At 65.4% G+C, this 115,343-nt stretch carries 98 protein-coding genes, 1 tRNA gene and 1 pseudogene (1 of these 100 cut by a window edge); 34 read left to right on the forward strand and 66 right to left on the reverse strand.

Annotation, left to right across the window (positions count from 1 at the left end; all coding sequences use genetic code 11):
• Window positions 1-158: pseudogene (locus A7V84_RS21735) on the reverse strand (amidase); the annotation flags it as partial.
• 11 nt (window positions 159-169) lie between these two features.
• Window positions 170-1,144, reverse strand: a complete 975-nt coding sequence (locus tag A7V84_RS19660) for a Bug family tripartite tricarboxylate transporter substrate binding protein (RefSeq protein WP_025517416.1) — start codon at window positions 1,142-1,144, stop codon at window positions 170-172.
• 149 nt (window positions 1,145-1,293) lie between these two features.
• Between A7V84_RS19660 and A7V84_RS19665 the strand changes: the two genes are divergently transcribed.
• Window positions 1,294-2,232 carry a LysR family transcriptional regulator gene (locus A7V84_RS19665; RefSeq protein WP_025517418.1) on the forward strand — a complete coding sequence of 313 codons (939 nt, stop codon included), beginning with the start codon at window positions 1,294-1,296 and terminating at the stop codon, window positions 2,230-2,232.
• A 27-nt stretch (window positions 2,233-2,259) separates the two neighbouring features.
• Here A7V84_RS19665 and A7V84_RS19670 read toward each other — a convergent pair whose 3' ends face one another.
• The 7 genes from A7V84_RS19670 to A7V84_RS19700 all read right to left on the reverse strand — a co-directional run bounded on the left by A7V84_RS19670 (window position 2,260) and on the right by A7V84_RS19700 (window position 14,343).
• Window positions 2,260-2,976 carry an SDR family NAD(P)-dependent oxidoreductase gene (locus tag A7V84_RS19670; protein WP_025517420.1) on the reverse strand — a complete coding sequence of 239 codons (717 nt, stop codon included), beginning with the start codon at window positions 2,974-2,976 and terminating at the stop codon, window positions 2,260-2,262.
• A gap of 82 nt (window positions 2,977-3,058) precedes the next feature.
• Window positions 3,059-4,270, reverse strand: coding sequence for an FkbM family methyltransferase (locus A7V84_RS19675; protein WP_025517422.1), 1,212 nt, complete (start codon window positions 4,268-4,270; stop codon window positions 3,059-3,061).
• A gap of 708 nt (window positions 4,271-4,978) precedes the next feature.
• The gene (gene purL / locus A7V84_RS19680) at window positions 4,979-9,028 is read right to left on the reverse strand and encodes a phosphoribosylformylglycinamidine synthase (RefSeq protein WP_063492100.1); all 4,050 of its coding nucleotides are present in this window, start codon (window positions 9,026-9,028) and stop codon (window positions 4,979-4,981) included.
• 359 nt (window positions 9,029-9,387) lie between these two features.
• Window positions 9,388-9,948 (reverse strand): transcription elongation factor GreB, encoded by a 561-nt coding sequence (greB, locus tag A7V84_RS19685; RefSeq protein WP_025517424.1) that lies wholly within the window; start codon window positions 9,946-9,948, stop codon window positions 9,388-9,390.
• 41 nt (window positions 9,949-9,989) lie between these two features.
• A complete protein-coding gene (locus A7V84_RS19690) occupies window positions 9,990-10,829 on the reverse strand; it encodes a 3',5'-nucleoside bisphosphate phosphatase (RefSeq protein ID WP_081695123.1) in 840 nt (279 codons plus the stop codon).
• 32 nt (window positions 10,830-10,861) lie between these two features.
• Complete coding sequence (locus A7V84_RS19695) at window positions 10,862-11,785, reverse strand: alpha/beta fold hydrolase (protein ID WP_025517427.1); 924 nt, start codon at window positions 11,783-11,785, stop codon at window positions 10,862-10,864.
• Window positions 11,786-11,823: 38 nt separating this feature from the next.
• The gene (locus A7V84_RS19700) at window positions 11,824-14,343 is read right to left on the reverse strand and encodes a DNA internalization-related competence protein ComEC/Rec2 (protein ID WP_231940010.1); all 2,520 of its coding nucleotides are present in this window, start codon (window positions 14,341-14,343) and stop codon (window positions 11,824-11,826) included.
• 372 nt (window positions 14,344-14,715) lie between these two features.
• Here A7V84_RS19700 and A7V84_RS19705 point away from each other — a divergent pair, with 372 nt between their 5' ends.
• Window positions 14,716-20,016 carry an Ig-like domain-containing protein gene (locus tag A7V84_RS19705; protein ID WP_063492099.1) on the forward strand — a complete coding sequence of 1,767 codons (5,301 nt, stop codon included), beginning with the start codon at window positions 14,716-14,718 and terminating at the stop codon, window positions 20,014-20,016.
• 93 nt (window positions 20,017-20,109) lie between these two features.
• Here the strand turns inward: A7V84_RS19705 and A7V84_RS19710 are convergent, their stop codons facing one another.
• From A7V84_RS19710 to A7V84_RS19740, 7 genes are all read right to left on the reverse strand, one after another.
• Window positions 20,110-21,009: a prephenate dehydratase gene (locus A7V84_RS19710; RefSeq protein ID WP_412778673.1), complete on the reverse strand. Its 900-nt coding sequence runs from the start codon at window positions 21,007-21,009 to the stop codon at window positions 20,110-20,112.
• Between the two features lie 63 nt (window positions 21,010-21,072).
• Window positions 21,073-21,738: a DUF3313 domain-containing protein gene (locus tag A7V84_RS19715; RefSeq protein WP_025517432.1), complete on the reverse strand. Its 666-nt coding sequence runs from the start codon at window positions 21,736-21,738 to the stop codon at window positions 21,073-21,075.
• A 175-nt stretch (window positions 21,739-21,913) separates the two neighbouring features.
• Window positions 21,914-22,489, reverse strand: coding sequence for a restriction endonuclease (locus tag A7V84_RS19720; protein WP_025517434.1), 576 nt, complete (start codon window positions 22,487-22,489; stop codon window positions 21,914-21,916).
• Window positions 22,490-22,506: 17 nt separating this feature from the next.
• Complete coding sequence (locus A7V84_RS19725; protein ID WP_025517435.1) at window positions 22,507-22,752, reverse strand: RNA-binding S4 domain-containing protein; 246 nt, start codon at window positions 22,750-22,752, stop codon at window positions 22,507-22,509.
• A gap of 197 nt (window positions 22,753-22,949) precedes the next feature.
• Complete coding sequence (locus A7V84_RS19730; RefSeq protein WP_033534000.1) at window positions 22,950-23,762, reverse strand: TatD family hydrolase; 813 nt, start codon at window positions 23,760-23,762, stop codon at window positions 22,950-22,952.
• Between the two features lie 20 nt (window positions 23,763-23,782).
• The gene (gene lolD, locus A7V84_RS19735) at window positions 23,783-24,508 is read right to left on the reverse strand and encodes a lipoprotein-releasing ABC transporter ATP-binding protein LolD (protein WP_025517440.1); all 726 of its coding nucleotides are present in this window, start codon (window positions 24,506-24,508) and stop codon (window positions 23,783-23,785) included.
• Entirely contained in the window at window positions 24,501-25,733 is a 1,233-nt protein-coding gene (locus tag A7V84_RS19740; protein WP_231886845.1) for a lipoprotein-releasing ABC transporter permease subunit, read from the reverse strand. The genes lolD and A7V84_RS19740 overlap by 8 nt, the downstream gene beginning before the upstream one ends.
• Before the next feature lie 148 nt (window positions 25,734-25,881).
• On the opposite strand from A7V84_RS19740, the gene A7V84_RS19745 reads away from it, so the two are divergent.
• The 6 genes from A7V84_RS19745 (at window position 25,882) to A7V84_RS19775 (ending at window position 32,340) form a co-directional block, all read left to right on the forward strand.
• A complete protein-coding gene (locus A7V84_RS19745; RefSeq protein WP_025517442.1) occupies window positions 25,882-26,817 on the forward strand; it encodes a hypothetical protein in 936 nt (311 codons plus the stop codon).
• A complete protein-coding gene (recJ, locus tag A7V84_RS19750) occupies window positions 26,799-28,505 on the forward strand; it encodes a single-stranded-DNA-specific exonuclease RecJ (RefSeq protein WP_025517443.1) in 1,707 nt (568 codons plus the stop codon). Before A7V84_RS19745 ends, recJ begins: the two co-directional genes overlap by 19 nt.
• A gap of 94 nt (window positions 28,506-28,599) precedes the next feature.
• Window positions 28,600-29,704, forward strand: a protein-coding gene (gene prfB, locus A7V84_RS19760) for a peptide chain release factor 2 (protein WP_101604774.1) whose coding sequence is annotated in 2 segments (ribosomal slippage) — window positions 28,600-28,680 and window positions 28,682-29,704 — 1,104 coding nt in all. Because the reading frame shifts where the segments join, the coding sequence is not laid out codon by codon here.
• 59 nt (window positions 29,705-29,763) lie between these two features.
• Window positions 29,764-30,513: an SDR family oxidoreductase gene (locus A7V84_RS19765; RefSeq protein ID WP_063492098.1), complete on the forward strand. Its 750-nt coding sequence runs from the start codon at window positions 29,764-29,766 to the stop codon at window positions 30,511-30,513.
• Window positions 30,514-30,519: 6 nt separating this feature from the next.
• Complete coding sequence (lysS, locus tag A7V84_RS19770; protein ID WP_025517450.1) at window positions 30,520-32,034, forward strand: lysine--tRNA ligase; 1,515 nt, start codon at window positions 30,520-30,522, stop codon at window positions 32,032-32,034.
• An 18-nt stretch (window positions 32,035-32,052) separates the two neighbouring features.
• Window positions 32,053-32,340 (forward strand): hypothetical protein, encoded by a 288-nt coding sequence (locus A7V84_RS19775; RefSeq protein WP_063492097.1) that lies wholly within the window; start codon window positions 32,053-32,055, stop codon window positions 32,338-32,340.
• Window positions 32,341-32,362: 22 nt separating this feature from the next.
• On the opposite strand, the gene A7V84_RS19780 is transcribed toward A7V84_RS19775, so the two are convergent.
• Window positions 32,363-33,256, reverse strand: a complete 894-nt coding sequence (locus A7V84_RS19780) for a methylglyoxal synthase (RefSeq protein WP_033533994.1) — start codon at window positions 33,254-33,256, stop codon at window positions 32,363-32,365.
• A 178-nt stretch (window positions 33,257-33,434) separates the two neighbouring features.
• On the opposite strand from A7V84_RS19780, the gene A7V84_RS19785 reads away from it, so the two are divergent.
• The 3 genes from A7V84_RS19785 to A7V84_RS19795 all read left to right on the forward strand — a co-directional run bounded on the left by A7V84_RS19785 (window position 33,435) and on the right by A7V84_RS19795 (window position 37,456).
• Window positions 33,435-33,944: a sigma-70 family RNA polymerase sigma factor gene (locus A7V84_RS19785; RefSeq protein WP_033533993.1), complete on the forward strand. Its 510-nt coding sequence runs from the start codon at window positions 33,435-33,437 to the stop codon at window positions 33,942-33,944.
• A complete protein-coding gene (locus A7V84_RS19790) occupies window positions 33,941-34,912 on the forward strand; it encodes a FecR domain-containing protein (protein ID WP_063492096.1) in 972 nt (323 codons plus the stop codon). The genes A7V84_RS19785 and A7V84_RS19790 overlap by 4 nt, the downstream gene beginning before the upstream one ends.
• Before the next feature lie 99 nt (window positions 34,913-35,011).
• Window positions 35,012-37,456, forward strand: coding sequence for a TonB-dependent siderophore receptor (locus tag A7V84_RS19795; RefSeq protein WP_063492095.1), 2,445 nt, complete (start codon window positions 35,012-35,014; stop codon window positions 37,454-37,456).
• A gap of 83 nt (window positions 37,457-37,539) precedes the next feature.
• Here the strand turns inward: A7V84_RS19795 and iscX are convergent, their stop codons facing one another.
• From iscX to uvrB, 10 genes are all read right to left on the reverse strand, one after another.
• Complete coding sequence (gene iscX, locus A7V84_RS19800; protein WP_025517457.1) at window positions 37,540-37,734, reverse strand: Fe-S cluster assembly protein IscX; 195 nt, start codon at window positions 37,732-37,734, stop codon at window positions 37,540-37,542.
• 1 nt (window position 37,735) lies between these two features.
• Entirely contained in the window at window positions 37,736-38,077 is a 342-nt protein-coding gene (gene fdx, locus A7V84_RS19805) for an ISC system 2Fe-2S type ferredoxin (protein ID WP_025517460.1), read from the reverse strand.
• Between the two features lie 9 nt (window positions 38,078-38,086).
• On the reverse strand, window positions 38,087-39,949 hold the full coding sequence (hscA, locus tag A7V84_RS19810) for a Fe-S protein assembly chaperone HscA (protein ID WP_025517462.1): 1,863 nt from the start codon (window positions 39,947-39,949) through the stop codon (window positions 38,087-38,089).
• Between the two features lie 43 nt (window positions 39,950-39,992).
• Entirely contained in the window at window positions 39,993-40,499 is a 507-nt protein-coding gene (hscB, locus tag A7V84_RS19815) for a Fe-S protein assembly co-chaperone HscB (protein WP_025517463.1), read from the reverse strand.
• A 3-nt stretch (window positions 40,500-40,502) separates the two neighbouring features.
• Window positions 40,503-40,826, reverse strand: coding sequence for an iron-sulfur cluster assembly protein IscA (gene iscA / locus A7V84_RS19820; protein WP_025517464.1), 324 nt, complete (start codon window positions 40,824-40,826; stop codon window positions 40,503-40,505).
• Between the two features lies 1 nt (window position 40,827).
• Window positions 40,828-41,232: a Fe-S cluster assembly scaffold IscU gene (gene iscU, locus A7V84_RS19825; protein ID WP_025517466.1), complete on the reverse strand. Its 405-nt coding sequence runs from the start codon at window positions 41,230-41,232 to the stop codon at window positions 40,828-40,830.
• A 35-nt stretch (window positions 41,233-41,267) separates the two neighbouring features.
• Window positions 41,268-42,479, reverse strand: a complete 1,212-nt coding sequence (locus A7V84_RS19830) for an IscS subfamily cysteine desulfurase (protein ID WP_025517468.1) — start codon at window positions 42,477-42,479, stop codon at window positions 41,268-41,270.
• Between the two features lie 21 nt (window positions 42,480-42,500).
• Window positions 42,501-43,043 carry a Fe-S cluster assembly transcriptional regulator IscR gene (gene iscR, locus A7V84_RS19835; RefSeq protein ID WP_025517470.1) on the reverse strand — a complete coding sequence of 181 codons (543 nt, stop codon included), beginning with the start codon at window positions 43,041-43,043 and terminating at the stop codon, window positions 42,501-42,503.
• A gap of 199 nt (window positions 43,044-43,242) precedes the next feature.
• Window positions 43,243-43,734, reverse strand: a complete 492-nt coding sequence (locus tag A7V84_RS19840; protein WP_025517472.1) for a low molecular weight protein-tyrosine-phosphatase — start codon at window positions 43,732-43,734, stop codon at window positions 43,243-43,245.
• A gap of 239 nt (window positions 43,735-43,973) precedes the next feature.
• A complete protein-coding gene (uvrB, locus tag A7V84_RS19845) occupies window positions 43,974-46,004 on the reverse strand; it encodes an excinuclease ABC subunit UvrB (protein ID WP_063492094.1) in 2,031 nt (676 codons plus the stop codon).
• Window positions 46,005-46,080: 76 nt separating this feature from the next.
• Here uvrB and A7V84_RS19850 point away from each other — a divergent pair, with 76 nt between their 5' ends.
• Together A7V84_RS19850 and lexA are read left to right on the forward strand one after the other, a co-directional pair.
• On the forward strand, window positions 46,081-47,283 hold the full coding sequence (locus A7V84_RS19850; RefSeq protein ID WP_025517476.1) for an amino acid aminotransferase: 1,203 nt from the start codon (window positions 46,081-46,083) through the stop codon (window positions 47,281-47,283).
• A 197-nt stretch (window positions 47,284-47,480) separates the two neighbouring features.
• Window positions 47,481-48,128 carry a transcriptional repressor LexA gene (lexA, locus tag A7V84_RS19855; protein ID WP_025517478.1) on the forward strand — a complete coding sequence of 216 codons (648 nt, stop codon included), beginning with the start codon at window positions 47,481-47,483 and terminating at the stop codon, window positions 48,126-48,128.
• Window positions 48,129-48,149: 21 nt separating this feature from the next.
• Here lexA and lhpI (A7V84_RS19860) read toward each other — a convergent pair whose 3' ends face one another.
• From lhpI (A7V84_RS19860) to A7V84_RS19870, 3 genes are read right to left on the reverse strand one after another with little or no spacing between them, the layout of a single operon-like run.
• Window positions 48,150-49,082 carry a bifunctional Delta(1)-pyrroline-2-carboxylate/Delta(1)-piperideine-2-carboxylate reductase gene (lhpI, locus tag A7V84_RS19860; RefSeq protein WP_063492599.1) on the reverse strand — a complete coding sequence of 311 codons (933 nt, stop codon included), beginning with the start codon at window positions 49,080-49,082 and terminating at the stop codon, window positions 48,150-48,152.
• A gap of 41 nt (window positions 49,083-49,123) precedes the next feature.
• Window positions 49,124-52,567 (reverse strand): molybdopterin-dependent oxidoreductase, encoded by a 3,444-nt coding sequence (locus A7V84_RS19865; RefSeq protein ID WP_063492093.1) that lies wholly within the window; start codon window positions 52,565-52,567, stop codon window positions 49,124-49,126.
• Between the two features lie 19 nt (window positions 52,568-52,586).
• A complete protein-coding gene (locus A7V84_RS19870) occupies window positions 52,587-54,065 on the reverse strand; it encodes a short-chain fatty acid transporter (protein WP_051348314.1) in 1,479 nt (492 codons plus the stop codon).
• A 130-nt stretch (window positions 54,066-54,195) separates the two neighbouring features.
• On the opposite strand from A7V84_RS19870, the gene A7V84_RS19875 reads away from it, so the two are divergent.
• Complete coding sequence (locus tag A7V84_RS19875; RefSeq protein WP_025517484.1) at window positions 54,196-55,131, forward strand: LysR family transcriptional regulator; 936 nt, start codon at window positions 54,196-54,198, stop codon at window positions 55,129-55,131.
• Window positions 55,132-55,215: 84 nt separating this feature from the next.
• Here the strand turns inward: A7V84_RS19875 and lon are convergent, their stop codons facing one another.
• The 4 genes from lon to tig form a co-directional block, all read right to left on the reverse strand.
• Window positions 55,216-57,636 (reverse strand): endopeptidase La, encoded by a 2,421-nt coding sequence (gene lon / locus A7V84_RS19880; RefSeq protein WP_025517485.1) that lies wholly within the window; start codon window positions 57,634-57,636, stop codon window positions 55,216-55,218.
• A gap of 251 nt (window positions 57,637-57,887) precedes the next feature.
• A complete protein-coding gene (gene clpX, locus A7V84_RS19885) occupies window positions 57,888-59,186 on the reverse strand; it encodes an ATP-dependent Clp protease ATP-binding subunit ClpX (protein WP_025517487.1) in 1,299 nt (432 codons plus the stop codon).
• A 105-nt stretch (window positions 59,187-59,291) separates the two neighbouring features.
• A complete protein-coding gene (gene clpP / locus A7V84_RS19890) occupies window positions 59,292-59,945 on the reverse strand; it encodes an ATP-dependent Clp endopeptidase proteolytic subunit ClpP (protein WP_025517488.1) in 654 nt (217 codons plus the stop codon).
• A gap of 2 nt (window positions 59,946-59,947) precedes the next feature.
• Window positions 59,948-61,258, reverse strand: a complete 1,311-nt coding sequence (tig, locus tag A7V84_RS19895; protein ID WP_025517491.1) for a trigger factor — start codon at window positions 61,256-61,258, stop codon at window positions 59,948-59,950.
• Between the two features lie 221 nt (window positions 61,259-61,479).
• Here tig and A7V84_RS19900 point away from each other — a divergent pair, with 221 nt between their 5' ends.
• Window positions 61,480-62,127, forward strand: a complete 648-nt coding sequence (locus tag A7V84_RS19900; RefSeq protein ID WP_082833000.1) for a TIGR00645 family protein — start codon at window positions 61,480-61,482, stop codon at window positions 62,125-62,127.
• Here the strand turns inward: A7V84_RS19900 and A7V84_RS19905 are convergent.
• From A7V84_RS19905 to A7V84_RS19935, 7 genes are all read right to left on the reverse strand, one after another.
• Window positions 62,111-62,317: a cold-shock protein gene (locus A7V84_RS19905; protein ID WP_025517494.1), complete on the reverse strand. Its 207-nt coding sequence runs from the start codon at window positions 62,315-62,317 to the stop codon at window positions 62,111-62,113. The genes A7V84_RS19900 and A7V84_RS19905 overlap by 17 nt on opposite strands.
• 236 nt (window positions 62,318-62,553) lie before the next feature.
• Window positions 62,554-63,105 (reverse strand): DUF924 family protein, encoded by a 552-nt coding sequence (locus tag A7V84_RS19910; RefSeq protein WP_025517496.1) that lies wholly within the window; start codon window positions 63,103-63,105, stop codon window positions 62,554-62,556.
• Between the two features lie 73 nt (window positions 63,106-63,178).
• Entirely contained in the window at window positions 63,179-63,382 is a 204-nt protein-coding gene (locus A7V84_RS19915) for a cold-shock protein (RefSeq protein ID WP_012417169.1), read from the reverse strand.
• 317 nt (window positions 63,383-63,699) lie between these two features.
• Window positions 63,700-64,020, reverse strand: a complete 321-nt coding sequence (locus tag A7V84_RS19920; protein WP_025517497.1) for a hypothetical protein — start codon at window positions 64,018-64,020, stop codon at window positions 63,700-63,702.
• Window positions 64,021-64,651: 631 nt separating this feature from the next.
• The gene (locus A7V84_RS19925) at window positions 64,652-64,888 is read right to left on the reverse strand and encodes a putative hemolysin (RefSeq protein ID WP_063492091.1); all 237 of its coding nucleotides are present in this window, start codon (window positions 64,886-64,888) and stop codon (window positions 64,652-64,654) included.
• A gap of 524 nt (window positions 64,889-65,412) precedes the next feature.
• Entirely contained in the window at window positions 65,413-65,622 is a 210-nt protein-coding gene (locus tag A7V84_RS19930) for a cold-shock protein (protein WP_025517498.1), read from the reverse strand.
• A gap of 359 nt (window positions 65,623-65,981) precedes the next feature.
• Window positions 65,982-66,068: transfer RNA gene (locus tag A7V84_RS19935), tRNA-Leu, on the reverse strand.
• 44 nt (window positions 66,069-66,112) lie between these two features.
• On the opposite strand from A7V84_RS19935, the gene dapC reads away from it, so the two are divergent.
• The 9 genes from dapC (at window position 66,113) to A7V84_RS19980 (ending at window position 77,458) form a co-directional block, all read left to right on the forward strand.
• On the forward strand, window positions 66,113-67,303 hold the full coding sequence (gene dapC / locus A7V84_RS19940) for a succinyldiaminopimelate transaminase (RefSeq protein WP_063492090.1): 1,191 nt from the start codon (window positions 66,113-66,115) through the stop codon (window positions 67,301-67,303).
• Window positions 67,304-67,333: 30 nt separating this feature from the next.
• Window positions 67,334-68,155 (forward strand): 2,3,4,5-tetrahydropyridine-2,6-dicarboxylate N-succinyltransferase, encoded by an 822-nt coding sequence (gene dapD / locus A7V84_RS19945; protein ID WP_033533987.1) that lies wholly within the window; start codon window positions 67,334-67,336, stop codon window positions 68,153-68,155.
• Window positions 68,155-69,288, forward strand: a complete 1,134-nt coding sequence (gene dapE / locus A7V84_RS19950) for a succinyl-diaminopimelate desuccinylase (protein ID WP_033533986.1) — start codon at window positions 68,155-68,157, stop codon at window positions 69,286-69,288. The genes dapD and dapE overlap by 1 nt, the downstream gene beginning before the upstream one ends.
• A 6-nt stretch (window positions 69,289-69,294) precedes the next feature.
• Complete coding sequence (prmB, locus tag A7V84_RS19955) at window positions 69,295-70,188, forward strand: 50S ribosomal protein L3 N(5)-glutamine methyltransferase (RefSeq protein WP_063492089.1); 894 nt, start codon at window positions 69,295-69,297, stop codon at window positions 70,186-70,188.
• On the forward strand, window positions 70,185-72,113 hold the full coding sequence (locus A7V84_RS19960) for an ABC-F family ATP-binding cassette domain-containing protein (protein ID WP_115638893.1): 1,929 nt from the start codon (window positions 70,185-70,187) through the stop codon (window positions 72,111-72,113). Before prmB ends, A7V84_RS19960 begins: the two co-directional genes overlap by 4 nt.
• A gap of 121 nt (window positions 72,114-72,234) precedes the next feature.
• The gene (locus A7V84_RS19965; RefSeq protein WP_063492087.1) at window positions 72,235-72,723 is read left to right on the forward strand and encodes an RNA polymerase sigma factor; all 489 of its coding nucleotides are present in this window, start codon (window positions 72,235-72,237) and stop codon (window positions 72,721-72,723) included.
• A complete protein-coding gene (locus tag A7V84_RS19970) occupies window positions 72,720-73,619 on the forward strand; it encodes a FecR family protein (RefSeq protein WP_025517601.1) in 900 nt (299 codons plus the stop codon). The genes A7V84_RS19965 and A7V84_RS19970 overlap by 4 nt, the downstream gene beginning before the upstream one ends.
• Window positions 73,620-73,739: 120 nt before the next feature.
• Entirely contained in the window at window positions 73,740-76,325 is a 2,586-nt protein-coding gene (locus tag A7V84_RS19975) for a TonB-dependent receptor (protein WP_063492086.1), read from the forward strand.
• Entirely contained in the window at window positions 76,322-77,458 is a 1,137-nt protein-coding gene (locus A7V84_RS19980; protein ID WP_115638894.1) for a cytochrome-c peroxidase, read from the forward strand. Before A7V84_RS19975 ends, A7V84_RS19980 begins: the two co-directional genes overlap by 4 nt.
• A gap of 15 nt (window positions 77,459-77,473) precedes the next feature.
• On the opposite strand, the gene A7V84_RS19985 is transcribed toward A7V84_RS19980, so the two are convergent.
• The 9 genes from A7V84_RS19985 to A7V84_RS20025 all read right to left on the reverse strand — a co-directional run bounded on the left by A7V84_RS19985 (window position 77,474) and on the right by A7V84_RS20025 (window position 89,944).
• A complete protein-coding gene (locus A7V84_RS19985) occupies window positions 77,474-78,304 on the reverse strand; it encodes a DMT family transporter (RefSeq protein WP_063940031.1) in 831 nt (276 codons plus the stop codon).
• A 73-nt stretch (window positions 78,305-78,377) separates the two neighbouring features.
• Window positions 78,378-79,445: an ABC transporter ATP-binding protein gene (locus tag A7V84_RS19990; protein WP_063492084.1), complete on the reverse strand. Its 1,068-nt coding sequence runs from the start codon at window positions 79,443-79,445 to the stop codon at window positions 78,378-78,380.
• The gene (locus A7V84_RS19995; RefSeq protein ID WP_025517610.1) at window positions 79,442-80,419 is read right to left on the reverse strand and encodes an ABC transporter ATP-binding protein; all 978 of its coding nucleotides are present in this window, start codon (window positions 80,417-80,419) and stop codon (window positions 79,442-79,444) included. The genes A7V84_RS19990 and A7V84_RS19995 overlap by 4 nt, the downstream gene beginning before the upstream one ends.
• Before the next feature lie 9 nt (window positions 80,420-80,428).
• A complete protein-coding gene (locus A7V84_RS20000) occupies window positions 80,429-81,874 on the reverse strand; it encodes an amidohydrolase family protein (RefSeq protein ID WP_025517612.1) in 1,446 nt (481 codons plus the stop codon).
• Window positions 81,875-81,891: 17 nt separating this feature from the next.
• The gene (locus A7V84_RS20005; RefSeq protein WP_025517614.1) at window positions 81,892-83,484 is read right to left on the reverse strand and encodes an ABC transporter substrate-binding protein; all 1,593 of its coding nucleotides are present in this window, start codon (window positions 83,482-83,484) and stop codon (window positions 81,892-81,894) included.
• A 50-nt stretch (window positions 83,485-83,534) separates the two neighbouring features.
• Window positions 83,535-84,473: an ABC transporter permease gene (locus A7V84_RS20010; protein ID WP_025517615.1), complete on the reverse strand. Its 939-nt coding sequence runs from the start codon at window positions 84,471-84,473 to the stop codon at window positions 83,535-83,537.
• A gap of 10 nt (window positions 84,474-84,483) precedes the next feature.
• Entirely contained in the window at window positions 84,484-85,422 is a 939-nt protein-coding gene (locus A7V84_RS20015; RefSeq protein ID WP_025517617.1) for an ABC transporter permease, read from the reverse strand.
• A gap of 180 nt (window positions 85,423-85,602) precedes the next feature.
• On the reverse strand, window positions 85,603-86,205 hold the full coding sequence (locus tag A7V84_RS20020; RefSeq protein WP_025517619.1) for a cupin domain-containing protein: 603 nt from the start codon (window positions 86,203-86,205) through the stop codon (window positions 85,603-85,605).
• A 253-nt stretch (window positions 86,206-86,458) separates the two neighbouring features.
• On the reverse strand, window positions 86,459-89,944 hold the full coding sequence (locus A7V84_RS20025) for an indolepyruvate ferredoxin oxidoreductase family protein (RefSeq protein ID WP_033533981.1): 3,486 nt from the start codon (window positions 89,942-89,944) through the stop codon (window positions 86,459-86,461).
• A 110-nt stretch (window positions 89,945-90,054) separates the two neighbouring features.
• On the opposite strand from A7V84_RS20025, the gene A7V84_RS20030 reads away from it, so the two are divergent.
• Window positions 90,055-90,966: a LysR substrate-binding domain-containing protein gene (locus A7V84_RS20030; protein WP_063492083.1), complete on the forward strand. Its 912-nt coding sequence runs from the start codon at window positions 90,055-90,057 to the stop codon at window positions 90,964-90,966.
• Window positions 90,967-90,987: 21 nt separating this feature from the next.
• Here the strand turns inward: A7V84_RS20030 and A7V84_RS20035 are convergent, their stop codons facing one another.
• The gene (locus tag A7V84_RS20035) at window positions 90,988-93,288 is read right to left on the reverse strand and encodes a UvrD-helicase domain-containing protein (RefSeq protein ID WP_025517623.1); all 2,301 of its coding nucleotides are present in this window, start codon (window positions 93,286-93,288) and stop codon (window positions 90,988-90,990) included.
• Window positions 93,285-94,490, reverse strand: coding sequence for a DesA family fatty acid desaturase (locus A7V84_RS20040; RefSeq protein ID WP_025517624.1), 1,206 nt, complete (start codon window positions 94,488-94,490; stop codon window positions 93,285-93,287). Before A7V84_RS20040 ends, A7V84_RS20035 begins: the two co-directional genes overlap by 4 nt.
• A 376-nt stretch (window positions 94,491-94,866) precedes the next feature.
• Between A7V84_RS20040 and A7V84_RS20045 the strand changes: the two genes are divergently transcribed.
• Window positions 94,867-95,160, forward strand: a complete 294-nt coding sequence (locus tag A7V84_RS20045; RefSeq protein ID WP_127070804.1) for a hypothetical protein — start codon at window positions 94,867-94,869, stop codon at window positions 95,158-95,160.
• Window position 95,161: 1 nt separating this feature from the next.
• Here A7V84_RS20045 and A7V84_RS20050 read toward each other — a convergent pair whose 3' ends face one another.
• Both A7V84_RS20050 and purN read right to left on the reverse strand, forming a co-directional pair.
• On the reverse strand, window positions 95,162-96,514 hold the full coding sequence (locus A7V84_RS20050; RefSeq protein ID WP_025517627.1) for an RsmB/NOP family class I SAM-dependent RNA methyltransferase: 1,353 nt from the start codon (window positions 96,512-96,514) through the stop codon (window positions 95,162-95,164).
• Between the two features lie 160 nt (window positions 96,515-96,674).
• Window positions 96,675-97,277, reverse strand: a complete 603-nt coding sequence (gene purN, locus A7V84_RS20055; RefSeq protein ID WP_025517629.1) for a phosphoribosylglycinamide formyltransferase — start codon at window positions 97,275-97,277, stop codon at window positions 96,675-96,677.
• A 111-nt stretch (window positions 97,278-97,388) separates the two neighbouring features.
• On the opposite strand from purN, the gene A7V84_RS20060 reads away from it, so the two are divergent.
• The 4 genes from A7V84_RS20060 (at window position 97,389) to coaBC (ending at window position 102,968) form a co-directional block, all read left to right on the forward strand.
• Complete coding sequence (locus A7V84_RS20060) at window positions 97,389-98,354, forward strand: bifunctional riboflavin kinase/FAD synthetase (RefSeq protein WP_025517631.1); 966 nt, start codon at window positions 97,389-97,391, stop codon at window positions 98,352-98,354.
• A complete protein-coding gene (gene ileS / locus A7V84_RS20065; protein ID WP_063492082.1) occupies window positions 98,344-101,205 on the forward strand; it encodes an isoleucine--tRNA ligase in 2,862 nt (953 codons plus the stop codon). Before A7V84_RS20060 ends, ileS begins: the two co-directional genes overlap by 11 nt.
• Before the next feature lie 2 nt (window positions 101,206-101,207).
• Window positions 101,208-101,711: a signal peptidase II gene (lspA, locus tag A7V84_RS20070; RefSeq protein WP_025517635.1), complete on the forward strand. Its 504-nt coding sequence runs from the start codon at window positions 101,208-101,210 to the stop codon at window positions 101,709-101,711.
• A gap of 63 nt (window positions 101,712-101,774) precedes the next feature.
• The gene (gene coaBC / locus A7V84_RS20075) at window positions 101,775-102,968 is read left to right on the forward strand and encodes a bifunctional phosphopantothenoylcysteine decarboxylase/phosphopantothenate--cysteine ligase CoaBC (RefSeq protein WP_033533978.1); all 1,194 of its coding nucleotides are present in this window, start codon (window positions 101,775-101,777) and stop codon (window positions 102,966-102,968) included.
• Window positions 102,969-102,993: 25 nt separating this feature from the next.
• On the opposite strand, the gene A7V84_RS20080 is transcribed toward coaBC, so the two are convergent.
• Complete coding sequence (locus A7V84_RS20080; protein WP_063492597.1) at window positions 102,994-103,950, reverse strand: nucleoside recognition domain-containing protein; 957 nt, start codon at window positions 103,948-103,950, stop codon at window positions 102,994-102,996.
• 143 nt (window positions 103,951-104,093) lie between these two features.
• Between A7V84_RS20080 and A7V84_RS20085 the strand changes: the two genes are divergently transcribed.
• Genes A7V84_RS20085 through dut form a run of 3 tightly spaced genes read left to right on the forward strand, consistent with a single transcriptional unit; the run spans window position 104,094 to window position 105,732 of the window.
• Complete coding sequence (locus A7V84_RS20085; protein ID WP_025517638.1) at window positions 104,094-104,741, forward strand: DedA family protein; 648 nt, start codon at window positions 104,094-104,096, stop codon at window positions 104,739-104,741.
• Window positions 104,742-104,751: 10 nt separating this feature from the next.
• Window positions 104,752-105,231: a hypothetical protein gene (locus A7V84_RS20090; RefSeq protein ID WP_025517640.1), complete on the forward strand. Its 480-nt coding sequence runs from the start codon at window positions 104,752-104,754 to the stop codon at window positions 105,229-105,231.
• A 39-nt stretch (window positions 105,232-105,270) separates the two neighbouring features.
• Entirely contained in the window at window positions 105,271-105,732 is a 462-nt protein-coding gene (gene dut / locus A7V84_RS20095) for a dUTP diphosphatase (protein WP_025517642.1), read from the forward strand.
• 27 nt (window positions 105,733-105,759) lie between these two features.
• Here the strand turns inward: dut and ehuA are convergent, their stop codons facing one another.
• The 6 genes from ehuA to lhpI (A7V84_RS20125) all read right to left on the reverse strand — a co-directional run bounded on the left by ehuA (window position 105,760) and on the right by lhpI (A7V84_RS20125) (window position 111,093).
• On the reverse strand, window positions 105,760-106,530 hold the full coding sequence (ehuA, locus tag A7V84_RS20100) for an ectoine/hydroxyectoine ABC transporter ATP-binding protein EhuA (RefSeq protein WP_025517644.1): 771 nt from the start codon (window positions 106,528-106,530) through the stop codon (window positions 105,760-105,762).
• Window positions 106,527-107,201, reverse strand: coding sequence for an ectoine/hydroxyectoine ABC transporter permease subunit EhuD (ehuD, locus tag A7V84_RS20105; protein WP_033533977.1), 675 nt, complete (start codon window positions 107,199-107,201; stop codon window positions 106,527-106,529). Before ehuD ends, ehuA begins: the two co-directional genes overlap by 4 nt.
• On the reverse strand, window positions 107,198-107,839 hold the full coding sequence (gene ehuC, locus A7V84_RS20110; RefSeq protein ID WP_025517647.1) for an ectoine/hydroxyectoine ABC transporter permease subunit EhuC: 642 nt from the start codon (window positions 107,837-107,839) through the stop codon (window positions 107,198-107,200). The genes ehuD and ehuC overlap by 4 nt, the downstream gene beginning before the upstream one ends.
• A gap of 5 nt (window positions 107,840-107,844) precedes the next feature.
• Complete coding sequence (ehuB, locus tag A7V84_RS20115) at window positions 107,845-108,726, reverse strand: ectoine/hydroxyectoine ABC transporter substrate-binding protein EhuB (protein WP_033533976.1); 882 nt, start codon at window positions 108,724-108,726, stop codon at window positions 107,845-107,847.
• A gap of 162 nt (window positions 108,727-108,888) precedes the next feature.
• Window positions 108,889-110,052: an ABC transporter substrate-binding protein gene (locus A7V84_RS20120; RefSeq protein WP_025517650.1), complete on the reverse strand. Its 1,164-nt coding sequence runs from the start codon at window positions 110,050-110,052 to the stop codon at window positions 108,889-108,891.
• Between the two features lie 93 nt (window positions 110,053-110,145).
• Window positions 110,146-111,093 carry a bifunctional Delta(1)-pyrroline-2-carboxylate/Delta(1)-piperideine-2-carboxylate reductase gene (lhpI, locus tag A7V84_RS20125; RefSeq protein ID WP_063492081.1) on the reverse strand — a complete coding sequence of 316 codons (948 nt, stop codon included), beginning with the start codon at window positions 111,091-111,093 and terminating at the stop codon, window positions 110,146-110,148.
• Window positions 111,094-111,216: 123 nt separating this feature from the next.
• On the opposite strand from lhpI (A7V84_RS20125), the gene A7V84_RS20130 reads away from it, so the two are divergent.
• On the forward strand, window positions 111,217-111,642 hold the full coding sequence (locus tag A7V84_RS20130; RefSeq protein ID WP_025517654.1) for an OsmC family protein: 426 nt from the start codon (window positions 111,217-111,219) through the stop codon (window positions 111,640-111,642).
• Window positions 111,643-111,663: 21 nt separating this feature from the next.
• On the opposite strand, the gene ptsP is transcribed toward A7V84_RS20130, so the two are convergent.
• From ptsP to infC, 5 genes are all read right to left on the reverse strand, one after another.
• On the reverse strand, window positions 111,664-113,358 hold the full coding sequence (gene ptsP, locus A7V84_RS20135) for a phosphoenolpyruvate--protein phosphotransferase (protein ID WP_025517655.1): 1,695 nt from the start codon (window positions 113,356-113,358) through the stop codon (window positions 111,664-111,666).
• Between the two features lie 109 nt (window positions 113,359-113,467).
• Window positions 113,468-113,737 (reverse strand): HPr family phosphocarrier protein, encoded by a 270-nt coding sequence (locus A7V84_RS20140; protein WP_025517656.1) that lies wholly within the window; start codon window positions 113,735-113,737, stop codon window positions 113,468-113,470.
• A 64-nt stretch (window positions 113,738-113,801) separates the two neighbouring features.
• Window positions 113,802-114,200: a PTS sugar transporter subunit IIA gene (locus A7V84_RS20145; RefSeq protein WP_025517657.1), complete on the reverse strand. Its 399-nt coding sequence runs from the start codon at window positions 114,198-114,200 to the stop codon at window positions 113,802-113,804.
• A gap of 10 nt (window positions 114,201-114,210) precedes the next feature.
• Complete coding sequence (gshB, locus tag A7V84_RS20150) at window positions 114,211-115,167, reverse strand: glutathione synthase (protein WP_025517659.1); 957 nt, start codon at window positions 115,165-115,167, stop codon at window positions 114,211-114,213.
• Between the two features lie 146 nt (window positions 115,168-115,313).
• On the reverse strand, window positions 115,314-115,343 hold the final stretch of the coding sequence (gene infC / locus A7V84_RS20155) for a translation initiation factor IF-3 (RefSeq protein WP_081695127.1). It continues 513 nt past the right edge of the window; only the last 30 of its 543 coding nucleotides appear in the window; the start codon falls outside the window, past its right edge — the gene reads right to left on this strand; its stop codon occupies window positions 115,314-115,316.

The raw sequence follows: 115,343 nt of genomic DNA on the forward strand, positions 1-115,343 counted from the left end.
TCGAAAGCCGTGGCGGTGACGGCATTGATATAAGGGTTGACCGCCTCGATGCGGGCAATGCAGGCCTCCAGCAACTCGACCGGCGACAGCTGGCGCGCTCCGATCATGCGGCGCAGGCGCACCGCGCTCAAGGACACCAGGGAATCATCCAGAACCATAACGGCTTTCCTCAATCCACTTTGATATTGGCGCGCTGGGCCAGTTCTCGCATGAGCGGCAGCTCCCGCGCGATGAGGGCCTCGCCCTCGGCGCTGCTGGAGAACACCGCCTCGAAACCGCTGTTCTCCAGGCTCTGGCGAACGTCGGGGGACTCGACCGTGGCGCGCAAAGCGCCTTCCAGCTTCTGTTTGACCTCCGGCGGCAGGCCGCGCGGGGCGGCGATCATCAGCCAGGTGTCCATGTTTACTGCCGGGTAGCCCTGCTCGGCGAAGGTTGGCACGTCGGGCAGGAAGGCCGAGCGGGCCGGCGCCGAGACAGCGATCACGCGCAGTTTGCCCTGCTTGCTGTGCGGCACAGCCGCTGCCACGGTATCGACGGAGAACGGAATCTGCCCGCCGATCAGGTCGGTCATCGCGGGCGCGCTGCCCTTGTAGGGAACGTGGGTCATCTGTATCCCGGCATCGGCCAGGAAACCCGCGGCCACGAAATGGGCGGTGGTGCCGGTGCCAAAGCTGCCATAGGCGGGAACGTCCTGTCCGCGCGCCTTCACGTAGGCCACCAGTTCCCCGATGTTGTGCACGGGAATCCGGGCGTTGACCAGGAGGGCCAGGCCGGTGCGGCCGATGATGCCGAGCGGCTCGAAGCTTTGCACCGGATCGTAGGGCAGCGTGCTCTGGATCGCCGGGTTGACGGTAAAGGTGGTGCCCGAGCTCGCAAACAGGGTGTAACCGTCCGCCGCGGCCTTGGCCACATAACCCGCGCCGATGGCGGTTCCCGCGCCCGCGCGATTCTCGACCACGACAGTCTGGCCCAGCTCCTGCCCGAGCTTCTGGGCCACTACGCGGCCGATCACATCGGTTGCGCCGCCAGGCGAGAACGGGATGACCAGGGTAATGGGCCGGGTCGGGTAATCCTTCTGGGCCGCCGTGGCGGCAGTGCCCAGGCAAGCCAGGGCAACTCCAACGGAAAGCAAGGCAGTCTTCATGGACGAACTCGATACGCTAGGTGAAGGGGGATGCGCCTGTACCGGCGCCTGGGCAATCGCGACATGCTAGGCGCGGGCTTAACGTTGCAGCAATATGACTTGCTAGAATCGTGCATTGCGCAAAACGCAAACCTAGGAAGTCAAGACGGATGGATACCCGGGTACTGCAGGAAATGGCGGTGCGCTACTTCCTGGAAGTGGCGCGCTGCGGCTCGGTCAGCCTGGCAGCCGAGCGGCTGGATGTGGCGCCTTCTGCGGTCAGCCGGCAGATCGCCCGGCTGGAACGCGAGCTGGGCACCCTGCTGTTCGAGCGGCGGGCCCGGGGGATGGCGCTCAATGCCGCCGGCGAATTGCTGGCCACCTACGCCAAGCGGGCCCAGCAGGATGTAGAACGGGTCGCCAGCGAGATGATGAGCCTGCGCGGCCTGCGTGAGGGCCTGCTGCGCATCGTCTGCACCGAGGGCTTTCTGCACGATCTGGTGCCGGTGGCGGTGGCGCGGTTTCGCCGCGCGCATCCCGGCGTGCGTTTCTCGGTGGAGGTCTGTTCACAGCGTGAGGTGCCGCTGCGGGTGATCGATGGCACGGCCGATATCGGAATCACGCTCAGCCTGACCTCGCACCGGGAAGTCCGGGTCGAGTGGCGCACGCCGGCGCCCGTGCGGGCGGTAATGGCACGCGATCATCCCTTGGCGCAGCGCGCGTCGGTATCGCTGGCCGAACTGACGCCCTATCCCCTGGCGCTTCCCGGCCCCGACTCGACCTTGCGCCAGCTGATCGACATCAGCAGCAGCCGCCAGCAGCTGCAGCTGTCGCCGGTGTTCTGCGGCGACAGTGTCGATGCCCTGGTGGCGTTTGCCGCGGCAGGCGGCGGCATCACCTTTTGCGGGGAACTGGCGGCCCGCAATCGTCTGCGCTGGGGCGAGGTGGTCGCCTTACCCTTGCGCGACCGCGAAATGAACGAACGGCACTTCGAAGTACAGACACTTGCCGGACGCAGCTTGCCGCAGGCCGCCTGTGCCTTCGTGGCCAGCCTGCGCGACTCTCTGGAAAGCGCCTCCAACGGCGAGGACATTGCTGCGCCGGCCTGACCCGGGCCTTGAGCCTGCCGGGCAGTTTCAGAACTGCGTATCGGCGATCGCCGGCATGACCAACTCCCGGACGAAGGACGCGCCCGACAGGCGAATCAGGGTATCGACCACGGCCACCACGTCATGCACCGGCACCAGCCCGCCTTCGCCGCGGGCGGCGGCCTGTTCGCGCGGCACTGCCAGCCCGTCGTCGGTATTCAGATACCCCAGCTGCAGCACGCTGACCGCCAGGCCCGCCTCTCGATAGCCCTCGCGCAACGCCTCGGCCATGCCGTTAAGGGCAAATTTGCTGGCGCCAAAGGCAACCTCGGGGCGGCCCGCCCCGCGCAGGCCCGAGGTCGAGCCGGTCAATACCAGTTGCGGCCGCTTGGCGCGCAGCACCCGCGGCAAAAGGCGTTTGAGCAGCAGCAACGCGGCGCTGATGTTGACGTCCACCAGACCGGTCAATGCGGCATCCGGCTCGGCCAGAAAATCATAGGCGCGGCTGAAGGCATGGGTTTCCCAGATGCCCAGGTTGTAGATCAGCGTATCGATGACCGCTGGCGCCGCCTGGGCGATGGCGTCGGCCGCCGTGACCGGCTGGGACAGATCGGCAGGGATCCAGTGCTGGGCCACGCCGTCCGGCATGGCCAGGGCGACAGGCGGGCGACGCGCCACCCCCGTCAGGGTATCGCCCGGGCGGCCCAAGCCTTCGAAGAGGGCACGGCCCAAACCTTTGCTGGCCCCGATGATCATGATGTGCATGGTGTTTCCTTGGACAGCGCCGGTGGAACACGGCGCCGGTGGTACGAAACCGCCACGATAGCGCGCTCAGGCCGCCCTCCCCTCAGAAACCCGGCTCCTCGTGGGCGTACAGCACCAGGTCGTACAAGGAGGGATGATGGGCGCGCACGGACAGCCGCCGTCGTCCCAGACCATGCAGAAAATCGACCATCTCCAGCAGATCGTCGGGATAGTGATAGGCCGCAATGCTCAGGCGGCATTGCGGACGCGCCAGATGCCCGCGTGCGCCGCGCATCAGCGCCATCTCGCCACCCTCGATGTCCGCCTTGATGAAAGTGGCCTCACGGGAGATCAGGCTATCCAGCGTAACGCGCGGCAGCGTGTCGATACTATCGGCATGCGCCTCGCGCCAGGCCGCATCATGCGAAGCCCCGACAAAATGCGAGCCCTCCGGATTGCCCGGCAAGGTATGGAACAGCACCTCCCCGCCTGCCTGGTCGGAGACGACCACCTGCTGGGCCCGCACAGGCAGCATCCAGCGCAGGCCTTGCAGGGCCCCGAATTCCTGCCGGTTGGGCTCCAGCGCCCACAATTGCGAGCCATCCAAATCATCGAGCAGGCCGGCCATGCGCAGCACGTGCTCGCCCTGGCTGGCTCCGACATCGACATAGACCTCGCGGGCGCGGGGGACGAAGGAGTCTTGCGGCGAGGCCCCGTTGAAATACTGGAACTCCACCGGCGTCATGGTGCGCAACATGGGCCCGCGATCCAGCGCCAGAAAGGCATGCATGCGCGCGAACAGGGTACGGGCCGAACGCGCATCCATCGAAGCGGCCAACGCTTCGTAGCGCCCGGCATTTTCCAGGTAGTGGCGGCGCTCCTGCGACAAGGGCACGTAGATGTAAGCGATATCCCGCGCAGTGGCAGAAACGAGGAAATCGAAGACGCCGTCCTGTACGCCACGCCACAGGCTCCATTCGGTGATCGTACCGCTGAAATCCAGCAGGCCCACACGCGCCTTGCTGCGCCTGAGCCGGACGAACTCGTTGAACGTGATCGCGGCCTCGCGGTGGGGCATGACAGGTTTCATGGCCGACACCAGCCCGGGAGGATCGCCAATCACGCAATACCCCCGGAAACGAGGGTCGGTTAGGTAGGTGCGCTGGGCGAAGAACTCGTGCAGGTGCAGCGTCCAGGCGCTGCCCGCCCTGGGCCACAGGACATAGAGGTCGTCCAGTTCGTTGAAGCGGGCCAGGCGCTCATCGCCCGTTTGTTTGAGTTGCTGCCAGTCTGGTGCAAGAGGATGCGAGGTCAAGGTGTGATCCTTTTTTCAGAGTGGGTAAATTCTAAAAAGGCATTCCGACGCCACTGCCAGGAACTCTCCTTTGCATGTGAACGACATTTCCCTGACGTGCTTCTGCTTGCCAAGGCCGATCGCGCCTAAAAGAACAACCTCGTCAAAGGTGGCGTCCAGCGTGTTGCTAAACGCCTGGCACTACGGCCTGAGGCTTATTCTTTGAGCGTTTGCGCAGGCGATGGCGTGCGCCCTGAGATCGGCGCTGTTTCGTTGGACCCAGCCTCAGACACCGCCATCAGGCGGCTTGCGGGCGTGTAGCAGCCTCTTGCCTTGCGCACCATGAGCGGCGTATCCCGGGGATGTTGTTATCGCTCAATGTGATCAGGCTATCGAGGCCGGGCAAGCGAAACACACCGAACGCCTGAACAGGCGTAAAAACTCCCCCGCGCGCCGGCGCCCACACCTGGCGCTCGGTATGACGACCCCGGCCCAGGCATTTGCTTTAGCCACTTAACTTGAGCAGGCTCTGCTGGATCACTACACTGACCGCTTCGTGTTAGGCCTGCGGGCTTGCTACTTCCGGCTCAGGAGGCCCTGAAGCCCAGCCTTGTCCAGCATCGATTCGTACGAACCACGGGAAGCAGGTCAATCCTGAAATAAAAACTCCACCTTCGACGAAGGTGGAGTCAGGGTGTGGCGCCGCCGGGCACGTGGCCCGGCCACGGCTTACTTCAGCCAGGCGCGCGCATTGCGGAACATGCGCATCCATGGGGTGAAGGCGCCGCCGCTATCCTGCTCGCCCCAGCTTTGCGGCGCCCAGGACATCATGACGTTGCGCGTCACGCGTTCCGGGTGCGGCATCATCACGGTGAAGCGACCATCGGCCGTGGTCACCGCGGTCAGGCCCTGCGGGCTGCCGTTGGGGTTGAAGGGGTAGGCTTCGGTCACGTTGCCATGGTTGTCGATGAAACGCGCGGCGGCCAGCACGCGGGCGGCATCGCCCTGCTGCGAGAAGTCGGCAAAGCCTTCACCGTGCGCCACAGCCACCGGAACGCGGGCGCCTTCCATACCGGCAAAGAAGATCGAGGGCGAGGCCTGCACCTCGACCAGCGACAGGCGGGCCTCGTACTTCTCGGACTGGTTACGCGTAAAGCGCGGCCAGAACTCGGCACCCGGGATCATGGGCGCCAGCGCGGCCATCATCTGGCAGCCGTTGCAGACACCCAGCGCAAAGGTATCCGGGCGGCTGAAGTAGGCCGCGAACTGATCGGCCAGCTTGCTGTTGAAGCGGATGCTGCGCGCCCAACCTTCGCCCGCGCCCAGCACGTCGCCGTAGCTGAAGCCGCCCACCGCCACCAGGCCCTGCATGCCGGCCAGATCACTGCGGCCGGCCAGCAGGTCGGTCATGTGCACATCCACCGCTTCGAAACCGGCCGTATCGAAGGCCCAGGCCATTTCGACCTGGCTGTTGCAGCCCTGCTCGCGCAGGATCGCCACGCGCGGGCGCTTGCCGGTGGCGATGAAGGGCGCCGCCACGTCTTCCTGGGGGTCGAACGCCACGCGCGGCGACAGGCCAGGATCGGTAGTGTCGTTCCAGACATCCAGCTCGGCCTGGGCGCAGGCCGGGTTGTCGCGACGGGCCATGATGCGGTAGCTGACGTCGCTCCAGGCGCGGCCGAGGTCGGCGCGCGGCTGCCCCCAGATCTTGCGGCCATCGCGGTAGAACTCGATCTCGTCGGCGCCATTGAGCCCGCCGATCACATGCGAGTGGGCCGACAGGCCGGCACCACGCAGCACCTGCATGACGGCATCGCGCTGGGCTGCGGGCACCTGGATGACCGCGCCAGCCTCTTCCGAGAAAAGGGCCTTCAGGGTCAGTTCGTCACGCTGCACGGCGACCTGTTCGGGACGGATCTTGTAATCGCCCCAATCGGCCGACTGCGGATCGAAGGTCAGCATGTCGACGTTGATCGACACGCCGGTGCGGCCGGCGAAGGCCATTTCGGCCACCGTGGCGAACAGGCCGCCATCGGAGCGATCGTGATAGGCCAGGATGACGCCGGCTTCGGCCAGCGTGCGGATGGTCACGAAGAAGGTGCGCAGGTCCTGGGCCTGGTCGATGTCAGGTACGGTTTCGCCCACCTGGTTGTAGACCTGGGTCAGGATGGAGCCGCCCATGCGATGGCGGCCACGGCCCAGGTCGATCAGGATCAGAACGGTGTCACCGGCATCGGTACGCAGTTGCGGCGTCAGGCTCTGGCGCACGTCGGCCACCGGCGCAAAAGCGGTCACGATGAGCGAAACCGGCGCGATCACCTGGCGCGACTCGCCGTCTTCTTCCCAGGTGGTTTTCATGGACAAGGAGTCCTTGCCGACCGGAATCGACAGGCCCACGGCCTGGCAAAGCTCGCTCACGGCCGAGACCGTATCGTAAAGGGCGGCATCCTGGCCCGGGGTGCCGCAAGCGGCCATCCAGTTGGCCGACAACTTGATGTCTTCCAGGCTGGCCACGTCAGCCGAGACCAGGTTGGTCAGGGCTTCGGCAATCGCCATGCGGCCCGAAGCCGGCGCATCCAGCATGGCCAGCGGCGTACGCTCGCCCATGGCCATCGCCTCGCCCCGGAAGCCTTCGTAGTCAGCCAGCGTGACGGCGGCATCGGCCACCGGGATCTGCCAGGGGCCGACCATCTGGTCGCGGCTGGACAGCCCGCCCACGGTGCGGTCGCCAATGGTGATGAGAAAGTTCTTGCTGGCCACAGTCGGATGGCGCATCACGCGGTAGGCGGCCTCGGTCAGGTCGATGCCAGCCAGATCCAGCGGCTCGGACACGCCCGGCAGGCGCTGCACATCGCGCGTCATGCGCGGCGGCTTGCCCAGGATGACGTCGATGGGCACATCCACCGGACGCACTTCGTTCTCGCCTTGCGGGCGCACGGTATCCAGCCCGGGCAGTCCTTCGCCATCGACCACGCGCAGCTGACGCTCTTCGGTGGCCACGCCGACCACCGCGAACGGGCAGCGCTCGCGCTGGGCGATGGCCTCGAAGCGCGGCAGGTCCTGGGGCAGAATGGCCAGGACATAGCGTTCCTGGGACTCGTTGCTCCAGATTTCAGCCGGCGACAGGCCCGATTCTTCGAGCGGTACGCGCTTCAGGTCGAAGATGGCACCGCGGCCCGCATCATTGACCAATTCGGGGAAGGCATTGGACAGGCCGCCTGCGCCGACGTCATGGATGGCCAGAATGGGGTTGGCGTCGCCCTGCTGCCAGCAGCGGTCGATGACTTCCTGGACCCGGCGCTCAAGTTCGGGGTTGCCGCGCTGCACCGAGTCGAAGTCCAGTTCGGCGGAGTTGCTGCCCACGCTCATGCTGGAGGCAGCGCCTCCACCCATGCCGATGCGAAAACCCGGCCCGCCCAACTGCACCAGCAGCGCGCCCGGGGGCAGCGGATCCTTGTGCGTCTGGCCGCCGTCGATGCTGCCCAGGCCGCCGGCGATCATGATGGGCTTGTGATAGCCCCAGCGGGTGCCGCCCGCCGTCTGCTCGAAGCTGCGGAAATAGCCCAGCAGGTTGGGACGGCCGAACTCATTGTTGAACGCCGCGCCGCCGATGGGGCCATCGATCATGATGGACAGGGGCGAGGCGATGCGATCGGGCAGGCCATGATGGTCGGCTTCCCAGGGCTGCAGGGCGTCGTCGAAACGCAGATGCGACACGGTAAAGCCGGTCAGACCGGCCTTGGGCTTGGAGCCGCGCCCGGTTGCGCCTTCGTCGCGGATCTCGCCGCCGGCGCCGGTGGCCGCGCCCGGGAAGGGGGCAATGGCGGTCGGGTGGTTGTGCGTCTCGACCTTCATGAGGGTGTGGACGACGGCGTCGCGGCGGGCGTAGGCCGCCGTCTGGGCGCCAGCCCCGCCCTGGCCGGGCACGCCGGCCTGAAAGCGCTGCGCCGGGCCGCCTTCCATGATGGCCGCGTTATCGGAATAGGCCACCACCGTGCCCTTGGGCTGCGCCTTGTGGGTGGCGCGGATCATACCGAACAGCGTGTTCGGCTGCGTCTGGCCGTCGATCACCCAGTCGGCGTTGAAGATCTTGTGGCGGCAGTGTTCGCTGTTGGCCTGGGCGAACATCATCAGTTCGACGTCGGTGGGGTCGCGCCCCAGATCGCCAAACGATTGCGTCAGGTAGTCGATTTCGTCTTCGGAGAGGGCCAGGCCAAGGCTGACGTTGGCCTCTTCGAGGGCTGCGCGGCCCTGTGCCTTGACGGCCACGGTGCGCATGGGCTTGCCGCTGAGCGGCGTGAACAGCGCCTGGCCATCGAAATCGCCTTGCACCACGGTTTCGGTCATGCGATCGTGCAGGCAATCGGCCGCGCGCGCCAGCATGTCACCGTCGAGCGTCTTGCTGCCCAACAGGCCGCGCTCGGGCGTGATCACGTAGCGCACGCCGCGCTCGATGCGGCGCACACCGCTCAGACCGCAGTTGCGGGCAATGTCGGTGGCCTTGCTGGCCCAGGGCGAAATCGTGCCCAGGCGCGGAATCACCAGCAACTCCAGGCTCTTGGACGACGGCGTGGCCGTCACCGGCGTGCCGTAATCCAGCAATTGGACGAGCTGGGACTGCTCGCTGGCCGACAGGGCTTGGTCGGTTTGCACAAAATGCTCATAGCGAGCAGAGACGTCCGCCACAGGCAGACCAGCCTTTTTCAGCTGCGCGAGCAGACGCTCACGACGGAATTCGGACAGGACGGAGGAACCGGGCAGATGCTGGACAAGGGACACGATGCGGCGCCGTAGGGTAAAAGAGAAAGCCAAAGGGAAGTCGTGATTTTACCCGCTTGTGAGACCCAGGCCTCGCCAGGGGCCAAAGCCCCTGCGCCAGCCCAGGAAAACCCTCTCTCGATTTCTCGCGCCACCTGGCCCTACACTGTGCCCGACGGTGCCGGAAAATCACTTCCGGGCACAGGGCTCAGCACCGCTGCACCCGCAGGAAAACCGCAGCAGCCCAAGGGGAATGGTGGCTTCAAGCCACCAGCGCAAGGCAGGGGCGTCAATAATCCCTCCGACGCCAACGGGCGCTGGTCAGTGACCAGCGCCCGTTATTTATTCTGCCGCCATCACCGCGAGCCACGTACCGCCGGTCAATCCTGGGGGTCGGGATAGCGCACTTCCAGGATATCCAGCTCCTGGATGCCACCCGGCGTGCGCAGAATCACCGTGTCGCCTTCACGGGCCTTGATCAACGCCCGCGCCACCGGCGAAATCCAGCTGATGCGTCCGGCCAGCGGTTCGGCTTCGTCGACCCCGACGATGGTGACCGTGGTTTCCTCGCCGTGCTGATCGGCATAAACCACGGTCGCCCCGAAGAAAACCTGGTCACGATTGGGTTGCTGCGAGGCATCCACCACTTCGGCGATATCCAGCCGCTTGGTCAGAAAACGCATGCGCCGGTCGATCTCGCGCAGACGCTTCTTGCCGTAGAGATAATCCCCGTTCTCCGACCGGTCGCCATTGGAGGCCGCCCAGGAAACCACCTGGACCACGGCCGGACGCTCGACGTTCATCAGTTCGGCCAACTCGTCGCGCAGCCTCGCGTAGCCCTCGCGGGTCATGTAGTTGCGCATGCCGGCCGGCAGGACCAGCGCCTCGGGCAGGTCCTCGTCGTCGTCGCGATCGGTTTCTTTGACAAAAGCCTTGTTCATGGCTCTCCCTCCAGGGAAACAAAGGGGGCTGGCGCAGGCGCCTACAGCCAGTCGTGCCAGACCGGCTTGAGATCGGCCGGCAGTGGCGGCAAGCGCCCCAGGTCGGCCTTGCTCTCGCCCACGCCGTGGAAATCCGAGCCGCGCGAGGCCAGAAAGCCATAGTGGCGCGCCACGTCGGCATAGCGCATGGCTTCCTGGGGGGTATGGCTGCCGGTCATCACCTCGATGCCTTCGCCGCCCAGCTGAATGAACTCATCGAACAGGGCCGCAAACTGCAACGGCGTGTACTTGTAGCGCCCGGGATGGGCAATCACGGCGCGCCCGCCCGCCCCCAGGATCCAGCCCACGGCTTCGCCCAGCGTGGCCCACTGCATCGGTACATGGCCGGGACAATCGTCACCCAGATACTTGTTGAAGACGGTCTGGACATCCGGGCAGAAGCCCGCTTCGACCAGATAGCGGGCAAAGTGGGTGCGGCTGATCAGCTCAGGGTTGCCGGCAAACGGCAGGGCCCCTTCGTAGGCGCCGGGAAAACCCAGCGCGGCCAGGCGCTCGCCGATCTCGCGCGCGCGCCCTGCCCGCCCGGCGCGTGTCTTGCGCAGGCCCTCCACCAGGACCGGATTGCGCTCATCGAAGTTCAAGCCAACGATGTGCACCGTATGGCCAGCCCAGGTCACCGAGATTTCGGCCCCGGTCAGGTAGCGCATGCCCAATTCGGCGGCCATCGCACGCGCCTGGTCCACCCCCCCCACTTCATCGTGGTCGGTCAGGGCCCAGACATCGACGCCGTTGGCGTGCGCGCGCCGGGCCACGTCGGCCGGCGCCAGCATGCCGTCGGATACCGACGAATGGCAATGCAGGTCTATGTTCAGAGCAGTCATGGCATTTATTGTAGTAGCGCGAGGCTGGCCCGCTACGCCTGCAGGAATCGGGCCACCGGATCGATCTGTTCGGCCGACATCAGGGTCGGCGCATGGCCCACACCGGGAAAGCTCACCGTCTCGGTACGCGGGTGGCAGCGCCGCATGGCCTCGACCGTCTCCGCGCTCAGCAGGTCCGATTCGGCGCCGCGCAGTACCAGCACCGGGCAATTCAGGCCGGTGTAGGCGGCCCACAGCAATTGCTCGCCGGCCTCGAAGGCCTCCGGGCTGGCCTGTGCCGCCAGCGCCAGCGCGATTTTCAGGTCATAGCGCCTGACCCAGTGGCCACCTAGCTGCATGTAGCCATGTTCGGTCAGCTCGCGCCATTGCGCCTCGGTGTGCGGCCCGAAGGTAGCGCAGGTTTCCTTGGTAGCCTCGACCGCCTGCTCGAAGGTATCGAAGACTTGCGGCACGCCCACCCGCTCGCTGATGCGCGCCAGCGCGGCGCGCCCCAGGGTGGGGCCGACATCATTGAGCACCAGATGCTCGAAATGCAGTTCCTGGGCGGGCGGCAGGCCGGCATGGGTCTGCAGTGCGTGGGCCTGGCGCGCCATGGCCAGGGTGCCGGCCAGCGCCAGCCCGATCAGCCCGCCCATGGATGTGCCGACCCAGGACAGCGTGCCCGGGCGCAGGCGGGCCAGCAGCGTCACCATGTCGGAGGCGTATTGGGCAATGGTGTAGTGCATCGGGTTGAGCAGCCAATCCGACTGCCCGCGCCCCACCACGTCGGGGCAGACCACCCGATAGCGCGACGCCAGCCGCCGTGCCAGATGATCGAAATCGCGCCCGTTGCGGGTCAGGCCATGCACGCAGACCACCACTCGGGGATTGTCGGGGTCTCCCCACTCCCAATACGCCATGCGATGAAACCCCGCGGGGCTGACGCAAGTAACGGAATCCAGACGCGGCTCGGCCATACACTTCTCCGGAAAGCCGCCGGGGGGCGGCCGATGCCTCATCTTACCCCTGCCGCCCCGTCAGGCCGAACATGCCAGTAGCGCCGCGCCCGGCTACGCCATCCGTCGACCTGCAGCACCCGCCCACCCTGCACCACCACGGCGCCATCGCGCCCGCTGCGCCAGACTTCGGCGCCGGCCCGCTGCCAGCGCCGCACGGTCTGGGGAGCGGGATGCCCGAAGCGGCTCCAGCGCCCGGCCTGCACCAGCACGTGACGGGCCTGCGACGCGGCCACCAGTGCCGCCCCCGAGGAGCCACGCGCCCCATGGTGCGGCGCCAGCACCACATCGACAGCAGGCAAGCGGTCTGCCCACAACGCTTCCTGCGCCACGGCCACGTCGCCCGGCAGCAAGGCCCGACGCCAGCGCCCTTCGATCAGCAGCACGCAACTCTGCGCGTTGCCCGCCGTGCGCGGCAAGCTTGCTGTCATGCCGGCCGGTGGATGCAGAAACCGGAACCTCACACCGTCCATTTCCCAGCCTTGGCCATCCTCGCAAGACTGCTGGCGTGGCGCGGCCAAGGCTGTGGCATCCTCGCGCAGACGTGCCTCGCGCGCCAGCCAGGTGCGCAGGTCAAACGGTGCCCAGGCCTGCCCGACCGGCACGGCCGCCAGCACGCTGGCCAGCCCGCCGGCGTGGTCCAGGTCGCTGTGCGACACCACCAGATGATCGAGATGAGCAATGCCGCGCGCGCGCAGAAACGGCACCACGATGCGCTCGCCCTCATCCCCCGCGCGGTAGTGACGCGGGCCCGTGTCATACAGCAGCACATGGCGGGCAGTCTCGATCACGACCGCGCCGCCCTGCCCCACGTCCAGCGCCGTCAGCCGCCAACCGCCCGGCTCCGGTCGCTCCTCGCGCCAGGTCAGCAACGGCAGCAGACACATCAGACCCACCCAGCGTGCCGGCCAGCCCTGTCCCTGCCACCACCACGCCATGCCCAGCAGCGCCACGGCCAACACCCAGACCGGCGCCCCCGCCACCGGCAGGCTGGCCCAGGGATGGGCAGCCAACGGCGCCAGCACCGCCATCAAGGCGGCAAACAAGGCTTGCGCCGCGCCTCCCAGCCAGGCCGCCACCGGGCCGGGCAACCAGGCCAACGCGCCCGCCGCCAGCGCCAGCGGCGTCACCAACAGGCTGATCCACGGGATGGCCAGCGCATTGGCCAGCGGCGACAGCAAGGACACCGCGCCCACCCACCAGGCCAGCAGGGGCAGCAAGCCGATCGTCACCGCCGCCTGCGTCCGGGCGAAGTCCGCCAGTAGGCTGCGCAAACGCGGCCACCCCCGCTGCGCGCGCGGCGCGAGCACCACCCGCATCAGGATGGCTACGGCACCGAACGACAACCAGAAACCGGGCGCCAGCACCGCCCAGGGGTCCAAGGCCAGCACCGCCGCCGCCGCGGCCAGCAGGACCAGTGGAGCGCCGGGCGACAGCCCCAGCTGGCTGGCCGCCGCCACGACCGCCAGCATGAAAAACGTGCGCCGCGTCGGCACGCTCCAGCCGGCCAGCAGGCAATAGGCCAGCGCCGTCAACATGGCCGTCAGCCCCGCCAGCCGCTGGGCTGGGCAGCGCTCGGCCAGATACCGCCCGCGCCAGCGCAGATGCGGCCACAGCAGGCGGACCAAGCCGGCCGCCAGCCCCGACAGCATCGTCACGTGCAACCCGCTGATGGACACCAGGTGCGTGATCCCGCTGCGATTAAACACCCTCCAATCCTCCGGGCGCACCGCCTGCTGGTCCCCCATCACCAGGGCCAGCAGCACCCCGGTGTAGCGCTGCTCGCCAACCGCCTTGCGCAGGCGCTCGCGCACGGCATGGCGCGCCCGATCGACCCAATGACCGCTGGCTGGCGAGAGCCGGCGCGGCGTGCCGCGCACCGTGGCCGTCGCCCCCACGCCCGCGGCAAACCAGCGCGCCTCGCGATCCGGCCCCTGCGGGTTGAAGTTACCGTAGGGCTGGCGCAGCACCATCACCATGCGCCACTGCTCTCCGGGGATCAGTTCCGGCACGCCGCGCGCGTCCCCCGGCAAGGCGCGCCAGGTCACCGCCAGCCTTGCCGGCACGCCGGCAGGGCGCGGCGCGTTCACCTGCGCCAGGAATTGCCGCGCCGACGCATCGCCCTGCACCAGACTGGCAATCGTCAGCGGCAAGGCGAATATCTGGTCATCGGCCGCATCGGCCAGCCGCTCGCCCAAACGCAGCTGCCCCCACCCTGCCGCCCACACTGCCCCCAGCCATAACGCCAGGGCCACCCGCCACCAGGCGCGCACCTGCGCGCCCCGCCAGGCCGCCCATCGCCGGCTTGCTGCCCAGCCGGCCAGCAAACCCAGCGCCCAGCCTCCGCAGATCGCCCACAAAGGCCGCAGGTCCGGCCACCCCTGACACTGAGCCACCCCCACGCAAAACGCCAACAATGGCGCCGCTGCCCCCCAACGCTTCATGCCCTTCACCCGACGCATCACGCACAGCCCGACAGCGTCCATGGCGCGCCCGGGCAACAGCGCAAGAGTGAACACAGGCATCCCTGAGGAGTGCACGCAGCCGGCCCGAAGCAGATCGGCCATCGACGCAGAGCGCAACGCCCGCAGGACAGACCGCCCCAGAATGGCGCGGTTTTTCGTCCACGAGCCCTATCTCCACACGAACAAAGAGATTTCCTGCGTATTTATCAGCATCCATTGATTTTCGACGCCCCATGCAATCGATAAGGTTCGCGTCGTGACATAAAGCCTCGTGCATTGACCGGCGCCGCAATGCGGTTTCTTGCGCCCGAGCATTCCAGGCATTTCCCTCCCCCTTTCGACAGACAGGCCGTTTCCCAGCGGTCAGGGCGAAGCTTTGCCCGCTGATGTTCAGCGCCCGGCACCGAACATCATCCAAGGAACAAGATGAACAAAAAACTCTACCGTGTGGTTTGGTCTATAGCGCGACGCGCCTGGGTGGTGGCCGATGAGCGGGCGCGAAACAGCAGGTCGACACGTGCTTCGCGCCGCCGGGGTTCGCGCGGCCGCGATGTCGTGGCGATCGCGGTCGGTGGCAGTCTGGTAACGCAGGCCCTGTTGCCGTTGTCGGCCCTGGCTCAGGAAGCGCCCACCGTGCCTGTGGCCGCGCAACAAGGCCGGGACTCCGGTTGGTCGAGAAGGCTCGCCGGCCAGGTCGAATCCCTGGCCCGGGCGCAGGCCGAGGGACGGCGGGATGGACAGTTGAATGCCGACTATCTCAAGCGCGAAGCCCAGGCCCAGGTCAACGCCTCCTTGCAGCGCGGCGTGCAGGCGGTGAAGGACTCCGGCCTGCCGTTTCTGCGTAACCTGCAAGGGGGGCTCAGCCATGACTTTCATACCGGGCGCAGCGCCCTGCAACTGGACACCATCGATGAGGTGTATCGGGCCGGTCCGAACACGGGCCTGTTGCAACTGGGCGCGCACAACCAGAACGACAGGCCTACCGCCAATGCGGGCCTGGTGTACCGGCGCGACGTGAACGAAGCCCTCATGCTCGGCGCCAATGCCTTTCTGGACTATGAGTTCGGCAAGCAGCATCTGCGCGGCTCCGTGGGCATCGAGGCAATCGCACCGGAATTCACCCTGTACGGCAACGTCTATGTGCCGATGTCCCAGTGGAGAGGCGCCAAGCGCGATGGACGCCGCCAGGAGCGACCCGCATCGGGCATGGACATCGGTGGCAGATATCAACCTTCCGTCGCGCCGGGCCTGAGCCTGAAGGCGGCCTACTTCCGCTGGAACGGCGCCAACATCGATTACTTCGACACAGGCCGCGTTCAGGACCGCGCCTCCGGCTTCAAGTATGGCCTCGAGTATCGCCCCGTACCACTGGTCAGCCTGGGGCTGGAGCAGATCAAGGTGGTGGGCGGGGAGCGTCAGACCCGCGTGCAACTCGGTCTGTTCATCCACTTTTCCGAACCCTTGTCGAAACAGTTGCGCCGGGGCGCTTCGGGCGCGCCGGCATTCTCGCTGGACAACCCTCGCCATGCGCTGGTCGAACGCGAAAACCGCATCGTGCTCAATACGCGGCACAAAGAGATCACCCTGCCCCTGAGCCTATCGCTGGTGAGCACCCACCCGGTCGACGGTCGTGTGACCGTCACAGGGCTGACCCAGCCGCGAGCGACCGTCAGCTTGCGCATGCCCGACGGCTCGTCCGGGTCCGTCACGGCCGATGTCGCCGGCCGCTTCAGCTATACATCGCAACACGACCAGCCCAGTGGCGCAGTGGTATTGGGCGCCGCCAATACACGGGGCGACCGCAGCCGCGAACTGACATACCCCTATGTCGACGAAGTGACCCTCGGGGATCTCCGTGTGGTCGTGATGACCAAGGCGGTCAACCCTGTCGATCACTCTGTGATCCTGGACGGCAATACCGAACCCATGATGGAGGTGCGCGTGGTCTTCCCCGGAGGGGAAGCCATGTCGGTGCGCGCCGATGACAAAGGCAACTTCCGGGTCGGCTCGCGCAAGCGCGTGTCGGAAGGGAGAATCATGGTGCAGGCCATTGATCCGGAAACCCACAAGGAGGCGCGCACCGTCGTCGAACACGTGCCGCCCGCCATCGTGGCACCAACCATTGACGAGGTGACCACGGACGCCGGGACCGGACGCGTCACGGTGACCGGGCTGGCCGAACCGGGCAGCGAAGTGGAGCTGCGTTTCACCGACCACAGCCGCGTCAGGGTCCCGGTCGGAGACGATGGCCATTACCGCGTCACATCGGCCGGGGATATCCCCTCGGGCGAGCTGCAGGCCGTGCGGGTTCCCAAAGCGGATGAAGGCGAAGTTGCCTCGCGCCACCTGTACAAGGACAACCATGACAAGACGCCGCCCGGCACGCCCGTCATCGCCACGCTGAGCACGAACCCGGACGATGGCCGGCTGACGGTGGCCGGCAGCGCCGAGCCCGGCGCCGAGGTCACGGTTACCTTCCCGGACGGCACGACCAAAACCGTCCGTGCGGATGCGGACGGCACCTACACGGCGACCTCGGATGGCGACGTACCGTCAGGCACGATCATGGTCAATGCCACCGACGCCAGCGGCAATACCAGTGGCAAGGCGAGCCGTGAGTATGCCGATGACGTAGACAGAACGCCGCCTGCCGTGACGATCTCAGGTACGGCTACGCATGCCGATACCGGGCGCGTCACGGTGACAGGGATGGCCGAACCCGACGCCAAGGTGCTGGTTCGCTTTCCGGACGGCACCGAAAAAATGGGCCGGGCCGAGGCCGACGGCAGCTATACAGTGACCTCCGACCACGACATCCCCTCGGGCATGATTGCGGCGCAGGCCCAGGACACGGCGGGCAACAAAAGCCCCCAAGCCTTCCGGCGCTATACAGACGAGGCGGACAAGAGCGCGCCTGAGCCCCCCACGATCACGACCCTGACGGCCAGCGAGGACGACGGCCGACTGACGGTGACCGGCACCGCCGAGGCGGGGGCCGACGTCACGGTTACCTTCCCGAACGACACGACCACAACGGTACGCGCCGACGGCGATGGCCGTTACGTCGCGACCTCGGCGCGGGATGTGCCTTCGGGCATGGTCCGGGCATCGGCCACGGATGCGGCGGGCAACACCAGCGACGAGGTGACCCGCCAGTACACCGACACCGTGGACAGGACGCCACCGGCGATCACGATCACCGGGACAACCGCGGACGCGGCCACCGGCCGCGTGACCGTGTCCGGCACAACCGAGGCCGACGCCGACGTGACAATCACCTTCCCGGATGGCACGCGCAAGACCGCCAAGGCGGATGGCGAGGGCAGATTCACGTTGACCTCCGATGGCAGTATGCCCAGCGGCGATATCAAGGCCAAATCACGCGACAAGGCCGGCAATGAAAGTCCGCCCATCACGCAAGCCTACATCGACACGACAGCGCCTGCGGTCAGCATCATCGCGGCGACGACCGACCCGGCAACCGGAAAGGTGACGGTGACAGGCGCCAGTGAGGCCGGCGCGCGCATCGCCCTGCGGTTCCCGGACGGCCAGACCATCACCGTGACGGCTGATGCCGGCGGCAACTACAGCGCAGCCTCGCCGCGGGACGTAACCGCGTCGGGAAATATCACCGCCATCGCCACCGATGCCAGCGGCAATCACAGTCCGCAGGCAAATAAGGCCTACACCGACGACGTGGACAAAACCGCGCCAGAAGGCGTGGTCATCACATCCGCGCGGGCCGACGCCAGTGGACGGGTCACGGTGACAGGCACGGCCGAGCCGCACAGCACGGTCACGATCGCGTGGCCGGGTGGCGAAACGAAGACAACGATGGCGGGCACGGATGGCAGCTATACGGCCTCATCGGCGCGTCCGGTGCCATCGGGCGACATCACCGCCACGGCGACTGACAAGTCAGGCAACACCGGCCCGGCCGCCACGCACGCCTACACCGACGAGACGGCGCCGCCTGCGCCGACATTCACCACCGTCGACACCGATGACACGACGGGCGTGGTAACTGTCACAGGCAAGGCCGAGCCGGGCAGCACGGTCACGGTGACGTTGCCGGGCGGGGCAAGCAAAACCGTCCCGGCCGATGCCACTTCCGGCGTCTTTACCGCCACCTCGGATGGCGATGTGCCAGCGGGCATTTTCAGGGCCAGCGCGCGGGATGCGGCGGGCAACGTCAGCCCCGAGGCGAGGCGCGACTATGCCGACACGGTCGACAAGACACCGCCGGCAGCCCCCCTCATCACGACGCTGACGCCGGATACCACTCATGGGCGTCTGACGGTGACAGGGACAGCCGAACCCGGCAGCACCGTCACGGTCACTTTCCCGGACGGCACAGAAAAGACGGTGACGGCAACGGAAGGCGGCGCCTACACCGCCACATCCGAGAACGATGTGTCCTCGGGGGCCATCAAGGCATCCGCCACCGATGCACAGGGCAACAAAAGCCCTGAGACAACGCGCGACTACATCGATGCGGTGGACAAGGTCGCACCGGTCGTGACCATCACAGAGCTTGCCACAGCAGCCGAGACAGGCCGGGTGACGGTCACCGGACACACCGAGCCCGAGGCCGCCGTGCGCGTCACCTTCCCGGATGGAAGCCACAAAAACACGACCGCTGGACGCGATGGCAGCTATAGCGCCACTTCCGACGCCGATATCGCGTCGGGCGGAATCCGCGCACAAGCCACGGATGCCGCAGGCAATGCAAGTGCTGAGGTGACCCGACGCTATGACGATAGCGTCGACAAAACGGCACCCGATGCGCCCGTCATCACAGGCGTTGCGACAGACAGCTCCTCGGGACGCGTGACGGTGACGGGCACGGCCGAGCCAGGCGCCGAGGTAACCCTCACCTTCCCCGATGGCAGCACCAAAACCGGCACGGCAGACGCCACAAACGGTGCGTTCACGGCAACCTCGGATGGCGATGTGCCGACCGGCGAAATCAAGGCCCGGGCGACCGACGCCGCGCGCAACGAGAGTCCGCAAGCCAGCCGGCACTATGAAGACGAAGTGGTCGACTTGCGCCCACCCGCTGCGCCGACGATCTCGTCCATGACGACCGACGCCCGAAACGGGCATGTCACGGTGCAAGGAACCGCTGATCCGGGGGTCGAAGTGAAGGTGACATTCCCCGGGGACACGGAGGTGCGCGTAACGGCCGATAGCAGCGGCAACTACCGCGCCAGTTCGGGCAAGGACATCGCGGGTGGGCAGGTCAAGGCTGTCGCCCTGCGCGGCACCCTGTCCAGTGACGAGGTGACCGGCACATACACGGACACCTGGTTGCCACCGCTTCCCAAAGGGGCGTTTACCAGCGTGCTCGAGACCGACCGCTGGTACTTGATGTATTTGACCAAACAGGCTGGCGCGGGGTTCACCGCCCAGGTAGGGTCGGTCAACCTGGCTTATGCCTCTAACCCCGAGTCGGTCAGCGTCAGTGTCGAACCGCGCAATGCCAGCGATACGGCGGCAGTCACCGTTGCGGATTTCCTGAGGCCACTGGTCACGAAGAAAATCCTGTATGACCGTCGCACTGGCGAGAACGCCTTGTTCATCGGGTTCCAGGATCGAGGCGGCTGGGAGACCAAGCCGTACAGGGCAATTCCTGCCGGCATCTATGAAGACCGCATACTGGTCAAGATCACAACCCCGACCGGCACGGCCAGCGTACTGTTGGGCTTTAGTATCACTGACGGCTAGACGCCTGCCCCGTCCTTGCGCCTGATGTGCGCCCTGCCGCTACGCGCCGGCGCCGGCGCCGGGCAGTCGTGGCAGACAACCCGGCTCCGTGGCCTAGCGACGGGGATACGAGCCCAGCACGCGGAAATCCGGGCTGGCCTGCAGCACCGATGCCAGCGGCTCCTGCTTCGCATGCCCGGCGACTTCGATCAGGTAGCGGTGGGTGTCGAGGGTTTTCTTGCTGGGGCGCTCGTAGATGGTCAGCACGGGCACCCCGCCGTTCAGCAACGCGCGCAGCACACCGCTGAAGCGATCGTCGGAGGTCTCCACCAGCAGCGACGTTTTATCGTTGCCGCTGGGCGCCCGCAGTTTGCGACCCAGCACCCACCATCGGGTGACATTGTGGGGGCCCTCTTCGATGCCGTCGATCAACGGCACCAAGGAGTACACCGAAGCGCCGACCTTGGGGCCGAATGATGCCTTGTCATGCCCGTCGCTTTCGGCCACGGCCTTGGCCGCCGCGCCTGCGCTGGCCGCCTCGCGGCGCTTGACGGCGGGCATCTGTTTGTCGATCCAGGGCTGGACCTCCTCGAAGGCCACCGGGTGCGCCAGCACCTCCTTGATATCAGCCAGCTTGGTGCCGGGCCTGGCCAAGAGGCTGTAGCCCAGCCTCTTGGGATACTCGGCCACCACCAGCGTGTTGGGCATATCCAGCACCGCGTCCAGATACGGCGTCACGCCGACCACCGAGGTCGTCACGGGCACGCAGGCCTGCTCGATCTCGCCGCTTTGGTAACGCGCAAACAACTCGTCGCGCGACAAGGGCACGAGGTTATCCGGCCCGAACAGATCCAGACAGGCCTGGTGCGTCCATGAGCCTGCCGGGCCCAGATAGGCGATCTGGCCGGCCGCCGCCGACGCGATGGGCAAGGCGTACATCGAGAGGCCGGCCATGGCCGACAGCAAGGTCCTTTTCATTTTTCCCCCGAGCGGCGCGATCTCCCGTCGCGGGATGCGCGGGCATGACAAGGCGCCGGCGTTTGTTTGCCGGCATCGTACCAAAGCGGGGGATCGGCCTCAGCCCTGGCGGGGAAAGCCCGCGATGTCCGCGACGATATCGTCAACCGCCGACTGGATCTCCTCGAGCGTGATGGGTTTGCTGTCGTTGCTGACACTTTTGCCGAAACCCTTGCGCACGGCTTCGATGACCACCTCGCCGGTGTCCTGATCACGCACGCGCACCTCCATCAGCAACACCGAATGCTGGCTGCGATACCCGGAAGCCGCCATGGAGCCCGCAATCACCGCCCCGATAGGCAGAAACTCGTAGAAAGCCATGCCCTCGTTCTCCGCCGACACGGCGGTGATGGCAATCTCGGCATTGAGCAGCCCCTGGCCAAACGGGCGCTCGACCAAGGGCAGGCGCTGGCCGATGGCGGCCCGGATGCGCTCGTCGGCATAAGCCTTGATCCGGTCCAGCGACTGGGCCGACAGACGTGGCGTCGGTTTCGGCTCGGGGTGATACACCACCGGGGCCAGGAAAATGCCCCGGTAGTTCGATTCTTTGTATGTGGGATCGATCCAGCGCAGCACTTCATGACCGCTGGCTGTCCGAGTGTGTTCCAGACGCCCGTAAGCGTTCAGGAAACCCGAATACTGATCAGAAGAAGCCACCTTGGAAGCACAGCCGGCCAACAGGGCTGCCGTCGTCAGCACGGCCGCAGCCAGGCTCAGGGATCTCATGGGAAAACATCGCTCCGGAAAAGGGAGATGCCGGCGACACCGGCATCGGACGCCGGAAATAGTACCGCGCTCATCGGCCGGAAATGGCCAAACACGCCGGCCGGCGACAGCAATACAGCATCTCATTTTTGCAACCATCTGCGCCGTCGGTGGCGCATCGGCACCCTGCCAGGGCTCAGATGCGCTGGTGGCGCAGCAGCCGGGCCAGCTCGGGGCCGGCCATCAGCGCGATGCCATGCTCCCGGGCATAGACCCAGGCATTATCGGAGACCTCCCCCAACGCAACGAACACAGCCTCCTGCGCACCGCGTTGCTGGCGGGCAGCCTGCAGTTCGCGCAACGGTTCGATGCCGATGCGGGCCGCCTTCCAGCGACGCGCGCTCACCACGGCCACCCGACCCTTGCGTTGCAGCGCGAAATCGGCGCCCGGGCCATCCAGCCGTTGCACCTGGCTGCCGTCGCGCGTGAAACCCGCCTCGAATGCCGCGGCCGCCTCTTTCCAGCCCATCCCTGCCAGCGCCTGCGCCACCGCCAGCACCCGCTCTTCCGAAGGCTGGCGCCATTGCCGGACGCCGGCCAGCACCGCAATCACCACGAACGGCACCGCCGCGAACACGCCAACCGCGGCGAAATCCCGTGGCAGGGCCGCCGCGCCGCCCACGCTCAGCAACAAGGCCAGCCCGGCACTCATCCACCACGGCGAACGCATCAGCACGGCAAAGATGGAGTTCTGGGACATCTTGAATTTCATGGCGGCTCGCAGCATGGTCAGGCGTCGTCGGAGGGCGTCTCGGCAGCTCGCACCACGATGCGCTCGCTGCCACAGGTCACGATCTGGCCGGCCCGGATCTTGGCCGTCTTGCGGGTTTCAAGCTCGCCGCCGACACGCACCAGGCCCTGCGCCACCAGCGCCTTGCCAGCCCCGCCGCTATCGCACACCCCCGTCGCCTTGAGCAACTGGTTGATTTCGATAAAGGCACTGCCTTCGGCAAGCGTGAATTCGATCAGCGACATACGTTAAACCAGAGAGAATGGGTTGCGGCCCCCCGCCGCCGGACGCGATTCCGCCCGGCTGCGGCATGATACCCGATGGGCCTGCGAGCCTGGGCCGGGCCGGCAGGCTGGTGTAGATCCCAGCCGCCACGCGTATGAAAAATGGGGCAGGCGGGTTCAGGCCGCGGGTGCCGCAGGCATTTCCTGAATCCGGGTGCTCAGCCGGCCAGCGCCTGCTGCAGGCGCGGCAGAACGCGCAAGGCGGTGGCGGTGGTCTGCCGCGCCACCTCTTGCGGCCCGCAGCCGCGCAGGGTGGCGAGTTCGGCGGCAATGCGCGGCAACTCGCCCGGGCTGTTGCGACGCGGCTCGGTCATCAGCCAGGCCGGCGGAATATCGGGGGCATCGGTTTCCAGCACCAGATGCTCCAGCCCGAAGTCCTGCGCATGAGCGCGGATGCGCAATGCGCGTGCATAGGTCATGGCGCCGCCCATGCCCAGGGCAAAACCACGGTCGACAAAGGCGCGCGCCTGGGGCACGCTGCCGTTGAAGGCATGGGCGATGCCGCCGGCCACGCCCGGCTGGCGGCGCAGGTACTTGAGCAGGATGTCCTGCGAGCGGCGCACATGCAGCAGCACCGGCAGGCCGAACTCGGCGGCCAGCCCCAATTGGGCGGCATAGTACTGCTCCTGGCGCTCGCGCGCCGCGCCGCTGGCGATCGCCTCGACGAAGAAATCCAGGCCGATCTCGCCAATGGCGACAAAGCGCGGGTCGGGCATGGCCGCCTCGATGGCGCGGCGCAGATGGCCCAGATCGCCGGCTTGCGCCTGCTCGACATAAAGCGGATGGATGCCCAGCGCGTAGGCGCCGCCTTCGATGGCATGAGCCAAGGCGCGCACTGCCTCGAAGTTTCCGGCCGCCACCGCAGGAATCACGATGCCGCCCACGCCGCCCGCCCTGGCCGCCGCTGCCACCTCCAGCCGGTCGGCGTCGAACTCCGCGGCATCGAGATGGCAGTGGGTATCGATCAGCATGCCTGGGTGGCGCTGCCGCCCTAGCCGGGCAGCAAGCGGCCGTTATCCATGTGCAGCTGGCGGTCGGCGCGCGAGGCCAGCTCATTGTCATGGGTCACGATGATGAAGGCCGTGCCCGACTCGCGGTTCACCCGCGTCAGCAACTCGAACATGGCCTGCGCCGTATGGCGGTCCAGGTTGCCGGTGGGCTCATCGGCCAGCACGCAGGCCGGACGGGACACCAACGCGCGCGCCAGCGCCACGCGCTGACGCTCGCCGCCCGACAGCTGGCCGGGGAAATGCCCGGCCCTTGCAGCCAGCCCGACCTGCTCCAGCACGATCGCGGCCTGCTCGCGCGCGGCCTCGCGCGCCATGCGGCGCACGATCAGCGGCATCGCCACGTTGTCCAGCGCCGAAAACTCCGGCAACAAGTGATGGAATTGATAGACAAAACCCAGGGCGCGGTTGCGCAGGGCGCTCTTGCGCGACTCGGACAACCCGGCCGACGACGTTCCGTCGACTTCGACGCTGCCGCTGCTGGGCACATCCAGCAGCCCCAGGATATGCAACAGCGTGCTCTTGCCGGACCCGGAGGCGCCGACAATGGCAACCATTTCGCCGCGCGCCACTTCCAGCGACACATCGTCCAGCACCTGGATGCGCGCCGGGCCTTCGTCATAGACCTTGCTCAGGTGCTCGGCGCGCAAGGCGGGCGCGCATGCCGCGACTTCCTGCGGGCCATCGGGCGTTGGGATGAGATCAGTCATGGCGCAACACCTGGGCCGGCTGCAGGCGCGAGGCGCGCCAGCTGGGATAAAGAGTGGCCAGCAACGACAGCACCAGCGAAGTCAGGCCGATGGCGACGATGTCGCCGGCGCGCGGATCGGACGGCAAGGCGCTGATGAAGTAGATCTCGCGCGGCAGGAACTGCACCCCCAGGAGGTTTTCGATGAAGGGCACGATGACATCGACGTTATAGGCGATGAGCATGCCGCCCCCCACGCCCAGGGCAGTGCCGATCACGCCGATCAGGGCGCCCTGCACCAGGAAGATGCGGGCCACTTCGCCCGGCCCCGCTCCCAGGGTGCGCAGGATGGCGATGTCGGATTGCTTGTCCTTGACCGCCATCACCAGCGAAGAAAGCAGGTTGAAGGCGGCCACAGCCACGATCAGCGCCAGGATCAGGAACATCATGCGTTTTTCGGTCTGCACGGCAGCGAACCAGGTGCGGTTGTTGCGCGACCAGTCGCTCGCCATCACGTACGGGGGCAGCGCCTTGTTCAGCTCGGCGGCGACCTCCGGGGCGCGCGTCATGTCGGCCACCCGCAGGCGCGCGCCGGCCGTGCCGCTGTCGCGGAACACCTTGGCGGCGTCCTCGGCATTGACGAACACCATGGACGAGTCATATTCGTAGTGACCCGAGGAGAACGTGCCCGCCACGGTGAACTGCCGCATGCGCGGCGCGAAGCCGGCCGGACTGATGCTGCCCTGGGGCGCCAGCATCAATACGGTGTCGCCAGGCTTCACGTCCATGGCGTTGGCCAGGTCGCTGCCCAACACCACCTTGAAGCTGCCCGGCGTGAGATCGGTCAGTTTTCCGCTGACCATCTGTTTGGGCAGATCGGACACCTGCCCTTCGAGCTCGGGGTCGATCCCGCGCACCTGCACCGCGCGCAGCGACTGCCCGCGCGCCAGCATGCCGCCGGCGGCCACGAAGGGCGCCTCGCCCTTGACCTGCGGATTCTGGGCCGCCGTGGCGGCGAACTGCCGCCACTGCTCCAGCACGCGCTCGGGCACCGCGCCCGGGATGTAGATTTCGATGTGCGGCAGGACCGACAGCATGCGGTCGCGCACTTCTTTCTGGAAGCCGTTCATCACGGAAAGCACCACGATCAGGGCTGCCACGCCCAGCGCGATGCCGGCCATCGAAGAGGCCGCGATGAAGGAGATGAAGCGATCGCGCCGCCCGCGGCGCTGGCCCAGTCGGGCCAGGCCCGCATAGCGGGCGCCGATCCAGAGTTCGTAAGGTATTTTCAGCACCCGCGCATTATGGCACTAACCTTCCCGGCCGTGACAGGCGATCGGCAGGCCAACTGTGACGGTCTGTTTTGACGCTGGCGGGCAGGACTACAATCCGGGCATGCAACTCGTGATCCCGGGCGCTCTGCCCGCTACCGCCGTGGCCGGCGAACTGGCCCGCCACCTCCCTGAACATGCGCCCACGCTCAGCCTATGGCTGGCGCAGGGCCAGACGCGCGTGCAAGGTTTCGATGTCCGCGCCCAGGGCTGCACGGCCTATGAAGGCTGGCAGGTCCGGGCGGCCGGTTTTACACCGACGGCATCCCAGAAGCTGGGCGCGGGCCTGGGCCCGCTGCTGGGCGGCACGCAGGACGAATCTCCGGTCTGGGTGGCGGATCTGGTGCATCTGGCGCTGGGCATGGACAGCGCCAACCTGCTCGACCCCGACCTGCTGCAATTGCAGCCCGACGAAGGCGCCGCGCTGCTGCAAGCCGCTCGCGACCTGCTGGCCGACGGCGGCTTCGAGGCGCACGCGCTCGGCCCCGGACGATGGCGCCTGAGTCTGCCGCCCGGGCTGCAACCCGACGCCGCCAGCCCGGCCGCCGTGATCGGCGAGCGGCTGCAACACTGGTGGACGCTGGACCCGGCCAGCCGGCCCTGGCGCCGCCTGCTCAACGATATCCAGATGGCCTGGTATGCGCACCCGGTCAACGAGGCGCGCAGCGAACGCGGCCTGCCCGCGGTCAACGGCCTGTGGCTCTATGGCGGCGCCCGTCCCTGGGCGCTGCGGGCGCTGCCGCCGGTCCTGGCCCCCGAACTCGACACCCTGGCGCGCGCCGGCGACTGGGCGGCCTGGCTGGCCGCTCTGGCCCGGCTGGATCGCGACCACCTGCGCCCGCTGGCGCGCCCCGACGGCCAGCCCCTGCAGGCCCTGCAGCTGGTGCTGCTGGGCCGCGAGCGCCAGGCCGAGGTCACCCTCAACCCCCGCACCGGCTTGCGCAAATGGCTGCCGGCGCCCAAAACGGATTGGAAACGCTGGTGGTCATCCCCCGTCTGACTGTTCGCCATGCCGATCTCGCGGCCTGCCAAAACCTGCAGGCCGCCGGCATACACCCCCTGCTGTCGCGCCTGTGGGCGGCGCGCGGCGTGGTCGATCCCGCCCAGACCCGTCTGGCCTGGCCGTCCATGCTGCCGCCCGGGCAGCTCACCCATGCCGGCCATGCGGCCGCCGTGCTGGCGGACGCGATCGCCCAGGGCAAGCGCCTGCTCATCGTGGCCGACTACGATTGCGACGGCGCGACTGCCTGCGCAGTCGGCCTGCGCGCGCTGGCCGCCATGGGCGCGCAAGTCGATTTCCTGGTCCCCAACCGATTCGAGACCGGCTACGGCCTGTCTCCGGCGGTGGTCGACCTGGCCCTGCGGCACCGCAACGGCAAACCCGACATCATCATCACCGTGGACAACGGCATCGCCAGCGTGGACGGCGTGGCCGCCGCCAATGCGGCCGGCATCGGTGTGGTCATTACCGACCACCACCTGCCGGGCGACTCGCTGCCCGACGCCCTGGCCATCGTCAACCCGAACCAGCCGGGCTGCGGTTTTCCGTCCAAGAACCTGGCCGGCGTGGGGGTCATCTTCTATCTGATGCTGGCGCTGCGGGCCGAACTGCGCCGCCGCGGCGTGTTTGCCGCCGATGGCGGGCCGCGCCTGGACGCGCTGGCCGACCTGGTCGCCCTGGGTACCGTGGCCGACGTGGTCAAGCTCGATGCCAACAACCGCCTGCTGGTCACGCAAGGCCTGCAGCGCATGCGCGCCGGGCGCATGCAGCCCGGCCTGCGCGCGCTGTTTGCGGTCGCCGGGCGCGAGCCGCGCAGCGCCAATGGTTTTGACCTGGGTTTTGCCCTCGGCCCCCGCATCAACGCCGCCGGCCGCCTGGCAGACATGAGCCTGGGCATCGCCTGCCTGACCACCGATGACGAAGACCAGGCCCTGGCCATGGCGCGCGAACTCGACCAGATCAACCGCGAGCGACGCGGCATCGAGGCCGAAATGCGCGAGCAAGCCATGGCGGCCATGGAAGCGCCCGATGCCGTGGCCGGCGCCACCGTCTGCGTCTTCGATCCCAGCTGGCACCAGGGCGTGGTCGGGCTGGTGGCCTCGCGCCTGAAAGAAAAATTCTGGCGCCCCACCCTGGCTTTCGCGCCGGCCGGCGACGATGAAATACGTGGTTCGGGCCGTTCCATTCCCGATGTGCACCTGCGCGACGTGCTGGACCTGGTTTCCAAGCGCCACCCCGGCCTGATCCGCAAGTTCGGCGGCCACGCCATGGCCGCCGGGCTCACCCTGGGCGTAGATGGTTTCGACGCTTTTGCCCCCGCCTTCGATGCCGCCGTGCGCGAACTGACCGGGCGCGACCGCTTCGAACCCCTGCTGGAAACCGACGGCTCCCTGGAGTCGGGCTATGCCAACGCCGAAGTGGCCGGGCTGCTGCAGCAACAGGTGTGGGGCGCCGGATTCGCCGCCCCGTTGTTCCTCGATGAGTTCACAGTGCGCAACCAGCGCCTGGTCGGGGAAAAACACCTCAAACTGGCGCTGGAGCGCGGCGGCCAACGCTTTGACGCAATCTGGTTCGGCCACGACGAGTCCCTGCCGGAACGGATCCAGGCGGCCTACCGGCTGGAGCAGAATGTCTGGAACGGCATGGTTACCGCCCAGTTGGTCATCGAATACGCCGGTCCGGTTTGAACACCGGGCCCCGGGGAGAGAAAAAGCGACCGACCGACTCCCCGGCAAGCGCGCTAAAATAGTCGGTTTCGCATAAAAGTCACCAGGATCAACCATGGAAGCCGAACGTCAGAACCAGATCGCCGCCCGTCTCGAAGACTACGCGGAGCGCGAACAGGCTCTACGGAGGTATCTTTGACTACGATGCCAAAGCTGAACGCCTGCACGTCGTAAACGCCGAACTCGAAGATCCCGCCGTCTGGAACGACCCCAAGCACGCTCAGGATCTGGGCCGTGAGAAGAAGTCGCTCGAAGATGTCGTCCATACGTTGACCACCCTCGCCCAGAGCCTGGCCGATGCCCAGGAACTGTTCGAGCTGGCCAGCGCCGACGATGACGACGCCACGCTTGAGGCCGTCGAGAGCGACGCCGATGACTTCCAGGAAATCCTGGAGGGCATGGAGTTCCGCCGCATGTTCTCCAATCCGGCCGACCCGCTGAACTGCTTCATCGATATTCAGGCCGGCGCCGGTGGCACCGAAGCCCAGGACTGGGCCTCGATGCTGCTGCGCCAGTACCTCAAGTATGCCGAACGCAAGGGTTTCAAGGCAGAGGTCCTGGAAGAATCCGAAGGCGATATCGCCGGCATCAAATCCGCGACCATCAAGTTCGAGGGCGAGTACGCCTTCGGCTATATGCGTACGGAAACCGGCGTGCATCGCCTGGTGCGCAAAAGCCCCTTCGACTCGTCCGGCGGGCGTCATACGTCCTTTGCCAGCGTCTTCGTCTACCCCGAGGTGGATGAATCGTTCGAAGTCGAGGTCAACCCGGCCGATCTGCGCATCGACACCTACCGTGCCAGCGGCGCGGGCGGTCAGCACATCAACAAAACCGACTCGGCCGTGCGTATCACGCACGAACCCTCCGGCATCGTCGTGCAGTGCCAGAACGACCGTTCGCAGCACCGCAACCGCGCCGAAGCCATGCAGATGCTGAAGTCCAAGCTGTACGAACTGGAAATGCGCAAGCGCATGTCCGAGCAGCAGAAACTGGAAGACGCCAAGACCGACGTGGGCTGGGGCCACCAGATCCGCTCTTATGTGCTCGACCAGAGCCGCATCAAGGATCTGCGCACCAACGTCGAAATCTCCAACACCCAGAAAGTGCTCGACGGCGACCTGGATCCCTTCATCCAGGCCAGCCTCAAGCAGGGCATCTGATCGACCGCGGGGCCCGTGCGCCCCGCGCCGCTTTCATTTTCCTGAGGGACTTTGTCGCCATGACCGATACGTTTGCCATCCTGACCGGCGCTTCACGCGGGCTGGGCGCCGCCCTGGCCCGCGGCCTGCTGCAACCCGGCACCCGCCTGGTGACCCTGGCGCGCCGCAACGATCCGGAGCTGGCTGCCCTGGCACGAGAACGCGGGGCCGCGCTGGCCGAGATCCAGGTCGACCTGTCGGACCCGGCGGCAGCCACCCGCGCCATCCAGGCGCTGGACATCCCGCGCGATGCCGGGCGTTACCTGCTGATCAACAATGCCGGCACGGTGCACCCGGTGGCCAACACCCGCGCGCTGGATGACGCCGCCGCGATCGGCCAGGCCTTCACCCTCAACGTCACGGCCGTGATGCTGCTGACGGCACGCTTTCTGCAGGCCGTCGACGGCCTGCAGGCCGAACGCCGCATCCTCAACATCTCGTCGGGCGCGGGCCGCAATCCCAACGCCGGCTGGGGAGTGTACTGCGCCACCAAGGCGGCGCTGGACATGTACAGCCGCGTCCTGAAAGCCGAACATGCCGACAGCGGCGTGCGCATCGTGTCCCTGGCCCCTGGCATCGTCGACACCGACATGCAGGCCAATATCCGCGCCAGCGATCCCGCTGCCTTTCCCGCCCTGGCCCGGTTCCAGGGGTTCCATTCCACTGGCAAGCTGGCGTCGGCGACGGATGTCGCCGCGCGCATGCTCGCCTACCTGGATCGCGACGACTTCGGCCAGACCGAACTCGACGACATCCGCAATTACCAATGACCCATCATGACTGATCACTCGCCCACCGCCCAGGATGAAAACCGCTTGATCGCCGAGCGGCGCGCCAAGCTGTCCAAACTGCGCGAAGCCGGCGTCGCCTATCCGAACGACTTCGTTCCGGATGCGCAGGCCGCGCAACTGCACGCCAAGTACGACGACCAGGAGCCCCAGGCCCTGGTGGATGCCGCCGTGCATGTCAAAGTGGCTGGGCGGATGATGCTCAAACGCGTCATGGGCAAGGCAAGCTTTGCCACGCTGCAGGACAGCAGCGGCCGCATCCAGCTCTACCTGGAGCGCGGCACCCTCGGCGAAGACGTCTACGCCGCCTTCAAGCAGTGGGATATCGGCGACATCATTGCCATCGAAGGCACGATGTTCAAGACCAACAAGGGTGAGCTCTCGGTGCATGCCACCCAGGCCCGCCTGCTGTCGAAGTCGCTGCGCCCCCTGCCCGACAAATTCCACGGCCTGGCCGACCAGGAACTGCGCTACCGTCAGCGCTACGTCGATCTCATCATGACCGACGCCACGCGCCGCACCTTCGAGGCGCGCAGCAAGGCCATCGGCGGCATCCGCCAGGCGATGCTGTCGGCCGGTTTCGTCGAGGTCGAAACCCCGATGCTGCACCCGATCCCGGGCGGCGCGGCGGCCAAGCCCTTTGTCACCCACCACAATGCGCTGGACATGCAGATGTACATGCGCATCGCCCCCGAGCTCTATCTCAAGCGCCTGATCGTCGGCGGCTTCGAGCGCGTCTTCGAAATCAACCGCAACTTCCGCAACGAAGGGGTGAGCCCGCGCCACAACCCCGAGTTCACCATGATGGAGTTCTACGCGGCCTATGCGGACTACCGCTGGCTGATGGACTACACCGAAACCCTGATCCGCCAGGCCGCCATCGCCGCCACCGGCAGCGCCGTGCTCAGCTATCAGGGCCGCGAGCTCGATCTCTCCCAGCCCTTTGACCGCCTCACGATCTGCGAGGCCATCATCAAGTACGCCCCGCAGTACACCCAGGCGCAACTCGACGATGCCGATTTCGTGCGCGCCGAACTGAAAAAGCTGGGTGCCGACGTCAACGGTCCGGTGCTCTCGCGCGCCGGCCTGGGCGCGTTGCAACTGGCGCTGTTCGAAGAAACCGCCGAATCGCAGCTCTGGAACCCAACCTACATCATCGACTACCCGGTCGAAGTCTCGCCGCTGGCACGCGCCTCGGACAGTCGTGAAGGGATCACCGAGCGCTTCGAGCTGTTCATTACCGGCCGCGAGATCGCCAACGGCTTTTCCGAACTCAACGATCCCGAAGACCAGGCCGAGCGCTTCCGTTCCCAGGTCGAAGCCAAGGATGCCGGCGATGAGGAAGCCATGTACTACGACGCCGACTATATCCGCGCGCTCGAGTACGGCATGCCCCCGACCGGCGGCTGCGGCATCGGCATCGATCGCCTGGTGATGCTCCTGACCGACAGCCCCAGCATCCGCGACGTGATCCTCTTCCCGCACATGCGGCGCGAAGACTGAACGGCCCGCCCCTGAACCATGCTGATCAAGATTCTCTTGCTTGCAGTGCTGGTGTCAGGGGTGCTGTACTGGATCCTGCCGCGTCGTGCCGCCCCCCGTGGGCCGGTACGGCGCGGTTTTTTCGTATGGTGCTGGGCCAGCGGCCTGAATCTGGGAGCCGCGCTGCTCTGCTGGCTGGTCTGGATGCTGCGCGCCACCCTCACCCGGGCTGACGGCAGGCTGGATTTTCTGCTGCCCCTGGCCGGCATCCTGCTGCTGCTGGCTTTCACCTTTGGCCTGCAGGCCTGGCGCAGGCGCCCGCGCTGAAGCACGGCGCGCCCGCAAGCCCTCAAGCCAGCATGGCCTGACGCTTGCACACCGCCTCGGCCCAGCGCTGCGCCACCGAGGGCGACGTCGCACAGGTCGCCGACGCCGTCACCACCCGCACGGCGCGCTCCAGCAGCTGAATGTCAGCCTCGTGCTGACGCGCCACGTGCGGATCCTCGAAAAAAATCACCCGCTGGCATTCGTGCTCCAGCACCAGCTCGGCAATCTGCGCGTCACCGCCCAGCGGCCCGCTCAGGTAAGGCACGACCCAGGGCCGCTCGCGCGGCCACCCGCGCGACCAGGCCAACTCATTGAGTCGCCCGCCAGTGGTGCCGGTCGCCACCCGCCTGGCGTACTGCGACAGTAAATCGAAATAACGGTCGGCAAAGGACACCATCTCTTCTTTCAGCGCATCGTGGGCGATCAAGGCCAGCGTCTGGCCCTCGAAACGGAACATCCTCGACAGCGCCGGGTCGGGCGCAAAGCCGGCCAGCACCCGCTCGACCTCGACCCACTCGATGGCCCCGGCCAGCGTCGAAATGAAAGGCCGTCCATGCGTGATGCACTGACGCTTCAGGGCCAGCGCTTCGGGAAAGATGGACGACGGATCGACCGGGTCGATCAGATAGATGGCGCCATCAAAGGGCGCCTGGCCGTCGCGCCCCTCGGTCACGCGGGCCACCAGTTTCATCAGGCCCCCTTCGCGGCCATAGGGATAGCGGATCAGGCCGTTGTAGCCCTGCAGCATCCCTTCGCGCACGATGGCGTCGTGGGTACGCCCGACAGTGTGCAGCTGCATACCCATCTCGCGGATCGCCGCGCCGCTGGCACGCAGCCAGGTGAACAGGGCCGCATCCGGGGTCTCGTGATGCAGCCGGTTGGCCGCCAGGCCAAAACGCAATCCAGGCATAGTCATAGATCAAAAGAGTTTTCCTGCTAGGCAGGCCAATGATACCCGGCGTGTCTTACCCTGGCATGGCGCGCGAGCATTGCTCAAGCCAGGAATTCAAGTAATAATCATTTCTATTCAATTTCCTGCAGCAAGCCCGGGCATCGCCCATGCCGGACGACAACGCCCCGCTGCCCCTGCCTCCTTGAACGCTTCGGATTACCCTAGCCCACCCGGCCTGGCCACGCTCTATGGCGAACACCACAGTTGGCTGCAAGGCTGGCTGCGGCGCCGCCTGGGCAACGCAGCCGACGCGGCCGATCTGGCCCAGGACGCCTTTGTCCGCCTGTTGCTCAAGCCGCGCCCCTTCGGCAGCCGTCCCCAGGCGCGCACCTACCTGCGTGCCATGGCCGGCGGACTTTGCATCGACCTGTGGCGTCGCAGGCAGATCGAACAGGCCTGGCTGGAGACGCTGGCTGCCCAGCCCCCGGTCCACGCCCCTTCGGCCGAACACCAGAGCATGGTGCTGCAGGCCCTGCACGACATCGACCGCCGGCTGGGCGCGCTACCCGTCAAGGCGGCCCATGCCTTTGTGATGGCGGTGGGCTGCGACATGAGCGACAAAGAGGTCGCCGCCGAGCTGTCTGTTTCCACCCGCATGGTGCGCAAGTACGTCGCCCAGGCCATGCTGCACTGCCTCACTCACCTCGAATGAGCGCCTTGCCCACGCCCGGCGCCGTCGCGCTGCAAGAGGCTGCCTCCTGGTTCGCGCTGCTGCGCTCGGGTCAGGCCACGCCGCAGGATCAGGCAGCCTGGCAAGCCTGGCTGGACGCGGCGCCCGCCCACCGCGGCGCATGGGCCCAGATCGGGCAAGTCACCGGCATGTTCCAACCCCTGCGTGAGGCGGGTGACCCGCGCGCGGCAATCGGCGCCTATCGCCGGGCCACAGCGCACAGCGCGCGCCGACGCATGCTACTGGGTCTGGGTGCGCTCGCCCTCACCGGCCTGGGAGCCGCTGCCTGGCGCCAGCATGGCGCGCCCCATTGGCTGCAGGCCTGGCAGGCCGATTACCGCAGCCCGACCGGCCAGGTGCGCGAGCTGCGTCTGGCCGATGGCAGCCAGGTATGGATGGGCACCGCCAGCGCCCTGGATGTCAGTTTCAACGACGTCCAACGGCGCCTGCGGCTGCTGCAAGGCGAAATCCTGATCGCCACTGCCGGCGACCCTGCCCGCCCCTTTGTGGTCGACACACCGCACGGCCAGATGCAGGCTCTGGGCACGCGTTTTGCCGTCCGTTTGCGGCAGGACGATACCAACCTGGCGGTCTACGAGGGCGCGGTCCTGGCTCGCACGCCAACTGGCGCCAACCGGGAAGTCCCGGCAGGATGGGCAGCGCGTGTCGGTCTGCAAGGCATCGGCCCCCTGGCCCCGCTCGCGCCTCATGACGAACAAACCGTACGCGGCCTGCTCATTGCCCGCGACATGCCGCTGGAATCGCTGATCCGGGAGCTCGGCCGCTACCGTCGGGGAGTGATCCGCGTGGCGCCAGAGGTCGCCCGCCTGCCGGTCTTCGGCAGCTTTGCGCTGACCGACCCGCAAGGCACGCTGGAACGCCTGCAAGCCGTGCTGCCGATCCGGCTGCGACATCGCCTGCCCGGCTGGCTGGACATCGGGCCGCTGTAGATCCGCGACAAACGGTTCCGCTTTTTCGGCTGTCGTTCGATGAAGAGGACAAGAGATCCCATCACGGTCTTTTTCCCTTATCGCAACCAGGAACCCGATATGCCTGTCCCTGCCTTTTCTTCCGGGCCGCGCGCCCTGCCCTCGCTGTGTCTGGCGCTGGGCCTGCTGGCGGCGTCGCTGCCCGTCCAGGCCCGAACGCCGCCCATGAGCGCGGCCGCCCCGCTAAGCTATCGCATTGCGCCCGGCGATCTGCAGGAGGTGTTGGCCGCCTTTGCGGCGCAATCCGGCGTGCTGCTTGCCAGTGCGCCCGGCCTGACTCAAGGCAGACACAGTACAGGCCTGCAAGGCATCTATGCCCCCTCCGAGGCGCTGGCAGCGATTCTGGCCGGCACCGGCCTGCACGCACAGCAGGACGCACCGGGTCAGTATCGCCTGCTTGCTGCCGGGATGCCGTCGCAGGTAGCCATACTGGGCCCGATCGCTGTGGTTGGCCGAGACCCGGCCACGACCGAAGGCAGTGACTCCTATGCCTCCAGTGTGGTCACCGTATCCAAGGGTGAACAATCCTTGCGCGACATTCCCCAGGCCGTCTCCGTGATCACCCGCCAGCGCATGGACGACCAGGGCATCACCGACATCCGCGAGGCGCTCAACAAGGCTCCCGGCGTCTCGATGGTGGCCAATGAACCGGGTGGACACTTCTACTCGCGCGGCTTTTTCATCCAGAGCTACCAGTTCGATGGCGTACCACTGGAGCGTCAGCTATACGCACGCGGATCGGCGTTCAACAGCGACACCGTCATCTATGATCGCGTCGAGATCATGCGTGGCCCGCAGGGTTTGTTCGAAGGCGCAGGCGACCCTTCCGGATCCGTGAACCTGGTGCGCCGGCGCCCGACTCGGGAGTTCCAGGCCATTTTCACCACCAGGGCAGGCTCCTGGGATCATTACGGCGCACAGGCCGATGTCGGCGGGGCCCTGAACGACGATGGCTCGCTGCGTGCGCGTGTGGTCGCGCGCTACACCACCGAAGGGTCGTTCCGGAATTATCTCGACAACAACGAACGCACCCTCTATGCGGCGTTCGACCTCGACCTGGGACCGGACACCATGCTGGGTCTGGGCTACAGCCGCGAAAAGCCTTATGGGGTGATCGACTGGTCGGGGCTGCCCGGATACGCCGACGGGTCCATGCCCGAATACCCGCGTTCGACGAACCTGAGCGCGAAGTGGAACCATGCCTTCAAGACCCAGACCACCTGGTTCGCCGACCTGAGCCATCGCCTTGCCAATGGATGGAAATTCAAGGCCGCCGTCGTCCGCGTGGACGAAGCCAATGACATCAAGTACTTGCTGCGCACCGGCCGCCTCGGCCCGCCCAGCACCATGCGCGCAGACGCCTATGCCTTCGATATGCATTCACGCAATCTCGGCGCCGATGCCTACCTGACGGGCGATGCCGAGCTGCTCGGGCGGCGTCTGGACTTCACGCTGGGCGGGAATTTCTCGCACCAGCGCAGTCGCGACCTTTGGGGCTGGATGCGCAATGTCGAAGACCTCAGCCACTCTGAAGGCCAGCGCGTGACGGCCGCCTCGCTCAACAGCGACGAAATCATCGCCGCCAACCGCATGGACGATGGCTACCGTTCGGACAAGAAAGGCGTGTACGCCAACGTTCGCTACGCCATCGCCGAACCCCTGACGCTCATCCTGGGCGGGCGCTATTCCTGGTTCAAGCAAACCTATATTTCCAACGGCATATGGGGTTACTCCGCCACCACCGCGAAAGAAAGCGCACAATTCACCCCCTTCGCCGGGCTGGTCCACACCCTGAACCCGCATTGGTCGGCCTATGCGAACTATGCCGAGATCTTCCGTCCGCAGAGTCAGCGCAACGCCGAAGGCAATTTCCTGAGCCCGGTGACGGGAAAGAACTACGAACTGGGCCTCAAGGGCAGCCTGATGGACGGCCAGCTGGACGTCGCCTTTGCCATTTTCCGCACCGACCAGAAGAAGGTCGCCTTCGAAGACAGCCTGGTTCCTCAGGATATTGCCGATGCGCGCTGCGGCGGCGCCTGCTATCGCTCCACGGCCCAAGTACGCAGCCAGGGCTTCGAGGCGGAACTCAGCGGTGAACTGGTGCGTGGCCTGCAGGTGTCAGCCTCCTATACCTACACACAGACCCGCCACCGTGGCAACGACGTTCCTTCGGTTGGCTACGACATTTCAGCCAATGCCGGCGTGCCTCGCCACCTGGCCCGAATCTGGGCCAACTACCGTCTGCCCGGCGTATGGCATCGCTGGGCGCTCGGTGGCGGCCTGAGCGTGCAGAGCCGCTCGACCGAGTTCGGCTACTACGGCCGCAGCCAGGGTGGCTACGCCCTGCTGGATGCCCGCCTGGGCTATGACGTCAGCGAACGCCTGTCGCTGGCTCTCAATCTCAGCAACCTCACCGATCGCAAATACTATCAATCCATCAGCTACGACCGGAATTTCTTCGGCCCGCCACGCGCCTACATGCTGACGGCGCAATACCGGATGTAGCCCACCCGCAGCGCGCAAATGCACAGAGCCCCGCATGCGGGGCTCTGTTTTACTGGCAATGAGCCAGCCGGGAAGACGACGGTTCAGTCCGCCTCGTCGATCCAGGTCATCTGGATGGCTTCCAGGATCCGCTCGCCGCAGCGGGCGGGATCATCGTCGAAGCCGGGTAGCGCCAGCACCCAGTCACGCAACTGCGTGAAACGGACCTGCCTGGGATCGACGTCCGGATGGGCCTCGATCAGCGCCTCGGCAATTTCATAGGTATCGACCCACTTCATGTCAGTGGTCCTCCTTGGCGTGGTTGATCGTGTACTTCGGAATCTCGACGGTCAGATCGGCATCGGCGATCATGGCCTGGCAGGACAGCCGCGAGACGGAGGTCAGGCCCCAGGCCTTGTCGAGCAGGTCTTCCTCGGTTTCGCTGGGCTCTTCCAGCGAGGCATAACCCTGGCGAACCACCACGTGGCACGTCGTGCAGGCACAGGAAAGCTCGCAGGCATGTTCGATATCGATGTGGTTGTCCAGCAGCACCCGGCAGATCGAGACGCCACTGGGGGCATCGTCGATCACCGCGCCGTCCGGGCAGATATCGGGATGAGGCAATACAGTCAGTTTGGGCATGAGATCGGGTTAAGCGAGTTCGTCCAGGGTACGGCCAGCCAGCGCGCGGCGGATGTTGCGGTCCATGCGGCGGGCGGCAAAGTCTTCGGTCACGTCCGAAAGCGCCTGCACCGCCTGGCGCACGGCATCCACATCGCTGGCCTCGCGCGCGTCGCTGGCCGTCTGCAGGGCGGCATCGATGCGGGCGCGTTCGTCGGCCTGCAGCAGATCGCCATCGGCAGCCAGGGCTGCCGTCACCGACTCCACCAGCTGGCGGGCCTCGACCTGCTGCTCGCGCAGCATGCGCGCGCGCGCATCGTCGTCGGCGTGCGACACGCTGTCGGACAGCATGCGGGTGATTTCATCATCGGACAGGCCATAGGAAGGCTTGACTGTCACGGCCGCCTCCACGCCGGTGCTCTGTTCGCGCGCCGTCACGCTCAGCAGGCCATCGGCGTCGACCTGGAAGGTCACGCGAATGCGCGCCGCGCCAGCCACCATCGGAGGAATGCCGCGCAACTCGAAGCGCGCCAGCGACCGGCAATCGGCCACGAGATCGCGCTCGCCTTGCACGACGTGCACGCTCATGGCCGTCTGGCCGTCCTTGAAGGTGGTGAACTCCTGCGCGCGGGCCACCGGAATCGTGCTGTTGCGCGGAATGACCCGCTCGACCAGCCCGCCCATGGTTTCCAGGCCCAGCGACAATGGCGTGACATCCAGCAGCAGCCAGTCCTCGCCCGGCGCGCGATTGCCTGCCAGCAGATTGGCCTGCAGGGCAGCGCCCAGCGCCACCACCTGATCCGGGTCCAGGTCGGTGAGCGGCGTGGCGTTGAAAAAGGCGCCGACCGCCTCGCGCACCACTGGCATGCGGGTCGCACCGCCCACCATGACCACGCCCTTGACCTCGGCCGGCGTCAGATCGGCATCGCGCAGAGCGCGTCGCGCCGCTTCCAGCGTACGCATCAGCAAAGGACGAGCCAGAGTCTCGAAATGGCTGCGGGTCAGCGTGGCCTGCAGCTGACGGCCTTCATCCAGCGCCACCGTGAACTCGGCCTGGGGTTGATCGGTCAACGCTTCACGCGCCTGGCGGGCTGCCACCAGCAAGGCCCGCTGGCCCGAAGCGGACTGCGGCGCAATAGCCTGCGAAACCACCAGATCGGCCACGATGGCATGATCGAAATCATCCCCGCCCAGCACCGTGTCACCGCCGGTGGCAATCACCTCGAAGACGCCCTTGCTCAGGCGCAGGATGGAGATATCGAAAGTACCGCCACCCAGATCGTAGACTGCGTAGACGCCTTCGGCGGCATGATCCAGGCCGTAGGCAATAGCCGCGGCAGTCGGCTCATTGAGCAGGCGCAGTACATTCAGGCCAGCCAGACGCGCGGCGTCGCGCGTGGCCTGGCGTTGCGCGTCATCGAAATAGGCCGGCACGGTGATCACGGCGCCGACCAGGTCATCGCCCAGCACATCTTCGGCGCGCTGACGCAGCTTGGCCAGGATCTGGGCCGAGACCTCGACCGGGCTCAGGTCGCCCTGGCGGGTGCGCAGGCGCAACATGCCGGGTGCATCGATGAATTCGTAGGGCGCGCCGGCTGCACGAGCATCCTCGGCCGTACGGCCCATGAAACGCTTGACCGACACGATAGTGTTATGCGGGTCGCTGGCCTGATGCGGCAAGGCGGCCTGGCCGATGGCCACGCCGCCGTCTTCCAGGTAGCGCACCGCCGAGGGCAGCAACACCTGCCCCTGATCATCGCGCAGGACCTCCGGCACGCTGCTGCGCACCGCGGCCACCAGCGAATTGGTCGTCCCCAGGTCGATCCCGACCGCCAGACGGCGCTGATGCGGCGCAGGCGAATCGCCAGGTTCGGAAATCTGCAATAAAGCCATTTATCTCTTTGTCGCTGAAGGCGCAGCCGGCACACACCGGCCGCTAAGGTTGGATGGCAGCCAGTTCCTGGGCCAGTTTCTCGATGAACATCCACTCACGCACCTTGCGTGCGGCGGCGACATGATCCTGACGCTCGTCGATCAGACCGACCAGCTGTTGCCGCATGGCCTGACGCGCAGCCTGCAGTTCGGCATCCAGGCGTTCGCGCGCCTGGGCGTCCTGGCGGGCATCATCCAGCAATTCGCGCCATTCCATCTGCTGCATCAGGAAGGCGCCATCCATGGAGGTATTGCTCTCGGTCTGCAGATCGACGCCTGCCTGTTCGCACAGGTAACGGGCACGCTGCATGGGGTCGCGCAACACCCGATAGGCCTCGTTGGCGCGGGCAGCCCATTGCATGGCTACCCGGCGCTCCACGGCCGAGGCCGTGGCAAAACGATCCGGATGCACGCGGGCCGCGACGTCGCGCCAGGCGGCCTCCAGCGCAGCGTCATCGAGGGCGAAGCGGGCCGGCAGCCCGAACAGACTGAAGTGATTGTCGCCAGCCAAAAGTTACACCGTAAACGACTCGCCGCAGCCGCAGCTCGCCTTCTCGTTGGGGTTGCGGAACTTGAAGCCCTCGTTCAGGCCCTCGCGGGCGTAATCGAGTTCTGTGCCATCCAGATAGGCCAGGCTCTTGGGGTCGATGAAGACCTTGACGCCGAAACTCTCGAACACCTGATCCTCGGCTTGCGCTTCATCGACATACTCGAGCTTGTAGGCCATGCCCGAGCACCCGGTCGTACGAACGCCCAGGCGCAGCCCGACACCCTTGCCACGTTTCTGCAGATAGCGGCTGACATGGTTGGCCGCCTGTTGGGTCAGGGTGACGCCCATATCAGTCTGCCGCGACAGCCTCGGCCTCACCGTGCTTGACCTTGTAGTCCTGCACGGCAGCCTTGATGGCATCTTCAGCCAGAATCGAGCAGTGGATCTTGACCGGCGGCAGCGCCAGTTCCTCGGCGATCTGCGTATTGCGGATGGCCAGCGCCTGATCCAGCGTCTTGCCCTTGACCCATTCGGTCACCAGCGAGCTGGAGGCGATGGCCGAGCCGCAGCCGTAGGTCTTGAAGCGCGCGTCTTCGATGACACCCGACTCATTGACCTTGATCTGCAGCTTCATGACGTCGCCACAGGCCGGCGCGCCGACCATGCCGGTGCCGACGGAGTCGTCGCCCTTCTCGAAGGAGCCGACGTTGCGGGGGTTTTCGTAGTGGTCCAGGACCTTATCGCTGTAAGCCATGATGATTCTCCACGTATTCCTTTAGCGTGCCGGGCTCAGTGAGCGGCCCATTGCACGGAGTTCAGATCGATACCTTCTTGAGCCATTTCCCACAGCGGCGACATATCGCGCAGCTTGCCAACGCGGCTCTTGATGAGATCGATCGTGAAGTCGATCTCCTGTTCCGTGGTGAAACGGCCCAGGGTGAAGCGGATCGAGCTGTGCGCCAACTCGTCGTTGCGCCCCAGAGCGCGCAACACATAGGAGGGCTCCAGGCTGGCCGAGGTGCAGGCCGAACCGCTGGAGACAGCCAGTTCCTTGATCGCCATGATCAGGGACTCGCCCTCGACATAGTTGAAACTGATGTTCAGGTTGTGCGGCACACGGTGTTCCATGCTGCCGTTCACATACACCTCATCGATCTGCGACAGACCCGCCAGCAGGCGGTCGCGCAGCATGCGGATGCGTTCGTTCTCGGTGCCCATTTCTTCGCGGGCCAGGCGGAAAGCCTCGCCCATGCCCACGATCTGGTGCGGCGCCAGCGTGCCCGAGCGGAAACCGCGCTCGTGGCCGCCACCGTGCATCTGCGCCTCGATGCGCACGCGCGGCTTGCGGCGCACATACAAGGCACCGATACCCTTGGGCGCATAGCTCTTGTGGCCCGAGAAGGACATCAGGTCGACCTTGAGCTTCTGCAGGTCGATCTCGACCTTGCCGGTCGCCTGGGCGGCGTCGACATGGAAGATCACGCCCTTTTCGCGGCAGATCTCGCCCAGGGCCTCGATGTCCTGGATGACGCCGATCTCGTTGTTGACCATCATCACCGAGGCCACCACGGTATCCGGGCGCAGCGCGGCCTTGAAGACCTCCAGGTCCAGCAGGCCGTCTTCCTTGACGTCCAGGTAGGTCACCTCGAAGCCCTGGCGCTCCAGCTCGCGACAGGTGTCCAGCACCGCCTTGTGCTCGGTCTTGACGGTGATGATGTGCTTGCCGCGCTCGGCGTAGAAATTGGCCGCGCCCTTGATGGCAAGGTTATCGGACTCGGTGGCACCGGAAGTCCAGATGATCTCGCGCGGATCGGCATTGACCAGGCGGGCCACTTCGGCGCGCGCGTTCTCGACGGCCTCTTCGGCCTCCCAACCATAGCCATGGCTGCGCGAAGCGGGGTTGCCGAAATTGTCGTAAAGCCAGGGGATCATCTTCTCGACCACTCGCGGGTCAACCGGCGTGGTGGCGGAGTAATCCAGGTAGATGGGACGGTTGTTCATGATTACGATTCCTGAGACTTCTTAGACGGCGGCCGCGGCATTGACCAGGGGCGCACCGGCCGCAGCGGCACTGGTGCCGGAGCCGGCGCGATTGACGCGCACCGAACAGCTTTGATTCTGATTGCTGGCTTCCTGCAGTTGGCGTACGCGCTGTTGATCCACCAGGTCCTGCAGGGAAACCGAATCCAGGTAGTCCACCATTTTGCGGTTCAGCGTCGACCACAGTTCATGGGTCATGCACTTGCCGGACTTGCCGTCCTTGCCGCTGGTGCAATCCCGTTTGCCGCCGCAGCTGGTGGCATCGAGCGGCTCGTCGACCGCAAAGATGATGTCAGCGACGGTGACGTTGCGCGCCAGGCGCGCCAGGGAATAGCCGCCGCCGGGGCCGCGCACGCTGTCCACGAGTTCGTGGCGGCGCAGCTTGCCGAACAGCTGTTCCAGATAGGAGAGGGAGATGTTCTGCCGCTGACTGATTGCCGCCAGGGTGACCGGGCCGCTGTGCTGGCGCATGGCCAGATCGATCATGGCCGTCACGGCGAAACGCCCTTTGGTTGTTAGCCGCATCGTGAGGTTTCCTGTAAATCCGTTGGGATCCCGGGATCGACCTATTCAATGCAGGAAGCCATCCCGGCCTAATACTTGAGTAATTACCTCAAGTATAGCAAATTCCCGAGTAAATCGCTAAGTATCTCGGTTCAAAAAAACCGCGCCGGGGCGCGGTTTCGACAGGACGCCTGGCGGCGCCCGCAAACCACAGGGGAGATCAGGCGGCCTGGTACTGGGTGGCGCGCTTGCGCACCAGCTCCATCACGCCCTGACAGGCGTCCTCGAGATAGTCGAGCACCTTGCCGAAGCCTTCCGAACCGCCGTAATAGGGGTCAGGCACGGTGGCTTCCTCGAAGTCATTGGCGAAACGCATCAGCAGCATCAGCTTGTGCTGATACGCCTTGGGGCATTGTTGCTGCAATGCAGAAAGATTGTCCCAATCCATGGCCAGAATCAGGTCATAGTCGCGAAAATCTTCGGCCGTGACCTGGCGAGCCTGGCATTGACTGATGTCGTAACCGCGCTTACGAGCGGCGGCAACAGCCCGCGCGTCCGGCGCTTCGCCGATATGGAAAGCATGCGTGCCGGCCGAATCGGTCGCCACGACATCACTTAAACCGGCGTCGCTTACCAGATGGCGAAAGACCCCCTCTGCGCTCGGCGAGCGGCAGATATTGCCCATGCAAACGAAAAGTACCTTGGTCATCATGGGGAGGGAGTGTGCGGGAAAACCCGGAATATAGCAAGCATTTTTTGCAATATTGTGGCTCATTCGGGAGCCACCGAATGCATTGAATTTTTCTTTCAATTCAATAGCTTGCGTTAATATGTAAAAGTCAGTCCTGATGTTTTTAAACGTCTTTCCGGATAATTTCTAAATGCACTCTTGACGCACTCAGAAATATTCATACAACGGCCCGGCGCATGCCGCGCACGGGCCCCCGAAAATCACACCGCGCCATCCAGCAACACACGATTCTTTAATGCGGTCAGCGCATCGCGAGCCGCCGCCGCCTGCTCGAACTCCAGGTTCCGGGCATGATCCATCATGAGTTTTTCCAGGCGCTTGATTTCACGCGCCAGCGCCTTCTCGTCGAGCAGCGCCTCGGCGGGCACCGCCTGCTGCAATGCATCATTGGAGCCCGCCGGCGCCATCACGCCGTCGATCAATTCACGCACTGCCTTGTTCACGCCGCGCGCCGTAATGCCATGATCCAGGTTGTGCTGCAACTGCTTGTTGCGCCGGCGCTCGGTTTCATCCATGGCGCGACGCATCGAATCGGTGATGCGGTCGGCATACAGGATGGCGTGACCATTCAGGTTGCGCGCGGCGCGCCCGATGGTCTGGATCAGACTGCGCTCAGAGCGCAGGAAACCTTCCTTGTCGGCATCCAGGATGGCCACCAGCGACACCTCGGGGATGTCCAACCCTTCGCGCAGCAGGTTGATGCCCACCAGCACGTCAAACGTCCCCAGCCGCAGGTCGCGGATGATTTCGACCCGCTCGACCGTGTCGATATCCGAGTGCAGGTAGCGCACCCGCACACCGTGCTCGCTGAGATAGTCGGTCAGGTCCTCGGACATGCGCTTGGTCAGTGTGGTCACCAGCACCCGCTCCTGCTGGCCCACCCGCAAGCGGATCTCGCCCAGCAGATCATCGACCTGGGTATGGGCCGGGCGCACCTCGACCTGCGGGTCGACCAGACCGGTCGGGCGGACCACCTGCTCCACCACGTTGTCGGCATGCTGGCGTTCATAATCGGCCGGCGTGGCCGAGACGAACACGCACTGGCGCATGCGCGCCTCGAACTCTTCCAGCCGCAAAGGCCGGTTGTCCAGCGCCGAGGGCAGACGAAAGCCGTACTGCACCAGCGTCTCTTTGCGCGCCCGGTCGCCCCGATACATGCCGCCCAGCTGGCCCATGGTCACGTGACTTTCGTCGATGAACATCAGGGCATCGGCCGGCAGGTAGTCGATCAGCGTGGGCGGCGGCTCGCCCGCAGCGGCCCCAGAGAGGTGCCGCGAATAGTTTTCGATCCCTTTGCAAAAGCCCAGCTCCTGCAGCATCTCCAGATCGAAGCGGGTGCGCTGCTCCAGGCGCTGGGCCTCCACCAGCTGATGACTCTGGGTGAAGAAGGCCAGCCGCTCGCGCAGCTCTTCCTTGATGGTTTCGATGGCGCGCAGCACCGTTTCGCGCGGCGTGACGTAGTGCGAGCCCGGATAGACCGTAAAGCGCGGCAGCTTCTGGCGCACCTTGCCGGTCAGCGGATCGAACAGCTCCAGCGTCTCGACCTCGTCATCGAACAGGGTCAGTCGCAAGGCCAGCTCGGGACTTTCCGCCGGAAAGATATCGATGGTTTCGCCGCGCACCCGGAATACCCCGCGCGTGAAATCGGCATCGTTGCGGGTGTATTGCATCGCCACCAGGTGCGCCAGCACCTCGCGCCGCGAAATGCGGTCGCCCGTGCGCAGGATCAGCACCATGGCATGGTAATCGCCCGGATTGCCAATACCGTAGATGCACGACACGGTCCCCACAATCACCGTGTCGCGGCGCTCCAGCAGGCTTTTGGTGGCCGACAGACGCATCTGCTCGATGTGCTCGTTGACCGACGAATCCTTTTCGATGAAAAGGTCGCGGGTCGGCACATAGGCCTCGGGCTGGTAGTAATCGTAATAAGAGACGAAATACTCGACCGCATTGCGAGGGAAGAACTCACGCATTTCGGCATACAGCTGGGCCGCCAGCGTCTTGTTGGGCGCCAGCACCAGCGCCGGACGCCCCAGGCGGGCGATCACATTGGCCATGGTGTAGGTCTTGCCCGAGCCGGTCACGCCCAACAGCGTCTGGTACATCAACCCATCAGCAATGCCATCGGCCAGCGCCTCAATGGCTGCCGGCTGGTCGCCGGCAGGCGGATAAGGCTGGTAGAGCTGAAACGGACTACCGGGAAATTCCACGTATCCGGGATCTGTCATGCTAGACTTGTCCGAGGGTAAACCTACCATTATCCACAGCACACGAACTTGCGTCCACCCACTCAACCTGAGTCTCATGAGCACCCTCTTCGCCTCCGTCGAACTCGCCCCGCGCGACCCCATTCTTGGTCTTAACGAGCAATACAATGCCGATACCCGCACCGACAAGGTGAATCTGGGCGTGGGCGTGTACTACGACGACGAAGGCCGAATTCCGCTGCTCGGCGCCGTCCGCAAGGCCGAACAGGCCCGCCTGGATGCCGCCACCGCCCGCGGCTACCTGCCCATCGAAGGCATCGCCGCCTACAACAAGGGCGCGCAGACCCTGCTGCTGGGCGCCGACTCGACCCTGGCCGCCGAAGGCCGCGTCCTGACCACCCAGGCCCTGGGCGGCACGGGCGCGCTCAAGATCGGCGCCGACTTCCTCAAGCAGCTGCTGCCCCAGTCCAAGGTCATGATCAGCGACCCGAGCTGGGAAAACCACCGCGCCCTGTTCGAGCGCGCCGGCTTCACCGTCGAGACCTATCCCTACTACGACGCCTCCACCCGCGGCCTGAACTTCGACGCCATGCTGGCTGCCCTGCAGGCCGCCCCGGAGCAGACCGTCGTCGTGCTGCACGCCTGCTGCCACAACCCGACCGGCGTCGACCCCACGTTCGAGCAATGGAAGCAGATCGCCGAGGTCGTCAAGGCCCGCAATCTGGTGCCGTTCCTGGACATCGCCTACCAGGGCTTCGGTGAAGACCTGGAGCAGGACGCCGCCGTGGTGCGCCTGTTCGCCAGCATGGACATGACCATGTTCATCAGCTCCTCGTTCTCGAAGTCCTTCTCGCTGTACGGCGAGCGCGTGGGCGCCCTGACCGTGGTGGCCGGCAGCAAGGAAGAAGCCGGCCGCGTGCTGAGCCAGCTCAAGCGCGTCATCCGCACCAACTACTCCAATCCGCCCACCCATGGCGGCTCGGTGGTGGCTGCAGTGCTGAACACGCCCGAACTGATGGCCGAATGGAAGCAGGAACTGGCCGCCATGCGCGACCGCATCCGCCTGATGCGCCAGCAACTGGTCGAGAAGATCAAGGCCCAGGGCGCCGCCCAGGACTTCAGCTTCGTGCTGCGTCAGCGCGGCATGTTCTCGTACTCCGGCCTGACCGTCGAGCAGGTCGACCGCCTGCGCGAAGAGCATGGCGTGTATGCCGTCTCCAGCGGCCGCATCTGCGTGGCTGCCCTCAATAGCGGCAACATCGACAAGGTCGCTGCCGCCATCGCCGCCGTCCTGAAGTAACCGCGCCGGGCGCCGCAAGGCCCCTGCACCGCCAAGCCCACGCCGCCTTCAGGCCGCGTGGGCTTGGTCATTCAGGGCTGGCCGCATCGGCCTGCCCTGTTCAAGGCTTGCAATTTTCTGCTACGTCCCCCAGAATCTCGCTGTATATACATACAGTCCGCGGTTTGTGCAAGCCCGGGCCATCATAGGGACACGTCATGGCCACCAAACTCACGGAACGCCAGCAGGAAATTCTTGACCTCATCCGGCAGACCGTCGCCCGCACCGGCTTTCCGCCCACGCGCGCGGAAATCGCGCAGGCGCTGGGCTTTCGCTCGCCCAATGCCGCCGAAGATCACCTGAAGGCGCTGGCGCGCAAGGGGGCCATCGAACTGACCGCCGGCGCCTCGCGCGGCATCCGCCTCAAAGACAGCGCCCCCGCTCCTGGCAGCGCCGGCCCCCTGGCCACCCTGTCGCAGCTGATACTGCCACTGGTCGGACGGGTGGCTGCAGGCAGCCCCATTCTCGCCACCGAACACATCGAACGCGAGATCGGCGTGGATCCCGGGCTGTTCGCCCAGGCTCCCGATTACCTGCTCAAGGTTCGCGGCATGAGCATGCGCGACGCCGGCATCCTCGAAGGCGACCTGCTCGCCGTCAAGCGTACGGCCGAAGCCCGCAACGGCCAGATCGTCGTCGCCCGCCTGGGCGACGATGTCACCGTCAAGCGCCTGCAACGCCAGGGCAGCCGGATCGAACTGCTGCCGGAAAATCCCGAGTTCAAACCCATCGTGGTCACGCCGGCTGACGAGTTCGCCCTCGAGGGCATCGCCGTCGGCCTGATCCGCACCCAGACCCTGCACTGAGAACGGGGCGCTGCCTGCGCCTCAACCCTCGTACACCAGAATGGCGCTGGCCAGATCCTCCAGCGCCGTTCCCACCGCCTTGAATACCGTACGCCCTTCGCCGGGCTGCCGCCCCCTCACCCGTCCGCTTGCCAGGCCCGCCAGATCCCCCGCCACGTCTTCGGCCCGAAATATGCCGCGCGACATAGGCCCCAGCAATTCCCCGCTTTTCTGCAATGCCTCCTGGGTATCGACATACAGCCTTGCCCCGGCAAAGCAGGCATCATCGGCCTCGCGCATCTGCGGCGTGAAGCTGCCGATCAGATCCAGATGCGCGTGCGGCGCCAGCCACGCCCCCTGCAGCACGGGCGCGCTGGCCAGCGTGGCGCAGCTGACGATGTCGGCCTGACCGGCCGCCCGAGCCAGATCCCCGACCACTTCGGCTCGCATGCCCTGCCGGCGCACGCGCTCGGCCATGGCATGCGCGGCCTGCGGATTGCGATCCCAGACGCTCACGTGCTCGATGGGGCGCACCACCCGATAGGCCTCGGGGATCAGGCTGCCGACCCGGCCGCAGCCGAGCACCAGCAACCGGCAGGCCGCCTCCGGGGCCAGATAGGACGCCGCCAGCGCCGAGGCTGCCGCCGTGCGACGCGAGGTGATCTCATTGCCATCGATCTGAGCCAGAGGCTCGCCGGTCGCACCGTCGTACAACAGATAGGTCGAGTACAACCCGGGCAGGCCACGCTGCCCGTTCTCCGGAAAGATATTGACGGTCTTGATGCCCAGATAACGATCGGGCTGCCAGGCCGGCATGATCAGGACGGTGCGCGGCGATGGCGCTCCCGGCGGGTGCAGGGTATGCGTATGTCGCAGGGGCACCTCGCAACCGGCCACGAACATCTCCTTGAGGGCGGGAATCAGGCGCTCGAAAGCCAGGGCGCGGCGGGTGTTTTCGGTATCGATGAACTTCATGGCGTCGGCCACCTCGTAAAGACGGAAGAAAGAGAAGACGCTCAGGCGTCGATGACGATGTCGTCGGTCGGCACTGCCTGGCAAGCCAGGCAATCAGCGGGGTCTTCCGGCTCGCCGCCATGCAGGTGGCGCACCTTGCCCGCCAGCAACTGCACCGCACAGCTTTCGCACTGGCCGACACGACAGCCGGCCGCCATCTGCACGCCCAGCGATTCGGCGAAAGTCAGCAACGTGCCCTCGCCTGGCGTCCATATCGCCGCCTCCTTGCGTGATCGGGCGAAGCGCACGGAAAAACGCTGATCACCACCAGCCACAGGCGGCGGCGGCGAACGGAACACTTCGGAGAAGATGTCGAAACGAGGTACGCCACGCGCGCGCAACCCTGCACTCACGGCATCCATCATGGCCGGCGGGCCGCACATATAGAACCGTGCGCGCTGCGCGATCAGAACGTCATCGATCACGCTGGCGTCGATATAACGGCTATCGTCGAAATCGATTCCCGGCCTGTCCCCGGGCAACGGCGAGGTATAGAAATCCCGTACGTGCAGGTGCGGCAGGCGGGCGCGGTGCTGAGCGATGCGGGCGCGAAAGGCATGCGTGCGGCTGTTCTGATTGGCGTAGTACAACCAGATTTCCGGGCCCTCGGCGTCGTCAGGCAGGGACTCCAGCAAACTGACGAACGGCGTGATGCCTATCCCCCCGGCGATCAGGCACAGCGGTTGCGGCGAGCGGCGCGGCACCACCCACCCCCCGGACGGAGCGCGCAGCATGACGCGATCGCCCACCTTCAGACAACGGTGCAAGGCGCCCGACATGCGCCCCTCGAAGGGCATGCCATCGGCGTCCCGCCCGCGTTGATGGCGCACTGCGATGCTGTAACCGCGCCGCCCGGCCACCTCGGCCGCTCCGGTCAGGGAGTAGGCGCGCGACAGCGACCCGCCCTCGCCCTGCTCCAGGCGCAACTCGATATGCTGGCCGGGCCGGTAGTCGGGCAATGCCGTTTCCTCGAGCGGCTCGAAGTGAATGCCCAGCACCCCCTCGGCCTCCTCGCGCAAAGCGCTGACGCGAAATGCCCGGTAGCCCTGCCAGCGGCGCTGACGCAATTCAGTTGCCGGATCCAGGTCGACATTGCAAAGAAAAGAGCGATGCGGCACCGAGCCACTGACCGGATCACAGCGATCGGCCGAGATGAGCGCGTTGAAGTTGCTGCCGCCCGCCCCCTGCAGCGTCAGTGCTTCGCGGTCCAGCTCGCTGCAACCCTGCCACCAGCCGAACTCGGCGACCAGCACGTCATCGGCCAGCTGCGGGGTCAGGCGGGCCACGAAACGGGCCGCGCCCACGCGGGTGCGCAACCGCACCCAGTCTCCCTCCAGAATGCCCTTGGCATTGGCCAGCGCCGGGCTTAATTCCACCACCGGATCCGGCGCGCGCTTGCGCAGGGATACCAGGCTGCGATGCTGGCTGTGGCAATAGAAGCCGTTCTTGGCCGAGCTGAGCACGTAGGGGAAGCGGCCCTGGCGCGTGGCGCGGGGGTCGCGCGGAGAATCCGCCGGTTCGACAAAAGTCGGCAGCGCAGGCTGGCCATGCTGCAGCAGGCGTTCGGAATAGATCTCGACGCGCCGGGTCGGCGTATCGAAGCCGTGCACACCCCCATCGTCGGCGCGGGCAAATTTCCGCTCGGCCGCATCGACGGGGCAAGCCAGGCCTTCCGGATGCTGGCGCAGCCGGGCCACATCCAGCCCCAGCGGCGCGAGCATGTGATTCCAGCCGGCCTCCAGGCTGCCGTGGAAAAACTGCTCTCCCATGCCCAGGCGCACGGCCAGGTCAAACAGCACCTCATTATCCGAACGCGACTCGCCGCGCGGCGTCACCATGCGCTGGCGCAATTGCACCCAGCCAGCGGCGCGATCATTGATCTCGAAGCCGACCCGCAGGCCTTCACGCTCCCAGGGAGTATTGGCCGGCAGCAGGATGTCCGCATACTTCGCCGCGGGGGTCTCGAAGAGGTCCAGATGGACATGGAACTCCAGTTGCTCCAAGGCCTGCTGCGCCTCGGCCGTATCGCCCTGGGACACCGGCAGATTTGTACCGAAGGCCATCATGGCGCGCACCCGGTAGGGTTGCCCGTGCAGAATGGCGCGATACGTGTCGGCCGCCGTGACCCATCCGTGGGCCGCCGGGCCGATCGGACGGGCCTGCAGGCCGAGCGCCTTGTCACGCTGGCTGCGCGGCAACAACGCCAGGCTATTGACCGCATTGACCGGCGGACCGAGGCGCACCCGGTTTCCCCCGATGCGGTCGAAGCTGCCGCACAAGGCGTACAAGGTGGCTACCGCGCGTTCCGACTGGGTGGCGTTGGTATGCTGACCAATCCCCGTCCAGGCGTGATAGGCAATGCGGCGCAAGGACCCGAACAGATCGGCGGCCTGGCGCAAGACCTGCGGCGGCACGCCTGTGATGTGCGCCACCGTCTCGGGCGGATAATCGGCACAGGCGCGGGCCAGCAGCTCGAAAACCGGATGACAGATCAGCGCTGCCCCGCTCTCTGTCATGAGGCGAAACTCGCCACGCAGCCGGAACCCTCCCCCCTGATCGGCTGCGGCCTGCCGCGTGTCATACGGCACCGCCGCCTGAAGGGTGTCGTCCCACACCACGAAGCGATCATGCTGCGCCTGCGGCCACAATTCGCGTTCGCACAGAAAATCGCCGCTATCGGCGCGCACAAGCAACGGGGCATTGGTCCAATCGTGCACAAAGGCCGTGTCATAGCGCGCCTGCGTGATCAGCAGATGCATCAAACCGAGCGCCAGCGCGGCGTCGGTGCCTGGGCGCACCGGCAGCCAGACGTCGGCCTGCCGGGCCAGGGCCGTCGGCCGCGGATCGACCACGATCATGCGCGCCCCGCGCGCACGCCCCTGGCTCAGGGCATTGGCCTGGGCCAGCCAGGTATTGGCCGGGTTATGCCCCCAAAGGACGATCAGCTCAGCCTCGGCATAGTCGGCCGGCGGCATCCCGCAACCAAAGGTGAAGGCATGGGCGAAATCCTTGTGCCAATTGCAGATCTCGGTGGCGTAGCAGATATTGGGGCTGCCAAAGAGCCGCACGAAACGCTCGATCCAGTCGATGCTGTCGCTCAGCGGCGTACCGCTGGGCGTCGTCACGGCAAATACCACGCCCTCCGGGCCGCTTTCGGCGCGGATGGCGCCCAGGCGCCGGGCGGTCTCCCCCAGGGCCTCCTCCCAACTGATCCGCACCCAGCCAGGATCCGGGTCCCCCTTGGGACGCGTGCGCCGCATCGGATACAGCACCCGATGCGGGCTGTGCACCAGCTCCGGCGCAGACTTGCCCTTCATGCACATGGCCTGGCCGGTCGGGTGCGAGGGGTCGGGTCGCACCGCCACCAGGCTGTCGTCCTGCACCTCGTTGATCGTGCCGCAGCGCGAACGACACAGCGTGCAGAAGCCCTGCTTGAACTCCGTCATACCCGGTCTCGTGCAAGGCTCAAGGCATCACCGGCGGCACGTATTCCAGGGTACGACCCAGGAACCACAGCAGAAACAGCACCAGCGGCGTATGCACCAGCAGTTGCAGAAACGTAAAGCCGACGATGTCACGTGCCTTGAGCGCCAGCACCCCCAGCAAAGGCAGCATCCAGAACGGATTGATCAGATTGGGCAACGCCTCGGCGGCGTTGTAGACCTGCACCGCCCAGCCCAGATGCACCTGCAACTCGTTGGCCGCCTGCATCACGTAGGGCGCCTCGATGATCCACTTGCCCCCGCCGGAGGGAATGAAAAAGCCCAGCACGGCGGAATACGCCCCCATGACCACGGCAAAGGTATCAGTATTGGAAATGCTCACGAATACATGGGCGATGCGATCCGAAAGCGTCACCCCGCCATAGCCCTTCGCCGCCGTCAGCATGGCCGCGATGGCGCCATACAGCGGAAACTGGATGATCACGCCGGCCGTGGACGGCACGGCGCGGGTCACGGCATCCAGAAAACTGCGCGGACGCCAGTGCAACAGCATGCCCAGCATCAGGAACAACAGGTTGTAGGTATTGAGGCCCGAGATCGCCACCAATGGGCTTTTGGCCATGAACTCCTGCGCCAGCCAACCGAAACCCAGGGCGCACAGCAAAAGGGTCAGCAAGGGGCTGCGCTCGAACCACTCACCGGGCCGATGCTTGTCGCTGGCTTGCAACGCGGGCCGTTCGTCGGCCAGGTCCACACCCAGATCCTGGGCGGTGACGGCATTGCCGGCAGACGGGGCCGACCACATCGCCACCGCCACCGACACGATCATCAACACCAGGGCCATCACCAGCGATTGCCACAGGAAAATGGTCTGCCCGAAAGGAATCACGCCGGTAATATCGAGAATGCTCTTGGGCAGGCTGCCCGGATTGGCCTGCAACTGCGCAGCCGATGAACTCAGGCCCAGGGCCCAGGTCGCACCCATGCCCAGGTAGGCCGCAGCGCCAGCGGCGCGGTAATCCATGCGCAACTCGGTGCGCCGCGCCAGAGCGCGCGCATAGAGGGCACTGAAGATCAGCGACACACCCCAGTTGAACATCGACAGAATCATGCTCACCGTGGCCACATAGGCCACGGCCTGGCGGCCCGACACCGGGATGGCTGCCAGCCGCCGGATCAGGCGATCCGCCGGCGCCGAGGTCGCCACCACATACCCACCGACCGCCACCAGCGCCATCTGCATGGTGAAAACGATCAGGCTCCAGAACCCGTCGCCAAAAGACTGCGCCACGGCGCGCGGGCTGGCTCCGTTGAGCATGGCGGCCAATGCCACCGCCACGACCGCAATCGCGGCAAAGACAAAGGCATCCGGGAACCAGCGCTCGGCCCAGGCGGTAAAGCGCAAGCCCAGGCGGCTCAACAAGCCCGCAGAGGCGGCGTCCTCGGCCGGGCAAGCCGCCGAGCGCGAGGACTCCGTAGGTATTTTTGATGACGAAAGCATGGTTTGTCTCCAATGTCCGGAACTGTTGCCGTTCCTGCCCTCTCGGCGAAAGCGAGAGGGATTAGATGCTATCGATCCCTTTGGATTATTTATAATTCTTTAAATCTATAAACCAATATAGGCCCGACATATGACAGTGACCATCAAGCAATTGCAGCACTTCGTCGCGGCCGCCCAGACAGGCCAGGTATCGCGCGCCGCGCAACGCTGTTATGTCAGCCAGCCCTCGCTGACCTCCTCACTGAAGAATCTCGAATCAGCGCTGAACGTGGCGCTGTTCACCCGCCATGCCGGCGGACTTCGACTGACTGTGCAGGGCGAGGGTTTTCTACGTCACGCGCAACACATCCTCCATTCGCTGGACAGCGCAATCGAGGAAACCAAAAGTTCCGTATCGCCGGTGGAAGGATCGCTGCGCATCGCCATTACCGATACCGTGTCGGAATACCTGCTGCCCAAGATCATTGCCGCGCTGCGCAGCCAGCTCCCCAAAGTCGAGTTCGAGCCTGTCGAACTGGACCGCCTGGAGATCGAGCAAGGATTGCGTACCCGGGCCTTTGATCTGGCCGTGGTGCTGGTGTCCAACCTCTCGCCCGCACCCGACATTCATCGCGAGAATCTCCTGCAATCCGAACGCCGTCTGTGGACCGCGCTGGATCATCCCCTGGCCGGACGCAAGGACGTGACCTTGGAAGAGATCGCCGAACTCCCCTTCGTCCTGCTGGATATGGACGAGCATGTGGAAACCGTCCACCGCTACTGGAGCGCGGCCGGACTGACTCCCAAGGTGGTGTTCCGCAGCAAGTCCATCGAGGCCGTCCGCAGCCTGGTGGCGCAGAACGTGGGCGTGACGATCCTCTCGGATCTGGTCTTTCGTCCGTGGTCGCATGATGGCGGACGCATCCACCGCAGCGCCATGTCAGCGGCCGTGCCCTCCATGGACCTGGGCCTGGCCTATGCGCGCGAGGCGGTGCTCTCGCCGGCAGCCAATGCCTGCGCCGCCACCCTCAGGCTGCTGGCCAGGACCGTGCTGCGCCAATCCGGCCTGCAGGGCGAGGCTGGCTAGGGTCAGGCACACACAGCGGCATTAAAAAGGCGATAAAAAACCCGCCACGCTTGCGCATGGCGGGTTGGTATATCGCGCTCGGGCTTAATGCTTGATGACCGGGTCGCCCGACTCGACGGGCTTGGCCACCAGCGGCTCCTTGACCGGCTCGTCTTCCGACAGGGCCTCCGGCAGACGCTCCAGCGCGACCTCGAGCACCTTGTCGATCCAGCGCACCGGCACGATCTCCAGACAGTTCTTGACGTTATCCGGAATCTCGGCGAGATCCTTGACGTTCTCTTCCGGGATCAGGACAGTCTTGATGCCACCGCGATGCGCTGCCAGCAGCTTTTCCTTCAAGCCGCCGATCGGCAGCACTTCGCCGCGCAGGGTGATCTCGCCGGTCATGGCGACATCGGCGCGCACCGGAATACGCGACAACGCCGAAACCATGGCAGTGGTGATGGCAATCCCTGCCGACGGACCGTCCTTGGGCGTGGCGCCTTCCGGCACGTGCACGTGCATGTCGTGCTTTTCGAACACGCTGTCGGCAAAGCCCAGGCGACGGGCCCGCGAACGCACGACCGTGCGCGCCGCTTCGACCGACTCCTTCATCACGTCGCCCAGCGAACCGGTGCGCTGGATGTTGCCCTTGCCCGGCATGTCCGCCACTTCGATGGTCAACAGATCGCCGCCCACCTCGGTCCAGGCCAAGCCGGTCACCTGACCGATCTGATTTTCCTTTTCCGCCATGCCGAAGGTATAACGACGCACCCCCAGATAGCTGTCCAGGTTCTCGGCATTGACCTTGACGGGACGCTCGGCATCGCCCTTGGCGGTCAGCAATTGCTTGACCACCTTGCGGCAGATCTTGCCCACTTCGCGTTCCAGCGAGCGCACGCCCGCTTCGCGGGTGTAGTAGCGCACGATGTCACGCAGCGCGCTTTCGTCAACCGCCAGCTCGCCTTCCTTCAGGCCGTTGTTCTTCATCAGCTTGGGCAGCAGGTGGTCGCGCGCAATGCTGATCTTCTCGTCTTCGGTGTAACCCGACAGACGGATGACCTCCATGCGATCCAGCAGCGCCGGCGGGATGTTCAGCGTATTGCTGGTCGCCACGAACATCACATCCGACAGATCGAAATCGACCTCGATGTAATGATCCTGGAAGGTGTGATTCTGTTCCGGATCCAGCACCTCGAGCAGCGCCGACGAAGGGTCGCCACGGAAGTCCATGCCCAGCTTGTCGATCTCGTCGAGCAGGAACAACGGGTTGCGCACGGCCACCTTGGACATGTTCTGCAGGATCTTGCCCGGCATCGAGCCGATGTAGGTGCGACGGTGGCCACGGATCTCGGCCTCGTCGCGCACACCGCCCAGCGCCATGCGCACGAACTTGCGGTTGGTCGCCTTGGCGATCGATTGCCCCAGCGAGGTCTTGCCCACGCCCGGAGGGCCGACCAGGCACAGGATAGGCGCCTTGACCTTGTCCACGCGCTGCTGCACGGCGAGATACTCCAGGATGCGTTCCTTGACCTTCTCCAGGCCATAGTGGTCGTCATCCAGCACCCGCTCGGCGTTGTCCAGCGAGTTGTTGATCTTGCTCTTTTTCTTCCAGGGAAGATTGACCAGGGTGTCGATGTAGTTGCGCACGACCGTGGCTTCGGCCGACATCGGCGACATCAGCTTGAGCTTCTTGAGCTCGGCGTCGGCCTTCTTGCGCGCCTCTTTCGGCATGCCGGCAGCGATGATCTTCTTCTCGAGCTCCTCGATGTCGGCGCCCTCTTCGCCCTCGCCCAATTCCTTCTGAATGGCCTTGACCTGCTCATTCAGGTAGTAGTCGCGCTGGCTCTTTTCCATCTGCTTCTTGACCCGGCCGCGAATGCGCTTCTCGACCTGCAAGATATCGATTTCGGTTTCCAGCTGGGCCAGCAGGGCCTCCAGGCGCTCGGCGGTCGGCACCACCTCGAGCATCTTCTGCTTCTGCTCCAGTTTCAGGGGCAGATGGGCAGCGATGGTGTCGGCCAGGCGGCCGGCATCATCGATTCCGGCCAGCGAGGTCAGGATCTCGGGCGGAATCTTCTTGTTCAGTTTCACGTACTGCTCGAACTGCGCCACGATCGCGCGGCGCAGCGCTTCGGCCTCGGGGCCGGCAGACGTGTCGGGAGCGACCGGCGTAACCTGGCAGGTGAAGTGCGACTCGGCGTCCTGCACGCTGTCGATGCGCGCACGCTGGGCGCCTTCCACCAGCACCTTCACGGTACCGTCGGGCAGCTTGAGCATCTGCAGGATGCTGGCTACGCAGCCGATTTCGTAGACATCTTCGGGGGTCGGGTCATCCTTGCCGGCGGACTTCTGCGCCACCAGCATGATGCTCTTGCCCGCCTCCATGGCCACTTCCAGCGCCCGGATGGAGCGCGGACGGCCCACGAACAGCGGGATGACCATATGCGGAAACACCACCACGTCGCGCAAGGGAAGCAGCGGCAGGTCAATCGGATCTGAAGGCAGGGTCTGGCTTGCAGACATAGGGAGTTCCTCAGAAAAAAAGAGAGGGACGCATGGCCTCGCAAGGATGGCGTCGGTTACGTCTGATATGGGAACGATATCCCATAAATCAAGAGACAGCCCGGGAAGACGGTACCGAATGCAAAAAAAGTATCTGCATGCTGCGTCTTCAGGTGACCGCCCCCGTGCTCACCCTAGGTGATTTTCTGGCCTTGAGGCGGCCTGACAGCAAAAAACCCGTGCAAGACGGGTTTTTTGCCTGCCAATCAGCCTCAGGCTGCCGCGTCTCGGACCTCGCCCTCGGCCGGCTTGCCGGTTTCGGACGCCTCATCGGCATAGATCAGCAAGGGCTTTCCCTTGCCATCGATGGCGGCCTCGTCGAGCACCACCCGGGCCACATTGCCCTGCGAAGGCAGCTCATACATGGTGTCCAGCAAGGACGACTCCAGGATGGAGCGCAGGCCGCGCGCGCCGGTCTTGCGCTTGAGCGCCTTGCGCGCAATCGCATTGAGCGCCTCGGGACGCACGTCCAGCTCGGCGCCCTCCATGGCAAACAGCTTCTGGAACTGCTTGACCAGGGCGTTCTTGGGCTCGGTGAGAATCTGCACCAGTGCGGCTTCGTCCAGCTCGTCGAGCGTGGCAACTACCGGCAAACGGCCGACCAGTTCGGGGATCAGACCGAACTTGATCAGATCTTCCGGCTCGACCTCGCCGAACAGTTCGCCCACGCCACGCTCGGACTTGGCGCTGACCGATGCCGAAAAACCGATGCCGGACTTTTCGGTGCGGTCACGGATGACTTTTTCCAGGCCATCGAAGGCGCCGCCGACGATGAACAGGATGCTGGTCGTATCGACCTGGACGAAATCCTGGTTGGGATGCTTGCGCCCGCCCTGCGGCGGCACCGAGGCCACCGTACCTTCGATCAGCTTGAGCAGCGCCTGCTGCACGCCTTCGCCCGAGACGTCGCGGGTGATGGAAGGATTGTCGGACTTGCGCGAAATCTTGTCGATCTCGTCGATATAAATGATGGCGCGCTGCGCCTTCTCGACATCGTAATTGCAGCTTTGCAGCAGCTTCTGAATGATGTTCTCGACATCCTCGCCAACGTAACCGGCTTCGGTCAACGTAGTCGCATCAGCCATGACGAACGGCACATTCAGCATGCGGGCCAGCGTCTGGGCCAGCAGGGTCTTGCCCGAGCCGGTCGGCCCGATGAGCATGATGTTGCTCTTGGAGAGCTCGACCTCGTCGCCCTTGATCTCGCCGTGGCGGATGCGCTTGTAGTGGTTGTACACCGCGACCGCCAGCATGCGCTTGGGGCCCGCCTGACCGATCACATACTGGTCGAGGAAGGTCTTGATCTCGGCCGGGGTGGGCAACTCGGAGCGGATCGCCGCGCGAGCGGTGGCTTGCGCCTCTTCGCGGATGATCTCGTTGCACAGGTCGATGCACTCATCGCAGATGAATACGGACGGACCTGCGATCAGCTTGCGGACTTCATGCTGGCTCTTGTTGCAGAAAGAGCAATGCAGCACCTTTGCGTCTGCCGATCCCTTTTTTTCGGACATATATGTTTCTGGTCTCTGGTGGAGGATGCCCCTCTTGCGGGCAAGAGGGGCATTCAACGCTTATCGGACTTGGTAGCAGGGTCAGCAGGCCGGCAGCAGACGTTTTTAGACGTCTTCCCGGCGGGACATGACCTTGTCTACCAGACCATACGATACCGCATCTTCCGCGGACATGAAGTTGTCACGTTCCGTGTCGATGCCGATGCGTTCGATCGACTGACCGGTATTCTCGGCCAGGATGCGGTTCAGGCGCTCGCGCAGCTCAAGGATTTCCTTGGCCTGGATCTGGATATCCGTGGCCTGGCCCTGGGCGCCGCCCGAGGGTTGGTGAATCATGATGCGCGAGTTGGGCAGCGACAGGCGCTTGCCCTTGGTGCCCGCGGCCAGCAGGAAGGCGCCCATGCTGGCGGCCAGCCCGGTGCACAAGGTGGACACATCGGGCTTGACGAACTGCATGGTGTCGTAGATGGCCATCCCCGCATACACCGAACCGCCAGGCGAGTTGATGTACAGGGAGATGTCCTTGTCGGGATTTTCCGATTCCAGGAACAGCAACTGGGCGACGATCAGGTTGGCCGAGTTGTCGTTTACAGGGCCAACCAGGAACACCAGACGCTCGCGCAACAGGCGCGAGTAAATGTCATAGGCGCGCTCGCCACGGCCGGACTGCTCCACCACCATCGGGATATAACCCAGGCCAGTGGGCGTCACGGACGCGCCACCGTGCATTGCCGCATAGAAATCGGTAAATCGCTGCATTGTTACGCCATCCCCATCAGCTGATCAAAGGGTACTTTCTCTTCGGTGACCTTGGCATTGCCAAGCACGTGGTCGACCACGTTGTCTTCCAGCACGATCGCCTCGATCTCGGCGCGGCGCTGACGGTCAGCCAGATAGTAGCTGACGACCTGAGCCGGCTGCTCGTAGTTCTGGGCAAACTCTTCGATACGGGCGCGCACCTGCTCCGGCTTGGCTTGCAGCTGTTGCTGCTTGACCAGTTCGGACACCAGCAGACCCAGGCGCACACGGCGCTCGGACTCGCCAGCGAACACTTCGGCCGGCATGGGCATGCTGTCGGCATTGGGCACGCCACGCTGCTTGAGCTCTTCGCGGGCCTGGGCGATGCGGCTTTCCACATCGCTGTCGATCAGGGCCTTGGGCACATCGAAGGCAGCTGCGCCGACCAGAGCGTCCATGACGCTGGTCTTGGTGCGGGCCTGCGAGCGGGCCTTGACCTCGCGCTCGATGTTGCTGCGAATGTCAGCCTTGAGCTTCTCGACATCGGCATCGGCCTGGCCCAGGGCGCGGGCGAATTCGGCGTCGACTTCCGGCAGGATGGGCTCGGCCACTTCCTTGACGGTGATGGTGAACTCGGCGGTCTTGCCGGCGACTTCCTTGCCTTGGTAGTCCTCGGGAAAGCTCAGCGGGAACACCTTGGTTTCACCGGCCTTCATGCCGCGCGCAGCTTCTTCGAACTCGGGCAGCATGCGGCCCTGACCCAGCACGAACGGGAAGTTCTCGGCCTGGCCGCCTTCGAAGGGGACGCCGTCGATGGTGCCGGCAAAGTCCAGCACCACGCGGTCGTCGTCCTGCGAAGCGCGGTCCTCGCGGCTTTCGTAGGTGGCGCGCTGCTTGCGCAGGATTTCCAGGGTCTTGTCGACTTCGGCGTCGCTCACGTCGGTGGTGTAGCGCGTAACGGCCAGTTCGCCCAGCGCCGGCACGGCGACTTCGGGATACACCTCGAAGGTGGCGGAGAAGGCCAGCGTGCCCTCATCGACGCCTTCCGTCTTGGGTTCGAGCGAGGGGCTGCCGGCCACGCGCAGCTTGGCGCCTTCGACAGCCTTCTCGAAGGCACGGCCGATTTCGGCGTTGATCACATCGTAGCGGATGCTCGGGCCGTGGGTGCGTTCCAGCATGGCCATCGGCGCCTTGCCGGGACGGAAGCCCTGTACCTTGGCGGTACGGGCCACGCGCTTGAGCTGCGCCTGGACTTCCTTTTCTACGTCGGCCACCGCGATGGCCAGATCAACACGGCGCTCGAGGCCGGAGAGGGTTTCTACCACAGGCTGCATTAAGAGACCTATTTTCCGAAAGATATGAAGAAAACGAACCAGATAAACCGGCAATTTTACCGGAAAGTCGCCCGACGGCTTCAAGCCCCCCTCATCGGAGGGACGAAGCACCCGCTTCAGGGTTAGTGAATCGGTCGGATTGCCATAGGCGACCAGGGACGCGAGCCACGGAAGTATAGAAAATTCGCGCCGCCTTGACTCCCAACCCACGCCCCGCACTCATGAACCCACGCTCCCCATCCCGTCCAGGCATCCTGCCTGCCCTCATCTTCAGCTCGCGCTGGCTGCAGTTGCCGCTCTACCTTGGGCTGATCGTGGCCCAGGGCGTCTACGTCCTGCTGTTCCTGAAAGAACTCTGGAATCTCCTTTCGCAAGCGCACCGCTTCGGCGAGATGGAGATCATGCTGCTCGTTCTAGGACTGATCGATGTCGTGATGATCTCGAACCTGCTCGTGATGGTCATCGTGGGCGGCTATGAAACCTTCGTCTCGCGCCTGCGTCTGGAAAACCACCCCGATCAGCCCGAATGGCTCAACCACGTCAACGCCAGCGTCCTCAAGGTGAAGCTGGCCATGGCCATCATCGGCATTTCGTCGATCCACCTGCTGCGCACCTTCATCGAGGCGGGCAACCTGGGATCTCCCCTGGCACGCTTTACCGAAACCGGGGTGATGTGGCAGACCATCATCCACGTGGTGTTCATTCTGTCGGCCATCGGCATCGCTTATGTCGACCGCCTGGTCGGCAACGCCCAGCACCGGCCGCATCGCCGAGGGCAGCCAAGATTGCAGCCGCATCCCCAGCCGGGCCACCCGGCGGCGTCCCGGGACGCCGCCGGCTCCTCGCCGCGGGCTACCCCAGAATCATGATCTGCTTGGCGCTGGGGCCTTTGGGCCCCTGCCCCACCTCGAACGACACGCGCTGATTCTGCTGCAATGACTTGTAACCGTCGCTGCGGATTTCCGAATAATGGGCAAATAACTCCTTGCCGCCGTCATCCGGCAGGATGAAACCATAGCCCTTCTCAGCGTTGAACCACTTTACGATGCCCGTTGTCATGACGACTCCTCGAGGCAAGGCGCTCGCGCGCGAAACGCCTGGGTCGGCACGAGGCATGCAAACGAAGCATGACCGCCCTGCGCCGGATGTCCGGGCGACTGCCCCCAGTGTATGAGGGCATTTACGCAACGGTCAAAGTGTTTTTTCGGCTTCGGCAAGCGCCTTACCGACCGACACGGCTGGTTACCATGCCGCCCTAAAACGCATCCCGAAAACGCTGAAGAAGGATAATAGGATCATCCCGAAAATCCGCCATTGTCGAGAAAATTTTGTTCTTCTTCGCTGGTTGCGCGGCCCAGACTTGGATTGCGATGGGGAAAGCGCCCGAACCTGGCAATAACATCCCGGTGAATTTCCGCGTAGCGCAGCAATTCGCCGCCCAATGGCCTCATTAATCTGATGGCCTCATCCTGGGCTACCAAGTTCTCGGCATGTTCATATGGCAGATAAATAAATGCGCGCATTGCCTCGGGCACCTTCAAATCCAGGCCCCGCGTTACCGCGCGCTGTGCGATCGCCAGGGCCAGGCCGTCGGTCGCAAACATATGCCCGGTGCCACGGAAAGCATTGCGGGGGAACTGATCCAGCAGGATAAGCAAGGCCAGCACGCCCTCGGGCGTCTCCTCCCAGGCGGACAACTCGCCGCGCGCCGCCGCGTAGTGCGCCGCCAGAAAACGATCATGGAAACGACGATCAAATGCTGCATCGCGGGCAAACCAGGCGGCAGGCCCGGCTTCGCGCCAGAAATCGACAACCGCAGCGGGTGTCACAGAGTTCAAGTCAGACATGGATCAGCTCCAGAATGCAGAAAAGCCCCTTGCGGGGCTTTCCGTCGGCTTCGATTAGTAGCCTTTCAGACCATTAGATCAGTTGGATCTTGGTGGCCTGCGGACCCTTCGGGCCCATGGCGGTGACGTAGCTCACGCGCTGGTTTTCTTCCAGGGTCTTGAAACCGTTGGACTGAATTTCCGAGAAGTGCGCAAACAGATCCTTACCACCCGATTCCGGGGTGATAAAGCCATAACCTTTTTCCGCGTTGAACCACTTAACGACGCCGGTTTCCATACTGTATTTCCTAAGATTTAATGAGTGCCAAGCACCCGGGGACCACGATGCAATCAAGGAGGGGACAGTAGAACAATAACGTTCGCCGGAACAGGCACGGCACTGAACAAATATCGCGACACTTGATCTCTCGTACCGCAACTATCCTTAAGTCCCAACTCCAAGTCAAGATAATCTATAAAAATGCGTCGGAAGTATGCAACAAATAGAAACTGCAGTAACTCGCAGCCTTTCTCTGCACATTCTTTGTACCCGTCCGATTTACGATTAATCAATAAAAGCGTAAGCCGACTATGGTATTCATCGGCTCACGAGATTCATTCTTCTATGGGCACTCCCAGCAAGTCGAGTGCCGCCGCGAAGCAGTCCGCATCGGCGCAGAAGAACACCACCACATCCGTCGGGTTCATGTTCTCGAGCACCTCGTCGATCTGCTCCTGGGCGCTGCCCACCGCATCCACCGATGCCGCATGGATCGCCGCCCCCTCTGCCAGAGCCTCCGGTGGCACGATGTCGGCAATGGCATCGAGATCCGGGGCGCCCAGCACCAGGTAGACAGCGAAACTGGCGCCATCACACTCTGCCAGCAGGCTTACTCCATATTCAAACTCGCCGGTCTGACGGCTGTGAATTTCCATTCAGATACCCTCCATGGGCTCAGTTTTCCATAAAGAAACAGGCCCGCCCATAATGCCGACGCTCGCGGCCAGACGCATTATATTCAGGCAATATTGGAGCAATATGAAACGAATATGGAACTGAGTAAATATAAGACTGTTTAACCCATCTTTGGGCCGCAGCGAACCCATTCTGCGCCAGAGCGATGGGCTCGACGCAGAGCGCTCACGCGACTTCCGGCCACCGCCACAGGGTGACCAGGCCATCGAGCCAGAAGACAGGAGAAAGAGATGACGACGCTGCCGCAGCATCCCGGCTTGTGGCAGCGCCACATGCGGAACGACGGCGCGCCCACGCACCCGCCAAAAGCCATCTGAGGCCTTGCAGGTAGCCGAAAGCGCTCCGGCAGGACATTCTGTAGGGATTTGGGGCGCCGCCCCGGCGAACTGCTTCAATCAACCAACCACCTGGCCCGCTTTCCGGACCCCAAACCAAACACGCAAAGTGGTTGATTCCAATAGACTGGTGCATGAGCCTAAGCGTCCAAAACGCTCTTCATGCATCCGGGAAGAAGTCTACCGTACTTTTTCCCCGGCACCAAGCGAAAGCGTCTGCGGGAGACGCCCCGAGGCGGAACCGCAACATCACGGGTCAGCGCGCTGCGGGAAGATCCCGTCGATACAAGGCCCACTCTTCGATCTCGACCCCATCGGCCAGGCGACAAATTCCCACCTGCCCTGAGCCGGATTGACGAATTTCCAGCCGGCCGCCTGCCTCGATGCAGTAGACCGAGGCAGGATTGGCCATACCCACGGAGGGCGGGGCCGCCCCCTCATCCGCCCCGCAGCCGGCAAGCATCGCCACTGCGGCACATACAATTTTGTTCATGGCGCTCCTGCCCTTTCCCGGACCCGCTTGCGGCCTTTTTTCCAGGCCGCCCGCAATCTTAAGACTCTCCGCCATGCCAGGGGGCTCAGACAGTCTGAACGGCGCACCGACTGAAGTGATGCACCGCCGCGGCCACGGCCCGAAGGCCGGACGGCCGCAACGAAGGAAACCCGAGGCTCAACGCCCGCGCGAGGCGCCTCGACCCACCGGCTTTCTGTCGTGCGCCGCGCTTGCGCGCCTGATACCGGCATTGGGAGCCTGTGCCGGCCAGCCGCCCTTGCCCGGCGCCGGCTCAGCCCGCTGCGGCTTGCCTTTCTTCGGTGCACTCTCTTTCTTATCCATTGCAACCTCTCTTGATCAACGGATGGCCGCGGCAGAGTGCCGCAGCAACCTGGCGAGCATAGGCCACATCCGAGAAAATAGCCCGTGGCGGCAGAACCCCCACCCCGGATATGACAAGAGCCGACCGGGCCCAGGCCCAGGTCGGCTCCAAAGCTGAACCGCCGCCGTCAGGCGGCCGAGGCTCAGATCACTTCAATCTTGGTCGCGCAGGGACCCTTCTGGCCCATACCAGCAACAAACGAGACGCGCTGGTTTTCCTCGAGCGACTTGTGGCCGCTGCCTACGATTTCCGAGTAGTGCGCAAAGAGGTCTTTACCACCCGACTCCGGCATGATGAAGCCAAAGCCCTTGTCGTTGTTGAACCACTTCACTACACCCGTTTCAGTTTTCAATGTCTTTCCTAAGTTGGCAGGGAAACGTATCCCTGCCCCGACTATGGACTACCTGGGCAGTGAAAGATAGCAACGTTACCAATTAGACCAATCGGGCTGCCCGGACAGACATCGCCCGCCCCCCTCAAAAATCCATGGATCGCAAGCAAAAAAAACGCGCCATCGAGCGCGGCGTGTTGGATTCACGCCGCGCTCGATGGCGCGTTTACTTCGTCCCGAAAAGCGGACCGGCTAGCGGCCCGCCCCATGGACGCATCGGACATTGTTGACGAAATGCTGCCATTCCCATGCCAACAACTGCCGACCTCTTTGAAACCCACAGCAAATCCGAAGCTAAGCCACTGATTTCAAAGCAAAAATGGTGCGAAGGGCGGGACTCGAACCCGCACACCTGTTACGGCGTCAGGACCTAAACCTGGTGCGTCTACCAATTTCGCCACCTTCGCAAAGGCAAGCCCGCTATTGTAGCTTGCTTGTTAAAATCTTGCTTATGAATCCCAGACTGGGTGCGCTGCACCCCGATCCTTTCGAGCAGTTGCGGGCCCTGCTGGCCGATGCGGGAGCGCCGCCTCCCGGTCTGGCTCCCATTGACTTGTCTTGCGGCGAACCCGCGCGCGCAACGCCCGCAGCCATCGCCCGGGTTCTGGCAGCGCAGCTCGAAGGGTTTTCAGCGCCCGCCTCTGTCCGGGGGACGTTGGCGCTGCGCGAAGCGATTGCGCAGTGGCTGTCGGGGCGCTACAGCATCCCCGCACCCGACCCCGAACGCCAGATTCTGCCTGTGCAGGGTTCGCGTGAGGCCCTGTTCTCTTTCACGCAACGGATCGTCGATGCCACGGCCCGCGGCATGGTGCTATGCCCCAACCCCGCGCCCCGGATTTACGAAGGCGCGGCCTTGCTGGCCGGCGCCACGCCCTACTACCTGAACGCCGACCCGGCACGCGACTTCGGTAGCGACTGGGATTCGGTTCCTGAGGCAGTATGGCAGCGCACCCAACTGGTTTTTGTCTGTTCGCCCGGCAATCCTGCAGGCAATGTCACGTCCGAGGCTCAATGGCAGGCCTTGTTCGCGCTCTCCGACCGCCATGGTTTCGTGATCGCCGCCGACGAATGCTATTCCGAAATCTATTTCGATGACCCTCCGGTGGGCGCCATGCAGGCCGCCCGCCGCCAGGGCCGCGATGATTACGCCAACCTGCTGGTGTTTGCCAGCCTGTCCAAGCGCTCCGGCATGCCCGGCATGCGCTCCGGTTTCGTGGCAGGCGATGCGCGCCTCATCGAGCGTTTCCTGCAGTACCGGACCCATCAGGGCAGCGCCATGAGCCCGGCCATCGACGCGGCCAGTGTGGCGGCCTGGACGGATGAGGCCCATGTCGTCGAAAATCGACGCGAGTATCGCGCCAGCTTCGATGCAGTGTTACCCATTCTGCAGCACGTGATGAATGTGCGCCGCCCGCAAGCCGGCTTTTACCTGTGGGCGCCCACGCCGGGGCCGGATACGTCCTTCGCGCAATCCTTGTATCGGGGCACCGGCGTGACGGTGCTGCCCGGCAGTTTTCTAGGCCGCCAGGCCCATGGCGTGAATCCCGGCGAAGGCCGCATGCGCCTGACCCTGGCCGCCCCTTTGGTTCAGTGCGTGGAAGCAGCCGAACGCATTGCCCGCCACGCCCGAACCTATGTTTGAATTTTGACCCCCCCCTAAGCCGAGAAAAGCATGACTCTGGACCTGCAAACCACCATCGAACAAGCCTGGGAAGATCGCGCCGCGCTGACGGCCGCCCATGCCGACGCCGAAATCCGCGAAGCGGTCGAGCACACCCTCGACGCGCTGGATCACGGTCGCCTGCGTGTCGCCGACAAGTCCAGCGGCGCCTGGGTCGTCCATCAATGGATCAAGAAAGCCGTACTGCTCTCGTTCCGCTTGCAGGACAACCAGGTCATGGGCAATGGCCCCCTGACCTTCTATGACAAGGTGCCGACCAAGTTCGAGGGCTTCGGCGACGTGGCTTTCCGCAGCGGCGGCTATCGCGTCGTGCCGCCGGCGGTCGCCCGCCGCGGCGCCTTCATCGCCAGAAACGTGGTGTTGATGCCCTCCTACGTCAACATCGGCGCCTACGTGGACGAAGGCACGATGGTCGACACCTGGGCGACCGTAGGCTCCTGCGCGCAGATCGGCAAGAACGTGCATCTGTCCGGCGGCGTGGGCATCGGCGGCGTGCTGGAGCCGTTGCAGGCCAACCCCACCATCATTGAAGACAATTGCTTCATCGGCGCGCGCTCCGAGGTGGTCGAGGGCGTGGTGGTCGAAGAGAACTCGGTGCTTGCGATGGGCGTGTTCCTGTCGCAAAGCACCAAGATCTATGATCGCGCCACCGGCGAAATCACCTATGGCCGGGTGCCGTCCGGCTCGGTCGTGGTGCCGGGCTCTCTGCCCTCGGCCGACGGTTCGCACAGCCTGGCCTGCGCCGTGATCGTCAAGCGCGTGGATGCGCAGACCCGTGCCAAGACCAGCGTCAACGATCTGCTGAGGGCCTGATGAGCAGCGTTCTTGAACTGGTCAAAGACCTGATCTCCCGCCCTTCGGTCACACCCGAAGACCTGGACTGCCAGCAGATGCTGGCAGCGCGTCTGGCACGCATCGGCTTTCATTGCGAAACCATCGCCCAGGGCGGCGTGACCAATCTGTGGGCGCGGCGCGGCGACGCCGCACCGGTGCTGGTGTTTGCCGGCCACACCGACGTGGTGCCTCCCGGCCCGCGCGACAAATGGCAAAGCGATCCCTTCACGCCCACCGAGAGCGACGGCTTTCTGTACGGACGCGGCGCGGCCGACATGAAAAGCTCGATCGCCGCCTTCGTGGTGGCGGTCGAGGAGTTCGTGGCCGCCCACCCGCGCCACGAGGGCTCCATCGCCTTTCTGCTGACCTCTGACGAAGAAGGCCCTGCCGTCGACGGCACGGTCATCGTGTGCGATGCACTGAAGGCGCGTGGCGAAGCACTGGACTATTGCATCGTGGGCGAGCCGACCTCGACCGACAAACTGGGCGACGTCTGCAAGAATGGACGTCGCGGCACCTTGTCGGGCGCCCTCACCATCAAAGGCATCCAGGGTCACGTCGCCTATCCGCATCTGGCGCGCAATCCGGTGCACCAGTTCGCACCGGCGCTGGCCGAACTGGTGGCCGCCGAATGGGATCAGGGCAACGAGTATTTCCCGCCTACCACCTTCCAGATCTCCAACTTCAACGCCGGCACTGGCGCGACCAACGTGGTGCCGGGAGAAGCCGAAGTGTTGTTCAACTTCCGTTTCTCTACCGCCAGCACGCCAGAATCGCTGCGTGAGCGGGTGCACGCGACGCTGGACCGCCATGGGCTGGAGTACGAACTGCAATGGGAGCTGGGCGGCGAGCCCTTCCTTACGCCGCGCGGCTCCCTGACCGATGCGTTGGCCGCCGCCATCCAGGCCGAAACCGGCCTGCAAACCGAGCTGTCGACCACCGGCGGCACCTCGGACGGACGTTTTATCGCCAAGATCTGCCCGCAAGTCATCGAATTCGGCCCCTGCAACGCCACGATCCACAAGATCAACGAACGCGTTGCCCTGGACAGCCTGGATCCCCTGAAGAACATCTACCGGCGCACGTTGGAAAACCTGCTGCTGGCTCACTGAGGCGTCATGTCGTCTACCGATCGCCAAGAATTGCAAACCCTGCGCGACCTGATCCGCTACGCGGTATCGCGCTTTCACGCCAGCCAGATCGCGCTGGGTCATGGCAGCGACAACACCTGGGACGAGGCCGTCTATCTGGTGCTGCACGGGCTGCATCTGCCGCCCGATCTGCTCGATCCCTTCCTGGACGCGCGCGTGCTGGCCAAAGAGCGCCAGCGCGTGCTGGATCTGATCGACCGGCGCGTCGCGCAACGCGTGCCGGCCGCTTACCTGACCCAGGAAGCCTGGCTGCGCGGACATCGCTTCTATGTGGATCAGCGCGTGATCGTGCCGCGTTCGCCCATCGCCGAACTGCTCGACGAAGGTCTGGCGCCGTGGGTTGGCGATCCGCAAGCGGTTTCGCGCGTGCTCGACATGTGCACCGGTTCGGGGTGCCTGGCCATTCTGGCTGCCCTGGCCTTTCCCTTTGCGACCGTCGATGCCGTCGACCTGTCGGCCGATGCGCTCGATGTGGCGCGCCGCAACGTCCAGGACTACCAGCTCGAGGATCGCCTGACCCTGCATCAGAGCAATCTCTTCACCGCGCTGCCCGAGGCCGAGTATGACGTGATCCTGTGCAACCCGCCGTACGTCAACAGCCAATCCATGGATGCCCTGCCCGCCGAGTACCGGGCGGAGCCTTTCCTGGCGCTAGCCGGCGGCGAAGACGGCATGGATCTGGTGCGGCGCATCCTGCAGGCCGCGCCGCAGTACCTGTCGCCCGAAGGTTTCCTGGTACTGGAGATCGGCCATGAACGCGCGCATTTCGAAGCTGCTTTCCCCCACCTTGAACCCATGTGGCTGGCGACCGAGGAATCCTCGGATCAGTTGCTGCTGCTGACCCGCGAACAGTTGTTGTGATACGAGCTTCTGGATTGACCCTGCGCCGCGGCACCAAAGTGCTGCTCGATGACGCGGAATTCGTTGTGAACCCGGGCGAGCGTGTCGGATTCGTTGGCAAGAACGGCGCCGGCAAGTCGACCTTGTTCGCCTTGCTGACGGGCGAGCTCGATCAGGATGCCGGCAATCTCGATCTGCCCGCCGGCTGGCGCATCGCAAGCGTGCAGCAGGAAATCGCCGCCGATGACCGGCCGGCGCGCGAGTTCGTCATCGATGGCGATACGCACCTGCGCGAGTTGCAGGCGCAGCGCGCCGCCACTCCGGATGACCAGGGCGACCGCATCGCCGAGCTGGAGGCCGCGCTGGCCGAGGCTGACGTCTGGAGCGCGAATTCGCGTGCCGAGCAATTGCTGGCAGGCCTGGGCTTCGCCCCCGACGAATGGCTCAAGCCGGTAGCCAGTTTTTCGGGCGGCTGGCGCATGCGCCTGGCCCTGGCGCGGGCGCTGATGGCGCCGTCCGAGCTGTTGCTGCTGGACGAGCCCACCAACCACCTGGATCTGGATGCCATGCTGTGGCTGGAGAAGTGGCTGGCTGCCTATCCGGGCACCGTGCTGCTGATCTCCCACGACACCGAGTTCCTGGACGCGGTGGCGCGCAGCATCCTGCACTTCGATCATGGCAAGCTGATCCGCTATCGCGGCGGCTACCAGGACTTTCTGACGCAGCGCGCCGAGCGACTGCGCCAGGCAAGCCTCGCCCATGAGCGCCAGGCGCGCGAAACTGCCCGCCTGCAAGGATTCATCGATCGCTTCAAGGCCAAGGCCTCGAAGGCCAAGCAAGCCCAGAGCCGGGTCAAGGCGCTGGCCCGCATGGAGGCCCTGGCCCCCTTGCATGCCGAAGCCGGCATAGACATTCACATCCCATCGCCGGAGCACACGCCGGATCCGCTGCTGGTGCTGGACAAGGTGGCTGCCGGTTATACCGATGCGGCCGGGCAAGCCGTCGCCATTCTGGACCAGGTCACCCTGATGGTGCGCGCCGGCGCACGCATCGGCGTGCTGGGCGCCAACGGCGCCGGTAAAAGTACCCTGGTCAAAACGTTGGCCGAGGAATTGCCGGTGCAGGCGGGCGAACGCCGCGCCTCCAAGGGCCTGGCCATCGGCTACTTCCATCAGCACCAGCTCGATATGCTGGACCTGGACGGTACGCCCTTGCAGCACCTGGCCCGCCTGGCGCCGCAGGCGCGCGAACAGGAGTTGCGCAACTATCTGGGCGGCTTCGGTTTCTCGGGCGACACGGTCAATGGCAAGGTAGGCCCGATGTCCGGTGGCGAGAAGGCGCGTCTGGCCCTGTCGCTGATCGTCTGGCAGAAACCCAACCTGCTGCTGCTGGACGAGCCGAGCAACCACCTTGACGTGGAAACCCGCGAAGCGCTGGCCGCGGCCCTCGCCGAGTTCTCCGGCAGCATGCTGCTCGTTTCCCACGACCGCCACCTGCTGCGCACGACGGTCGACAGCTTCTGGATCGTGGCCGATGGCCAGGTCAGCGAGTTCGACGGCGACCTGGAGGACTACCGCGACTGGCTCAATGCCCGCAACGCCCAGGCCCGCGCCGAGGCGGCCGCGCCGCGCGACAGCGCAGTCCCGGATCGCAAGGCACAACGCCGTCAGGAAGCGGAACAGCGCCAGAAACTGGCGACTTTACGCAAGCCGCTGCAAAGCCGTCTGAACAAGGTCGAAGCCGAGATGGAGACCTTGCGCCAGCGCCTGCAGGCGCTCGACACCCTGATCGCCGACGCCGACCTGTACAGCGATGCCCGCCGCAACGAAAGGCAGCAGGTCATGGCCGAGCATGGCGAACTGGGCAAGCGCATGGCCCAGCTCGAAGAAGACTGGCTGGAGATCCAGACCTCGCTGGAAGCGCTGGAGCAGGACGCCGCCGTCTGACCGGCCGCGCAACGTCAGTGACAGGCCCGCCCATGGCGGGCCTGTTCATTTGTGCCGGAGGCTGTCGCAACAGATATAATGCAAACCATTATCATTTGTATGTACACCAAGCTCCTCGCCGATGCCGACGCTGACAGATACCTTTCTTCGCCATTACCGCGAACTGCTGGGGTTTCTTTCCTCGCGCACCGGCTCGCGCGACACCGCCCAGGATTGTGCCCAGGACACCTGGCTGCGCCTGCATCACCATGATGCCCGGATACGGCCGGACAATCCGCGCGCCTACCTGTTTCGCACCGCCGCCAACATCGCCATGGATTGGCATCGCGCCCGGGCACGCGAGCGCGACGCCCACGCCCGTTACGCCAGCCTGCAACTGTCCGCCCAGGAGTGCGACACCCTCGACGTCGCCTGCGCGCGCCAGACCCTGGCCCGCCTGGAGCGCGCCCTGCGCAGCCAGCCCACGCGCAGCCTGGAAATCTTCGTGATGCACCGCCACGATGGCTATGCCTATCGCGATATCGCCGAGCGCCTGAACATCTCCACCAGCGCAGTGGAGAAACACATGATGCGCATCCTGCTGGCCTGCGAACAGGTGTTTGCCGTATGAATGCCCGCGCGCTCGAAGAAGCCTCGCGATGGGTCGTGCGCCAGAGCGGCGCCGACATGGACGAGGCCGCTCATCAGCAATTCCGGAGTTGGTATCAGGCCAGCGAACAGCATGCGGCCGCCTACGACCGCCTGCACCAGTTGTGGCGCCACATCGGCGAGGTCGACCGCCGCAAATTGCGCAAACGCAGCCGGCCAGGCGCGGCCAGCGCCGCTTTCCTGGCATTGGCCGTGGCCGCCGTCTGGTTCGCGCCGCCGCCCTCCACCTGGCGGGCCGACTACCGCAGCGGCCACGCCATCCGCAGCGTGGCCCTGCCCGACGGCTCCACCGCGATCCTGGACGCGGAGTCGGCCATCGCCCTGACGTTCAACGCCGGGCAGCGCACCCTCGAACTGCTGCATGGCAAGGTCTACATCCAGGCCCGCGCACGCCAGCCCGGCCAGGCCGCGTTGCGGGTGGTCACCCGGCACGCCACGGCCACCGCACTGGGCACACGATTTTCCGTCCAGACGGGCAGCCATGGCACCGGCGTCACCGTCTACGAGCATGAGGTGGCTGTCGACTGCCTCAGTTGTCAGCCGCTGCGCCGGGTCATCGTATCGCCGGGCCAGCGCGTGCGCATCGACGACGGCAAGCTGTCGCAAGCCGATGCGCCGGCCGGTCCTGCGCCCGCCTGGAGCCAGGGCCTGGCTAGCTTTGACGATATGCCACTGGCCCAGGCTGCCGCCGAGCTGGCCCGCTACAGCGGCCAGGCCATCATCGTGCTGGGCAAGGCGCGCGAGCTGCGAGTTTCAGGCACGGTGGCCATTGCCGATGCCCGTGAAGCGCTGTCGTTCCTGTTGGCTTCGCGTGCGGTACGGCTGCGCCGCCTTCCAGGTTTGCTCATTGTTCAATAGAAAAATATAAACGATTCCTATTTTCAAATAAAAAATACTCATTGATTTGACCATGAGGGAAAGCCGCCGCCAGAACGTCTTAGGGGCAATCCGTTTCATTGCCCCAGGAACCTCACCCTCATGTCTGCTTTCCCAATCCGGCGCCTGTCCGCCGCCCTGCTGCCGCTGATCTGCCTGTGCGCCCCGGCACATGCCGCCACTTTGGCGATCGACATTGCTGCCCAACCGCTGGACAGCGCCCTGCTGTTGCTGGGCCAGCAGACCAGCATGCAGATCAGTTTCGTGCCCGCCCAGGTACGTGGCCTGCGTGCCGCCGAACTGCGCGGCCGGTACACGCCCGCCGCGGCCCTGGCCCAGCTGCTGCGCGGCAGCGGTCTGAGCGCCACAGCGGACGGCAGCGGCCGTTACCGCATCCATCCCGACCGCATCGCGGTCATGCCCGCCATCACAGTGCAGGCCGCGCCCGACGAGCGCATTTTCACGCAGGAGGAAATCGCCGCCACGCCGAGCGCCAATCGCGACATCAGCGATCTGGTCGCCACCTTGCCATCCGTACGCACCAGCGGCTCGGCCAGCGCCAGTGCCAACCGTGGCTCGCTGGCGCAGGAAGACATTTCCTTTCATGGCGCCAGCCCTTATCAAAACCTGTTTCAGATCGACGGCGTGAACGCCAGCAACCGACTGGATCCGGCCAGCAAGAACCTCAACCTGAAGATTGGGAATATCCCCGGCAATACCCAGGCCTACTACGTCGATACCGCTCTCATCGACCAGGTGAAGGTCTATGACAGCGCCGTGCCGATCGAGTATGGACAGTTCACCGGCGGGGTCGTCGACGCCAAGCTGCGGCGCGCCAGCGGGGAAAACCACGTGTCCGCCAGTTATCGCTGGAACAGCTCAAACATGACGCGCCAGCATGTGGCCGAGGGGGACCAGAAGGACTGGGCGCTGGGCAAGCCCGGCTATGCCCCCCACTGGAAAAAACGCTTCTACACGCTCAATACCGATCTTGCCTTCAGCGAGGACTTCGGCGCCGTGATCTCCGCCTCCCGGCGCGAATCTGCCATCAGCCGCTATCGCATGGGCGCCGCACACGACCCCTACCAGACGACACAGGAAGACCACAACGATCGCATCGACAATGTGCTGGGCAAGTTCTCGCTGCGCCTGGGTGCGGACACGGTCTCCGATCTTTCCGTCAAGCTGAGCGACCGGCGCGAGGAGCTGGTGAGCGACTTCTTTCGCGATACCGTATGGCGCCACCGCCAACAGGCACAGGGCGTCGGCTGGAACCTCGAACATGGCTTCGACCGCGCCCGCCTGCAGGTCCAGGCCAACTGGGAAAGCTACCGCATCCGCCGGGAATCCGACCTGACCGAGTTCGTGACGCACCGCTTCGCCGACCGCACGCCGCAATACACCACCGGCGGCTTCGGCAATGAAGACAAGAACCAGAAAACGCTGGGTCTGTCGGCCCGGCTGGACCTGGATCCACTGCAGACCGGCCCGCTGCAGCACTGGCTGTACGGCGGCGTGCAAGCCTCGCGGGTGGATTTCAACTTCAAGCGCCACAGCGAGCTGTACAGCTACTCGGCGCTGCATAAACCGGATGGCAGCGTCCACCAGTCCTCCAAGGTGCAGTACCTGCCTGGCACGGTCAATCGCCAGTACTACACCATGGGTCTGTATGTCTCCGACCGGGTGCAATGGCAGCGCCTGAGCCTGACGGCCAGCGCCCGCGTGGACCGGGACACGCTGCTGGGCAATACCAATATTTCGCCACGCTCGCGCCTGGACTGGGACGCGCTGGGCAACGGCAACACGGTGCTGAGCGCCGGCTGGGCCCGCTACCATGGCGGGGAAATCCTGAACCTGGCCCTGCAGGAGGACATCAGCCGCCTGAAGCGCCAGGTGCTGGATCGCTACGGCAATCCGGTGCCACCCACGCAACAACGCATCATCACGCGCTACGACGGCCTTGCCACGCCTTATGACGACGAATGGTCGTTGAGCCTGCGCCAGCGCCTGGGCAACCTGGAAGGCACACTCTCCTTCGTGCGCCGCAACGGTCGCGACCAGATCAGCAAGCAGGGCAGCAGCGCCGAGGGCTATGAGTACGTCAACAATGGCCGCTCCCGCAGCGAAACCTACAGCCTCACGCTGGCGACCCTGGAACCCTGGCGCTTTGCCCAAGGCTACTGGACGGCGCGAGCCAGTCTCAGCCACCAACGCAGCCAGCGCAACCTGGACCTGATCAAGGGCTACGAAGACTCGGCAGCCGAGCCGGACGACTACCTGATCTATAACGGCAAGCGCATGCGCGCCAGCGAGTTGCCGCCAGGCAACTTCAATCTGCCCCGCGCCGCGCACCTGACGCTGACCGGCCGCTGGCCGCGCGCCGGCCTCATGTGGGACAACACCCTGAACTGGAAAGGCCGCCGCAAGGACGTGTTCTACCTCGGCCCGGGCAGCGCACCGGAGTACCTGCCTCGCTACGAATCGGCAGGCGTGCCTTCGCACCTGACCTGGGACACGCGCCTGACCTGGGAACCGAATTTCGTGCCCGGTCTGACCCTGTCGGTGGATGTGCTCAACGTGCTCAACCGGATGCCCAGGCTGACTGCCACCCACCCCAACCGCCGCAATGACCTGAGCCTGTATCGCAGCGGTCGCGAGATCTGGCTGCAGGCGGGCTACCAGTTTTGAAAGCCGCCCGACGTCTTTGCCTGCTGGCCGGCTGGCTGGCAGCCTGGGCCCTCACCGGCGTGGCGGCGGCCGAGCCCTGCCGCCACGCCGACCAGACCTGGGATGCCAGCTGTCTGCGCCGACAGTACCAGGGGCCGGTGCACGCCTGGCCGCCACCGGCCGTCGATGCGGGCGTCGCCTGGCAGGAATGGGGCCCCATCCCCCCATTGGACGCTGCCCGCAGCTGGCTGCCCGACAATGCCGTGCGCTCCCCCCTGGCCCGGGATATCGCCCGTCCCGAGATCCGTGCGCTGGGCGCACGTCTGTTTGCCGAGCCGCGCCTGTCGCGTTCGGGCCGTATCGCCTGTGCCAGTTGTCATCAGCCGCAGCGCGCCCTGGGCGACGGCCGCCCGCTGGCCATCGGAGAAGACGGCCTGATGGGCCGGCGTCGTTCCATGCCCCTGTATGGCGCGCCTTTTGCCCCCTTGCTGTTCTGGGATGGGCGAGCCAATGACCTGTGGCAACAAGTCCTGATGCCGATCTCGGACCCCCGTGAAATGAACCACGATGCTGCCTCGGCCACGGCGCGGCTGGCCGCCCTGCCCGAATTCCAGACGGCATTTTCCGAAGCGTTCGGCGAAACGGGCGTCAGCGCTGCCAAAATGGCCCGGGCCCTGGCTGCCCATGTGGCCAGCCGGCGTCCGCCCGCCACACGCTTTGACGCCTTCATCGCCGGCGACAATCAGGCCTATACCGACCAGGAAGTCATCGGCCTGCATCTGTTTCGCAACCAGGCGCGCTGCATGCAATGCCATCACGGGCCGCTGCTGACCGACCAGCGCTTTCACAACATTGGCCTGAGTTTTCTGGGGCGGCGCAACCAGGATCTGGGGCGCTACGAAATCACGCGCGACCCGGCCGATGCCGGCACCTTCCGTACGCCCAGTCTCCGACAGGTCGCGCAGGCCGGGCCATGGATGCACAACGGCATTTTCCCGCGCCTGGACGGCCTGCTGCGCATGTACAACGCCGGCATGCCGCCCGACGCGCCTGCCGTGGAGGGCCTGCGTGCCCCCAAGTCACCCCTGATCCAGCCGCTGTCGCTCAATGCCGATGAACTGCGGGCCCTGGAAGCCTTTCTGCGCACCCTGTAAAGTCGTCATGGTTGCCTATCTGGCGCGCAAGCGCGACTCATGAAAAATCAGATAGAGCCCGCAGGCCACCACGATCGCGCTGCCCAGCAGCGTGATCGTCGAAGGCACTTCCCACCACACCAGATAGCCAATGATCACCGCCAGCACGATGCGGCTGTAGCTCAGCGCGCCGCAGATCGAAGGCGGCGCCATGCGAAACGCCTGCGTTTGCGCGTACTGGCCCACGCAGCCCGCCAGGCCCGCCCCCCCCATCACCGTCCAGCCCCAGGCGTCCGGCCACACCCAGCCCCAAGGCAGCCATAGCGCGCCGACCACCGTCGCCAGCAAGGTGAAGTAGAACACTACCGCCGTCGGATGAACGAGGCTGCTGGAGCGTCGCGTCAGCACCATCCCCACGCTATAGAGCGTGGCGCTCAGCAAGGCCACCAGCACCCCCATCCCCAACAAGCTCTGCCCCGGCGGCGTGATCAACACGACGCCGCCAAACCCCAGCAACACCGCAGCCCAACGCCGTCGGCCGATGCGTTCACCCAGCATCGGCGCCGACAGCGCGGTAATGATGAGCGGACCGATGAAAGAATAGAACGTGGCATCCGCAAAAGGCAGCAAGTGATATGACCAGAAGCCCGCCAGCATGGACCCGACCACCAGCGCACTGAGCCAGAAAAGTGTCCCCGCCGGCCCCTGGCGCAAAACCGCCCAGTTGCCCTGCCAGGCCAAGATTCCGAGTAACGGCAGCAAGGCAATGCCGCTGCGCAGAAAAACCAGCTGCCCAAAGGGATAGTGTTCCAACGCCAGTTTGGCCAACGCATTCATCAGTGTGAAGGCCACGATGGAAACCATCATGTGCCCCACTCCCTTGCCCAGTTCGATGTCGACCGGGCCTGCGCACGCCACTCGGGACACGGCCGCCATGACGTCAGGCGGCCTGCCGGCGCGCAGCGTACAGAGCCTGGCGCGCTGCCAGGCCCGCGCTGGGTTGCTGTGCGTGATAGTGCGCCCGATACATGGGTACCTCCTGAACGAAATGGCAGGCTACCGCATGCCCCTCTTCATAGGATTGCAGGAGCGGCTTCTCGGCCTTGCACCGCTCTTGCGCCATGGGACAACGCGTGTGAAACCGGCAGCCGCTGGGCGGGTGCAGAACACTGGGAATGTCACCCAGCACCGGCGGTTTGTCGTGACGAGCCGCCGGATTGGGGTCGGGCGCGGCCGCCAGCAGCGCCTGCGTGTACGGATGCCGAGGATTGGCGTAGATGTCCTCCTTGCTGCCGATTTCCACCAGTTGGCCCAGATACATCACCGCGACGCGATCGGCGATATGGCGCACGACCGCCAGGCCATGCGAGATGAACAGATAGGAAAAATCGAAGCGACGCTGCAGATCCTTGAGCAGGTTGACGATCTGCGCCTGGATCGACACGTCGAGCGCCGATACCGGTTCATCGCAGACGATGAGCTCGGGCGACAAGGCCAGCGCCCGTGCAATGCCGACACGCTGCCGCTGACCACCGGAAAACTGATGCGGGTAGCGCTGTGCGTGATATGGCGCCAGATCGACCAGCCGCAGCAACTCGTCGACCTTGCGCGCCTGCGACGCGGCATCGCCCACCTGATGCACCCGTAAGGGCTCGGCCAGGATTTCCCCGATCGTCATGCGCGGGTTCAGGCTGGCGTAGGGGTCCTGAAATACGATCTGCATGCGGCGGCGAAGGGGGTTCATCTGTGCGCGCGTAGCGCGCGTGATGTCCTGACCGTCAAAGAAGATTTCACCTGCGGTGGGTTCGATCAGGCGCATGGCCAGCCGCGCAGTGGTGGACTTGCCGCAACCCGTCTCGCCCACGATAGCCAGCGTCTCGCCGCGCATCAACGTCAGGTCGATATGATCGACCGCCTGCACGGCAGCGACCTGCTTGCGGAAAATCTGGCCATCGTAAACGGGATAGTGTTTCGAGACCCCCTTGAGTTCCAGCAATGGTTGTTTCATTGATGCAGCTCCAGTGGCACATTCCAGCAGGCCGCGCCATGCTCGCCGCCCAGCGCGTGCAAGCCCGGCGCCTCCTGCAGGCAACGGTCCGTGGCGAACAGGCAGCGTGGGTTGTAGCGGCAGCCCGGCGGGTAGTTGAAGGGCGGCGGCACGGTTCCCTTGATGGTCAGCAGCCGCTCCACATCGGTGTCCATGCGCGGCAGCGATGCCATCAGGCCAAGGGTGTAAGGATGCTGGGTGTCCTGGAAGATGTCGGCCGCGCTGCCAGTCTCGACCACCTTGCCCGCGTACATCACCGCCACATCATCGGCGCACTGCGCCACCACTCCCAGATCATGCGTGATGAGGATGATGGCCATGCCGGTCTGCTGTTGCAGGTCGCGCAGCAAACCCAGGATCTGGGCCTGAATGGTGACATCCAGGGCGGTGGTAGGCTCGTCGGCGATCAGCACCGCTGGCTGGCAGGCCAAGGCCATCGCGATCATCACACGCTGGCGCATGCCCCCCGAAAGCTGATGCGGATACTCGGAGAAGCGTCGCTCGGGCGCGGAGATCCTCACCCGCCTCAAGGCCTCCACGGCCATCTCCTTGAGCGCACTTGGCGCAACTGAATGATGCGCCCGCACGGCCTCCATGATCTGGAACCCGACGGTATGCACCGGATTCAGGCTGGTCATGGGTTCCTGGAACACCATGGCGATGCGATTGCCGCGCACGGCGCGCAATTGGCGCGCCGACAGCGTGCGCAAGTCGCGACCTTCCAGCAGGATTTCTCCCTGGCGCACGCTTCCGGGCGGCGGAACCAGCCCCATCACCGACAGGGAAAGCATGCTCTTTCCCGAGCCGCTTTCACCCACGATGCCCAAGGTCTTGCCCGGCGCCAGCCGCAGACTGACGCCATCGACCGCCCTGACCTCGCCCAGCCGCGTGTCGAAAGCCGTCACCAGGTTCTTGATCTCGAGGACCGGTTCCATGTCGCGCTCCTAACCCAGCGGGAAGGTAAGCGGCGCGACCTCCGCGATCGAACGTTGCGCCACCAGGTCGAGCGAGGGAAACTTCGCGATGGCGCGCTGCTGCGCGGCCTGAACCCCCGCCGCAGCGGCAGCGCGATCGATCGTGAGCACCTCTCCGTCCTCAACGACTTTCCGCCCATCAACGAACACCGTGTGCACGGCGCGGTCTCCGGCCGCGAAGATGAGGCTGCGCACAGGATCGCGATAGGGGCTCATCATCGGATGACGCAAGTCCACGAGCACCATGTCCGCTTTGGCTCCCGGCGCGAGCCGACCGATGTCGTCGCGCCCCAAGGCTTTGGCCGCGCCGATCGTCGCCGCATCGAATATCTCGGCGGTGGTCGTGGTGCGGGGATCATCAGCCATCAGGCGCGCCAGATAGCCCACGTGCCGCATCTCGTCCATCATGTTGTGCGGATACGAGTCCGTCCCGATGCCCATGTTGACGCCGGCGCGACGATAGCGCCCGAAGTCGCGCAAGGCCATGCCCCGGCGCATGAAGATGGTGGGGCAGTGCGCCACCGTCGTCTGGGTCTCTGCGAGGATGGCAAGATCGCTACGCGTGTGCCAGGCTGCACGCGGATGGTCATCCAGAAAAATCCCGTGGCCCACAATGCTGCGTGGCTGCAATACGCCCAGGGAATGCAGCCACTGGATGGGGGTGACGCCATGGCGGCGCGTCATCTCGTGGAACTCGGGCACCGACTGCGCCGCATGGATCTGCCAGGACAGGTTACGGCGGCGCGCCTCCTGGTGGCTGGTCTGGATCAGCTCGGGCGTACAGGTGTCGACCTGCGCCGGCGTGACCATGCCGAAAAGACGCCCGCTCTCGTGCGCACAGGCCTTGTCGACCAGGTCCAGCGCAGCCTGCATGCTGCGCATGCCGGCTTCTTCGTCCCACTCGTACTCCACCAGATGGCCATTGCGCGTGAACCAGCGAGCGGACTTGAACAGCGGCGCGATACAGGCGCGCATGCCGCTGTCGGCGGCCACATCGATCCATGTTTCGTGCGTGCCCGACATATCCACCAGCGTGGTCACGCCGCTCAGAAGCAGCTCGCCCAGCGATTGATTCAGGCAGTGAGGCGCCGCTTCGGCGTCACCTCGCATCAAGGGCATGATTTCATACAGGCCCGAGTTGTACAGGCCGGGAGAGCCGATCTCGTCGGTGTAGCCCTTGTTGAGCGGCTCGCTGGCCGGATGGCTATGAATGTTGACCAACCCCGGCATCACCATCCTGCCCTGCCCCGACAGGATCTGCACCGCCTTGCCTTGCGGCGGGCGGTAGTCTTTGCCGACATGCACGATGGCATTGCCCTCAAAGGCCACATCGGCATCTTTCAGATAGGTGTGGCGCCCCGCCTGCGCATCCCAGGCCACGACGAACTCGGCATTCTTGATCACGGTAATAGTCATGATTTTTCCTGCGCTCCTCAGTTCTTGACTCGCATATCCAGCCCCTTGTAGAGCGCCGCCCCGTACAACCCATGCGGCTTGCCCCCCTCAACCCTGTCATTGCTGACCGACCACAATTGCACGTTGACCAGCGGCGCCCATACCGCCTGCTCCGAGAGCCGGCGCTGCAAAGCACTGGTGGCTTCCTTGCGCTGCGCCTCGGTTGTGGCTGCCGAGGCCTGGGCGGCCAGCTCATCGGTCTGCTTGTCATCCCAGTTCATCCGGTTCGGCGTGGGCATCTGCGTACTGCGGAAATAGAAATTGGCCCACTCGCTGACGGTGATGTAGGGCAGGTTCATGATGAAGGCGTCAAACTCCTGCGTCGCCAGCTTGCCCCATACTGCCGTGTTGTCCCAAAGCTGGATGCGCATGTCGATGCCCACTTTGCGCAAGTTGGCCTGCATGTTCTCGGCCAGACGTGCGGTGACATCGTTGCGGCTGCCGTACACCAGGAAGGAAGCCCGCACGCCATCCTTTTCGCGGATGCCGTCAGCGCCCGGCTTCCAGCCGGCTTCCTCGAGCATGGCCATTGCCGCCTGCGGATCGTAGGCCGGCATCAGTTCAAGCGTCGCCGGGTCATAGTCGACAGCGTTCGGGTTGGCCATGCTGCGTCGTGGATCCGCGAAGCCAAAGTAGATCGCCTTGACCATGGTGTCGCGGTCCAGCGCGGCATTGATGGCCTTGCGCACCGCGAGATCGTTCATCACGGGTTTGTTGACGCGAAAGCCCAGGAAATAATCGTCGATGGCAGCTGGTTGATTACGCACCTGCATGCCCGGCATGCGCTGCATGTTCTGCAAGGCGAAGGTCGGCACGTTCTGGCTGGAGTCGCCCTGACGCGACTGGACCGCCGCCATAAGCGTGTTGGATTCGGGCACCACTTTCCAGATGATCTGGTCGATCTGCGGCGCCGGGTTCTGGTAAAGAGGCGGCCCCCAGTTGTAATGCGGGTTTTTGTTCAGCACCAGCTGCTGGCGCGGACTCCAGCCGCCCCAGCAGTAAGGGCCGGTGCCGTTAAAGCCCTGAGTGCCGAAATTCTTGCCCAGCTTCTCGACGGCATGCCGGTCGACGATGGAAGTAAACGGCAGGCTCAACTGGTAAAGCGTGTCGCTGAAAGGCGCCGAAAGGACGTAATCGATGGTGTAGTCGTCGACGACGACGACGTCCTTGATCGGCCCTACCTTGTTGCGTATCGGAGACTTGTTTTCCGGGTCGGCCAGGCGTTTGAGCGAATAGGCCACGTCTTCAGCAGTCATAGGCCGGCCATCACAGAACTTCACATCCTTGCGCAGGGTGAAACGATAGGTCTTGCCGTCCTCCGAGACCTCCCACTTTTCGGCCAGGAGCGGGCGCACCGTCTTCAAGTCGTAGTCCAGCGCTACCAGCGTGTCGGCCAGCATGAACATCACCTCGCCCATCCGCGTGGAGGTCGTGCGGATGGGGTCATAGGTATCGGCATCGGCCACGCGCAACACGGTCATCGTGGTGGGCTTCTGGGCCATGGCCGGCAGGCTGAAGACAGCGGCCGCAACGCTCATGCCCAACAGCGAAACAGGGTGGAAGACTTTCATGGATAAACCCCTTGTCCTATCGATGGACGGCCTGAGGCCGCGCAACGGCATCACTTGCGCAGCTTCGGGTCGAGAACGTCGCGCAAGGTATCGCCCAGCAGATTGAAGGCGAGCACGACAATGAAAATCACCAGGCTCGGCAGCACCGAGACGTGTGGAGCGAAAAAGAGAAAGCTGCGCCCTTCCGACGCCATGGCCCCCAGCTCTGCGATCGGCGGCTGCGCGCCAAGGCCGATGAACGAAAGGGCCGCACCGAGCAGAATCACCTGGCCGAAGCGCAGGGTGACGAACACCATTACCGGCGACAGACAGTTTGGAATCAGGTGACGCCACCAGAGCTGCAGATCGCTCACGCCCAGCGCCCGGGCGCTTTCGATGTACTCCTGCTGCAGAACACCCAGGGCTGCGCCGCGCACGACGCGCGCCGTAAGCGGGATCGAGGAAATCGACAGCGCCACCACCACCGCGCCCAGACCGGGTTCCAGCACGGCTGCGATCGCCAGGCCGAAGAGAATCGTGGGAAAAGACAACAGCACGTCCATCAGGCGCATGAGCAAGCCCGAGACCGGCGGATAATAGGCAGCGGCCAGCCCGACCAGCGCCCCCACGCCACAGCCTGCCACCACCGACACCGTGGCCATCAGCATCGACGTGCGCAGCCCGAAGAGCAATCGCGACACCATGTCCCGGCCCTGCGAATCCGTGCCCAGCCACCCGGCTTCGCCCGGCGCCTTCAGGGCGTTGGCCATGTCGCCGTCCCAGGGGCCTTGGGGAGCCAGCCAGGGTGCGAACACGGCAGCCAGTACGATCAGAATGACCAACGTCAAAGCGAAGGCGCCGGCCGGATCGCGGATCAGCAACTGCAGGGTGGACGGGGCCGCAGGAATGGCATCTTCAGCTTTTTTGGCAGAGGCTGCGGCATCGCTGGCGGGACCGTGCGCCGTCGTGGCGGCGGCACCGGGTTTGACGAGGCTCAGGATCGATTTCATGTCAGACTCCTCAGCCGCGCAGTCGCGGATCAAGCGCGGTGTACAGGATATCCACCGTCAGGTTGATGACGATGAAGCCCAGGGCCAGGATGATGATGGTGCCTTGCGCCATCGGAAAATCGCTCGACAGAATCGCGCCGACCGCCAGGCGACCCACACCCGGCCAACTGAAGATGGTCTCGGTTACCACCGCGCCGCCCAGCAGGAACCCGATCTGCAGACCCAGCAGGGTCACCACCGGAATCATGGCGTTGCGCAATGCATGCCGCAGCATGACGACCGTCTCCGACAGCCCCTTGGCACGGGCCGTGCGCACATGATCGGCGCCCAGGACATCGACCACGGCGCTGCGCGTCATGCGGGCCACGGGGCCGACGAACACACCGCCCAGGGTCAATGCCGGCAAGATCACGGCCTTCAGGCCGTCAAGCGTCCAGAGCGGCCCGGCCCGCCCCGTGAAGGGCAACCATTGCAGTTTGAACCCGACCCCCCACACCAGCAGCAGGCCGATGAAAAACACCGGCACCGACACGCCTGCGACGGAGAACGCCATCACGCTGCGATCAAGCAGACTGCGCTGATAGCGCGCAGCCAGCGTGCCCAATCCGATACCCAGCGGGATGGCCCACACGAGCGAGGCGAACATCAGTTCCAACGTCGGGCCGATGGTCTGCATCAGCTCGTTGATGACCGGCACGTTGTTGATGAGGGAAATGCCGAAATCCGCATGCATCAAACGCCAGACATAGAGCCCGAACTGGACGTAAAGCGGCTTATCCAGGCCCATCTCCTGACGGATGGCATTGATGACATCCTCGGTGGCATTGGGGCCGGCGCGGACCACTGCCGCGTCGGTAGGCCCGGCCTGCATCAACAGAAACCCCAGCAGCAGCACGCCGAACATCACGGGAATGGCGACCAGCAGTCGCAGCACAATGATCCGGAACATCGGTTTTCCTCATCAGCACAACAAAGCGTTGAACGACGGGTCCGGCCGCGCAGGCCAGACGGATCCCGAAGGCGGCGTGCTACATACAGGCCTGGCGCGGGACCGGCAAAAACAGCGAATTCTTGGCGTGATACGCAACCGGGCCCAAAACGGGGGGTCGCGCTTGGATGCATCTACGGCTTAATACGTCGGCGGCGTAATTGCCCAGACCACTTCGGTGGGCACCAGCCCGGGGTTGCGATAGCGATGCGGCTGCGTACTCAGGAAGGCGAAGCTGTCGCCCGGTTGCAGAAGAAAATGCTTATCCTCGACCCATAATTCCAGGTTTCCCTGGATCACTACCCCGGCCTCCTCGCCGCGATGGCAATAGGCCTGTCCGCTGTCGGATCCAGGTTCAAGGATGCAGACCAGCAACTCAAGCTGGCCGGAAAGACTGGGAGAAAGCAGGTAATCGGCGGCGCCGGAGTCGAATGACAGGCGGCGACGCTGCTCGTAGCGCACGACGATGCCGCTGTCGGTCGGGTCTTCCGGTTTGCCTTTGGGAAAAAACCAGCTGATCTGGACATCGAGGGCGCGGGCGATTTCCTGCATCGCGCCGATGGTCGGCGTGGTCAACCCTCGTTCGAGCTGGCTGAGATAGCCGATCGACTTGCCACAGCGGTCCGACAGCATCTGCAAGGAATAACCTCGCGCGCGGCGGAGATTCTTGATTTCCTCGCCCAGCCATGTGGAGGCATTGGAGGCACCATCGTTTTCAGGAAGACTGCTTGCTGCGATCGACATGTCGGCTCCAGGGCTACATACCTAATCCGCACTACAAGACTGCCTGCTGCGTTTTCATCAGTCTGAAACTTCACCTCCCTTTTTTTAATAGGTGCTTACCCGTAACTCGCAATACAGCCCGGGTTCCCTGGACTCTCGATGCCAGGCCGGATGAAATTGCGCTGCCTGTTTTTCAGAGGGGCTGCCGGGCCACACCCGTCAAGGGCAGCCCACCCGGCCGCGCAGGTTCAGGCCTGCACGGCCGGGGGCCGCATCAGGCCGCATGACGCAAGGGATGCAAGGCCCGGTACTGTTTCAGCAGCGCCTCACGTCGCCGGGCGGCCTGCTCGATGCTGGCTGCCTTGACATGGCCGTAGCCACGGATGGCGGCGGGCAGTTCGGCCAGCGCCCGGGCCGCCTCGCGGCGCTCGGGTAGCAGGCTGGCTGCCAGCTCTTCGGTCAAGGCCAGGTAGTCGTTCATCAGGGCACGCTCCATGCGCCGCTCCCCGGTATGCCCGAAGACGTCAAAGACACTGCCGCGCAGGCCGCGCAGGCTGGCCAGCACTTTGAAAAGCGGCTGGACCCACGGCCCGAAACGGCGCTTGCGCTGCCCGCCCATGAGCGGCGGGGCAAGGTGAAAGACCAGCTGGTAATCCTTGCCCGGCTCGCCTTCGAACTGTTCGCGCAGCCTTGCGTGGAAAGCCGGTGACGTGTGCAACCGGGCCACTTCGTACTCATCCTTGTAGCTCATCAGCTTGGCGAGGTTGCGGGCCACGGCGCGCGTGATTTCCTGGCCCATGCCCTGGCTGCTTTCGCGCTGCCTCACGGCATCGACGGCGCGCACGAAACGCTCGGCATAGGCAGCGTTCTGGTAGCCGCGCAGATGTCCGGCCAGCCGTGCGATCAAGGCATCCAGCGACTCCGGCATCGCAACGCGGTGCTCGGCCATGGGCGACGACTCGCCGCGATGGGCCAGCTGGCGACCCAGTTCAAATGCCTGCAGGTTCTTCTCGACCGCCACGCCATTCATCTCGATGGCGCGCCGCAGACTGGCGCGCGCCAGTGGCACGGCGCCGCGTTGCCAGGCGAAACCAAGCAGCAAGGGGTTGGCGAAAATGCTGTCGCCCAACAAACGCTCGGCGGTCGGGCCGGCATCGACGAAGTCGCAGCCTCCATCAGCCGCCCGCGCCAGCGCGGCTTCCGCCTGGGTGCCCGGGAATTTCCAGTCGGGCTGGGACAGAAAGGCCGCCGTCGGCGCAGCGCTACGGTTGACCACGGCGCGCCCGCCCTTGGGGCGCAGCCGCGAAAGAACTTCGGGCGAGGCCGCGACCAGTGCATCGCAGCCGATCACCAGGTCTGCTTCGCCCAGGGCCACGCGCGTGGCATGCAGGTCTTGCGGGCGGGCGGCCAGCTGGACGTGGCTGAGCACGGCGCCGCCCTTCTGGGCCAGCCCCGCCATATCCAGCACCGTGACGCCCTTGCCTTCCAGGTGGGCGGCCGTGCCCAGCAGGGCTCCGATGGTCACCACGCCCGTGCCGCCGACGCCGGCCACCACCAATCGGCAGCTGCGCCCGTCTTCAAGCCTGGCGAACTGCGGCTCGGGCAAATCCGGAGGCGTTGCGGCCCCCGCGGCCTGCGGCTTCCTGACGCTGGCCCCCTCGGCCGTGACGAAGCTGGGACAGAAGCCTTCCAGGCAGGAGAAGTCCTTGTTGCATGACGATTGGTTCACGCGCCGCTTGGTTCCCAGCGGCGTTTCCAAGGGTTCGACCGACAGGCAGTTCGACTTCACCGAGCAATCTCCGCAACCCTCGCAGACGGCTTCATTGATGAACACGCGCCGCGCCGGATCGGGATAATCGCCACGCTTGCGTCGGCGGCGCTTCTCGGTGGCGCAGGTCTGGTCGTAGATCAGGACCGTGGTTCCGGCGATTTCGCGCAAGTCGCGCTGCACCGCATCCAACTCGCGCCGATGATGCACCGCCACGGCCGCCGGCAGCGCCAGGCCTGCCTGGTACTTTTCCGGTTCGTCGCTCACCACCACGACACGCTTGACGCCTTCGGCAAGCACCTGGGCAGCAATGCCCGGCACGGTCAGGACACCGTCGATGGGCTGGCCGCCCGTCATGGCGACGGCATCGTTATAAAGAATCTTGTAGGTGATGGGCGCCTGCGCCGCCACAGCGGCACGGATCGCCAGCAGGCCCGAGTGGAAATAGGTGCCGTCTCCCAGGTTGGCGAAAATATGCCGCTCGGCAGTGAAATCCTTCTGGCCCAGCCAGGCCACTCCTTCGCCGCCCATCTGGCTGAAGGTGTCGGTGTTGCGGTCCATCCACATTGCCATGTAATGGCAACCGATGCCGGCCACGGCGCGCGAGCCTTCCGGCACGCGGGTCGAGGTATTGTGCGGGCAGCCGGAGCAGAACCACGGCTTGCGCTCTTCGACCACGATGGGGCGCGCCGCCTCGCGCTCCTTGGCCTGGATCACCGCCAGACGCGCAGCCATGCGCGCGCGGATCGCCTCGGGCAGATCCACCTTGTCCAGCCGCGCGGCGATCGCACGCGCGATCATCGCGGGCGACAGTTCATAGCGTGCCGGCAGCAGCCACTGGCCACGCGGAGCGGACCACTCTCCTCCCCCGTTATCGCGCTCGTCGAATTTGCCGAACACACGCGGGCGCACATCGTCGCGCCAGTTGTACAGTTCCTCCTTGAGGGCGTACTCGAGAATCTGGCGCTTTTCTTCGACCACCAGGATTTCCTGCAGGCCGGTGGCGAAGGCGCGCGCATCCTGGGCGTCCAGCGGCCAGATGCAGCCGACCTTCATGAGGCGGATACCCGCGGCACGACAGGCATCCTCATCCAGGCCCAGGTCATTGAGGGCCTGGCGCACGTCCAGGTAAGCCTTGCCGGCCGTCATGATCCCAAAACGGGCCTGCGGCGAATCCAGCACCACCTGGTTGAGCCGGTTGGCGCGCACGTAGGCCAGCGCGGCATACCATTTGTGATCAACCAGGCGGGCCTCCTGGGCCAGCGGCGTGTCGGGCCAGCGGATATTCAGTCCACCCTCGGGCAACACCCCGTCAGGCAGGACGATGGACAAGCGCTGGGCATCGACCCATACCGAAGCGCTGGACTCGACCACATCGGTCACGCACTTCATGGCGACCCACAGGCCCGTATAGCGGCTCATCGCCCAACCGTGCAGGCCGTAATCGAGGTATTCCTGCACATTGGCGGGATAGAGCACCGGAATGCCGCTGGCGATCAGCACATGCTCAGACTGATGCGCTACCGAGGAGGACTTGGCAGCATGATCGTCGCCAGCCAGCAGCAACACACCGCCATGTCTGGCCGAGCCCGCGGCATTGGCGTGCTTGAGCACATCGATCGAACGATCCACTCCCGGCCCCTTGCCGTACCACATGCCGAACACCCCATCGCGCGTCGCGCCGGGAAAGAGATTCACCTGCTGGCTGCCCCAGACCGCGGTGGCAGCCAGGTCTTCGTTCAGCCCGGGCTGGAAAACCAGATCCTGCGCCGCCAGCTGTTGGCGGGCCTTCCAGAGCGCCATGTCCAGCCCGCCCAGGGGCGAGCCCCGATACCCTGAGATATAGCCCGAGGTATTCAAGCCGGCTGCGCGATCGCGGTCACGCTGCAACATGGGCAGGGTTACCAGGGCCTGGGTGCCGCTCAGATAGCGGCGCTCCGGGGCCAGGGCGGCCAGCGATTGGGCCGCGGCGGCCGACAGCGGGGCATTCATGTCTCTCTCCTTTATCCCGAACAGGTTTGAGCGGAGTGTAGGAAGGCCCGGCACTATCGTATATTGATATATTCTGACCTCTGTTATTCGATAAACGGAATTCATACGCCATGAGCAAGGACGTCACGCTGCGCCAGTTGCGCTACTTTGCCGCCGCGGCCCGCAGCGGCCGGCTGTCCATGGCGGCGGCCGACGAACACGTTTCTCAATCGGCGGTGACCAATGCCGTGCAGGCGCTGGAGACGCGCCTGGGAGTCAAGCTCTTTGAACGCCACCCCCATGGGGTGAGCCTGACTCCCGAAGGCCATCATTTTCATCAGCGCGCACGCGAAATCCTCGACGCCCTGGATGACGCCTTGAGCGAACCGGGCTTCCAGCGCTACGCGCTGCGCGGCGTGGTGCGCATCGCCGCCTCCTATACGGTGCTGGGCTATTTTCTGCCGGCGCTGCTGGCGCGCTTTCGGCGTCGCTATCCGGAGGTCGTGCTGGATCTGGTGGATATGGATCGTCCGCAGATCGAGGCCGCTGTGGCCGCCGGCGAGATCGAATTAGGGGTGGCGCTGCTATCGAACATGGCGCCGGACAGCCCGCTGGCGCGTCATGTGCTGGTGCGCTCGCGGCGCCAGCTGTGGGCGGCCAGCGGCCACCCTCTGTTGCTGCAGCCAGCCATCACACTGCAGGAAGTGGCGCCGCAGCCTTACATCCTGCTGGAAATGGACGAAGGAGAGCGCTCGGCACTGAGTTACTGGGAGGCGCGCGGCTTGCGGCCCGGAATCGCCTTTCGCACCCGCTCGATGGAAGCCCTGCGTGGTCTGGTGGCGCACGGCTTCGGCGTCACTATTCTTTCAGACATGGTGTTTAGGCCGTGGTCGCTGGAAGGCAAGAAAATTGAATCGGCGCCGCTGGCCGACGCCATCCCGCCCATGGAGGCCGGCCTGCTGTGGCGGCCGGGGCAGGCCCTCGCACCTGCGGCCGCTGCCTTTCGGGATTTCATGATCCATGCAGCCGTGGCCGGCAGCTGAGCCGCCGGCCTGCCCCGTGGATCAGGCCAGGATGTCGAGCTTGGCGATACCCAGCGCCAGCGTCTTGGTGCCGACGTCGCGGAACTGGATCTGCGCCTGGGCATCCTGCCCATTGCCGCTCAGCCCGATGATGGTGCCCTCACCGAAGCGCGCATGGCTCACGCCCTGCCCGACCCGGTACTGGATCTCGCCGACCGTCACTCCACTGGTGGAACCGGCACGCGGCGCACGCGGCGTTGCCGCGCCGGTCTGGCGGCGCCCGAAGGCGTCGCCCCTGCCTGCCCAGGCCGAACCCGCATTGCCGCTCCACCCCGAAGCGGCCGCTGCCCCGGCGCGCGGGGTCAGCCACTTGAGGTGGCTGTCCGGGATCTCTTCGAGAAAGCGCGAGCGCATGGCGTAGCGCGTCTGCCCGTGCAGCATCCGGCTTTGCGCCAAGGTCAGGTACAGACGCTCGCGCGCCCGGGTCACGGCGACATACATCAGGCGGCGCTCTTCTTCGAGCCCGGCCGGTTCGAGGATGCTGTTCTCGTGCGGGAAAAGCCCCTCTTCAAGACCGGTGATGAAGACGGCGTCGAACTCCAGCCCCTTGGCGGCATGGACGGTCATGAGCTGCACCGCTTCCTGGCCGGCCTGCGCCTGATTGTCGCCCGCCTCCAGGGCGGCATGCGACAGAAACGCAGCCAGAGGCGTCATGCCGGCGGTCTCGGCGACCGGCGCATCGACCACGCCCGGCATCAGCGCGTCGTCAGCCCCGCCTTGCGGCACGACGCCGGCCGGCAGGCCCTCGGCCCCCTCTTCGGCGGCAAACACCGCTGCCGCCGTGACGAGTTCGTGCAGGTTCTCGAGCCGCTCGGCACCCTCGCGCTCGGCCTGGTAGTGGGCCTTCAGGCCGCTTTCCTCGATGATGTGTTCGACCATCTCGGGCAAGGGCAACTCGCGCGTCTCGGCCGCCAGGCGGCCGATCAGCGTGGCGAACTGGGCCAGATTGGCACCGCCCTTGCCGGGCACCCGGGCCACCGCGCCGAACAGGCTGCCGCCATCGCCGGCGGCAGCATCGGCCAGATTTTCCAGCGTGCGCGCGCCGATCCCCCGGGTCGGGAAGTTCACCACCCGCAGGAAGGAGGTGTCATCGTTGGGGTTGGCGATCAGACGCAGATAGGCCAGGGCGTGCTTGATCTCCTGGCGCTCGAAAAAGCGCAGGCCGCCGTAGACCTTGTAAGGGATGCCCGCGGAAAACAGCGCGTGCTCCAGCACGCGCGATTGCGCGTTGCTGCGATACAGTACGGCGATTTCATTGCGCGGGCGGCCTTCGCGGATAAGGGCACGGATTTCATCGACGATCCATTGCGCCTCCATGCCGTCGGAAGGCTGCTCGGTCACGCGGATCGGCTCGCCCTCGCCCTGGTCGGTCCAGAGATTCTTGCCCAGACGGCCCTGGTTGTGGCCGATGAGCGCGTTGGCCGCGTCCAGGATGTGGCCGAAGGAGCGGTAGTTCTGCTCCAGCCGGATGACACGCCCTTGAGCGTAGTCGCGCTCGAAATCGGCCATGTTGCCGATATTGGCGCCGCGAAAGGCATAGATGGACTGGTCGTCGTCGCCCACGGCGAAAATCGCTGCCCCGCCGCCTGCCAGCAGCTTGAGCCACTTGTATTGCAGGGTATTGGTATCCTGGAACTCGTCAACCAGGATGTGCCGGAAGCGGCGCTGATAGTGCTCGCGCACGGGCGCGTTGCGGCTCAGCAATTCATAGGCGCGCAGCAGCAGCTCGGCAAAATCCACCACGCCCTCACGCTGGCACTGGGCTTCGTAGAGCCGGTAGATTTCGATCAGCTTGCGGCGATGGGCATCCCAGGCCTCGACCTGGTCCGGACGCTGGCCTTCTTCCTTGGCACCTGCGATGAAGCGCTGCACGTCGCGCGGCGGATACTTCTCGTCGTCGATGCCCTGAGCCTTGAGCAGGCGCTTGATAGCAGCCAGCTGGTCGGCCGTATCGAGAATCTGGAAGGTCTGCGGCAAGCCGGCATCACGATGATGCGCGCGCAACATGCGGTTGCACAGGCCGTGAAAGGTCCCGATCCACATGCCGCGCGTGTCGATCGGCAACGTGGCCGCCATGCGAGTCATCATCTCGCGGGCTGCCTTGTTGGTGAAGGTAACGGCCAGAATGCCAAAAGGACTGGCCTGGCTGGTTTGAATCAGCCAGGCCATGCGGGTCGTGAGAACCCGTGTCTTGCCGCTACCCGCCCCGGCCAGGACCAGGGCATGTAGCGGTTCGAGGGTGACGGCGGCGCGTTGTTCCGGGTTGAGCTTGTCCAGCATCATGCCGCGTAGCGGCGCAGACGCAGTGCAAACTGCTCGAGCCCGGCGATGCCGCTTTGCTGGGCGCGCTGGCACCAGGCCTGCAGATCATGCAGCAGTTGTTCGCTGCTGGCGCTGGAACTTTCCCACAGACGGCCCAGTTCGCGGCGCATCTGCACCAAGGTCGACAGCGAGGCGTTCTTGGCGATGACCTGATCGACCTCGGCCAGCTGGGCCGGTTGCAACACGTCCTCGTTGCGGGTCAGCGTGCGGCGGGCACGCTTGAGGCTCGTCCAGTTGCAGTCGGCCGTACCCTTGCGCGAACCCTTGAGCTTGGCCAGCTCCTCGCTCGCCGCCTGCTTGATCAGGTCAGCATAGCGGGCCATGACTTCGTAGCGGTGGGTGATCACGCCCTGCAGCGTGCGCAGGTCGATGGACTTGGCATCCGGATCGAGGGTCAGCTTGGGCGCGACCTTCTTCACCTTGGCCAGACCGAGCCAGCGCAGGATGGTGATGTAGCCCCAACCGATATCCAGCTCATACCATTTGGCCGAGAACTTGGCCGAGGTGCCATGGGCATGGTGGTTGTTGTGCAGCTCTTCGCCACCGATGATGATGCCCCACGGGAACACGTTGGTGCTGGTGTCCGGGCTGTTGTAGTTGCGATAGCCCCAGTAGTGGCCCACGCCGTTGACCACGCCAGCCGCCCAGAAGGGGATCCAGGCCATCTGCACCGCCCAGACGGTCAGGCCGATGGCGCCGAACAGCGCGATGTCGATCGCCAGCATGAACAGCACGCCGGCCAGGCTGTGCTTGGAGTAGACGTTGCGCTCCATCCAGTCGTCAGGGGTGCCGTGGCCGAACTTGGCCATGGTTTCCTTGTTGGCGGATTCCTGGCGGTACAGTTCAGCGCCACGGAACAGCACCTTCCAGATGCCGAACAGCATGGGCGAATGCGGGTCGCCTTCCTTTTCGCACTTGGCGTGGTGCTTGCGATGGATCGCAACCCACTCCTTGGTGACCATGCCAGTGGTCATCCAAAGCCAGAAGCGGAAGAAATGCATGACCGCGGGATGCAGATCGAGGCCCCGGTGGGCCTGGCTGCGGTGCAGGAACACCGTGACCGACACGATCGTGATGTGCGTCACGATCAACGTAAAGGCCAGGATCTGCCACCAGCTGGCCTGCGTCAAACCACCGGAAATGAAAGAGAGGATGTAATCCATAAAACCGTTTTCTGAGCCTCATGAAAAGAGTGGGAGAAGTGTAGCCCACCTGTTTTTCTTATGACAGCGTCGTTTCAAAATAGTTTTTGAGAGAAATCAAGCACTAAGCTGTGACTTGCCAGTCCGGCCAAGGTGCCTGGAAAGCGCCGGCGAATCGCGGGCACCCACCCAAGATGAGGGCATGGCGCGGGATTGCAGCAGCGCATCTACACTTTGCTACATACTGGCAGCAAGCATACTGATTTGTTGGACCAGCAACCAGCCCGCCAGGTTCACCCCTGAGCGCAGGATGCGGTGAACTTCGTTTATGTTACGCCTTTTTGTCGCTATTTTCTGTTTTTTTATCAACCCGCCTGCGCATAGCCAGGTTTTCGCGATGGCCCCCGGCGAATCCAGGGTGCTGGCGGAATACCACGAGCTGCGCGGCTGCCAGCCCCTGGCCGCCCCGCACCTGCAACTGACCCGCCGCCCTGCCCTGGGCTCGGCCACCGTCATGAGGGCCGAAACCACGCTTGCGGCGGCCGGTTGCGCACCGTTGCGCGTCAGCGTCACACGCGTGGTCTACCGGGCCGCACAGCCCGGCGAAGACGAGATCGCCTGGACCGTGCGCTACCAGGGCCGCGGGCGCGCGCCACAACATGAGGCGGCGCGCATCCGGGTGCAGCCCTGATTCAATCTTGCGTCGTCGGCGCAGCACCGTCGCCGGGTGCCGGCATGGCCTCGGTGACCTCGGCGGCCTCGGTGGCTTTGATCGTTTCGGCGGGATCGGCCACTTCGGGCTTCTCGGCCGCGCGCGCCGCACGGCGACGCTCGAAGACAGCGGCAAAAAACCCATCCGTGCCATGCTGGTCGGGCCGCAATTGCACGTATGGCCCCTCCAGGACCAGGTTTTCGCAGCGATTACGCAACAGCGCCGCGGCATCGAGCTGTTCGAAATCGGGATGCTCGGCCAGGAAGCGCTCGGCCTGCCGGGCGTTTTCTTCGGGCAGCAAGCTGCAGGTGGCGTAAACCAGCCGCCCGCCCGGCGCCACGCAACGGGCCGCACTCTTGAGGATCCGGTGCTGCAGATCGGTCATCTCGCCCAGGGCCTGAGGCTGCTGACGCCACTTCAGGTCCGGATTGCGGCGCAGCGTCCCGATGCCGGTGCAAGGCGCATCCACCAGCACGCGCTGGGCCTTGCCAGCCAGGCGTTTGACCCGCACGTCGTTCTCGCTGTCGATGACGACCGGCACAACGTTGGACAGGCCGCTGCGCGCAAAACGCGGCTTGGCCCGCGCCAGACGCGCCGCAGAGACGTCAAAAGCGTAGAGGCGGCCGGTCGAGCGCATCAGCGCGCCCAGCAACAGCGACTTGCCGCCCGCACCGGCGCAGAAGTCGATGATCATCTCGCCGCGACGCGGCCCGACCAGCAGCGCAAGCAACTGACTGCCCTCGTCCTGGACCTCGAACTGGCCGGCCTGGAATTGCGGCCAGCGATTGATCGAGGGGTGGCCCGAGAAACGGATGCCCCAGGGAGAATACGGCGTGGGCTGCGGATCGAAGCGCGAGGCCGGCGGCCCTTCGCGCAGGCTCGCCAGCAGCGCTTCGCGCTCGACCTTGAGCGGGTTGACCCGCACGTCCATGGTCGCGGCGCGGTTAAGGGCGGCCATCAGGGCCTCGGGTTCGGGAAGCTGATCCAGACGCTCTTCCAGCCACTCGGGCACGCTGTAGCGCACGCCGCGCGGCAGCGTCCCGGGGTCGATCTGTTCGACGCGCGTCAGCCAGGCCGCCTCTCCCGGATCCAGAGCCTCCTGGACCCAGGCCGCCCCACGCGTGGCGGCCAGCCCCAGGATGGCCAGGCGACGGGTGGCGTTGCCCACCCCGCTTTCAGCCATCTGGCGGTAGCGGCGCAGATTGCGCAGCACGTCGTAGACCCCTTCGGCCAGCTCGGCACGGTCACGCCCGCCCAGCGCCGGATTGGCGCGCAGCCAGTGCGACAGCACGGCGTCGGCCGGCAGCGCCCACTGCAGCACCTCGCCCAGCACGCGCTGGACCTGCTCGATGCGGTAGGCCGACAGCGGGCGGCGTGCCCGTTCGGATTGGCCGGCCCGCTGGCCGGCGGCCCGCCCTGCGGGACGGGGTGCCTGATGTTTGCTCATGTCGATTCCTGCGGGGGGAGCTCCCCCGAATAGGTCGTCGCCCGTCTCAAGCGGGCGGCGTCCAGGTAAACAGTCTAGCCGGATCACCCTGCACTTCGACACGCTGGTCGGCAGTCAGGGTGACACGGCCGTGGGCCAGCCAGTTCATGGCGGCGGGATAGGCCTGGTGCTCCACCTGGAGCACCCGTTGGGCCAGCGCGTCCGGCGTGTCGCCGGCCAGCACGGGTACGCAACCTTGGGCGATGATGGGGCCGTTGTCCAGCACCGGCGTGACGAAGTGCACGGTACAGCCGTGCACACGCACACCCGTGGCCAGCGCCTGCGCATGCGTGTGCAGGCCGGGGAAGGCCGGCAGCAGCGAGGGATGGATATTAACCAGCCGGCCGGCAAAATGGTTTACGAATCCAGGCGTGAGCACCCGCATGAAGCCCGCCAGCAACACGTAGTCGGGCCGATGGCGGTCGATTTCTTCGGCCAGTGCGGCATCGAAAGCCTCGCGCGACGCGTAATCCTTGTGAAACAGGGCCGCCGTCGGAATGCCGCGCTCGGCCGCCCAGCGCAGGCCGGCCGCATCCGGACGACTGGCAATCACGGCGGAAACCTCGGCCGGCCAGTCCTGGTTCTCGCAGGCCTGGACCAGGGCCTGCATGTTGCTGCCGCGACCGGAAATCAGGATGACGAAGCGGCAACGGTTCGATTGGGTTGAAGACAAGATAAGAAATTCCAAGGCGAGCCAATCCAAAATTGTAAACTCATGCCCGTGAAACCGACGCTGCGCATCTACCACCACCTGCCGCCCCCTGAGCGGCGCACGCCCTGTGCCCTGACCATCGGCAACTTCGATGGCGTGCATCGGGGCCATCAGGCCATCCTCGAACGGGTCTGCCAGGCCGCCAGGCAACGGAACCTGACGCCCTCGGTCATGACCTTCGAGCCGCATCCACGCGACTACTTCGCGCGCCGCCACCAGCGCCCCGAGCTGGCGCCGACCCGCATCAGCGGGCTGCGCGACAAAGTCGCCGCGCTGGCGGCCGCCGGCATCGAGCAGGTGCTGATCGAGCCCTTTGACGCGCGCCTGGCCGAAATGTCGGCCAACGCCTTCATCGAAGACCTCCTGGTGCGAGGGCTGGATACGCGCTGGCTGCTGGTGGGCGAAGACTTCCGTTTCGGCCACAAGCGCAGCGGCGACATCGAGCTCTTGCGCGAAGCGGGCCTGCACTACGGCTTCGACGTGCTGACGCTGGCCGACGTGACCGACCGCCACGGCCATCGCATCTCCAGCTCTGAGGTGCGCAATGCACTGGCTGCCGGCGACCTGCCGCGCGCCGCCCATCTGCTGGGGCAGCCCATGCGCATGAGCGGCCACGTGATCCACGGCCGCAAGCTGGGCCGCGAACTGGGCTTTCCCACCATGAATCTGCGCGTGGCGCCGCGTTGTGCGGCGCGCTCGGGCATTTACGTGGTGCGCGTCTGCGGCCTGGGCCCGCGACCCATGGCCGGCGTGGCCAGCCTGGGCGTGCGGCCGACGGTCGAAGATGCCGGGCGGGTGCTGCTGGAGGTGCACCTGCTCGACGAGACCCTGGATGCTTACGGTAAACTCGTAAGCGTCGAATTCCTGCACATGCTGCGGGATGAAGAAAAATACCCTGACCTTCCCACGCTGACTGCCGCCATCGCCGAAGACGCGCGAAACGCGCGCGCCTATTTTGCCGTTCATGGACTATAAAAAGACCCTCAACCTGCCCGATACCCCCTTCCCCATGCGGGGTGATCTCGCCAAGCGCGAGCCCGCCTGGGTGCAACAATGGGAAGAAAAACGCATCTACCAGGAGATCCGCGCTGCCAGCCAAGGCCGCCCGCGCTTCATCCTGCATGATGGCCCGCCGTATGCGAACGGCGACATCCACATCGGGCACGCGGTCAACAAGATCCTGAAGGACATCATCGTCAAAAGCCGCAACATGGCCGGCTTCGATGCCCCTTATGTGCCTGGCTGGGACTGCCATGGCATGCCCATCGAGATTCAGATCGAGAAGAAGTTCGGCAAGAACCTGCCGGTGACCGAGGTACAGTCCAAGGCGCGCGCCTATGCGCTCGAGCAGATCGACCGCCAGCGCAGCGACTTCAAGCGTCTGGGTGTGCTGGGCGACTGGGATCGCCCCTACCTGACGATGAACTTCAGCAACGAGGCCGACGAGATCCGCGTGCTGGCCCGCATCCTGGAAAAAGGCTACGTGTTCCGCGGTCTGAAACCGGTGAACTGGTGCTTCGATTGCGGTTCGGCGCTGGCCGAGGCCGAGGTCGAATACGCCGACCGGGTCGACCCGGCCATCGACGTGGCTTTCCCCTTTGCCGACAAGGCCGCCGTGGCGCAGGCCTTCGGCCTGGACGCCATCGATGACGGCGCCATCGTCATCTGGACGACCACGCCCTGGACCATTCCTTCGAACCAGGCGCTCAATGTCCACCCCGAGATCGAATATGCCCTGGTGCGCGTGACGCCCACCCCGGTGCACGGACCCCTGGTGCTGATCGCCACCGAACGCGTCGAAGCCTGCATGAAGGCCTGGGGCCTGCAAGGCGAAGTCATCGCCACCACGGCCGGCGAGAAGCTGGCCGGCCTGCGCTTCACGCACCCGCTGGCCCAGGCTGCCGAAGGCTATCAGCGCACCGCGCCGATCTATCTGGGCGACTACGTCACCCTGGACGCCGGCACCGGCGTGGTCCACTCGGCCCCCGCCTACGGCATCGAAGACTTTGTCTCCTGCAAGGCTCACGGCCTGTCCGACGCCGACATCCTGAGCCCGGTGATGGGCGATGGCAAATACGTGTCCAGCCTGCCGCTGTTCGGCGGCCTGTCGATCTGGGATGCCAACCCCAAGATCGTCGAAGCGCTCAAGCTGGCCGGTTCGCTGATGCTGGTGCAGAAGCTGCCGCACAGCTACATGCACTGCTGGCGCCACAAGACGCCCATCATCTACCGCGCCACCAGTCAGTGGTTCGCGGGCATGGACGTCACCCCCATCGATGGCGGCCCGACGCTGCGCGAGTCCGCGCTGGCCGGCATCGATGCCACGGCCTTCTATCCGGCCTGGGGCCGCGCCCGCCTGCACGCCATGATCGCCAACCGGCCTGACTGGACGCTCTCGCGCCAGCGCCAATGGGGCGTGCCGATGGCCTTCTTCGTGCACAAGGAAACGGGCGAACTGCACCCGCGCACCGTCGAGCTGCTGGAGCAGATCGCCCAGCGCGTCGAGCAACACGGCATCGAGGCCTGGCAATCCCTGGATCCTCGCGAGCTGCTGGGCGACGAAGCCGATCTCTATGAAAAGAACCGCGACACGCTGGACGTCTGGTTCGATTCGGGCAGTACCCACGCCACCGTGCTGGGCGGCAAGGACCACGCCCTCAAGGGCTCGCACGGCGCCGAACTGGGCTGGCCGGCCGACCTCTACCTGGAAGGCTCCGACCAGCACCGCGGCTGGTTCCACTCGTCCCTGCTGACCGGCTGCATGCTCTACGGCCAGCCTCCCTACAAGGGGCTGCTGACCCACGGCTTCGTGGTCGATGGCCAGGGCCGCAAGATGAGCAAGTCCGTCGGCAACGTGATGGTGCCGCAGAAGGTCTCCGATACGCTGGGCGCCGAGATCCTGCGTCTGTGGGTGGCCTCGACCGACTATTCGGGCGAGCTGTCCATCTCCGACGAGATCCTCAAGCGCGTCGTCGAAGGCTATCGCCGCATCCGCAACACGCTGCGCTTCCTGCTGGCCAACCTGGCCGACTTCGACGGCGTCAACCAGAGCGTGCCTTTCGACGAACTGCTCGAAATCGACCGCTATGCGCTGGTGATGACCGCGCAGATGCAGGCCGAAGTGCTGGCCAGCTACGAACGCTACGACTTCCACCCGGCGGTTGCCCGCCTGCAGACCTTCTGCTCCGAAGACCTGGGCGCCTTCTACCTGGACGTGCTGAAGGACCGCCTGTACACCACGGCCCCCGGCAGCCAGGCCCGCCGCAGCGCACAGACGGCGCTGCTGCAGATCACCCAGACGCTGCTCAAGCTGATGGCGCCCATCCTGTCGTTCACGGCCGAGGAAGCCTGGAAGATCCTGGTGGACTCGGCCCTGCAACACCAGGCCGACGCCGCCCGCGCGACCATCTTCACCGAAGTCTTTCACCAGTTGCCGCCTTATGCCGACGAGGCCGAGCTGGCGGCACGCTGGACGCGCCTGCGCGGCATCCGCGCCGAAGTCATGCGACGCCTGGAGGCCGTGCGCAGTGCCGGCGGCATTGGCTCCTCGCTGCAGGCCGAGGTCGATCTCTACGCCAGCGGCGAAGAACATGCCCTGCTGGACAGCCTGGGCGACGATCTGCGTTTTGTGTTCATCGTCTCGCGCGCCACGCTGCATGAGCGCGCCGGCGAACTGGATATCGAAATCACGCCCTCCGGCCACAAGAAATGCGAGCGCTGCTGGCACTGGCGCGCCGACGTAGGCCAGGACGCCGATCATCCCGAGATCTGCGGCCGCTGCGTCAGCAACCTGTTCGGCGCCGGCGAATCGCGCGACAAGGCCTGACCATGACGCAAGCCGTGCCCAAGGCCAAGGGAAAACTGGGCGGCGCCCTGGCGCTGGCCCTGTTGATCATCGTGCTGGATCAGATCACCAAGGTCTATTTCAACACGGCGTTTTCCTATGGCGAGCGCCTGAACATCCTGCCCTTCTTCGACTTCACGCTGCTTTACAACCGGGGAGCGGCGTTCAGCTTCCTGGCCAGCGAAGAAGGCTGGCAACGCTGGTTGTTCACCGGGCTCGGCCTGGTGGCGGCGGCCGTCATTCTGTGGTTTTTGCGCCGTACGCCGGACCAGCCTCGTTTCCGGCTGGCGCTCACGCTCATCCTGGGCGGGGCGCTGGGCAACGTGATCGACCGTGTGGTCTATGGCCACGTGGTCGATTTCCTGCTCTTTTACTGGGACAACTGGTACTACCCGGCTTTCAACATCGCCGATGTCGCCATCACCTGCGGAGCGGTGCTGCTGGTGCTCGACGAACTGCTGCGCGCCCGCAGCCAGAAAAAAGCCTGAAGCGGCCTACAATTCCGTCATCGACTTTCTGGAGAAGCAGCGCTGCGGCGCTGCGCGCCCCTCATGCCTGACCTTGCCAACAAACGCCTCGTTCTCGGAATGACGGGCGGCATCGCCTGCTACAAGATCGCCGAACTGGTGCGCCGCCTGACGGAGCAAGGTGCGACGGTCGACGTGGTCATGACCGAGGCGGCGACGCACTTCATCACGCCGGTCACCATGCAGGCGCTTTCGGGCCGCCCGGTGTTCATCGACGCCTGGGATGCGCGCATGTCCAACAACATGGCGCACATCGACCTGACACGCGGTGCGCACGCCGTGCTCATCGCACCGGCCAGTGCCGACTTCATGGCCAAGCTGGCCCACGGCCTGGCCGACGACCTGCTGTCCACGCTCTGCCTGGCGCGAGCCTGCCCCTTGCTGGTCACGCCGGCCATGAATCGCGAAATGTGGGATAACCCGGCCACGCAACGCAACGCCGCGCAATTGCGCGCCGACGGCGTGACGCTGCTGGGTCCGGGCAGCGGCAACCAGGCCTGCGGCGAAACCGGCTCGGGCCGCATGCTCGAACCGCAGGAAATCCTGGCCGACGTGATCGCGTTTTTCCAGCCCAAGCTGCTGGCCGGAAGGCACCTGCTGATGACGGCCGGCCCGACCTCCGAGCCCATCGATCCGGTACGGCTGCTGACCAACCGCTCTTCCGGCAAGACCGGCTATGCCCTGGCGCGCGCCGCGCGCGAGGCCGGCGCCCGCGTCACCCTGGTGAGCGGCGCGACCGACCTTCCTGCGCCGCGCGGCGTAGACGTCGTGCCGGTCGTGACGGCGCAGCAGATGCACCAGGCCGTCATGGCTCACGCCGCGCAGGCCGACATCTTCGTGGCCGTAGCCGCGGTCGCCGATTGGCGAATCAAGAACCCCAGCGAGCAAAAGCTCAAGAAAGAAGGCGCCGGCGGCCTGCCCCCGCTGGAGTTCGAGCCCAATCCGGACATTCTCGCCGACGTGGCAAAGCTGCCCGATGGCCCCTGGTGCGTAGGGTTTGCCGCCGAAACCGAGAAACTCGCAGAGCACGCCGAGGCGAAGCGCCAGCGCAAGGGGATCCCTCTGCTGGTGGGCAACCTGGCCCAGCACGTCATGGGCGCCGATGACACCGAAATGGTGCTCTTCGACGACCAGGGCTCGCATCCGCTGCCGGCTGCGCCCAAGCTCATGGCCGCACGTCGCCTGATCGCCGAGATCGCCGCCCGCCTGCCGCGCTGAGACGCGCCCCCGCGGCCTCGTCGCCTCAGCCGGCGGTCTGGCGCAGGGGGGCCGGATCGGGCCGCCACAGGCGCGCCAGCACGGCCACCACCACCAGCGTCAGCAGCACCCGGCCCAGCAACACGATCCAACCGTTGGCGCCTACCGCCATCAGCAGCACGGTGTCCTCGATCAGGGAGTGCGACAGCGACAGCCACGAAAGCGCCAGGAAACGCGTGCGTGCCGAGAAGTTCTGACGCTGCGCCTCTTCGATGATCAAGGCGCCTCCATACGACAGGCCCAGCAGCACCCCCAGCATCGTGACCGGCGCGACTTCCGGCGCCAGACCCGACCAGCGCAGCACCGGCGTCAGAGCGCGCGTCAGGGCGGCCGTGATGCCACTGCGTTCGAGCAGATCCAGCAGCATGAGCAAGGCCAGGATCACCACAAAGGTCAGCGCCAGCGAGGACAGCGTGCCGCGCAACCACTCGCCCACGCCCAGCGCCGCAGGATCGCCCGCCATGCCGGAGGTCCGCAGCCACTCGAAAGACATGGGCTCGGACAGCCAGCCCGTCGCGCGCGAGATCCAGGAAACCGCCCCGCCATACAGCACGGCCGCTCCCAGGCGTAATGCGGCCGTGGCCCAGAAACTGGCCCCCGCGCGGCGCACGATGGCCTGCTCGACCGGCAGATTGTGCGCAAAGAGAATCATGGCGGCCAGGGCGCTGAACTGCCCGGCCGTCATGTCCAGGCTGCCGGCCAGTCCGACCAGGGCGGCCAGAGCTCCGTAGACGCCGACAAACACGCCCGCAATCCAGATGATGGCAGCCTGCGCGGGCAGGTTCAGCAAGCCCATGACCGGCTCGAAGCCGCGCCCCAAAACCTCGACCCAACCCAGCCATTGGCCGATCTGCACCACCACCATGATGGGCAGCATGACTTTGACCAGCGTGAAGAACAGGCGCAGGCTGCGACGCGCCAGGCGCTCGAGATAAGCAAACATCGACGTCAGCGAAAGAGGGCGGATCCGAAAGGACGCCAGCATATCCCGGAATGCCGCCATACGCAGGCCCGCCCGGGCATGCCGTCCGCTCCTCCGGCCTGCGGCGGTTAAGATAGAGGGGTTATCCCTCACAGGATTTGTGCATGGACGCTTACATCGAACGCATCGGCGCCTTTATCCAGGCCAACCAGGAATGGGCCGGCCCGATCACGTTCCTGCTGACGCTGGGCGAATCAATGCTGATCATCGGGCTGCTGATCCCGGCGACCGCCCTGCTGCTGCTGACCGGCGGGCTCATCGGCTCGGGCACGCTCGAGCCCTGGAGCATCCTGATCTGGGGCGTGGCCGGCGCCATCGTCGGCGATGCCCTGTCGTATTTCATCGGCCGCTGGCTCGGCCCGGGCGTAATGCGGCGCTGGCCGCTGTCCACCCAGCGCAGCGCCGTGGCGCGCGCACGGCTGTTCTTTTCGCGGTATGGTTTCGCCTCTGTGCTGATGGGCCGGTTCCTGGGCCCCATCCGTTCGACCATTCCGACCGTGGCCGGCATCATGGGCATGAAGCACGGGCGGTTCCAGCTCGCCAACGTTCTGTCGGCGCTCATCTGGCTGCCGGTGACCCTGGCACCCGGCTTTTTCGCCGCGCGCGGCCTGGCTGCGGCACGCGACAGCCAGCACGCCGGCCTGATTGCCGGCGCGGCCGCGTCGGTGCTGGTCGGCATCTGGCTGATCGTGAGCCTGACGCGCAAGCGACGCCAACCCTCTGCCGCGCGCCCGCGCGCACCCCGATCCTGACGGAGCCCGCATGTCCATCTATGGTGAACCTAAGAACGGGGATTTTGCCCGCTACGTCGAAGAGCTCTCGCGCCGGGGCATCCCATCCCAGGGCCTGCAGGCCCTGCCGCCAGCGCTCGAGGAGCCCTTGCCGGGCGCCACGCGCGGACGACGCCAGAAAAAAGCCCGCCCGCCTGTCGCCACTCCTGCGGAGCCGGCCTCGATCGATCTATCCGACGACGACGGCTCCGCCGCCCCGCCCGCGACCCTCGCCAGCCAGGCGAGCCAGCGTCAGGCGGCCTCCGGGCTGAGCTTCTTCGCCTTCATCGCGGTCTGTTTCGCGGTCTGGAACCTGGCGGCCTTCGTGGCCGACGAGCACAGCAGCCCGACGCGCTTCGTGGTGCCCGGCCTGATCGCCTTCTGGTTGTTTCGTGCGGCAGCGCGCGCTCGCAAGGCCTCGCGCCAATCCGCGGCCGCCCTGCCCCCGCTGAACCTTCCGCGCAAGCCCTGACGCCTTCTTCCCCCTTTCGCAACCGACGCAATGAGCAAGATGTTCCGACGCATTGAAACCCGCATCGTCAATCCCCTGCTGGGCGAACATATCGATCCGCCCGCCTATGCCACCCCCGGCGCGGCCGCCATGGATCTGCGCGCCTGCCTGGCCGAGCCCGTGACGCTGGCGCCCGGCGCTCGCAGCCTGGTGAAGACCGGCATCGCCATCAACATGACCGACCCCGGCCTGGTGGCCATCGTTGCCTCACGCTCTGGACTGTCGCTCAAGCATGGCGTGCGCGTGGCCCAGGGCATCGGCGTGATCGATTCCGACTACCACGGCGAGATCGGCGTGATCCTGGCCAATGACGGCACCGAACCCTACGTCATCCAGCCCGGCGAGCGCATCGCCCAGCTGATGTTCCAGCCCGTCGTGCAGGTGGCCCTGGACGTGGTCGAGCAATTCTCCACCGACACCGAGCGCGGCACTGGCGGCTTCGGCAGCACCGGCAGGCACTGAGGCCAAGGCGGGCCGAGGCCCGCTATCTCAGGCGGCCTCGATCACGCTATCGAGGAACTGCCGGGTCCGCGCCTCACGGGGCTGCGAGAACAGCTGCTCCGAAGGGGCGTCCTCGACGATCCGGCCCTCATCGAAAAACAATGTGCGGTCGGAACTGCGTTCGGCGAATTTCATCTGGTGCGTCACCAGTATCATGGTCATGGTGCGCTTGGCTGCCAGGTCCCGCAGGATCTGCAGGATTCCACCCACCAGCTCCGGGTCCAGCGCCGAGGTCACTTCGTCGAACAGCATCACCTGCGGATGCATGGCCAAGGCCCGCGCAATCCCCACGCGCTGTTTCTGACCGCCGGAGAGCTGCGCCGGATACACCTGTTGCTTGTCGCCCAGGCCCACCAGCTCCAGGTACTCCTGGGCACGGGCCTGCGCCTCGCTGCGGCTCAGCCCAAGCACCCGGTGCGGCGCTTCGGCGACATTGTCGCGGGCGCTCATGTGAGGAAAAAGATTGAAGTGCTGGAACACCATGCCGATCTTGCCGCGCACGCGCCGGACATGCGCCGAATTGGGCCCCATCTCGCGGCCGTCGGCGTCTTGCCACATCGCCTCGCCATCGACCTCGATGCGCCCGCCGCTGGGACGCTCCAGCGTCATCAGCAGGCGCAGCAGCGTGGACTTCCCTGACCCCGAAGGGCCGATCACCGAGACGGTCTGGCCCGCCGGAATCTCCAGGTCGATGCCTCGCAGCACCTCCAGATCCCCATAGTTTTTACGCAGATCGATCAAACGCAGGCTCGCGCTCATCGCGCCCCTCCTTGTACTCGCTTCAGATAGTGCTCCAGACGCCGCACGCCCCAGGCCGCCGCCAGGCTGAGCACCAGGAACATCAGGCCCACCAGGGTAAGCGGCTCGGTATAGCGAAAAGTTGCCGAGCCGATGATCTTGCTCTCTTGCAGCAACTCGACCACCGTGATGGCTGACAGCAACGGCGTATCCTTGAACATGGCGATCAGGTAGTTGCCCAGAGCAGGCACCACGGGCGGTATTGCCTGTGGCAGCACCACATCCAGGCTGGTGCGCCAGGGCGACAGGTTCAAGGCCGTGGCCGCCTCCAGTTGCCCGCGCGGCACGCTTTCCAGCCCGGCACGATAGACCTCCGAGCAATAGGCCGCGTAATGCAGGCCCAGGGCCAACACCCCGGTGGTGAGTGCAGACATGCCCAGCCCCAGCGTGGGCAGCACATAGAACAGGAAATACATCTGCACCAGAAGCGGCGTGCTGCGCACAAACTCCACCACCAGCGCCACCGGCCAGGACACTACACGCCATGGCGCACGCCGCAGCAGCGCCAGCACCAGGCCCAGCGTGATGGCCAACAACATGCCCAGCACCGTGGCCTGTATCGTGACCCACAGGGCCGCTCCGAGCTTGGGCAGGATTTCCCAGGCAAACGTCCAGTCGAAGATCACATTCATCGCGCCCGCACCTTGTGCTCCAGCCAGCGCACCACGCCTGTGATCAGCAAGGCCACGGCGAAATACATACCCAGCATGATGGAAAAGATCTGCACCGTCTGCAGCGTCTCGCTGCGCAACAACTGCCCCCGGAAAGTCAGGTCGGTGATGGTGATCAGCGACACCAGCGCCGTATTCTTGAGCAGCTCGATCAGCAGATTGCCTCCCGGCGGCAGCATGGCCGGCAGGGCCTGCGGCAACAGGATGCGCCACAAGGTCTGTCCGGGCGTGAAATTCAGGGCCAGCGCGGCCTCGCTCTGACCGCGTGGCAAGGCCTGCAAGGCTCCCCGGACGACCTCGGCGCCATAGGCCCCCGCATTGAGCGCCAGCACCACGATGCCGACCGCCATGGCCGGCAGGCGCAGGCCGAACATCGGCAGCACGAAGTAGAACCAGAACAGCTGCACCAGGGCCGATGTACCGCGAAACAGCTCGACATAGGCCACCGCCAGCGCACGCAGCCAGGCCGCCTGGGCACGCCGCGCCAGGCCAGCCAGCAGCGCCAGCGGCACGGCCAGCAGCGCCGCGCCGGCCAACACCTGCAAAGTCACCAGCAGCCCCTGCCACAACGGCGGAAGAAGCACTTCCAGATCGGCCATCGGGATCACGGGGTCTGCTTGCAAAGCGCCTGGGCCGTCACGCCCTCCGGCAGCTCGGCCGCGGTGAAGCCGAAAGGTTCGACGGCCTTGGCATGCGCTTCGCTGCCCAGAAGCGTGGCCAGCTCCGCATTGAACGCCTCGGCAAAGGCAGCGTCTTCCTTGCGGAATGCGAACGCCCCATAACCGCGCACGTCTTCGCCCTCGATCACCGGATTGGCAAACGGCTCGGCGCGCTCCAGGCCCCCGTCACCCTGCTTGTTCAGCAGGTCGTTGACCGTCAGGGCCGTGGCCGCATAGGCATCCGCCCGCCCGGACTGCACCCCTGCATAGGCGCTGACCGCATCGGGGAAGACTACGATCTGCTCGTCGGCCACCTTGGACTCGCGAGCGTAGTCGGCCTCGATCGCGCCCACAACCACCCCCAGCTTGATATCCGGCTGCTTGGCCACGTCGCCATAGCTGTGCAGTTGCTTGGGATTGCCCTTGGGCACCAGAAAAGCAGCATCCACGCCATAGGTCGGATTGGAGAACACCACCTGGCCGCAACGCTGCGGCGTGATGTACATCCCGGCAGCAATGATGTCGAAGCGTTTGGCCTGCAATCCGGGGATCAACCCGCCGAACTCGGTCAGCACGCCCTCGACTTCCTTGATGCCCATGCGCTCGAGCACCAGACGCGCCACCTCGACGGCTTCACCGGTCACCTGCCCCTTCTGGCTGTCCATATAGGCAAAAGGCGCCTCATTCGCATAACCAATGCGTACGCGGCCGGCAGCCTTGGCCGCTGCCAGCGTATCGGTTGCCTGGGCCTGCTCGGACCCGCCCGAAGGCGTGTCCCCGCCATCGCCGCAAGCCGCCAGGCCGGCCAGGGCTGCCGCCGCGAACATACGGCGGCACGCCCGCCAGGCCATTGGGTAAGCCATCATGATTCCCCCATACTGGTAATTGATTCACTACGAATCATATTCCAATAAATAATTCGTGTCCGAATCAATTTCCAACAAAAAGGGGCAGGTCGCCCTGCCCCGGGGGAAATTGCAACCGCTCGCTCAGGGTTGTCCGGCGTAGGAGAATTTACCGTCCTTGATCACGCCCATGACGCGCGCGCGCTCGTCAAAACCCTGGTGATCGGTCGGCGTGATGTTGAGCACGCCATTGGGCACCGCCAGATCACGGGTGTTCTCGAGCGCATCGCGCAGCGCCTGGCGAAAGGCCGGGGTACCGGGCTTGGCGCCGGTCTTGAGGGCACGCCCCACCGCCGAATCCAGCAGCACCCAGGCTCCGTAGGCGTCGCCGGCAAACTGCGTGAGGGTATTGGGGCCGTACTGCGCCTCGTATTTGTCGGCGAAGGCCAGCGCCACTTCCTTGACCGGATTGTCGGCCGGCAACTCACGCGCCACGACGCCCGGGCCGGTCGGGAACAGCGTTCCTTCGAGATCGCGCCCTCCTACCTGCAGGAACTCCAGCGTGCCGATGCCGTGAGTCTGGTAGATCTGCCCCTGATAGCCGCGTTCGAGCAGCGTCTTCTGGGGCAGCGCCGAGGGCGTACCCGCTCCGGCCACCAGCACCGCATCCGGCTTGGCAGCCATCACCTTGAGCACCTGCCCCATGACCGAAGCGTCGGTGCGCTGAAAGCGCTCCTGGGCGACGATCTTCAGGCCGGCCTGCTCGGCGGCCGATGAAAACTCTTTCCACCAGCTGTCGCCGTACGAATCTGCGAAGCCGATGAAGGCCACGGAATCCAGCCCTTTCTTTTTCATGTCCTGCACCAGGACCGACGCCATCAGCGAGTCGTTCTGGGGCATCTTGAAGGCCCAGGCGCGCTTGGGATCGGACATCGGCTCCACGATCACCGCCGAGGCCGCCAGCGCGATCATCGGCGTGCCCGTCTCGGCCAGCACGTCCAGCCCGGCCAGGGCCGAGGCGGTGATGTTGGGCCCGACGATGGCGTCGACCTTGTCTTCGGAGGTCAGCTTGCGCATGTTCTTGACGGCGCGGCTCACGTCGGTGCCGTCATCCAGCACGATGTAGCGTGCCGGCTCTCCCCCCAGCGTCGCGGGCCACAGGCGCACGGCGTTATTGGTCTGGATGCCGATGGCGGCGGCCGGGCCGGTGGTGGAAACATCGACGCCGATGACGACTTCGGCCTGCGCGCCAAATGCGCACGCCATCGCCACGACAAGGCCGCTACAGCGTTGGAGTAAGGAAATCATGATGGGACTCGGAAAAGTGTCGCGGGCCGAGTGGCCCGCGTGGGTCTGGCCACAAGGTCAGGCCATATTGTGCCTCATGTACCGGCGCAGCCCCTAGCCGCCCCGATTGCCGGCCTGGCGTTCGTAGACAGTGGCCGCGAGCGCCAGGTCCTCCAGGGCGCTGCCCACCGCCTTGAACACAGTGATCTGCCGGGCATCGGCCCGCCCCCTCACGCGACCGGCCACCAGATCGAACAGATTGCCGCGAATGGCGTCCGGCGTCAGGGTGCCGGCGGCAAAAGCCTGCAACAGATCGCCGGATTTGGTGGGCGCCTCATCGGTATCGACATAGACCGCCGTCCCATCGAAGCAGGCCGGATCGGTTTCCATCATTTCCGGCTTGAAGCTGCCGATCAGATCAAGGTGCACGCCCGGACGCAACCAGGCGCCCTGCACCAGCGGAACCGTGGACAAAGTGGCGCAGCTGACGATGTCGGCCTGCTCGACCGCAGCCTGCAGATCGTTGACCGCGCGGGCTGCGATGCCCTGCTCGCGAAGCCGGGCAGCCAGGGCCTGGGCGCCGGCCTCGCGCAGGTTCCAGATCATGACCTCGTCGATCGGCCGCACGGCCTGCATGGCCGCCGGCACCAGCGAGGCAATGCGGCCCGAGCCCAGCACCAGGAGACGGCGCGCATCGGCCCGCGCCAGATAATCCGCTCCCAGCGCTGCGGCCCCGGCGGTGCGATAGGCTGTGACGACGTCGCCATCGACCTGCGCCAGAGGCACGCCGCTGCGTGCGCTGTAGAGCGTATAGGTGGCATGCAGGCCCGGCAGCCCGTCGCGGGTGTTCTCGGGAAAGATGTTGATGACCTTCACGCCGAAATAGCCCGCCTCGCTCCAGGCCGGCATGATCAGCGAAGTGCCCTGCCGCCCTCCCGACTCGATGGCGTGCACATGCCGGGGCGGCACCGTATAGCCGCCGGCAAAACCCTGGCGCAGCGCCGGGATCACGGTGTCGAAATTCAGGGCCGCCTGCGTGGCGGCGGTGTCGATGATCTGCATGGCTTTCCTCCTTGGCCTCATTATGGCCGCGCAAAGCGTCGGTTTTCCAGCCCGCGGCGTGAGCGCTATCATGGCCCCTCAGGCGCCCGCCTTCTGCGGCGCGCCCATTTCCGGGAGTCCACCATGAAACGCAACGCAACCGCAGTCTGGGAAGGCGACCTCAGCCACGGCGCCGGCGCCCTGACCACCCAGAGCGGCGTACTGGATAAACAGCCCTATGGCTTTCGCACCCGCTTCGAAGACGCCCCCGGGACCAACCCCGAGGAACTGATTGCCGCCGCCCACGCCGGCTGCTTCTCGATGGCCCTGTCCAATGTGCTGGGTGAAGCCGGACTGCGCGCCGAACGCATCGAAACACGCGCCGAAGTCGTGCTTGAGAAAACCGATGACGGCTTTGCCATCACGGCCGTGCATCTGGTGCTCGAAGCCAACGTACCTCACGCCACTCAGGAAGCGTTCGAAGCCGCCGCCATGAAGGCCAAGACCGGCTGCCCGGTCTCCAAACTGCTGAACGCCGAAATCACGCTGAAGGCCACCCTGCTCGACTGACCCGGCTGGCGGGCAGGCGCATCAGGCCTGCTCCAGCAGGTCCAGGTCGACCGGCAGCGCGCGGTTCAGCGCCGCCGCCACCTTGACCCGCAGCGCATTGGAGTGGGCGCGCCGCACCTCGCGCTTGACGTCCAGCAGCTGCTGCGGGTGCATCGAGAACTCGGTCAGCCCCAGTCCAAGCAGCAATCGGGTCAGACGGGCGTCGCCGGCCATTTCGCCACAGACCGCCACCGGCTTGCCCGCCCGCTCACCGGCGTTGATGGTGTGCGCGATCAGGCGCAACACGGCCGGATGCAGCGGGTCATAAAGCTCGGCAACATCATGATCGCCGCGGTCGATCGCCAGCGTGTACTGGATCAGGTCATTGGTGCCGATCGACAGAAAATCCAGCGCCTGGGCGAACGGCTCGATGGCGATGGCGATGGCCGGCACCTCCACCATGGCGCCGACCTCCACCCGTTCGGCATAGGCCTGCCCGCGGGCATCGAGTTCTCGACGCGCGGCAGCCAGCGCCGCAAAGGTGGCCTTGACCTCGTGCATGTGCGCGATCATCGGGATCAGCAGACGCACGGGCCCGTGGGCCGAGGCACGCAGGATGGCCCGCAACTGGCACAGGAACAGGTCCGGGCGCGACAGGCAGTAGCGGATGGCCCGCTGCCCCAGCGCCGGATTGGTCGCCACGGTGGCCTCGCCATCGAGCGTCTTGTCCGAACCGATATCCAGCGTGCGTATCGTTACGGGCCGCCCGGCCATGGTCTTCACGACCGAAGCGTAGGCCTGATACTGCTCCTCTTCGCTGGGCAGGTCCGTGCGACCCATGAACAGGAATTCGCTGCGGAACAGGCCGATGGCATCGGCGCCTGCCGCCAGCGCAGCCGCCGCCTCGTCGGGCAGCTCGATATTGGCTTCCAGCTTGATGCCGATGCCATCGAGCGTCATGGCCGGCACGTCGCGCAGCAGGCTCAGTTCGGCGCGCTCTTCGGCATAGGCCCGTTGACGGGCCCGGTACTCGGCCAGGATGCCCGGCGAGGGATTGATCATCACCACGCCGCTCGCCCCGTCGACGATCAGCATGTCGCCATCGCGCGCCAGCTCGCGTACATTGCCCAGCGCCACGACCGCCGGCACGCCCATGCTGCGCGCCACGATGGCCGTGTGCGACGTCGGCCCGCCCAGATCGGTGACGAAGGCCGCAAAGCGGCCGCCGCGCAAGCGCAGCATGTCTGCCGGCGAAATGTCGTGGGCCACCACCACCAGCGGATCATCGCCTTCGAACTGGGAACCATCGGGCAGCAGGATGGAACTGCCGGAGAGCACCTGCAGCACCCGCTCGATCACCTGACGCACGTCGGCGCCACGCTCGCGCAGGTACTCATCCTCCATGGCGTCGAACTGCTCGCACAGAATCTGGCCTTGCGCGGTCAGCGCCCATTCGGCGTTATAGAAGCGTTCGGCGATGATGCCGCGGGCCTGTTCTGCCAGCAGCGGATCGCTGATCAACAGACGGTGCACGTTGAGCATGGCGCCCAGCTCGCGCGGCGCATCCTCGGGCAGGTTCTCGGCCAGCTGCAGCAGGTCGGCCTGCGCCTGCTCCAGTGCGGCCGTCAGGCGCTGGCACTCGGCAGGCACATCTTCGGGCGCCACACGGTAGTGCGCGACCTCGAGCGCGGCCGCGCCCATCACCACGGCGCGGCCGATGGCATAGCCACGCGCCACCCCCTTGCCGAACAAAGATAGAACGGGGCTGGCAATGCCAGCCCCGTTCTCGGAAACAGCGACTGCAGCCGGCGCGCCTTGCGCACCGGCCAAGACATGCGTGCGCGAACTATTGCTCTTCACCGAATTTGCCATCGAACAAGGATTGGATTTCCACCAGCGCCTGATCGGCATCGTTGCCCGAGGCATCGAGCCTGACGGTCACGCCCGGCCCTGCGGCCAGCATCATCACGCCCATGATGCTCTTGGCATTGACACGCTGCGCGCCGCGGGCGATGAAGATTTCGCTTTCGAACTTGCTGGCGAGCTGGGTCAGCTTGGCAGCCGCCCTCGCATGCAGGCCGAGTTTATTGCTGATGACGATGTCTAAGGTAGGCATGGTTGGTATCGAATCGCGGCCCCGATCGCAGGCCGGGCTTGATGGAAGAGCCTGAGGCCCGGAGTCAGTCTACACGCAAGCAGCCCTGCACACCGCCGGCCAGCGCTTTTTCCCGCGCCTCGGCCAGCGACATATTGCGATAAGTCAGGGCGCGCATCAGCATGGGGGTATTCAGGCCGGCCAGCAGGCAGCACTGCACGCCAAGCGCGCGCGCATCGGCTACCGCCCGCTTGGCGATATTGGCAGGCGTGGCGCCGATCAGATCGGTCAGCACCAGCACCCCCTGCCCGCGATCCACGCGCAGCACGTCCTTGAGCACCACCGGTGCCAGGTCGTCCGGCATATCCTGCGGCTCGATGTCGTGCACGGCCAGCACGTCGGTGGCCTCGCCCAGCACGTGCCGCACGCTTTCGCGCATGGCGCTGCCCAGCGGGGCATGGACGACGATGACGATCCCGGTCATGGCCGCAGCCTCAGGCAACGGCGCTTTCTAGCGCCTGGGCAAAACGATCTGCAACGTCATAGCCGGTCTGCTCGGTGATTTCCACGAAACACGTCGGGCTGGTGACATTGATCTCGGTGATGTAGTCGCCGATCACGTCCAGGCCGATCAGCAGCAGACCGCGCCCGGCCGTCCTGGCCGCCACGGCCAGCGCCAGCTCACGCTCGCGCGGCGACAGGGGCTGGGCCACGCCGCGACCGCCGGCAGCCAGATTGCCGCGCGTCTCGCCGGCCAGCGGGATGCGGGCCAGCACGAACGGCACAGGCTCGCCGCCAATGATGAGCACGCGCTTGTCGCCCTTGATGATCTCGGGAATATAGCGCTGCGCCATGATGGTCCGCGTTCCGTTGTCGGTCAGCGTCTCGAGAATGGCGTTGCGATTGGGGTCGTTGTGCTGCAAGCGGAAAATGCCCGTGCCGCCCATGCCGTCCAGCGGCTTGACGATCACATCGCCATGCTCGGCATGAAAGGCCTTGATGCGCGCCATGTCGCGCGACACCAGCGTGGGCGCAGTCATGCCGGCCACCTCGGTGATGGCCAGTTTCTCGGGATGGTTGCGGATCGCCGCGCCACCGTTGAACACCTTGGCGCCCTGCGCCTGGGCATATTCCAGTAGATGAGTGGAGTACACGTACTCCATGTCGAAGGGCGGATCCTTGCGCATCAGCACCGCGCCGAAGGTCTCCAGCGGCATATCAGTCGCCGGCCCCGACTCGCGCCACCAGCCGGCCTCGTGCAGGTCGGCCTGCGCCAGCAGCTCGATAGGCTGGCTGCGGGCGCTGACCGTGCCGCCCTCGATGAACAGATCCCCTTGCTGCGCCACGCTCAGGGTATGGCCGCGCGCGACCAGAGCCCGCATCATGGCGACGGAGCTGTCCTTGTATGCCTTGAGTTGCGGCAACGGGTCGATGATGAACAAGACGTGCATTGACTTACCTGACACCTCTGCCCCGCCACACTCACTGGGAGATGCGAAGCCGGAAAACGTGTGATCGCCCGCCGCCAGCGGCATGGCGATAAAGGCAAACCGGCCCGACGTCCTGCTGAGCGAGGACGCGGGCCGGTATTGCGGGATCAACTGGCCGAATCAGTCTTGGCGGCCTT

Origin of the sequence: Bordetella trematum (assembly GCF_900078335.1) — a bacterium.
Taxonomy (GTDB): Bacteria; Pseudomonadota; Gammaproteobacteria; order Burkholderiales; family Burkholderiaceae_B; genus Bordetella; species Bordetella trematum.

Excerpts from the sequence above, each read along its gene's own strand:
- A7V84_RS19660 (WP_025517416.1), bottom strand. The coding sequence starts at position 1,144 with ATGAAGACTGCCTTGCTTTCCGTTGGAGTTGCCCTGGCTTGCCTGGGC.
- A7V84_RS19665 (WP_025517418.1), top strand. The coding sequence starts at position 1,294 with ATGGATACCCGGGTACTGCAGGAAATGGCGGTGCGCTACTTCCTGGAA.
- A7V84_RS19670 (WP_025517420.1), bottom strand. The coding sequence starts at position 2,976 with ATGCACATCATGATCATCGGGGCCAGCAAAGGTTTGGGCCGTGCCCTC.
- greB (WP_025517424.1), bottom strand. The coding sequence starts at position 9,948 with ATGAACAAGGCTTTTGTCAAAGAAACCGATCGCGACGACGACGAGGAC.
- A7V84_RS19690 (WP_081695123.1), bottom strand. The coding sequence starts at position 10,829 with ATGACTGCTCTGAACATAGACCTGCATTGCCATTCGTCGGTATCCGAC.
- A7V84_RS19695 (WP_025517427.1), bottom strand. The coding sequence starts at position 11,785 with ATGGCCGAGCCGCGTCTGGATTCCGTTACTTGCGTCAGCCCCGCGGGG.
- A7V84_RS19705 (WP_063492099.1), top strand. The coding sequence starts at position 14,716 with ATGAACAAAAAACTCTACCGTGTGGTTTGGTCTATAGCGCGACGCGCC.
- A7V84_RS19715 (WP_025517432.1), bottom strand. The coding sequence starts at position 21,738 with ATGAGATCCCTGAGCCTGGCTGCGGCCGTGCTGACGACGGCAGCCCTG.
- A7V84_RS19720 (WP_025517434.1), bottom strand. The coding sequence starts at position 22,489 with ATGAAATTCAAGATGTCCCAGAACTCCATCTTTGCCGTGCTGATGCGT.
- A7V84_RS19725 (WP_025517435.1), bottom strand. The coding sequence starts at position 22,752 with ATGTCGCTGATCGAATTCACGCTTGCCGAAGGCAGTGCCTTTATCGAA.
- A7V84_RS19730 (WP_033534000.1), bottom strand. The coding sequence starts at position 23,762 with ATGCTGATCGATACCCACTGCCATCTCGATGCCGCGGAGTTCGACGCC.
- lolD (WP_025517440.1), bottom strand. The coding sequence starts at position 24,508 with ATGACTGATCTCATCCCAACGCCCGATGGCCCGCAGGAAGTCGCGGCA.
- A7V84_RS19745 (WP_025517442.1), top strand. The coding sequence starts at position 25,882 with ATGCAACTCGTGATCCCGGGCGCTCTGCCCGCTACCGCCGTGGCCGGC.
- A7V84_RS19765 (WP_063492098.1), top strand. The coding sequence starts at position 29,764 with ATGACCGATACGTTTGCCATCCTGACCGGCGCTTCACGCGGGCTGGGC.
- lysS (WP_025517450.1), top strand. The coding sequence starts at position 30,520 with ATGACTGATCACTCGCCCACCGCCCAGGATGAAAACCGCTTGATCGCC.
- A7V84_RS19775 (WP_063492097.1), top strand. The coding sequence starts at position 32,053 with ATGCTGATCAAGATTCTCTTGCTTGCAGTGCTGGTGTCAGGGGTGCTG.
- A7V84_RS19780 (WP_033533994.1), bottom strand. The coding sequence starts at position 33,256 with ATGACTATGCCTGGATTGCGTTTTGGCCTGGCGGCCAACCGGCTGCAT.
- A7V84_RS19790 (WP_063492096.1), top strand. The coding sequence starts at position 33,941 with ATGAGCGCCTTGCCCACGCCCGGCGCCGTCGCGCTGCAAGAGGCTGCC.
- A7V84_RS19795 (WP_063492095.1), top strand. The coding sequence starts at position 35,012 with ATGCCTGTCCCTGCCTTTTCTTCCGGGCCGCGCGCCCTGCCCTCGCTG.
- iscX (WP_025517457.1), bottom strand. The coding sequence starts at position 37,734 with ATGAAGTGGGTCGATACCTATGAAATTGCCGAGGCGCTGATCGAGGCC.
- fdx (WP_025517460.1), bottom strand. The coding sequence starts at position 38,077 with ATGCCCAAACTGACTGTATTGCCTCATCCCGATATCTGCCCGGACGGC.
- hscA (WP_025517462.1), bottom strand. The coding sequence starts at position 39,949 with ATGGCTTTATTGCAGATTTCCGAACCTGGCGATTCGCCTGCGCCGCAT.
- iscA (WP_025517464.1), bottom strand. The coding sequence starts at position 40,826 with ATGGGCGTCACCCTGACCCAACAGGCGGCCAACCATGTCAGCCGCTAT.
- iscU (WP_025517466.1), bottom strand. The coding sequence starts at position 41,232 with ATGGCTTACAGCGATAAGGTCCTGGACCACTACGAAAACCCCCGCAAC.
- A7V84_RS19830 (WP_025517468.1), bottom strand. The coding sequence starts at position 42,479 with ATGAACAACCGTCCCATCTACCTGGATTACTCCGCCACCACGCCGGTT.
- iscR (WP_025517470.1), bottom strand. The coding sequence starts at position 43,043 with ATGCGGCTAACAACCAAAGGGCGTTTCGCCGTGACGGCCATGATCGAT.
- A7V84_RS19840 (WP_025517472.1), bottom strand. The coding sequence starts at position 43,734 with ATGATGACCAAGGTACTTTTCGTTTGCATGGGCAATATCTGCCGCTCG.
- uvrB (WP_063492094.1), bottom strand. The coding sequence starts at position 46,004 with ATGACAGATCCCGGATACGTGGAATTTCCCGGTAGTCCGTTTCAGCTC.
- A7V84_RS19850 (WP_025517476.1), top strand. The coding sequence starts at position 46,081 with ATGAGCACCCTCTTCGCCTCCGTCGAACTCGCCCCGCGCGACCCCATT.
- lexA (WP_025517478.1), top strand. The coding sequence starts at position 47,481 with ATGGCCACCAAACTCACGGAACGCCAGCAGGAAATTCTTGACCTCATC.
- lhpI (WP_063492599.1), bottom strand. The coding sequence starts at position 49,082 with ATGAAGTTCATCGATACCGAAAACACCCGCCGCGCCCTGGCTTTCGAG.
- A7V84_RS19865 (WP_063492093.1), bottom strand. The coding sequence starts at position 52,567 with ATGACGGAGTTCAAGCAGGGCTTCTGCACGCTGTGTCGTTCGCGCTGC.
- A7V84_RS19870 (WP_051348314.1), bottom strand. The coding sequence starts at position 54,065 with ATGCTTTCGTCATCAAAAATACCTACGGAGTCCTCGCGCTCGGCGGCT.
- A7V84_RS19875 (WP_025517484.1), top strand. The coding sequence starts at position 54,196 with ATGACAGTGACCATCAAGCAATTGCAGCACTTCGTCGCGGCCGCCCAG.
- lon (WP_025517485.1), bottom strand. The coding sequence starts at position 57,636 with ATGTCTGCAAGCCAGACCCTGCCTTCAGATCCGATTGACCTGCCGCTG.
- clpX (WP_025517487.1), bottom strand. The coding sequence starts at position 59,186 with ATGTCCGAAAAAAAGGGATCGGCAGACGCAAAGGTGCTGCATTGCTCT.
- clpP (WP_025517488.1), bottom strand. The coding sequence starts at position 59,945 with ATGCAGCGATTTACCGATTTCTATGCGGCAATGCACGGTGGCGCGTCC.
- tig (WP_025517491.1), bottom strand. The coding sequence starts at position 61,258 with ATGCAGCCTGTGGTAGAAACCCTCTCCGGCCTCGAGCGCCGTGTTGAT.
- A7V84_RS19900 (WP_082833000.1), top strand. The coding sequence starts at position 61,480 with ATGAACCCACGCTCCCCATCCCGTCCAGGCATCCTGCCTGCCCTCATC.
- A7V84_RS19905 (WP_025517494.1), bottom strand. The coding sequence starts at position 62,317 with ATGACAACGGGCATCGTAAAGTGGTTCAACGCTGAGAAGGGCTATGGT.
- A7V84_RS19910 (WP_025517496.1), bottom strand. The coding sequence starts at position 63,105 with ATGTCTGACTTGAACTCTGTGACACCCGCTGCGGTTGTCGATTTCTGG.
- A7V84_RS19915 (WP_012417169.1), bottom strand. The coding sequence starts at position 63,382 with ATGGAAACCGGCGTCGTTAAGTGGTTCAACGCGGAAAAAGGTTATGGC.
- A7V84_RS19920 (WP_025517497.1), bottom strand. The coding sequence starts at position 64,020 with ATGGAAATTCACAGCCGTCAGACCGGCGAGTTTGAATATGGAGTAAGC.
- A7V84_RS19925 (WP_063492091.1), bottom strand. The coding sequence starts at position 64,888 with ATGAACAAAATTGTATGTGCCGCAGTGGCGATGCTTGCCGGCTGCGGG.
- dapC (WP_063492090.1), top strand. The coding sequence starts at position 66,113 with ATGAATCCCAGACTGGGTGCGCTGCACCCCGATCCTTTCGAGCAGTTG.
- dapD (WP_033533987.1), top strand. The coding sequence starts at position 67,334 with ATGACTCTGGACCTGCAAACCACCATCGAACAAGCCTGGGAAGATCGC.
- dapE (WP_033533986.1), top strand. The coding sequence starts at position 68,155 with ATGAGCAGCGTTCTTGAACTGGTCAAAGACCTGATCTCCCGCCCTTCG.
- prmB (WP_063492089.1), top strand. The coding sequence starts at position 69,295 with ATGTCGTCTACCGATCGCCAAGAATTGCAAACCCTGCGCGACCTGATC.
- A7V84_RS19965 (WP_063492087.1), top strand. The coding sequence starts at position 72,235 with ATGCCGACGCTGACAGATACCTTTCTTCGCCATTACCGCGAACTGCTG.
- A7V84_RS19970 (WP_025517601.1), top strand. The coding sequence starts at position 72,720 with ATGAATGCCCGCGCGCTCGAAGAAGCCTCGCGATGGGTCGTGCGCCAG.
- A7V84_RS19975 (WP_063492086.1), top strand. The coding sequence starts at position 73,740 with ATGTCTGCTTTCCCAATCCGGCGCCTGTCCGCCGCCCTGCTGCCGCTG.
- A7V84_RS19985 (WP_063940031.1), bottom strand. The coding sequence starts at position 78,304 with ATGATGGTTTCCATCGTGGCCTTCACACTGATGAATGCGTTGGCCAAA.
- A7V84_RS19990 (WP_063492084.1), bottom strand. The coding sequence starts at position 79,445 with ATGAAACAACCATTGCTGGAACTCAAGGGGGTCTCGAAACACTATCCC.
- A7V84_RS19995 (WP_025517610.1), bottom strand. The coding sequence starts at position 80,419 with ATGGAACCGGTCCTCGAGATCAAGAACCTGGTGACGGCTTTCGACACG.
- A7V84_RS20000 (WP_025517612.1), bottom strand. The coding sequence starts at position 81,874 with ATGACTATTACCGTGATCAAGAATGCCGAGTTCGTCGTGGCCTGGGAT.
- A7V84_RS20005 (WP_025517614.1), bottom strand. The coding sequence starts at position 83,484 with ATGAAAGTCTTCCACCCTGTTTCGCTGTTGGGCATGAGCGTTGCGGCC.
- A7V84_RS20010 (WP_025517615.1), bottom strand. The coding sequence starts at position 84,473 with ATGAAATCGATCCTGAGCCTCGTCAAACCCGGTGCCGCCGCCACGACG.
- A7V84_RS20015 (WP_025517617.1), bottom strand. The coding sequence starts at position 85,422 with ATGTTCCGGATCATTGTGCTGCGACTGCTGGTCGCCATTCCCGTGATG.
- A7V84_RS20020 (WP_025517619.1), bottom strand. The coding sequence starts at position 86,205 with ATGTCGATCGCAGCAAGCAGTCTTCCTGAAAACGATGGTGCCTCCAAT.
- A7V84_RS20025 (WP_033533981.1), bottom strand. The coding sequence starts at position 89,944 with ATGAATGCCCCGCTGTCGGCCGCCGCGGCCCAATCGCTGGCCGCCCTG.
- A7V84_RS20030 (WP_063492083.1), top strand. The coding sequence starts at position 90,055 with ATGAGCAAGGACGTCACGCTGCGCCAGTTGCGCTACTTTGCCGCCGCG.
- A7V84_RS20035 (WP_025517623.1), bottom strand. The coding sequence starts at position 93,288 with ATGATGCTGGACAAGCTCAACCCGGAACAACGCGCCGCCGTCACCCTC.
- A7V84_RS20040 (WP_025517624.1), bottom strand. The coding sequence starts at position 94,490 with ATGGATTACATCCTCTCTTTCATTTCCGGTGGTTTGACGCAGGCCAGC.
- A7V84_RS20045 (WP_127070804.1), top strand. The coding sequence starts at position 94,867 with ATGGCCCCCGGCGAATCCAGGGTGCTGGCGGAATACCACGAGCTGCGC.
- purN (WP_025517629.1), bottom strand. The coding sequence starts at position 97,277 with ATGCAGGCCCTGGTCCAGGCCTGCGAGAACCAGGACTGGCCGGCCGAG.
- ileS (WP_063492082.1), top strand. The coding sequence starts at position 98,344 with ATGGACTATAAAAAGACCCTCAACCTGCCCGATACCCCCTTCCCCATG.
- lspA (WP_025517635.1), top strand. The coding sequence starts at position 101,208 with ATGACGCAAGCCGTGCCCAAGGCCAAGGGAAAACTGGGCGGCGCCCTG.
- coaBC (WP_033533978.1), top strand. The coding sequence starts at position 101,775 with ATGCCTGACCTTGCCAACAAACGCCTCGTTCTCGGAATGACGGGCGGC.
- A7V84_RS20080 (WP_063492597.1), bottom strand. The coding sequence starts at position 103,950 with ATGTTTGCTTATCTCGAGCGCCTGGCGCGTCGCAGCCTGCGCCTGTTC.
- A7V84_RS20085 (WP_025517638.1), top strand. The coding sequence starts at position 104,094 with ATGGACGCTTACATCGAACGCATCGGCGCCTTTATCCAGGCCAACCAG.
- A7V84_RS20090 (WP_025517640.1), top strand. The coding sequence starts at position 104,752 with ATGTCCATCTATGGTGAACCTAAGAACGGGGATTTTGCCCGCTACGTC.
- dut (WP_025517642.1), top strand. The coding sequence starts at position 105,271 with ATGTTCCGACGCATTGAAACCCGCATCGTCAATCCCCTGCTGGGCGAA.
- ehuA (WP_025517644.1), bottom strand. The coding sequence starts at position 106,530 with ATGAGCGCGAGCCTGCGTTTGATCGATCTGCGTAAAAACTATGGGGAT.
- ehuD (WP_033533977.1), bottom strand. The coding sequence starts at position 107,201 with ATGAATGTGATCTTCGACTGGACGTTTGCCTGGGAAATCCTGCCCAAG.
- ehuC (WP_025517647.1), bottom strand. The coding sequence starts at position 107,839 with ATGGCCGATCTGGAAGTGCTTCTTCCGCCGTTGTGGCAGGGGCTGCTG.
- ehuB (WP_033533976.1), bottom strand. The coding sequence starts at position 108,726 with ATGTTCGCGGCGGCAGCCCTGGCCGGCCTGGCGGCTTGCGGCGATGGC.
- A7V84_RS20120 (WP_025517650.1), bottom strand. The coding sequence starts at position 110,052 with ATGATTTCCTTACTCCAACGCTGTAGCGGCCTTGTCGTGGCGATGGCG.
- lhpI (WP_063492081.1), bottom strand. The coding sequence starts at position 111,093 with ATGCAGATCATCGACACCGCCGCCACGCAGGCGGCCCTGAATTTCGAC.
- A7V84_RS20130 (WP_025517654.1), top strand. The coding sequence starts at position 111,217 with ATGAAACGCAACGCAACCGCAGTCTGGGAAGGCGACCTCAGCCACGGC.
- A7V84_RS20140 (WP_025517656.1), bottom strand. The coding sequence starts at position 113,737 with ATGCCTACCTTAGACATCGTCATCAGCAATAAACTCGGCCTGCATGCG.
- A7V84_RS20145 (WP_025517657.1), bottom strand. The coding sequence starts at position 114,200 with ATGACCGGGATCGTCATCGTCGTCCATGCCCCGCTGGGCAGCGCCATG.
- gshB (WP_025517659.1), bottom strand. The coding sequence starts at position 115,167 with ATGCACGTCTTGTTCATCATCGACCCGTTGCCGCAACTCAAGGCATAC.